The organism is Pseudomonas sp. TH34, assembly GCF_016650865.1.
Classification (GTDB): Bacteria; Pseudomonadota; Gammaproteobacteria; order Pseudomonadales; family Pseudomonadaceae; genus Aquipseudomonas; species Aquipseudomonas yamanorum.
Genome location: NZ_JAEKFB010000010.1, coordinates 169,677 through 285,019, shown reverse-complemented (window position 1 = coordinate 285,019; position 115,343 = coordinate 169,677). Strand labels below are relative to the sequence as shown.

The 115,343-nt window shown below is 60.5% G+C and carries 97 protein-coding genes and 2 pseudogenes (1 of these 99 only partly in view); 54 read left to right on the top strand and 45 right to left on the bottom strand.

What is annotated here, in order from left to right; genetic code table 11:
* The first annotated feature begins 169 nt into the window (after window positions 1-169).
* Genes JFU58_RS06150 through JFU58_RS06140 form a run of 3 tightly spaced genes read left to right on the top strand, consistent with a single transcriptional unit; the run spans window position 170 to window position 3,756 of the window.
* Entirely contained in the window at window positions 170-706 is a 537-nt protein-coding gene (locus JFU58_RS06150) for a sugar dehydrogenase complex small subunit (protein ID WP_201140078.1), read from the top strand.
* Between the two features lie 14 nt (window positions 707-720).
* A complete protein-coding gene (locus JFU58_RS06145) occupies window positions 721-2,310 on the top strand; it encodes a GMC family oxidoreductase (protein WP_201140077.1) in 1,590 nt (529 codons plus the stop codon).
* A 3-nt stretch (window positions 2,311-2,313) separates the two neighbouring features.
* Window positions 2,314-3,756, top strand: coding sequence for a c-type cytochrome (locus JFU58_RS06140; RefSeq protein WP_201140075.1), 1,443 nt, complete (start codon window positions 2,314-2,316; stop codon window positions 3,754-3,756).
* A gap of 173 nt (window positions 3,757-3,929) precedes the next feature.
* Here the strand turns inward: JFU58_RS06140 and JFU58_RS06135 are convergent, their stop codons facing one another.
* The 4 genes from JFU58_RS06135 to JFU58_RS06120 all read right to left on the bottom strand — a co-directional run bounded on the left by JFU58_RS06135 (window position 3,930) and on the right by JFU58_RS06120 (window position 6,996).
* A complete protein-coding gene (locus tag JFU58_RS06135; protein ID WP_063027330.1) occupies window positions 3,930-4,628 on the bottom strand; it encodes a hypothetical protein in 699 nt (232 codons plus the stop codon).
* A 73-nt stretch (window positions 4,629-4,701) separates the two neighbouring features.
* Complete coding sequence (locus JFU58_RS06130; RefSeq protein WP_201140074.1) at window positions 4,702-5,199, bottom strand: hypothetical protein; 498 nt, start codon at window positions 5,197-5,199, stop codon at window positions 4,702-4,704.
* A 69-nt stretch (window positions 5,200-5,268) separates the two neighbouring features.
* On the bottom strand, window positions 5,269-5,754 hold the full coding sequence (locus JFU58_RS06125) for a GNAT family N-acetyltransferase (RefSeq protein WP_177071144.1): 486 nt from the start codon (window positions 5,752-5,754) through the stop codon (window positions 5,269-5,271).
* A 39-nt stretch (window positions 5,755-5,793) separates the two neighbouring features.
* Window positions 5,794-6,996: a pyridoxal phosphate-dependent aminotransferase gene (locus tag JFU58_RS06120; RefSeq protein WP_201140072.1), complete on the bottom strand. Its 1,203-nt coding sequence runs from the start codon at window positions 6,994-6,996 to the stop codon at window positions 5,794-5,796.
* A gap of 224 nt (window positions 6,997-7,220) precedes the next feature.
* On the opposite strand from JFU58_RS06120, the gene JFU58_RS06115 reads away from it, so the two are divergent.
* Window positions 7,221-9,245 (top strand): c-type cytochrome, encoded by a 2,025-nt coding sequence (locus JFU58_RS06115; RefSeq protein ID WP_201140071.1) that lies wholly within the window; start codon window positions 7,221-7,223, stop codon window positions 9,243-9,245.
* A gap of 142 nt (window positions 9,246-9,387) precedes the next feature.
* Here JFU58_RS06115 and JFU58_RS06110 read toward each other — a convergent pair whose 3' ends face one another.
* Window positions 9,388-11,406, bottom strand: coding sequence for a TonB-dependent receptor (locus JFU58_RS06110; RefSeq protein WP_093205449.1), 2,019 nt, complete (start codon window positions 11,404-11,406; stop codon window positions 9,388-9,390).
* A gap of 385 nt (window positions 11,407-11,791) precedes the next feature.
* Here JFU58_RS06110 and JFU58_RS06105 point away from each other — a divergent pair, with 385 nt between their 5' ends.
* Both JFU58_RS06105 and JFU58_RS06100 read left to right on the top strand, forming a co-directional pair.
* Window positions 11,792-12,028: a VF530 family protein gene (locus JFU58_RS06105; RefSeq protein WP_003216406.1), complete on the top strand. Its 237-nt coding sequence runs from the start codon at window positions 11,792-11,794 to the stop codon at window positions 12,026-12,028.
* Between the two features lies 1 nt (window position 12,029).
* Window positions 12,030-12,656: a Pr6Pr family membrane protein gene (locus JFU58_RS06100; RefSeq protein ID WP_177027044.1), complete on the top strand. Its 627-nt coding sequence runs from the start codon at window positions 12,030-12,032 to the stop codon at window positions 12,654-12,656.
* On the opposite strand, the gene JFU58_RS06095 is transcribed toward JFU58_RS06100, so the two are convergent.
* Complete coding sequence (locus JFU58_RS06095; RefSeq protein WP_201140070.1) at window positions 12,657-13,424, bottom strand: siderophore-interacting protein; 768 nt, start codon at window positions 13,422-13,424, stop codon at window positions 12,657-12,659.
* Window positions 13,421-13,969, bottom strand: coding sequence for a PadR family transcriptional regulator (locus tag JFU58_RS06090; protein WP_063027345.1), 549 nt, complete (start codon window positions 13,967-13,969; stop codon window positions 13,421-13,423). The genes JFU58_RS06095 and JFU58_RS06090 overlap by 4 nt, the downstream gene beginning before the upstream one ends.
* A 540-nt stretch (window positions 13,970-14,509) precedes the next feature.
* Here JFU58_RS06090 and JFU58_RS06085 point away from each other — a divergent pair.
* From JFU58_RS06085 to JFU58_RS06045, 9 genes are read left to right on the top strand one after another with little or no spacing between them, the layout of a single operon-like run.
* Window positions 14,510-15,031: a fimbrial protein gene (locus tag JFU58_RS06085; protein ID WP_063027347.1), complete on the top strand. Its 522-nt coding sequence runs from the start codon at window positions 14,510-14,512 to the stop codon at window positions 15,029-15,031.
* A 51-nt stretch (window positions 15,032-15,082) separates the two neighbouring features.
* On the top strand, window positions 15,083-15,643 hold the full coding sequence (locus JFU58_RS06080; RefSeq protein ID WP_063027350.1) for a fimbrial protein: 561 nt from the start codon (window positions 15,083-15,085) through the stop codon (window positions 15,641-15,643).
* Between the two features lie 16 nt (window positions 15,644-15,659).
* Window positions 15,660-18,272 carry an outer membrane usher protein gene (locus JFU58_RS06075; protein ID WP_148666945.1) on the top strand — a complete coding sequence of 871 codons (2,613 nt, stop codon included), beginning with the start codon at window positions 15,660-15,662 and terminating at the stop codon, window positions 18,270-18,272.
* Window positions 18,269-19,021 (top strand): fimbria/pilus periplasmic chaperone, encoded by a 753-nt coding sequence (locus JFU58_RS06070; RefSeq protein ID WP_063027354.1) that lies wholly within the window; start codon window positions 18,269-18,271, stop codon window positions 19,019-19,021. Before JFU58_RS06075 ends, JFU58_RS06070 begins: the two co-directional genes overlap by 4 nt.
* 21 nt (window positions 19,022-19,042) lie before the next feature.
* Window positions 19,043-19,624: a fimbrial protein gene (locus tag JFU58_RS06065; RefSeq protein ID WP_093205451.1), complete on the top strand. Its 582-nt coding sequence runs from the start codon at window positions 19,043-19,045 to the stop codon at window positions 19,622-19,624.
* 10 nt (window positions 19,625-19,634) lie between these two features.
* Window positions 19,635-20,132 (top strand): fimbrial protein, encoded by a 498-nt coding sequence (locus tag JFU58_RS06060; RefSeq protein ID WP_063027358.1) that lies wholly within the window; start codon window positions 19,635-19,637, stop codon window positions 20,130-20,132.
* 26 nt (window positions 20,133-20,158) lie between these two features.
* A complete protein-coding gene (locus JFU58_RS06055) occupies window positions 20,159-20,638 on the top strand; it encodes a fimbrial protein (RefSeq protein ID WP_201140069.1) in 480 nt (159 codons plus the stop codon).
* Between the two features lie 11 nt (window positions 20,639-20,649).
* Window positions 20,650-21,183: a fimbrial protein gene (locus tag JFU58_RS06050; protein ID WP_093205455.1), complete on the top strand. Its 534-nt coding sequence runs from the start codon at window positions 20,650-20,652 to the stop codon at window positions 21,181-21,183.
* 36 nt (window positions 21,184-21,219) lie between these two features.
* Entirely contained in the window at window positions 21,220-22,191 is a 972-nt protein-coding gene (locus JFU58_RS06045) for a fimbrial protein (protein ID WP_201140068.1), read from the top strand.
* Between the two features lie 13 nt (window positions 22,192-22,204).
* Here the strand turns inward: JFU58_RS06045 and JFU58_RS06040 are convergent, their stop codons facing one another.
* Both JFU58_RS06040 and JFU58_RS06035 read right to left on the bottom strand, forming a co-directional pair.
* Window positions 22,205-27,310, bottom strand: coding sequence for an NEL-type E3 ubiquitin ligase domain-containing protein (locus tag JFU58_RS06040; RefSeq protein ID WP_201140067.1), 5,106 nt, complete (start codon window positions 27,308-27,310; stop codon window positions 22,205-22,207).
* A gap of 135 nt (window positions 27,311-27,445) precedes the next feature.
* Window positions 27,446-30,538: a transglycosylase domain-containing protein gene (locus JFU58_RS06035; protein WP_201140066.1), complete on the bottom strand. Its 3,093-nt coding sequence runs from the start codon at window positions 30,536-30,538 to the stop codon at window positions 27,446-27,448.
* A gap of 626 nt (window positions 30,539-31,164) precedes the next feature.
* Between JFU58_RS06035 and JFU58_RS06030 the strand changes: the two genes are divergently transcribed.
* Window positions 31,165-32,577: an amino acid permease gene (locus JFU58_RS06030; RefSeq protein ID WP_063027368.1), complete on the top strand. Its 1,413-nt coding sequence runs from the start codon at window positions 31,165-31,167 to the stop codon at window positions 32,575-32,577.
* 45 nt (window positions 32,578-32,622) lie between these two features.
* On the opposite strand, the gene JFU58_RS06025 is transcribed toward JFU58_RS06030, so the two are convergent.
* From JFU58_RS06025 to JFU58_RS06005, 5 genes are all read right to left on the bottom strand, one after another.
* Window positions 32,623-33,747, bottom strand: a complete 1,125-nt coding sequence (locus JFU58_RS06025; RefSeq protein ID WP_201140064.1) for an OpgC family protein — start codon at window positions 33,745-33,747, stop codon at window positions 32,623-32,625.
* A gap of 144 nt (window positions 33,748-33,891) precedes the next feature.
* Complete coding sequence (locus JFU58_RS06020; protein ID WP_093205466.1) at window positions 33,892-34,188, bottom strand: cupin domain-containing protein; 297 nt, start codon at window positions 34,186-34,188, stop codon at window positions 33,892-33,894.
* Between the two features lie 62 nt (window positions 34,189-34,250).
* Window positions 34,251-34,535, bottom strand: a complete 285-nt coding sequence (locus JFU58_RS06015) for a putative quinol monooxygenase (protein ID WP_063027374.1) — start codon at window positions 34,533-34,535, stop codon at window positions 34,251-34,253.
* 21 nt (window positions 34,536-34,556) lie between these two features.
* A complete protein-coding gene (locus tag JFU58_RS06010) occupies window positions 34,557-36,176 on the bottom strand; it encodes an FMN-binding glutamate synthase family protein (protein WP_063027376.1) in 1,620 nt (539 codons plus the stop codon).
* Window positions 36,177-36,215: 39 nt separating this feature from the next.
* A complete protein-coding gene (locus JFU58_RS06005) occupies window positions 36,216-36,980 on the bottom strand; it encodes a helix-turn-helix transcriptional regulator (RefSeq protein ID WP_063027378.1) in 765 nt (254 codons plus the stop codon).
* 93 nt (window positions 36,981-37,073) lie between these two features.
* Between JFU58_RS06005 and JFU58_RS06000 the strand changes: the two genes are divergently transcribed.
* The 3 genes from JFU58_RS06000 (at window position 37,074) to JFU58_RS05990 (ending at window position 39,842) form a co-directional block, all read left to right on the top strand.
* The gene (locus JFU58_RS06000; RefSeq protein ID WP_063027380.1) at window positions 37,074-37,895 is read left to right on the top strand and encodes a carbon-nitrogen hydrolase family protein; all 822 of its coding nucleotides are present in this window, start codon (window positions 37,074-37,076) and stop codon (window positions 37,893-37,895) included.
* Between the two features lie 248 nt (window positions 37,896-38,143).
* Window positions 38,144-39,469 (top strand): APC family permease, encoded by a 1,326-nt coding sequence (locus JFU58_RS05995; protein ID WP_201140063.1) that lies wholly within the window; start codon window positions 38,144-38,146, stop codon window positions 39,467-39,469.
* A 100-nt stretch (window positions 39,470-39,569) separates the two neighbouring features.
* On the top strand, window positions 39,570-39,842 hold the full coding sequence (locus JFU58_RS05990) for a type B 50S ribosomal protein L31 (RefSeq protein WP_017480090.1): 273 nt from the start codon (window positions 39,570-39,572) through the stop codon (window positions 39,840-39,842).
* Between the two features lie 25 nt (window positions 39,843-39,867).
* Here the strand turns inward: JFU58_RS05990 and JFU58_RS05985 are convergent, their stop codons facing one another.
* The 4 genes from JFU58_RS05985 to JFU58_RS05970 form a co-directional block, all read right to left on the bottom strand.
* The gene (locus tag JFU58_RS05985; RefSeq protein WP_201140062.1) at window positions 39,868-41,274 is read right to left on the bottom strand and encodes an ATP-binding protein; all 1,407 of its coding nucleotides are present in this window, start codon (window positions 41,272-41,274) and stop codon (window positions 39,868-39,870) included.
* 2 nt (window positions 41,275-41,276) lie between these two features.
* Window positions 41,277-43,079, bottom strand: coding sequence for a DAHL domain-containing protein (locus JFU58_RS05980; RefSeq protein WP_201140061.1), 1,803 nt, complete (start codon window positions 43,077-43,079; stop codon window positions 41,277-41,279).
* Entirely contained in the window at window positions 43,076-44,023 is a 948-nt protein-coding gene (locus tag JFU58_RS05975; RefSeq protein WP_342215214.1) for a cytochrome-c peroxidase, read from the bottom strand. Before JFU58_RS05975 ends, JFU58_RS05980 begins: the two co-directional genes overlap by 4 nt.
* 66 nt (window positions 44,024-44,089) lie before the next feature.
* A complete protein-coding gene (locus JFU58_RS05970) occupies window positions 44,090-45,964 on the bottom strand; it encodes an EAL domain-containing protein (RefSeq protein ID WP_201140059.1) in 1,875 nt (624 codons plus the stop codon).
* Window positions 45,965-46,221: 257 nt separating this feature from the next.
* On the opposite strand from JFU58_RS05970, the gene JFU58_RS05965 reads away from it, so the two are divergent.
* Complete coding sequence (locus JFU58_RS05965) at window positions 46,222-47,568, top strand: HD domain-containing phosphohydrolase (RefSeq protein ID WP_201140058.1); 1,347 nt, start codon at window positions 46,222-46,224, stop codon at window positions 47,566-47,568.
* Window positions 47,569-47,616: 48 nt separating this feature from the next.
* On the top strand, window positions 47,617-48,027 hold the full coding sequence (locus JFU58_RS05960; RefSeq protein ID WP_063027392.1) for an NUDIX hydrolase: 411 nt from the start codon (window positions 47,617-47,619) through the stop codon (window positions 48,025-48,027).
* A gap of 48 nt (window positions 48,028-48,075) precedes the next feature.
* On the opposite strand, the gene metR is transcribed toward JFU58_RS05960, so the two are convergent.
* Complete coding sequence (gene metR / locus JFU58_RS05955) at window positions 48,076-48,993, bottom strand: transcriptional regulator MetR (protein ID WP_017480097.1); 918 nt, start codon at window positions 48,991-48,993, stop codon at window positions 48,076-48,078.
* Between the two features lie 97 nt (window positions 48,994-49,090).
* Complete coding sequence (locus JFU58_RS05950; RefSeq protein WP_201140057.1) at window positions 49,091-54,667, bottom strand: dermonecrotic toxin domain-containing protein; 5,577 nt, start codon at window positions 54,665-54,667, stop codon at window positions 49,091-49,093.
* 203 nt (window positions 54,668-54,870) lie between these two features.
* On the opposite strand from JFU58_RS05950, the gene JFU58_RS05945 reads away from it, so the two are divergent.
* On the top strand, window positions 54,871-55,890 hold the full coding sequence (locus tag JFU58_RS05945) for an alpha/beta fold hydrolase (protein ID WP_017480099.1): 1,020 nt from the start codon (window positions 54,871-54,873) through the stop codon (window positions 55,888-55,890).
* A 62-nt stretch (window positions 55,891-55,952) separates the two neighbouring features.
* Window positions 55,953-56,609 (top strand): DsbA family oxidoreductase, encoded by a 657-nt coding sequence (locus tag JFU58_RS05940; protein WP_063027398.1) that lies wholly within the window; start codon window positions 55,953-55,955, stop codon window positions 56,607-56,609.
* 831 nt (window positions 56,610-57,440) lie between these two features.
* Here the strand turns inward: JFU58_RS05940 and JFU58_RS05935 are convergent.
* On the bottom strand, window positions 57,441-58,211 hold the full coding sequence (locus JFU58_RS05935; protein ID WP_063027400.1) for a MipA/OmpV family protein: 771 nt from the start codon (window positions 58,209-58,211) through the stop codon (window positions 57,441-57,443).
* Window positions 58,212-58,440: 229 nt separating this feature from the next.
* Between JFU58_RS05935 and JFU58_RS05930 the strand changes: the two genes are divergently transcribed.
* Genes JFU58_RS05930 through JFU58_RS05905 form a run of 6 tightly spaced genes read left to right on the top strand, consistent with a single transcriptional unit; the run spans window position 58,441 to window position 65,701 of the window.
* A complete protein-coding gene (locus tag JFU58_RS05930; RefSeq protein WP_026078301.1) occupies window positions 58,441-59,145 on the top strand; it encodes an MtnX-like HAD-IB family phosphatase in 705 nt (234 codons plus the stop codon).
* Window positions 59,138-60,532 (top strand): aspartate aminotransferase family protein, encoded by a 1,395-nt coding sequence (locus tag JFU58_RS05925; RefSeq protein WP_003216473.1) that lies wholly within the window; start codon window positions 59,138-59,140, stop codon window positions 60,530-60,532. The genes JFU58_RS05930 and JFU58_RS05925 overlap by 8 nt, the downstream gene beginning before the upstream one ends.
* On the top strand, window positions 60,529-61,395 hold the full coding sequence (locus JFU58_RS05920) for an alpha/beta hydrolase (RefSeq protein ID WP_063027402.1): 867 nt from the start codon (window positions 60,529-60,531) through the stop codon (window positions 61,393-61,395). Before JFU58_RS05925 ends, JFU58_RS05920 begins: the two co-directional genes overlap by 4 nt.
* A 16-nt stretch (window positions 61,396-61,411) precedes the next feature.
* Window positions 61,412-62,536 (top strand): GNAT family N-acetyltransferase, encoded by a 1,125-nt coding sequence (locus JFU58_RS05915; protein ID WP_017480104.1) that lies wholly within the window; start codon window positions 61,412-61,414, stop codon window positions 62,534-62,536.
* Window positions 62,536-64,314 (top strand): sensor histidine kinase, encoded by a 1,779-nt coding sequence (locus tag JFU58_RS05910; protein WP_063027404.1) that lies wholly within the window; start codon window positions 62,536-62,538, stop codon window positions 64,312-64,314. The genes JFU58_RS05915 and JFU58_RS05910 overlap by 1 nt, the downstream gene beginning before the upstream one ends.
* Window positions 64,304-65,701 (top strand): sigma-54-dependent transcriptional regulator, encoded by a 1,398-nt coding sequence (locus JFU58_RS05905; RefSeq protein ID WP_093205484.1) that lies wholly within the window; start codon window positions 64,304-64,306, stop codon window positions 65,699-65,701. Before JFU58_RS05910 ends, JFU58_RS05905 begins: the two co-directional genes overlap by 11 nt.
* Window positions 65,702-66,575: 874 nt before the next feature.
* On the opposite strand, the gene JFU58_RS05900 is transcribed toward JFU58_RS05905, so the two are convergent.
* The 8 genes from JFU58_RS05900 to JFU58_RS05865 all read right to left on the bottom strand — a co-directional run bounded on the left by JFU58_RS05900 (window position 66,576) and on the right by JFU58_RS05865 (window position 76,161).
* The gene (locus JFU58_RS05900; protein WP_167410176.1) at window positions 66,576-66,905 is read right to left on the bottom strand and encodes a GlpM family protein; all 330 of its coding nucleotides are present in this window, start codon (window positions 66,903-66,905) and stop codon (window positions 66,576-66,578) included.
* Window positions 66,906-66,923: 18 nt separating this feature from the next.
* Window positions 66,924-68,264, bottom strand: coding sequence for a sigma-54-dependent transcriptional regulator (locus JFU58_RS05895; RefSeq protein ID WP_063027410.1), 1,341 nt, complete (start codon window positions 68,262-68,264; stop codon window positions 66,924-66,926).
* The gene (locus tag JFU58_RS05890; protein WP_063027412.1) at window positions 68,261-70,162 is read right to left on the bottom strand and encodes a sensor histidine kinase; all 1,902 of its coding nucleotides are present in this window, start codon (window positions 70,160-70,162) and stop codon (window positions 68,261-68,263) included. The genes JFU58_RS05895 and JFU58_RS05890 overlap by 4 nt, the downstream gene beginning before the upstream one ends.
* Before the next feature lie 67 nt (window positions 70,163-70,229).
* A complete protein-coding gene (locus JFU58_RS05885) occupies window positions 70,230-70,964 on the bottom strand; it encodes an amino acid ABC transporter ATP-binding protein (protein WP_003208734.1) in 735 nt (244 codons plus the stop codon).
* Window positions 70,961-71,632 carry an ABC transporter permease subunit gene (locus JFU58_RS05880; protein ID WP_043048812.1) on the bottom strand — a complete coding sequence of 224 codons (672 nt, stop codon included), beginning with the start codon at window positions 71,630-71,632 and terminating at the stop codon, window positions 70,961-70,963. Before JFU58_RS05880 ends, JFU58_RS05885 begins: the two co-directional genes overlap by 4 nt.
* Entirely contained in the window at window positions 71,632-72,378 is a 747-nt protein-coding gene (locus JFU58_RS05875; RefSeq protein WP_017480112.1) for an amino acid ABC transporter permease, read from the bottom strand. Before JFU58_RS05875 ends, JFU58_RS05880 begins: the two co-directional genes overlap by 1 nt.
* Before the next feature lie 194 nt (window positions 72,379-72,572).
* On the bottom strand, window positions 72,573-73,499 hold the full coding sequence (locus JFU58_RS05870) for a glutamate/aspartate ABC transporter substrate-binding protein (RefSeq protein ID WP_063027416.1): 927 nt from the start codon (window positions 73,497-73,499) through the stop codon (window positions 72,573-72,575).
* Between the two features lie 337 nt (window positions 73,500-73,836).
* Entirely contained in the window at window positions 73,837-76,161 is a 2,325-nt protein-coding gene (locus tag JFU58_RS05865; protein WP_201140055.1) for a TonB-dependent receptor, read from the bottom strand.
* 125 nt (window positions 76,162-76,286) lie between these two features.
* On the opposite strand from JFU58_RS05865, the gene JFU58_RS05860 reads away from it, so the two are divergent.
* Window positions 76,287-77,009 carry a tetratricopeptide repeat protein gene (locus JFU58_RS05860; protein WP_063027420.1) on the top strand — a complete coding sequence of 241 codons (723 nt, stop codon included), beginning with the start codon at window positions 76,287-76,289 and terminating at the stop codon, window positions 77,007-77,009.
* Between the two features lie 48 nt (window positions 77,010-77,057).
* Here the strand turns inward: JFU58_RS05860 and glpD are convergent, their stop codons facing one another.
* The 4 genes from glpD to JFU58_RS05840 form a co-directional block, all read right to left on the bottom strand.
* Entirely contained in the window at window positions 77,058-78,596 is a 1,539-nt protein-coding gene (glpD, locus tag JFU58_RS05855; protein WP_063027422.1) for a glycerol-3-phosphate dehydrogenase, read from the bottom strand.
* A 173-nt stretch (window positions 78,597-78,769) separates the two neighbouring features.
* A complete protein-coding gene (locus JFU58_RS05850) occupies window positions 78,770-79,525 on the bottom strand; it encodes a DeoR/GlpR family transcriptional regulator (RefSeq protein ID WP_003208723.1) in 756 nt (251 codons plus the stop codon).
* Between the two features lie 94 nt (window positions 79,526-79,619).
* Entirely contained in the window at window positions 79,620-81,125 is a 1,506-nt protein-coding gene (gene glpK / locus JFU58_RS05845) for a glycerol kinase GlpK (protein WP_063027424.1), read from the bottom strand.
* Window positions 81,126-81,205: 80 nt separating this feature from the next.
* Window positions 81,206-82,060, bottom strand: a complete 855-nt coding sequence (locus tag JFU58_RS05840) for an MIP/aquaporin family protein (RefSeq protein ID WP_063027426.1) — start codon at window positions 82,058-82,060, stop codon at window positions 81,206-81,208.
* 360 nt (window positions 82,061-82,420) lie between these two features.
* On the opposite strand from JFU58_RS05840, the gene ybaK reads away from it, so the two are divergent.
* A complete protein-coding gene (gene ybaK, locus JFU58_RS05835; RefSeq protein WP_063027428.1) occupies window positions 82,421-82,891 on the top strand; it encodes a Cys-tRNA(Pro) deacylase in 471 nt (156 codons plus the stop codon).
* Window positions 82,892-82,901: 10 nt separating this feature from the next.
* On the opposite strand, the gene JFU58_RS05830 is transcribed toward ybaK, so the two are convergent.
* Both JFU58_RS05830 and argF read right to left on the bottom strand, forming a co-directional pair.
* Window positions 82,902-84,011: an ABC transporter ATP-binding protein gene (locus JFU58_RS05830; protein WP_063027430.1), complete on the bottom strand. Its 1,110-nt coding sequence runs from the start codon at window positions 84,009-84,011 to the stop codon at window positions 82,902-82,904.
* Entirely contained in the window at window positions 84,008-84,928 is a 921-nt protein-coding gene (argF, locus tag JFU58_RS05825; protein WP_063027432.1) for an ornithine carbamoyltransferase, read from the bottom strand. Before argF ends, JFU58_RS05830 begins: the two co-directional genes overlap by 4 nt.
* A gap of 444 nt (window positions 84,929-85,372) precedes the next feature.
* Here argF and JFU58_RS05820 point away from each other — a divergent pair, with 444 nt between their 5' ends.
* Together JFU58_RS05820 and grxD are read left to right on the top strand one after the other, a co-directional pair.
* Complete coding sequence (locus tag JFU58_RS05820) at window positions 85,373-87,469, top strand: molybdopterin oxidoreductase family protein (RefSeq protein ID WP_201140053.1); 2,097 nt, start codon at window positions 85,373-85,375, stop codon at window positions 87,467-87,469.
* Between the two features lie 99 nt (window positions 87,470-87,568).
* Complete coding sequence (gene grxD / locus JFU58_RS05815) at window positions 87,569-87,907, top strand: Grx4 family monothiol glutaredoxin (RefSeq protein ID WP_003208710.1); 339 nt, start codon at window positions 87,569-87,571, stop codon at window positions 87,905-87,907.
* 78 nt (window positions 87,908-87,985) lie between these two features.
* Here the strand turns inward: grxD and bfr are convergent, their stop codons facing one another.
* Both bfr and JFU58_RS05805 read right to left on the bottom strand, forming a co-directional pair.
* Window positions 87,986-88,456: a bacterioferritin gene (bfr, locus tag JFU58_RS05810; protein ID WP_017480123.1), complete on the bottom strand. Its 471-nt coding sequence runs from the start codon at window positions 88,454-88,456 to the stop codon at window positions 87,986-87,988.
* A 200-nt stretch (window positions 88,457-88,656) separates the two neighbouring features.
* Entirely contained in the window at window positions 88,657-88,875 is a 219-nt protein-coding gene (locus tag JFU58_RS05805) for a bacterioferritin-associated ferredoxin (RefSeq protein ID WP_003208706.1), read from the bottom strand.
* A gap of 244 nt (window positions 88,876-89,119) precedes the next feature.
* Between JFU58_RS05805 and JFU58_RS05800 the strand changes: the two are divergent.
* Window positions 89,120-89,721 (top strand): annotated as a pseudogene (locus JFU58_RS05800) (peroxiredoxin C).
* A 63-nt stretch (window positions 89,722-89,784) separates the two neighbouring features.
* Here JFU58_RS05800 and rnt read toward each other — a convergent pair.
* Both rnt and pyrC read right to left on the bottom strand, forming a co-directional pair.
* On the bottom strand, window positions 89,785-90,462 hold the full coding sequence (gene rnt / locus JFU58_RS05795; protein WP_003208704.1) for a ribonuclease T: 678 nt from the start codon (window positions 90,460-90,462) through the stop codon (window positions 89,785-89,787).
* Window positions 90,459-91,505, bottom strand: a complete 1,047-nt coding sequence (pyrC, locus tag JFU58_RS05790; protein WP_093205506.1) for a dihydroorotase — start codon at window positions 91,503-91,505, stop codon at window positions 90,459-90,461. The genes rnt and pyrC overlap by 4 nt, the downstream gene beginning before the upstream one ends.
* 156 nt (window positions 91,506-91,661) lie before the next feature.
* Here pyrC and JFU58_RS05785 point away from each other — a divergent pair, with 156 nt between their 5' ends.
* From JFU58_RS05785 to JFU58_RS05775, 3 genes are all read left to right on the top strand, one after another.
* Window positions 91,662-92,570 carry an OmpA family protein gene (locus tag JFU58_RS05785; RefSeq protein WP_201140051.1) on the top strand — a complete coding sequence of 303 codons (909 nt, stop codon included), beginning with the start codon at window positions 91,662-91,664 and terminating at the stop codon, window positions 92,568-92,570.
* A gap of 129 nt (window positions 92,571-92,699) precedes the next feature.
* Window positions 92,700-93,917, top strand: coding sequence for an argininosuccinate synthase (locus tag JFU58_RS05780; RefSeq protein ID WP_003208700.1), 1,218 nt, complete (start codon window positions 92,700-92,702; stop codon window positions 93,915-93,917).
* A 655-nt stretch (window positions 93,918-94,572) separates the two neighbouring features.
* Complete coding sequence (locus tag JFU58_RS05775) at window positions 94,573-95,205, top strand: response regulator transcription factor (RefSeq protein ID WP_003208698.1); 633 nt, start codon at window positions 94,573-94,575, stop codon at window positions 95,203-95,205.
* A gap of 71 nt (window positions 95,206-95,276) precedes the next feature.
* Here JFU58_RS05775 and JFU58_RS05770 read toward each other — a convergent pair whose 3' ends face one another.
* From JFU58_RS05770 to metG, 4 genes and pseudogenes are all read right to left on the bottom strand, one after another.
* Window positions 95,277-95,462: a PA3496 family putative envelope integrity protein gene (locus JFU58_RS05770; RefSeq protein WP_017480127.1), complete on the bottom strand. Its 186-nt coding sequence runs from the start codon at window positions 95,460-95,462 to the stop codon at window positions 95,277-95,279.
* A gap of 107 nt (window positions 95,463-95,569) precedes the next feature.
* A complete protein-coding gene (nth, locus tag JFU58_RS05765; protein WP_201140049.1) occupies window positions 95,570-96,208 on the bottom strand; it encodes an endonuclease III in 639 nt (212 codons plus the stop codon).
* Window positions 96,209-96,358: 150 nt separating this feature from the next.
* Window positions 96,359-97,177 (bottom strand): annotated as a pseudogene (gene rsxB, locus JFU58_RS05760) (electron transport complex subunit RsxB); the annotation flags it as partial.
* Between the two features lie 124 nt (window positions 97,178-97,301).
* Window positions 97,302-99,353, bottom strand: a complete 2,052-nt coding sequence (gene metG / locus JFU58_RS05755; RefSeq protein WP_017480131.1) for a methionine--tRNA ligase — start codon at window positions 99,351-99,353, stop codon at window positions 97,302-97,304.
* Window positions 99,354-99,525: 172 nt separating this feature from the next.
* Here metG and apbC point away from each other — a divergent pair, with 172 nt between their 5' ends.
* A complete protein-coding gene (gene apbC, locus JFU58_RS05750; RefSeq protein WP_201140045.1) occupies window positions 99,526-100,620 on the top strand; it encodes an iron-sulfur cluster carrier protein ApbC in 1,095 nt (364 codons plus the stop codon).
* Window positions 100,621-101,116: 496 nt separating this feature from the next.
* Here the strand turns inward: apbC and fdxA are convergent, their stop codons facing one another.
* Window positions 101,117-101,440 (bottom strand): ferredoxin FdxA, encoded by a 324-nt coding sequence (gene fdxA / locus JFU58_RS05745; protein WP_003208688.1) that lies wholly within the window; start codon window positions 101,438-101,440, stop codon window positions 101,117-101,119.
* A gap of 142 nt (window positions 101,441-101,582) precedes the next feature.
* Window positions 101,583-104,174, bottom strand: a complete 2,592-nt coding sequence (gene mutS / locus JFU58_RS05740; protein ID WP_063027450.1) for a DNA mismatch repair protein MutS — start codon at window positions 104,172-104,174, stop codon at window positions 101,583-101,585.
* A gap of 197 nt (window positions 104,175-104,371) precedes the next feature.
* Between mutS and JFU58_RS05735 the strand changes: the two genes are divergently transcribed.
* From JFU58_RS05735 to JFU58_RS05660, 16 genes are all read left to right on the top strand, one after another.
* Window positions 104,372-105,106 carry a LexA family transcriptional regulator gene (locus JFU58_RS05735; RefSeq protein ID WP_081253083.1) on the top strand — a complete coding sequence of 245 codons (735 nt, stop codon included), beginning with the start codon at window positions 104,372-104,374 and terminating at the stop codon, window positions 105,104-105,106.
* A 595-nt stretch (window positions 105,107-105,701) separates the two neighbouring features.
* Window positions 105,702-106,040, top strand: a complete 339-nt coding sequence (locus tag JFU58_RS05730; RefSeq protein ID WP_017480135.1) for a phage holin family protein — start codon at window positions 105,702-105,704, stop codon at window positions 106,038-106,040.
* Between the two features lie 22 nt (window positions 106,041-106,062).
* Complete coding sequence (locus tag JFU58_RS05725; protein WP_201140043.1) at window positions 106,063-106,578, top strand: hypothetical protein; 516 nt, start codon at window positions 106,063-106,065, stop codon at window positions 106,576-106,578.
* 3 nt (window positions 106,579-106,581) lie between these two features.
* On the top strand, window positions 106,582-107,190 hold the full coding sequence (locus tag JFU58_RS05720; protein WP_093205524.1) for a phage baseplate assembly protein V: 609 nt from the start codon (window positions 106,582-106,584) through the stop codon (window positions 107,188-107,190).
* Window positions 107,191-107,202: 12 nt separating this feature from the next.
* Window positions 107,203-107,535 carry a phage baseplate protein gene (locus JFU58_RS05715; protein WP_010170122.1) on the top strand — a complete coding sequence of 111 codons (333 nt, stop codon included), beginning with the start codon at window positions 107,203-107,205 and terminating at the stop codon, window positions 107,533-107,535.
* Window positions 107,532-108,527, top strand: coding sequence for a baseplate J/gp47 family protein (locus JFU58_RS05710; RefSeq protein WP_177022714.1), 996 nt, complete (start codon window positions 107,532-107,534; stop codon window positions 108,525-108,527). Before JFU58_RS05715 ends, JFU58_RS05710 begins: the two co-directional genes overlap by 4 nt.
* On the top strand, window positions 108,524-109,252 hold the full coding sequence (locus tag JFU58_RS05705) for a phage tail protein I (protein ID WP_063027460.1): 729 nt from the start codon (window positions 108,524-108,526) through the stop codon (window positions 109,250-109,252). The genes JFU58_RS05710 and JFU58_RS05705 overlap by 4 nt, the downstream gene beginning before the upstream one ends.
* Window positions 109,249-109,779, top strand: coding sequence for a hypothetical protein (locus JFU58_RS05700; RefSeq protein WP_201140041.1), 531 nt, complete (start codon window positions 109,249-109,251; stop codon window positions 109,777-109,779). Before JFU58_RS05705 ends, JFU58_RS05700 begins: the two co-directional genes overlap by 4 nt.
* Before the next feature lie 46 nt (window positions 109,780-109,825).
* The gene (locus JFU58_RS05695; protein WP_201140039.1) at window positions 109,826-110,611 is read left to right on the top strand and encodes a phage tail protein; all 786 of its coding nucleotides are present in this window, start codon (window positions 109,826-109,828) and stop codon (window positions 110,609-110,611) included.
* Window positions 110,612-110,914 carry a hypothetical protein gene (locus JFU58_RS05690; RefSeq protein ID WP_177036161.1) on the top strand — a complete coding sequence of 101 codons (303 nt, stop codon included), beginning with the start codon at window positions 110,612-110,614 and terminating at the stop codon, window positions 110,912-110,914. It abuts the gene before it with no gap.
* 88 nt (window positions 110,915-111,002) lie between these two features.
* A complete protein-coding gene (locus JFU58_RS05685) occupies window positions 111,003-111,176 on the top strand; it encodes a hypothetical protein (RefSeq protein ID WP_017480144.1) in 174 nt (57 codons plus the stop codon).
* A gap of 2 nt (window positions 111,177-111,178) precedes the next feature.
* A complete protein-coding gene (locus tag JFU58_RS05680) occupies window positions 111,179-112,345 on the top strand; it encodes a phage tail protein (protein ID WP_201140038.1) in 1,167 nt (388 codons plus the stop codon).
* Entirely contained in the window at window positions 112,345-112,851 is a 507-nt protein-coding gene (locus tag JFU58_RS05675; protein ID WP_063027468.1) for a phage major tail tube protein, read from the top strand. The genes JFU58_RS05680 and JFU58_RS05675 overlap by 1 nt, the downstream gene beginning before the upstream one ends.
* 51 nt (window positions 112,852-112,902) lie before the next feature.
* Window positions 112,903-113,484 carry a phage tail assembly protein gene (locus tag JFU58_RS05670; RefSeq protein ID WP_177027024.1) on the top strand — a complete coding sequence of 194 codons (582 nt, stop codon included), beginning with the start codon at window positions 112,903-112,905 and terminating at the stop codon, window positions 113,482-113,484.
* 128 nt (window positions 113,485-113,612) lie between these two features.
* Window positions 113,613-115,040, top strand: a complete 1,428-nt coding sequence (locus tag JFU58_RS05665; protein ID WP_201140037.1) for a tail tape measure protein — start codon at window positions 113,613-113,615, stop codon at window positions 115,038-115,040.
* Window positions 115,040-115,343: the 5' portion of a phage tail protein gene (locus JFU58_RS05660; protein ID WP_093205545.1), read on the top strand. It continues 80 nt past the right edge of the window; only the first 304 of its 384 coding nucleotides appear in the window; the start codon lies at window positions 115,040-115,042; its stop codon lies off the right edge, out of view. The genes JFU58_RS05665 and JFU58_RS05660 overlap by 1 nt, the downstream gene beginning before the upstream one ends.

Below are 115,343 nucleotides of genomic sequence, written 5' to 3'. Positions count from 1 at the left end.
CTCATATCCATAATTAACAAGCTGCATGACAGCTTGGCGTTCTCCTGGCAGTTATAAAAAGGGCTCTTAAAGTCCGTTCAACCTCCGTGAACGAAGTACTCAGCCTTTTGCAGTGAAGTCGAACTTGGCCCGTGCGCCGATAGTGGTTCGACTCATGAGGAGATATCCCGTGATAACCCGAAGAAAACTCCTGTACTCAGGCGCAGCCTTCACCGGTGCCGGCCTGTTTGCCCCGCTGTGGGCCGGTGTTGCGCTGGCCCAGGAAGTCAGCAGCGCCGCCAGCGACGACATCGAATCCTTCCGCCAACTGTCGATGTTCCTCCTCGAACGCCCGAGCCTGGATGCCACCTTGTCCTTGCGCATCCTGGCCCAGTGCACCCAGAACGACCCCGAGTTCCCGCAGAAGATGAAAGCCTTGTGGAGCAAGGTTGGCCAGCATCACTTGCGTAGCGTCGGCCAGTTGTCCGGCAGCCCGTTCTACGCCGACCCGGTGATCAAGGACACGACGCAGAAAATCGTCTCCGCCTGGTACCTGGGCTACACCGGCACGCCGGTGTCCCTGCGCGCTACCGACGGCACACGGCTGGTGACCTTCACCGGCGCGCTGGCCTACCAGCCGACCGCGGACGCCACGGTGATCCCGACGTACTCCCGGGGAAAAACCAATTACTGGGTGAATCCTCCGGCCACGCTGGCCAACGACTAAGACAAGGCACTTTTATGAATCAGGATTTTGACGCCGATGTCATCGTGGTTGGCTCCGGCGCATTAGGCAGTAACGCAGCCTTTGAATTGGCCAAACTCGGCAAGTCAGTGATTATTCTGGAAGCGGGTGAACATATTCCCCGCTGGAAGATAGTCGAGAACTTCCGTAATTCGTCGAACAAGGGCAATTACAACTCACCCTATCCCAATGAGCCGTGGGCCCATCATTCTTATGATGAGCAGTACATCGAGAACACCGGTTCTTTCGAGTTCCGCCCCGGTATGTTGAAACTGGTGGGCGGCACCACCTGGCACTGGGCGGCGGCGTGCTGGCGTTATTTGCCCAACGATATGAAGCTCAAGACACTCTACGGAGTAGGTCGCGACTGGCCCCTGGAATACAGCGAGCTGGAACCCTATTACGTGCGCGCAGAAATTGCCCTGGGCGTGTGCGGCAGTGACACCCAGGACCAGAGCGGGCAGGGCGGCGGCGCTTTCCCGCCGCGCTCAAGCCCTTATCCAATGGCGCCGGAAGGCGATACCTACCTGTTCCAGCGCCTGCGCGAACGCATGGCCCCGGCCGGTTATCACTTTATCCATGAGCCCAATGGCCGTGCCACCGAACCCTACGACGGGCGCCCGGCGTGCAGCGGCAACAACAACTGCATGCCGGTCTGCCCCATAGGCGCGATGTACAGCGGCGATGTGCACGCCCGCCATGCGGAACAGGCCGGCGCCAAGCTGATCACCGACGCCACTGCCTACAAGCTGGAAAAAGGCGCGGACGACAAGATCGTCGCCATCCATTACCGCAGCTCCACCGGCGCTGATGTGCGGCTCACTGCCAAGTACTTCATCGTTGCCGCCCACGGCCTGGAAACCCCCAAGCTGCTGCTGATTTCCGAGGTGGCCAACTCCTCCGACCAGGTCGGTCGCAACCTGATGGACCACACTGGCCAAGGCCTGCAATTTATCGCCGACGAGCCGTTGTGGCCGGGACGCGGGGCAGTGCAGCAGGGCGGGATATTCAATCGCCGCGACGGCGAATTCCGCAAGGAACGGGCCTCAGTCAAGCACTCGATCTCCAACAACGTGCCGAACATTGCCGTGGCCAAGCGGCTGATCGCCCAGGGCGTGTACGGCAAGGAGCTGGACGAACGCATCCGCCACGACGCGGCGCGCTGGGTCGATGTCTCCACCGTCTACGAAACCCTGCCGCTTTCGACCAACACCGTGCGCCCGAGCCGCACCCGCAAGGACGCCCTGGGCATCCCGATGCTGGTGGTCAACTACGAGGTGGGCGATTACGTGAAGGCGGCCAAGTCCGGTGTTACCGAAGACTATGCGCACTTTGTGCAGCTGATGGGTGGCACGGTCGTGGAAGACAACACCGGCTACCAGAACCGCGACCACCTGATGGGCACCGTGATCATGGGCGCCAACCCCAAGGACTCGGTGGTCAACCACGAGTGCCGCACCCACGACCACGCCAACCTGTTCCTCGCCACCACCGGGGTGATCCCGGCTTCCGGCACCATCAACCCGACTCTGGCCGGCGTGGCGCTGAGTATCCGTATGGCCGACATCATTGCGCGGGAGGTCTAGGTCATGGGATTGCTTAAATTTCCGCTGCTGGCCTTGCTGCTCACCGCCTTGCCGGTGTTTGCCGCTGAAGACACCGATGCGCTGATCGAGAGGGGTGCCTATGTCGCCCGTGCCGGCGATTGCGAAGCCTGTCACCGCACCGCCGAAAACGGTGGCGCGCCGCTGGCCGGCGGGTATGTGATCGACTCGCCCATGGGCAAGATCATTTCCAGCAACATCACTCCGTCCAAGGCCTACGGCATCGGCGACTACACCGAGCAGCAACTGGCTGACGCCTTGCGCAAAGGCATCAACGCCAAGGGCCAGCACCTGTACCCGGCGATGCCTTACACCTCGTACCAAGGCATGAGTGATGACGACATCCACGCCTTGTACGTGTACCTGCAACAGGGCGTCAAAGCCGTGGACCAGCCGGTGCCGGAAACGCACCTGGCGTTTCCGTTCAACATCCGCCAACTGATGTTCGGCTGGAACCTGGTGTTTCTCGACAGCCAGGGTTTTGTGCCCAAGCCCGGCGCCACCGAACAGGTCAGCCGTGGCCAGTACCTGGTGGACAACCTCGCCCACTGCGGCGCCTGCCACACTCCGCGTAATGCCCTGATGGCCGAGGACAACAACCAGTACCTGGCTGGCGCCAAACTGGGTGGCTGGGTTGCGCCCAACATCACCTCCGACAAGGTCAGTGGCCTCGGCGACTGGAGCGAGGACGACCTGGTCAACTTCCTGAAAAACGGTCACCTCGCCGACAAGGCCCAAGCAGCGGGCGGTATGGCCGAAGCAGTGGAAAACAGCTTCCGCTTCCTCAGCGACAGCGACCTGCACGCCATGGCCGCCTACCTGCACAGCGTGCCGCCGATCCGCGATCCCGGGCAGACCGAGCGGGTGGTGCGCGACGTCAAGCCTGTGGACATGAGCACCCTGGAAACCGGCCAAGGCGATCAAGCGTCATTGGCTGACGCGACCGGCCTGGATGGCGCACGCCTCTACAACTCGGCCTGCTCCAGCTGCCACGGCCGCGATGGCCAGGGCTCGGCGGACAAGTTCTACCCGTCCCTGAGCCTCAACACCGCGCTCAACGGCAACCAGGCCAACAACCTGGTGATGGCGATCATCGCCGGCATCGACCGTAAAGGTGCCGACGGCGCAGTGAACATGCCGGCCTTGGGTGGCGACCTGAACGACGCGCAAATCGCCGCCATCGCCAACTACAGCCTGCAGACCTTCGGCAACCCGGCGCTGAGCGTCAGTTCCCAAGAGGTGACCAGCCTGCGTCGCGGTGGGGATACGCCGTTATTGATCACGGCGATGCCGTATCTGCTGTGGGGCGGTGGACTGTTGGCGCTGGTGCTGGTCATCGTGCTGGTGCTGTGGCGGCGTCACCACCAACACCTGCGGGCAGTGGAGGCCAAGCGGATTGCGTTGAACCGCCGTTTTCATTCCAACTAGCCAGAAACGCAAAAGCCCCGCCTTCGGTATGAAGTGCGGGGCTTTTTAATGCCTCAACGCTGGCGTAGCAGCTGTCGAGCTTAAGCGAGGCTGCGTCAGGCGCGACGCGATGCCTGTGTCTGGCGCGATTGCTATGTTGCTGCCATCGCAGCCTCGCTGACGCTCGACAGCTCCTAGGCGATGCTGTAGCCATCAAATGCGGTTTGCTGCTGCAATGCGGTGATGATGCTTTTACGCGTCAGTGGCTGCTCGGCGCCCGAGTTATCCACAAAGGTTTCAACCTCAAGTTCCGCCTCATCACCTTCACCGACAAAGGTAAAGCCGAGGAATTCAAACGCCTCACGGTCCACGTTCGGCTTGGAACGCGGCGAACGCAGCGGCAGGTTGACGCTGATGCCGTCCTTGCTGATGGCGAACACTTCCATTTCCTTCTTCGGGCGGGAAGCCTTGCCTTTGCCGGCGCTCGGGTTGCTGATGGCCTGGTGGGTCTGGTTCAGCACCTTGAGGGCCAGGCCGTAGACCAGTTCCTGAAACTCCGGATCGTCCTTGAAGCTGGACAGGATGCGGCTGATGGAGAACTTGGTATTCAGGTCTTCCAGGGCGGCGTTGTCGGCGGCTTCGGCGTCCTTGAGCTGCTTGAGCTCGCCCATCAGGTCGTAGGCCTTGTCGTCGTCGAAGGCGTCGTGGGCCTGGCGGATGGCCACGCGCAGCTCGCGGATCTGGTCGCTTTCCTTGGAGGTGTGGAACGCGTCCAGCACCATTTCACTGATGGTCTTGGCCGCCGGCACGTGCTGTGAAAGATTGATGGCGTTTTCGTATTCAGCTTTGGACTGCAAGGCGACTACGGATTCTTCGGTACGGGAATCAGACATTGAAATTTCACTACTTCAGTAAACGGGGAGACGGGAAAAGCGTCGCGCATTTTCAGCGGGGAGGGGGATCAGGTCAAGGCAGCACAATGCCCTCATCGCGGTTGAATGACGCCAACGCCCGCTGCAGCTTGATCGCCCGTCCGCAAAACAGCCCAACGGTAAAACCCGAAGCCCCGCCCGCCAGGGCCAGCATTGGCGCGGTGCTCGACAGCAACGGATGCACGGCGTGCTGGTAACCGAGGTAATACTTCACGGCGAAGAACAGTTGGGAGATCAGCAGGATTTTCCAGGTGCCGGGCAGCACCAGCGTGTGGCCATCGAGGCTTGCACCCTTGGCGGTGAACATCGCCATCGCCAACAGGCTGCCCACCGCCGCACCGCCCAGCCAGCAGCCAATCGACAGCGTTGAATGTTCAATGGACATCAGCGACCAGATCACCAGCACCACCGGCAGGATAACCAGCGACCGGTGGTTTTCGCGGCTGCCGCGGGTGGCTTTGATCCCGTACCAGCAGATCCACAGATAAACGGCGTACACCCAAAGGGGCGTGCCCTGAAGAATGTCGAGCATGGTCAGCGTCCGTGCCTGATGAAGTTGGGCGTCGATATTCGCCGGGCTGCGCGTGGTCTGTCCATCGATTTAACCGAGGCGCTTGCCCATTTCGAAGGCGCGTTTTTCGTAGCCCAATTCCTCGTACAGCCGCTGCGCCGGTTCGTTGAAGGCCCAGACGGTCAGGCGCAGATCACCGGCGCCCTGGCGGATGGCCCAACGCTCCGCGAGCGCCATCAGCTCACGGCCAATGCCCTGGCCGCGATGTGCCTCCAGCACGCAGATCGAGCCGATCCTGGCAACACGCAGCGGCTGCAACAACGGGCTGGCGGTCTCGATGATTTGCGCGGTGATAAATCCAATACCAACGCCGTGCTGCTCGGCAAGAAACACCGCCTGAACCCGACTGGTGAGGCAGGGCCGCCAATGGGACTGGTCGCGCTCCACCTGGTCGGTGGCATCACGATAGATATCGGGCCGTTCCTGGTGGTGCAGGCGGTTCAGCGGCTGGCCCAGTACGCATAGGGTGTGCAGGTCATCCAGGTGCGCCTGGCGATAGGTCAATCCTTGAGACATGGCAGTCCTTCGAACGGGGCAAAAGGCGTTTTATGCCCGTTATCGGCGATCACGTAAAGGCGCGGCGTTGGCCCCAAGCCCTTCGACGAAGCCGGCAATGCGTCGGCAAGCCTCCCTGAGGGTGTCATCGGCAACGGTAAACGAAACCCGCACAAACCCTTCGGCGCTGGGGCCAAAGGCTTGGGCATCAAGCACCGATACGCCGGTCTGGCGATACAGTTGCCAGGCGAATTCCCGGCCCGTGAGCCCGGTGCGGCGTACGTCCACCAGCATGAACATGCCCGCCTGGGGGACTCGGCAGTCCAGCTCGCTGATCGCACTCAGCTCATTCACCACCAGGTCACGCCGGCGCCGATACACCGCACGGGCATCGCTGACCACGGCCTCATCCAGTTCCAGTGCCTTGAGCGCCGCCGCCTGGATAAACCCTGGCAGGCCATAAATCATGCACAGCAGCAAGTTCTCCAGATGGCTGATCAACGTGGGCGGGCCGGCCACCCAACCTACCCGCCAGCCAGTCATGGCGTGGCTTTTCGACAGGCTGTTGAGCACCACCGTACGCTCGGCCATGCCGGGTAACGCGCTGATGCTCAGGTGTTGATCGTCATAGATGAGCTGCCCATACACTTCATCGCAAATTACCCACAGGTCGTGGGCGCGTGCCACTTCGGCGACAGCTTCCAGCTCTTCGCGGCAGTAGACGTTGCCGGTGGGGTTGCACGGTGTAGCGAGGGCGATGCCCCGGGTCTTGTCGGTAATCGCGGCCTTCAGCGCGGTACGGGTCAGGCGAAAGCCGTTGGCGGCCGGTTGTTCGACGGTTTTAATGCGTGCCCCCGAGGCTTGGACACAGGCCTCGTAGGTCAGGTACATCGGCTCCGGCACCAGCACTTCATCGCCGTGGCTGAACAGGCACAAGCAGGCCGCGAACAGGCCATTCTGCGCGCCGGCGACCAGGGCTATATTGTCGGCGTGCACCGCAATCCCTTGCAGCAGGCTCTGCCGTGCGGCGATGGCCTCCCGCAGTTTCGGGCGGCCGAGCACATGGGTGTAGTGGGTGTCGCCAGCGCGCAGGGCGTCCACGGCGGTTTCACAGATCGCGCTGTGTGTGGCGAAATCCGGATCGCCGACACTGAGCACAATCACGTCTTCGCCACGCAGTTGAGCTTCGGCGGCGGCGTAGTGAATATCCCAGGCACTGACGGATTCGCCGCCAATGCGCCCCACAAAGGGTGAATAACGCATCCTTGCTCTCCTCGCCGACATCGATGCCCGCGTCAATTAGTCGATTTCAGTTCCACTGTAGAACATGGCGCCTGATCCACATCAAGGGCCGCGCGCAAAAAATCCGCTACAACGAAGCTGGGGCTGACCATGCCCCGGTTATCTGCCTGATGACCCAATAAAAAACGATTGCAGACCTGCGCCGAGGGGACCGCCCCAGGCCGGGTTATTAAAGGAATAGTGCGATGATTTTTCCCCTGTCACGTCTGGGCCTTGTGGGGGTGGTGCTGTGCCTGTCCCTTCCCCTGCACGCCAACGAAGCCGACCCCACGCTGATCGAACAGGGCAAGTACGTTGCCCAACTGGGTGACTGCATCGCCTGCCACACCGCCAAGCAAGGCGCGCAAATGGCCGGCGGGCTTGAACTGAGCACGCCAATGGGCACGATCTACTCGAGCAATATCACCCCGGACCGCGACACCGGCATCGGTCAGTACACCTTTGAGCAGTTCGACCGGGTCATGCGAGAAGGTGTGACGCCCGCGGGGCAGAACCTCTACCCGGCGATGCCGTACCCGTCCTACGCGAAGATGAGCGAGGGCGACATGCGCGCTTTGTTCGCCTATCTGATGCAGGGCGTGAAAGCGGTGAACAAGCCGAACCTGGACGCTGAGATGGGCTTCCCGTTCAACCAGCGCTGGGGCCTGGCGTTGTGGAATTTTGCGTTCCTCGACAAGCAGCCGTTCGTGCCTGACCCGGCGAAGGATGAAGTGCTTAACCGTGGCGCCTACCTGGTCCAGGGCCTGGGCCACTGCGGCTCTTGCCACACCCCGCGGGGTATCGCCTTCCAGGAGAAAGCCATGAGTGATGCCGGCCGCAGCGGCCGGCATTACCTGGCCGGGGAGACCGTCGAACATTGGCGCGCCTTGAGCCTGCGCAACCTGTGGACGGTGGACGACACCGTGCAATTGCTCAAGACCGGGCAGAACCGCTTTGCCACGGTCTCGGGGAACATGGCTGATGTGATTCATCACAGTACCCAGCATTTCACTGACGCTGACTTGACGGCCATCGCGACTTATTTGAAATCCTTGCCACCGGGCAAGGATGATCTGCCGATGCCCGCCGTGGCACACGAACCTGCTGCACCGCCCAAGGACCTGTTCACCAGCCGTGGCGGCCTGGGTTACATGCAGTTTTGCAGTGATTGCCACCGCAGCGACGGCGGCGGGGTGAAAGGGCTGTTTCCGCAGTTGGCCGGCAACCCGGGCGTTGCCTCGAACAACCCGACTTCATTGCTGCATATCACGCTGACGGGGTGGGAAACGGCTGAGACCGCAACCCATCCACGGGTCTACACCATGTCCGGGTTTGCCCGGTTGGCGGATCAGGAAATCGCTGAAATCCTCAGTTTCGTACGCAGCAGTTGGGGCAACGAAGGCACGCCCATCAGCGCTGCCCAAGTGAAGAAAATGCGTGGTCAGCTCAACCCGGTCACCACCGATTCGTCAGCGTTCGAAACCCCGCGCCTGGCTGAGTTGCTGACGGCACCGAATGCCGATCAAGTGGTGCGCGGCATGCGCCTGCACCTGCAAACCAAGGAACTGCTGCCGAACAATGTGGGTAATGCCTTGAACTGCACCAGTTGCCATCTCAACGCCGGTACCGTGGCGGACGGTTCGCCGTTTGTGGGTGTCTCGGCGTTCTTCCCGAGCTATGCGCCGCGGGCAGGCAAGGTGGTGAGCCTGGAAGAGCGGATTAACGGCTGCTTCCGGCGTTCGATGAATGGCAAGCCACTGCCGCCGGAATCGGCGGATATGCAGGCGATGGTGGCGTACTTCGACTGGATGAAAAACAACACCCAGCCTGAAGATAAAGTCGCCGGACGCGGGGTGGGCAAGGTCGACACTGCGATCAAACCGGACATGGAGAATGGCAAGCAGGTCTATGCCAGGCAGTGCGCGGTGTGCCATGGCGACAATGGCCAAGGGTTGACGCGGGCGGATGGCGAGTTGGTGTACCCGCCGTTGTGGGGCGAGCAATCGTTCAATATCGGGGCAGGGATGGCCCGGCTGCACACGGCGGCGGCGTTCGTGAAACGCAACATGCCGATTGGCTTCCACGAGAAATTCCCGTTGGGGCAGGGTGGCTTGTCGGATCAGGAGGCGGTGGATGTGGCGGCTTACTTCTCCCAACAACCTCGTCCGGATTTCCCGGACAAAGTGAAGGATTGGCCGAAGGGGGGTAAACCCGTGGATGCGCGGTACTAACCCCACAACCTGTTCGAAGTGGGCACAGTCAATGTGGGAGCGGGCTTGCTCGCGAAGACGGTGGGTCAGTCACCCATGTATTGACTGACACTCCGCTTTCGCGAGCAAGCCCGCTCCCACAGTTTTAACCGAGTGCAGCCAGTTAGAAGGTGGTGCGCAAGCCAACCTGCACACTCCGCCCCGGCGCCGGGGCGATGTCCCGCAGGATCGAACTGGCGTAGCGCACGGTCTGGTTCGTCAGGTTCTCGCCGTTGACGAACGCCAGCCACTGGCTGCCGCCGACATTGAAGCGGTAGCCGGCGCTGGCGCCCAGGGTGGTGTAGCCATCGGTGCCGCTTTCGTTATCCGGCACCCGGCCCTGGCCCGCCGCGTGTTCAACGTCAATCCGCGCCTGCCAGCGATCCAGTTCCCACAGCAAGCCGCTGTTCAAACGCAACGGCGCAATCCGTGGCAAGGCTTCACCCGTGTCCAGGTTGGTCGCGCGGGTGTAGTCGCCGGACAGTTCCAACGCGAACTTGCCGTAGGCACCTTCCCCCAGCTTGATGTGATCCTGGGCTTCAAACCCTGCGAAACGCGCACGCACGCCGGAGTATTTGTACTCAGGAATGCCGCCGGCATCTTCCTCGCCTTCGTCATTCAGGGTGCGACCGCTGCCCAGCAGGCCGATGTAGTTGGAGAAGTGGCTGTAGAACACGCCGAAGCTGCCCTTGTGGGTGCCGTTGTCAAAGCGCAGCGCCAGGTCGCTGGACACCGCTTTTTCTTTCGACAGGTTGGCGTCGCCCAGTTCATAGGTGCCGGTGGCGACGTGAGCGCCGTTGGCATACAGCTCGTAGAACGTCGGGGCGCGTTCGGTGTAGCCGAGGGTGGCGGCCAGGGACCAGATTGGCGTGAGGGTGTACACCGCGCCAGACGACAGGCTGCCGGCGGTGAAGTCGGCGGACTTGTTGGCATTGGCAAAGCGCGCGTTGCCTTTGCCGTCGGGGTCGACGTTGGTGTGTTCCAGGCGCCCGCCGAGGCTCAGCTTGAGGCGCTCGGTGGCCTGCATTTCTTCGAGGATAAACAGCGCGCCGGCGTTGGTGTCGGTCTGCGGTACGAACGCTTCTTCACCCAGCGCCGAGAACTCGTTGCGGCTGACCTGCGCGCCCACCACACCGTTGAATGGCCCGATCGGCAGGTGTCGCGCTTCAACTCGCGCTTCGTAGCCCTTGTTCTTGAAGGTGGTGCCGGTCTCGCCGCCTTCGATTTCCATGTGCTTGTAGTCGGTGTAGCCGGCGTCGAGTTTCACCGAGGTGAACGGGCCTTGCAGGTTGCGGATCTCGGACGCAAAGGCGTAGTGATCCTGCTTCATGCGGATGCGCACGTCCTGCTCGGCCGGGGAGCCGTAGTTGCTGTCGTAGTTGCTGTAGGACAGCCCGGCGTAACCATCGTCCCAAGTGTAGGAACCGCCGACCGAGCCGCCATCCTGGCGCCCGCTGCTGTTGCCCAGGCGGCCGTTCTTGCCTTCACCGTCTTCGCTTTCCGGCGCGTGGCGGCTGCGGGCGAAGCCGGGGATTTTCAGGTCGTTGAATTCCCGGGCACTGGCGTCCAGGTGCAAGGCGAAGGTGCCGTTGCCGGCTTCCAGTTTGCCGGCGCTGCTGCGGGTGGTGTCGGCGCCGCCGTAGCGCAACTCACCGGCACCATGGATGCCTTCGATGGCTTCGGTGGGGATGCGGTTGTCGAAGGTATTCACCACGCCGCCGATGGCACTGCCGCCGTAGAGCAGGGCGGCCGGGCCGCGTACGATTTCGATGCGGTCGACGTTGACCGGGTCCAGCGGCACGGCGTGGTCATAGGACAGCGACGAGGCATCCAGCGCGCCCACACCATTGCGCAGGACGCGAATGCGGTCGCCATCCTGGCCACGGATGATCGGCCGGCTGGCCCCCGGGCCGAAGTACGACGACGACACGCCGGGCTGCTTGTTCAGGGTTTCACCCAGGCTGCCTTTTTGTTGCAGGGTCAGGTCATCGCCTTCGAGCACGGTGGTGGGCGAGGCGAGGGTTTCGCTGCCCAACGGGTTGCCGGTGATGACTTGGGGTTGCAGCTCCAGGGCGTTGGCCTGGGAGGTGATCAATAGGGCGGTGGCCAGCGGGGTGAGGCGCCAGAGAGAAGAGAGGGACATCGGTCGTTCCTTGGCAAACGGCAAAAAAAGAGAAGGCTGAAAACGGTAAGGGATTCGATACCCTTTGATAGTTATCGTTACAATATAACATCACTTTTTTCTCTGCCAAGGGGAACTTTCCCAAACCCCGCTCGATCACTCCCACGCTGATCGTTCCTACGCTCTGCGTGGAAATGCATCCCGTGACGCTCTGCGTCACCATTGCGCAGGGCTGAAATTTGCGTCGACCGCGGGACGCAGAGCGTCCAATTCGGCATTCCCACGCAGAGCGTGGGAACGATCGAACGATCGAACAGTGGCCTATAGTGAAGGCAGCGCTTCCACCCGCACGGCCCGTCCGCTAAGGTGCGCGGCTTCGTTTTCTTCTTTTCGCAAAAGGCCCGGCATGACCGCGACAAACAAAGACCCACTGCACGGCGTCACCCTGGAACAGGTCCTCACCGCGCTGGTGGCGCATTACCAATGGGAAGGCCTGGCCGAGCGCATCAATATCCGCTGTTTTTCCAGTGACCCAAGCATCAAGTCGAGCCTGTCGTTCCTGCGCAAGACACCGTGGGCGCGGGAGAAGGTCGAAGGTTTGTACGTGAAGTTGATGCGCACCAAGCGACCGGTCGAGGACTGAGGTGAAACGTCACCTTATCGGCCTCGCAGCCCTCGGCGGTTGGGCCGGCCTGGCGCTGCAGCAGTACATTATTTTCTACTTCCGCTGGATCGATGGCGCCAGCCTGTTGCCGGGCCTGGTGAATTTCTTCAGCTTCTTCACCGTGCTCACCAACACCCTGGTAGCGGTAGTGTTGACCCACGCCTGGGTGCAACGGCCAACCGCGGCGAGCCGGTTTTTCCTCGGGCCTGTGGTCAGCAGCGGGATTGCCGTGAGTATTGTGGTGGTCAGCCTCGCGTACAGCCTCTTGCTGCGGCACATGTGGCAGCCCGCGGGGGTGCAGTTTGTGGCGGACGAACTGCTGCACGACGTGATGCCGTTGGTGTTTGTCGCCTATTGGTGGTGGTGCGTGCCCAAGGGCAGCCTGCGCCTCCAGCACATCGGACTGTGGGTGATTTACCCGCTGGTTTACTTCGCGTACGCGTTGTTGCGTGGGTATGTGTGGGGGCTGTATCAGTACCCGTTCATTGACGTGGACAGGCTGGGTTATCCACAGGTGTTCATCAATGCCGGGGGAATTCTGGCGGGGTTTGTGCTGATTGCTTTGGTGGTGGTGGGGCTGGATAAAATCATCAAGCCCCGCACCTGATCACTCTTCTTCGCTGCCTTCCGCGCGCCAGTAACCAACCGCCTTGAGGAACGCCTCATTGACGTTGTGCGTGTCCAGCAGCACCCGCCGCAGCTGGCGCGACAGTTTGCTTTCGGTGGCGACGAAGCTGTACAGCGAACCGTCCGGCAGCGTCAGGTTCTGCACCGTCCCGAGCAGGTCATCCTGGCCGCGCACCACCCAGATCACTTCCACCTCGGCGGCGCTGTGCAGCGGCTGCTGTTCCGCCGCATTGGCGATCTCGATCACCGCCAATACCTTGCGCCCCGCCGACAATTCGTCCAGGCGCCGGGCGATGGCCGGGATCGCGGTTTCATCGCCGATCAACAGGTAGCTGTCGAAGATATCCGGCACTATCATTGAGCCACGGGGCCCGCCGATGTGCAGGTGCTGGCCGACCTTGGCCTGCTCGGCCCAGGTGGAGGCAGGGCCATCGCCGTGCAGCACGAAGTCGATGTCCAGCTCGCCGATGTCCAGGTCGTACCGGCGTGGGGTGTAGTCGCGCATGGCCGGTTGTGGGCCATCGCCGCGCAGGTTGAAGTCGGGGCTGTCCAGCGCCGCTTGTTCGGCGGCGTTCTGCGGGAACAGCAGCTTGATGTGATCGTCACTGCCCAGGCTGATAAAGCCCGCCAGTTCCGGCCCGCCCAGGGTGATGCGGCGCATGCGCGGGGTGATGTCGACCACTCGCAGGACTTCGAGGCGGCGGCGTTTGATTTCGTGGGTCACGCGGTGGATGGCTTGGATATTCATTGGGCTTTTCCGTCGGCAATGGCTTGGGCGGTGCTGTTGAGCAGCGCCGCGACACGAACGATTTCTTCCGGGCTCCAGCGCCCGTGGTGCGAATGCAAGGCGTGACGCAGGTTATGCACCGCCTCGTGGATTTCCGGCGGACGGTCCTGGCCGCGCAGCGAACGTTTGCTCACATCCATGCGCATGCGAATACCTTCGAGGGCAACCGCCTGTTCGCTTAAGAAGAGACGACCGGCGTCGGTGATTGTGTAGCGTTTTTTTCCGTCATCGGCGTCGCCGGTAATCAATTCGCTTTCTTCGAGAAAGGTCAGCGTGGGGTAGATCACGCCGGGGCTGGGGCTGTAGGCGCCGTCGAACAGGGTCTCGATCCGGCGAATCAGGTCGTAGCCATGGCACGGCTGTTCGGCGATCAGTGCCGGCAGCAGCAGTTTCAGGTCGCCGGGGGCGAAAACCCGTGGGCCACGGCCGCCGCGCTCGCGGCCTGGGCGTTTGTCGAAGCCGTCGCGGCTGTCACCGGGGTCGCGGTGTGAATGATGGTCTCTCATTTCGGATGCTCTCGTTTGGTTTAGATACAACGTAAGATATATCTTAATGCCGCTGCAACCCCGACAGACGAACGGTCATCTCGCGCCGTGTGAGACGGGACTCGAAAACAGGCGGATCAGCGCACTGACCCTCACGACATATTCGCCAACTTGTTAGTTGGCGTGCCCCAGTAATTACTGTTGTTTTTTATAATATGTAATCCTATTCTTACGGACGTGTTCTGCACTAAATCATTCTTGTTAAGTTAATGTAGTCCGTTTCTTACGGCTGATTCTAAAGTTTTGGCAAAGTGCCATAATTTTCCTATGTGTCTTGGTATGACAAGGCTACGTGAATAAGCGAATCGACCGGCTTTCATATTCAAAATCGAAATGGATAATTGCCCGGCCTCGAACGAACTCCTGAATTGCAATACAAGTAATTGGAAAGCCTCCGATTTCCACTGTTTCAGGAAACTGTTCTGGCGCTTGGTTAATAAGTCCTGTGCGAAACTAAGCCAGGATTTCGTTTTGATTTTTAATACATATGAGCATCTGCAAATGAAGACTAAAGTAAAAGCTGCGCTGTTGACTGTCGGCCTGTTGGCGGGTTCGATCTCTGTTGCTAATGCGGCGGACGGGACGATTACATTTACCGGTTCGGTCCATTCGGGTGCTTGCTCTATCAAGCCTGAGTCTGTGGATCAGTCAGTTGCACTTGGCGCTATTGCAAAGCATCAGTTGCAATCCGGCGGCAAGTCCACCGCCCGCCCCGTGACTATCGAACTTGAAGGTTGCGACCTGTCTGGCCTCACCGATAACACCGTGACCACTACTTTCACCGGTGCGCCGTCCAGCGTTGTGCCTGGCGGCATCGGCACGGTCGGTAGCGCGGGCGGCATCGGCATCATGATGACCCACGGTGGCAAAGCGATTGAGCTGGGCGTGCCTACCACTCCGCAGGCCATTGTTGCCGGTAATAACACCCTGCAGTTCGGCGCCTACGTACAAGGCCAGGCGACAGGCGACATCGTTCCTGGTGATTTCAGCGCGGTCACCAACTTCACCTTGGCTTATCAGTAAGTGTTTCCCCCGCCACCACTGGTGGCGGGGGAAAACTGGCGGGAGATCAAGGTGAAAACATTCATAAGTCTCGCTATTGCCTCTTCATTGACGCTGTTCATCAGTCCTTGTGATGCCGCGCAGACGCGTGTGCAAGGCGATGGGCTCGTCACGCTGGGAGGCGAGATCATCGACTCGGCCTGCGGGCTGGAAGCGGTCACTGCCGATCAGACCATCGACATGCCTCCCGAACCCATCGGCCGCCTGTTGCGAGAGGGCGCGGGGCAAATGCAGCCGTTCCAGCTACGGCTGGTCAATTGCACGGTGACCCGTCCCGACCCGTTGCGCCCCGGCGAAACGCTGCCGGACTGGGAGCATCTTCGCGTGACGTTCGACGGGCCCAGCGATATGGGCGGGCGCTCCTTTGCAGCCTTTGGTGCCTCGCAGGGGGTTGCTTTCCATATTGAGGACGCAGCTGGCCAGGTGAGTGTGCCGGGAGTGCCGATGGCGTTGCTGCCGGTGGTTGATGGCGACATGACGCTTCATTACAGGCTCCGCCTGGTGGGCAACGGAGTGCCGCTGTTGGCAGGGGCTCACCGCGCGGCAGTGCGGTTCAAGTTGGAATACTTCTGAAGATTGAGTTGCGTGTATGTTGAATACGTCGAAAGTCATGAATACGCTGCGCCCCAGCCTCTTTGGCGGGTTGATATCACTGGCTGGAACTGCAATGGGCGCCGGGGATATTGAGTTTAATACCGACGTTCTTGATCTGATTGATCGCTCCAATATTGACCTGTCTCAGTTTGCACGCAGTGGGTTTATCTTGCCTGGCACCTACTCGATGGTGGTCCAGCTCAATACCCAGCCTATATCTGAACAATCGGTGGCGTTCTTTCACCCCGATGATGATCCCAAAGGCAGTGCGCCCTGTTTATCGCGTGAGCTTGTCGAGCAACTGGGCCTCAAGGCGTCCGGCGCTGACCAGCTCAAGTGGTGGAAAGGCGGGCAGTGCCTGGATGTCACGGGCTTGCCCGGCATGCAAGTCAGTGCCGACCTGGGCACCTCCACCCTGGACATCAACCTTCCCCAGGCCTACCTGGAATACAGCGCCATCAACTGGGACCCGCCGTCACGTTGGGATGAGGGGGTGCCGGGGTTGCTGGTCGACTACAACATGACGGCGCAGTCCAGCTACCGGAAAAGTAACGGTACGCGCAATGACCTCAGCGGTAACGGCACACTCGGCGCCAATGCCGGGGCCTGGCGCCTGAGGGCGGATTGGCAAGGGCGTGTCGAGAAAGACCGCGAGGCCCAGGCCAGTCGGCAAAAACTGGAATGGAGCCGCTATTACGCGTATCGCGCCGTTCCTGCGCTGAAGGCACGCCTGGTGGTGGGCGAGGACTACCTGTATTCGGACCTGTTCGACAGCTTCCGCTTTACCGGTGCCGGGCTCAAGTCAGACGAAAGCCAGCTGCCGCCCAACCTGCGGGGCTACGCACCGGAAGTGGTCGGGGTGGCCAGGACCAATGCAAAGGTTGTCATCAGCCAGCAGGGGCGTGTGCTCTATGAAACGCTGGTGGCGGCAGGCCCTTTTCGTATCCAGGACCTTAATGACGCCGTGTCCGGCACCCTGGATGTGCGGGTCGAAGAGCAGGACGGTTCGGTGCAGAAGTTCCAGCTCGATACGGCAGGCGTTCCCTACCTGACGCGTCCCGGGCAGGTTCGTTACAAGCTGTCTGCCGGGCGACCGTCCAACCTGCAGTACGAATCCCGCGGTGATTTTTTTGGCACCGGCGAGTTCTCCTGGGGGATCAGCAATGGTTGGTCGCTGCTGGGCGGTGCGATAACGGATAACAACTACCGTGCGCTGTCGGTGGGCGCGGGCCGGGATTTGCTGGCGTTCGGCGCCGTTTCCCTGGACGTCACCCAGTCTCGCGCCAGCCTGTGGAACCAGACACTCTCGGGTAAATCCTACCGCCTTCAATATTCCAAGAACTTTGAAGAGTACGACAGCCAGGTCACCTTTGCCGGTTACCGGTTTTCCGAGAAGAACTACTTGAGCATGAGCCAATACCTGGATGCTCGGCACTACGGGTTGAACGGTGAGCTGGGCGGACGCGGCGTGTTCGATGAAAACGGTAACTTCATTGAACACTGGAAACCCATTGGCGGTAACAAGGCGCTTTATACGGTGACGGTGAACAAGCAGTTTCGCGATCTGAACACCACGGTGTATGCCAGCTATAACAAACAAACGTATTGGAATCGGCCGGACACCCAGCGCTGGAACCTGTCGGCGTCTCGTTACTTCAACGTGGGTTCTGTCAGGAACATGAGCCTGTCGCTGAATTTATATCGCACCCATGAATACCAATATAAGGATAACGGAGCAGCGCTGACGGTCAGCCTGCCGTTGGGGCCCACCGGCACCTTGTCGATGGATGCCAACAGGGCCGGCGGCAAAAACAGCTTTACCACGCGCTACGCCGATCGTCTGGATGAACGTAACAGCTACCAGCTCAGTGCCAGCGATACCTCGGCCAGCGGCTACCTGAGCCATATTGGTGACCAGGCCGACATCGACCTCAGCGCCACGACGCAACAAGGCAATAACCGCACCCTCAGCGCATCCGTGCGTGGCGGCGGCACGCTCACGCCTTACGGTGGGGCGCTGCATCGAACCACCAGTACCGGCGGAACCCGCCTGCTGGTCGATACCGCCGGTGTGCCCGATGTGCCCGTGCGGGGTTACGGCACGCCGACCCGCAGCAACGCGTTCGGCAAGGCGGTCATCTCCGACATCACCAGCTACCAGCGTACGGCGGCCAGTGTTGACCTGGAGAAATTGCCCAGCGATGTCGAGGCCACTCAATCCGTGACGCAATTGACCCTCACCGAAGGGGCCATTGGCTACCGATCCCTGGAAGTGATTTCCGGCCAGAAGGCCATGGCGATTCTTCGCCTGCCGGATGGCAGCGCACCGCCCTTCGGCGCCACGGTGAAAAACCGCAAGCAGCAGGACACCGGGGTGGTGAATGACGGCGGGGATGTCTACCTGAGCGGCATTCAGGCCGGCGAGCAGATGATCGTCAGTTGGGGCGGCACCGAGCGCTGCGTCCTGACGCTGCCTGTCGAGTTGCCAGCGGATGCGTTCACCGATGCCCTGCAATTGCGCTGCCAGACGGTAGCCGTCGATCAAGCCTCACCCGAGCCAGCCACCCTGACCGGCCAGCGAAACACTATGGAGAATCCATCCTCATGAAACACAACATACGTTTTACCTACGCACTGCTGCTGGTGGTCTTGAGCCAGAGCGCCAACGCCGCTGTCGGCCTGGACCGTACCCGCGTGATTTTCGATGGTGGCAAAGATGCAACCAGCGTCAACATCACCAACAACAACCCCCAGTTACCGTACCTGGCCCAGGGCTGGATCGAGGATGAAGAGGGCAAGAAAATCACCTCACCCTTGATCGTGCTGCCACCGGTCCAACGCCTGGAGCCCGGCAAGCAAAGCCAGGTGAAAGTCCAGGCGCTGCCGGCCGCCAAGTCGCTGCCCCAGGATCGGGAGACGGTCTACTACTTCAACCTGCGGGAAATTCCGCCGCGCAGCGACAAGCCCAACACCCTGCAAATCGCGCTGCAAACCCGGATCAAATTGTTTTACCGGCCGCAGGCAATTACCCCCACCCAGCAGGACCTGGCCAACCCGTGGCAGGAAAAACTGACCCTTACCCGGCAAGGCGATCACTACCGGGTGAATAACCCCACGCCTTACTACGTGACCCTGGTGGATGCGCGCAGCAGCAAGGACGGCAAGACCATACCGGGCTTCGAGCCGGTGATGGTCGCGCCCAAAGGCACGCAAGCCTTGGGGCCGACTGCCAAAGAGCTCGGTACCACCCCCTATTTGTCCTACGTGAATGATTACGGTGGCCGTCCGCTGCTGGCGTTCACCTGCAGTGGCGAGACGTGCAAGGTGAACACGCAACTGTCTGTGGCCAATCAGTAGTGCCTGCTGCCGGAGAACGTCATGAAGTTGCACACAGTGAAGGTCTTGGTCGGTCTGTTGCTGGCCCTGATGGGGCCGGCGCACGCCGCGGATGACGAGGATGTGGAGGGCATGGTCGGGATGCTCAACATTCTCGGGTCCATGCACGAAACCCCCTGCAGCCTGGAGATGGCATCCCTGCACCAGACGATTGACCTGGGCCCGGTATCGGCCAGCCAGTTGCAACGGCCGGGTGACCAGGCGACCTCCGTGGCCTTTCAACTGCTGTTCGAGGATTGTCGGCGCACTGCCGGCCGCATCGCCAGTGAGCGCACGGGAAACCTGACATGGAGCGCCTATCAACCGGTGCTGTCGGTCGCGTTCATTGCGCCGGCCGATGCCGATGATCCACGGCTGGTCAAGGTGCAAGGCATCACCGGGATGGGCCTGCGCCTGACCGATTCCCAGGGGCGCGATGTACAGCTGGGTTCAAGGGGCGAGCCGTTGTTCTTGCCCTTGGGCCGCAACACGCAGACCTGGAACGTCCAGCCCACGCGCACGCCGGCACCCCTGACCAGCGGTGCATTCCGGGCCGTGGTGGATTTCAGGCTCAATTATGAGTAAGGGCAGAACAATGACCAGGTTAACCGGCCCGCGGGCCATTTTTATCGGTGCGGGACTGCTGTGGGCGGTCAGCCAGGGCGTGCAGGCCGATACCAACCTGACGATCCGCGCGGTGATCATCGCGCCGCCGCCATGCGTGATTAACAGCGGTGGCACGCTGAATGTGCCGTTCGGCAATGACCTGCTGACGTCGCGGATTGATGGCGTGAATTATCGACGGGACGTGCCGTATACCGTCACCTGCAGTCCCCCCGTTTACAGCAACGCGATGACCCTGGAACTCAAGGGCGCGGCGGCCGGGTTTGATAACAAAGTGCTCTCGACCCCCAAGACCGACCTGGGTATCAAGCTATTCGCCAATGGGGTGGACTGGCCGCTGAACACGCCGCTCAGGTTTACCCATCCGACCTTTCCAGCCGTGCAGGCAGTGCCGGTGAAGCGCGCGGGCAGCACGTTGACCGGAGGGGCCTTTGCGACCGCCGCCACCCTGGTGATCGAGTACCAATGACGAGCCCTAATAAAGAGGAACGATCAATGACAAGTTGGCCGCAGCGAGCGTTGCTCGCCTTGTGTTCCATCGGCTTTTGCAGTGGTGCGTCGGCCAACCTGACGTTCAACGGAACGCTGAACGAGCCGCCGCCCTGCACGATTGATTCGGGCAGCACGATTGAAGTCGATTTCGGGGATGTCGGCACCAAGCGTATCGATGGCGTGAAATACCGCAAGGCCGTCGGCTACACCATCCGCTGCGGCGCCTCCACGCTGCCGTGGTTGTTGAAGCTGAGCGTCAAGGGCACAGAGACGACTTTTGATAACGCCGCCCTGCAGACCACTGCGCCTGACCTGGGGATTCGGCTGTATCAGAACAACGCGCCGTTTCGCCTCAACACGCCGCGGGACATCAGCCTGGCGGCACCGCCGACATTGGAAGTGGTGCCGGTCAAACGGCCGGGTTCGGTCCTGAAGGCCCAAGGGTTCACGGCGGTGGCCACGCTGTTGGCTGAATACCAGTAGGAGTCGAGTGTATGCGACACGCAATGATTCATAAGGGGCTGGCCCTGCTGCTGACCTTCGGCCTGGCGGCCACGGCGCAGGCGGTGGACAACCTGAGGTTCAAGGGCAACCTGGTGGAACAGGCCTGCTCCATCCGCCCGGGCGATGAAGCCATCACCCTGGAAATGTGGGACCTGACCAGTAAGCACCTCTACATCAACACACGCTCAGTGGGCAAACGTTTCACCCTGCACCTGGATGACTGCAATACCACCATCAGCGACTCGGTGACCATCCTGTTCAACGGTGCGGAAAACCGTGCGCTGCCCGGGTTGTTCGCCCTGGATGGTGGCAGTGGTGCCTCTGGTATCGGGCTGGGTTTGGAGACGCTGAGCGACAAACCGGTGCCGGTGAACAAGGTCGGCGACGAGCAGAAATTGAGCCCCGGCAACAACGTCATTCTGCTCAAGGCCTATGTGCAGGGTGAGCCGGATGCCCTGCGGGACAAGACCATCGGGCACGGCAGCTACCGTGTGACTTCGACGTTTACGCTGGATTATCCGTAACGGTAAACCGTTATGCATGGGATGAAAGAGAACAACATGAAACGACTATTTGGAGCCGTTGTGCTGCTTGCCCTGGCTGGCATTACGACGACCGTGAAAGCAGCTGATTGCCGAGTCAATGGCGGCAATTGGCAACGGGTGAACATTGGCGGGACGTTGAACCTGCAGGTCCCGGTGAATGTGCGACTGGAGGTGAATGAGCCGCGTATCCTCCTGTCCGGGGTGAGGATCGAATGTCGCTTCGAACCCGACAGTTATACCCCGGATGGACGGCAGGATTACTGGGCCACCGGGACGAGGATCGGCCCGGCCTGGTCGCCTGGTCCGAAGTTCGTCAACCAGACGACCGGTTTGCGCATAAATGGCACGTACCGCGACACGCCTATCCCGGCGGGTATCCGGATTGCGACCATGCCTAACAATACGACTCCGATCCCGATCGATGTCATTCCTTATATCTTGATCCGCAACAACCCGACCAACCCTATCGACATTCGAATAGGTGACACCCTCGGCGTGTTACGTCTCGACCAGACCAACAATTACGATAGCGGCTCCACGAGCCTGCAGCTCACGTACATCGCCAACAACGACTTCATCATTTCCCCATCGTCGTGCACGATCAACAATAACCAGCCGATCAATATCGACTTCGGCAATGTCCATCAGAGGGCGATAGGCACGGACCCCCTGTCCACCACCGTTCGTAAAGATCACACGCTCACCTACCGGTGCCCGGACCCGGGGATTACCACGCCGATCACCATTACCTACAAAGGCACGCCGTCCTCGTTCAACGCCAATGCGCTGGTGATGAGCAATCCGAACGTGGGCACGGCCCTTGTCCGTGGAGGGGCGGCGGTTAGAGTCAATGGCTCGTTCCTGACCCGTATCACCAACAGTTCCGGGAGCGACGTTGTAACGTTCGCCCTGGTCAAGCGAACCGGGTCCTTGCCTGTCGAGGGGCCGTTAAACGGCAGCGGCGTACTGGTAATGGGTGTGCCATGACACACCCATAGGGTCAGACCTGGCGCGTGACGCGGTTACGTTGTTTGCTGTGGCGCTCCAGGGCCTGGTGGGTCAACTCGCGCATCCATTGTTTTTCGCGGTAGCCCAGTTCGTTGAGCAGCAGGTTATAGCTATCGTCCGTCATGGGTTGCCCGGTCAGCACTTGCGGATGTGGCACACCCAGGGCGTCGGCGAGGCCCTTCAGCGTGAGCCTCAATGCTTCCTTCTGCTCGTCGGGCAAACCATTGGCCTGGGCCAGCCTGGCCTGGGCTTCCTGCAGTTCATCCAGGCGCGCGCATTGCTCGTCGAAATGCCGGGCATTGGCCTCAAGGGTGTTCGGGTGGTGGTCGTGCAGGCACTGTTCCCAATAGGGCTCCAGCAGCATCTGGTTGACCAGGCCGTCACCTTCGCCCAGTTCCAGCACGGTGCTGTAGGCCTGTTCGATTTGCGCCGCTTTCACGTCACCGGTGTCGCGGTACAGCATATGTTCTGACAGCCAGGGCAGGTCGAGGCGCTTGGCCAGGGCGGTCTGGTAGCTCAGGTAGACCTCCACGTCGTCCACCTTGCCCATCACGCCTTCCCGTCGTTGCGAACGCAGCCATTGGCCGAGGCCGCCTTCGGCTTCCGGTTTGAGCCGATTGGCAATGTCCTCGCTGGCGACGCGGTTCAATTGCTTGAGCCGTGCATTGCCCTTGGCCAGCGTCACCAGTTTGGCCTCGCGCTCGCTGGCCGAGGCGGAGTAACGCTGGGCTTCGCTGACCAACACCTCGATGCCCAGGTCATTGAAAATCTGTGCACTGCCGTCGGCGCACAGGCCGGGAAAACTGGCCATCCTGAACAGCTTTTCACGTAGCGCCGTGTCGTTGTGGGCCGCCTCCAGCAAACGCCAGACGCGCTCGCGCAACGTTTCAAGATTGTCCCAATAGGCATCCATGTCCTGGGGGCGCTGGAAGAAGTCGGATGCTTCAAGGGCCTTGATCACCTCGAACAAACCCTGGGAGCCGTGCTCGCGTTCCACCGCTTGCCACAGTGCCTGGCGCCTGCCCAGTAACGGCTGCTTGACCCGCTCCAGCCACGGGCCGCTCTCTCCACGGGGTTCATAGTGGCGGTTGGGGTCCAGGCCGGCGGCTTCGCGGTACTGCTCGTACAGCAGGCGCTGGTCGTTGAGCAGGGCGTTGCGGTCCAGGCGGGTGTGGGCGACGGTCCGGGCCTCGGCGCTGTTGGCCATGAGCGCTGGCACATGATCAATCCGGGTTTGGCTCAGGTCCAGCAGGAAACCCTCCTCCCGTGGATGGGCAAACAGTCCGGTGGGCCATTGGGTGATGGGGGTGCGGCTCAGGAACAGGCGGCGCAGGTGCGGCATTTTCGAGATGTTCGGGGGCTGCGTCAGCGGGTTTCGGTACAGGTTCAGGTTGCGCAGGTGCTTGAGGTTTTTAAGGCGCGCAACGTCGCCGTTGAGCAGCGTGATCTGGTTTTCTCCCAGGTGGAGGTCACGCAGGTAGCGCATGTTGGCGATGGGCTCGGGCAGCCGCGTCAGTTCATTCGCACTGACGTCCAGCTCCCGCAGGGACGGGAACGCCTGCAGAAAGGGCCACTGGCTGTCGTTGAACATGCAGTTGGCGAGCTTCAGTTGGGTGACGTGCTCGAAACCATTGCCCAGCAGCGGCAGGCTGCCGGGCAGGTCCAGGGCGCTGAGGTCCAGGCTCGCGCCGCTCTGCACCTGGCCCCAATCGTCGCGGTGCTCGGCGAGGCGGTCTTCCCAGCAGCGATAGAGTTTGTGCGCAATGATATTTTTACGCAGTTTTTCCTCCCGGGCCATGCGGCTGTTTTTGGGATGAGGGCCGGGCAGGCGCTTCCATTGCTCCAGCTCCCGGTGCAGGTTGTGCCGCTGCAGGACCAGGCGATTGAGGACCTGATTGTTCAGCCCTGGGCCGATCTCATTGAGGAACCGCTGCAGGCGCGCCTCCTCCAGGGTCGGGAACAGACTGGCCAGCACCTCCCGGGCGCGGGCCTGGCTCAGATGCTCCTGGGCGCGGCGCAACCCGCCGAGGGCCGCGCCGCCGAGCAGAGTGGTGGTCTGCACGTCTGCCGTACTGCGCAGCGGTGGCTCGGCCAGCACTCGGCGCCGTTCGGCCAGGGGTTCGAGAATTGCCATCAGCCAATGCTTGAGCCCGGCGCCCTGGCCGGGCCGGTAGCCCAACTCGCTTTGCTGGGATTCGGACAATGCACGCAACAGGCATTCATAAAGGGTATCCGGGCCGTGCAGGCGTTGGCCCTGTTCATCGAACAGTTCGTAGCCCACGTGGTTCTGGCGCACCAGCACCCGGCGCCGGCTGGCATCGGCTGCCCCGGCTTCACAGCGCAACGCACCGTTGACCTGGCGATCACGGATTTGCAGGTGCAGGTCGCCAAAGCCATCGCTGTGGCGCTTGAGGGTGTTGAGCACCAGGCGCTCGGTGCCTTCGGTGATCGGCCAGAGCGAGAAGAACCCGGCATAGGCCTGGGCACTGTGCTGGGCGAAGCTCAGTTCGCTGGCCTGGTTGAGCAAACGCAGTGGTACGTGTTGGTCCAGGGTTTGCCGTTCGGCCGGGGTGGCGCTGGCCAGCAGGGTTTCGGCCAGGGGCCGGTCCAGCGGGCTGACCTGCTCGCGCAACCGACGCACATGGGGATCGGCGCTGAGCTGGCGGGCGTTGTGGATGTAGTCGGCGATGTCACCTGTCTGGCGCGCCACCGAGTCCGCCAGTTGATCGCGCAAGGTTTGCACGCGCAGGTCTTGCGGTACGTCGCCGCCCAGCAGTTGTTTGATCGACGGCTCATCGAGAAACCCCAGCACCCGCGCCGGCAACTCGCCGGACATCACCTCGGCCAGGCTCAGTTGCAGCGTGTCGGCCGGCGATGCATCCGGGTTGGCGTACTTGTGGGAGTCGCCGGTCTTGTCCGAGCGCACGAACACTTCCAATGCCTTGGTTTGGGGCCAGCCCGGCAGCTCGGTGATGGTCTGCTCGAACCAGGCGGACGTTGCATCCAGCGGCAGCGGTGCGCCGGTACGCAGGGTGTGCACGGTCTGCGTGGCCGCGTGCCGGGCTTCGTAGCGATTGAGGGTGGCTTCCAGCAGCGGCGGGGTCGGCCGGTTTTGCACGTAAAGGTTGCGCAATACACCGTCGTCGGCACCGCTGATGCGTTGCATCTGCTGCAGCTGCTGGTCGCTGAATGATGCGGCTCGTGGCCCCAGGCGGCGCATCAGTGTGGTGCTGTCCCAGGTGCGCGGTTGCTCGGCTTCATGCACGAAGGCGCCACTGCCGTTGAACCGCACCTGGGGTTGATAGGCGTTGGCGCGCTGCGGATGGGCGATACGCGTGTCGCCGGTTTCAGCGTCTGCCTGCACTTCGAAGTGAGCGCCTTGCAGCGCGAGGATCTGCTTGCCCTGATGGGTGTGCAGGCCGTCGACACTGGACGGCTGGTCGAGGTTTTTCACAGCATAGGGCGCAATATCCGGGTGCCACAGGCGCGCGCTGCCGTCGGGCCGCACCACCGGGCGCAAGCCTTCGACGAAGGGGCTGAGCTTGAGCCGTGCGACATGGCCCAACTGGCTGGCGGCGCCGAAAAGGGCAAACTGGATCACGCTGTCGGCCACCGCGACCACTTGCTCTGCCGCCTCGGCTCCACGCCCCTGGGCCCAATCGACAATCCCCTCGAACACCTCGTCGGTGATCTGGTACAGGCTGTAGGCGAGCATCGCTTCGCCCAGCAGCGGCACGAAAGGCGTCAGCACCAGCAGCGCTGCGTTGAACATATCCCCGAGGATTTTTTCCAGGTTGTCCCACCAGGCCCAGCGCGCGTGGCGGTCAGCGGTGGCGGTGGGCACGGCGATGTCCAGGGCATCGTTGACGATCTTGTTCAACTTGAGGCGGTACTGGTAATTCCACAGGTCATTTTCGGCGGCGAGCGTTGAGCGATTGACGTGATCGTCACCGATGGCCTGCACGCTGAATTGCAGATTCGGCTGGGTGATCGGCGTGTCGCGCCAGCTGGGGCGCGGGTCGGTGTGTGGGGTTTGATGCCAACGCACACGGCTCAAGCGCGTATTGAGCCCGGCAAAGAATTCACCGCGCCGGGCATGGTCGATGAACTGGCTGAAGAAGGTCTGGTAGCGCTGCTTGTCCCGCAGTTTTTCCGTGAGATGACTGAGGAAGGCCGCGGGCGAAGGGTATTGCTTCAAGGGGTGTTCGGGGTCTGCGGGGATATACACCAGCACCTTGCCTACCGGCCGGGTGGGCTGCGGCACAAACAGCAGCAGGATGCCGGTCAATGCCGTGCTCATCAGGCTCAGGGTATGGCATTCAAGGGGCAGGCCCTCCAGCAGTGCGACGCGGCCGGCGATCAGGCCGAGCACGGCGCCATGGGCATCGGCGTCGATGTCCCGGTTGATCAGGGCCAGGTGCGCGGCCGTACCCAGGGCCGTCTTCTGGGTGGCAATCATCTGCAGGCGCACAGCCCGGGTCACCGCCGCGTCATAGAACCCCAGGGCTTGGCGCAGGCTTTTCTGATAGCGGGCGCCCAAGTCCAGGGCGCGGCAGATTTGCTTGAACTGTTCAGCGGTCAATACCGCGCCGGTGGTGGTGTGGCGCAACGTCAGTACATCGCGCTGCCCGCGTGGGTCTTCGGCGGACATGAAGGCGTAATCGACGAAGGTGTCCGAGGCGGCAAAGTTGGCCAGCGCGGCGTCCAGCAGCGACAGGGTTTTGCTTTGCTCCCCGCGCTTGAAGTCATGCACCCACCAGGCAACCGTGGTGCTGGCATACAGCCGCAGGTGGGTGGTTTTGACGTCGATATCGCCATAGGCTTTCAAGGCATTTTTCAGCAACGGTTCGGCGAAGGCGTACACGTTGGTTAGTGCCTGGAATCGTTGGTCCATCGCCGTCTGTTGCTGCCAGTGTTCGGCAATGGCGGGCTTGAGCGCCTGGTGCTGTCTGGCGCTGGCATGGGGATAGTGGCGGATGCCTTGGTGAGCGACGTCGTTGAGTGCGCGCAGGCGATGTGGCGAGGTGGTTTTCAGCCAGTGCGGCAGGGCGTTTTCGATAAACGCGTGGTGCAGGGACTGGTCGGGTATGTCGGCCATGGGGGCAACCTGTAGAGCTCAAAAAGAAGGCTTGAGTCTATGCACCGGCACGGCTGCGGATAAGTTTGAATAGTGGGTGGAAACTGCGGCGGATCCCTCAGTAATTCGCAAGTGAAAAGCGCAGGGATAGGCCCTTCAGCGCGCGCTGCATAAGCTGTTGTCGCCCGGTTGCAAATAGGGTGTAAGAATCGGCGCCATGCCCTTGAGTACTTGTACCGGCAACGCCGAAGTGAACTTGAAACCCTGGGCCGAAGCACCGGGGACGAAGGCGGTCAGCGTGCCGAAATGATGCTCGCCGATGTAGAACACGAAGGTCGCCGTGCGGTTGATCGCCTTGGAGCTGAGAATCCGCCCACCGGCGCCGATGGCTTCGATCCGGTTGTCCCCGGTACCGGTCTTGCCGCCCATGGCCAGCGGCGTACCGTCCGCCAGTTTGAAACTGCCGGACACGCGCCGTGCGGTGCCCGCGTCCACCACCTGGGACAGCGCGCCCTTGAGCGCCGCGGCCACCTCGGAAGGCAGCACGCGCTTGCCGCGATTGGGGTCATTGACCAGCCGGGTTTCGTACGGGGTGTCGGCGGCAAAGCGCAGGCTGTCGATACGCAGAGTGGGCTGGCGCACCCCGTCGTTGAGGATGATCCCCACCAGCTCTGCCAGCGCTGCCGGGCGGTCGCCGGAGCTGCCGATGGCCGTGGCGAGCGACGGCACCAGGTGGTCGAAGGGGTAGCCGACTTTTTGCCAGCGCTGGTGAATATCGAGGAACGCCTCGATCTCCAGCATGGTGCGGATGCGGCTGTCGCGGGCACTCTTGTGGCGGCTCTTGAACAGCCAGCTGTAAACCTCCTGGCGTTCATGTTCACTGGCGGCGGTGGCCTGGGTAAAGGTGGCGTCGGGGTGTTGCAACAGGTAGCCCATCAACCACAGGTCCAGGGGGTGAACCTTGGCGATATAGCCTTGGTCGGGCAGGTCATAGGCGCCGGGGCCATAGTTCTGGTAGAGCTTGTCGAGGCGCTCGTCGGTGAGTTTCTCAGGGCTTTTCACGCTGCTCAAATGGGAGCGGACAAAGCTGTTGAAGCTCGCCTGGCTGGCATTGGGCAGCAGGTAGCGGTGCACGGCGGCCAGGCGAATGGCGGTGGGATGCATGCCATCGAGAAAGGTATCGAGGCGCGCCTGGGTATCTTTGTTGCGGTACTTTTTCCAGAACTTGAGCAGGAACGTAGTGCCCTCGCGATCAGCAAACTGGGCCAGGTATTCCTGGCGGCGCGGGTCGTTGTCGTCCTTGAGCAACTCGGCGCTGTTGTTCGGGCCCTGGTAGGTGGTGTAGCGCACCAGGTCACGCATCAGGCGAATGAACGGAAGGTTGATGGACTCGCGCAGGGCTTCGATCAATGTGGGGGTGCGGCCGTTGTCCTGGCTGCGGAAGTTGTGGAAGTGGTGCATGCCGCCGCCGGTGAAAAAGCCTTCGCTGGTGTTGGCCGAGTATTGGCGATTGAGGGCGGCGTCGAGCATGGCCGGCAGGTTGCGATCGCTGTTCTGGATCAGGTAATCGAGGGCCCAGCGGGTGATGCGGTCCTGGTCGTCCACCGGAATCTTGCGCAACTGGGCAGCGGGCATCGCGCCGTATTTGTCGTGCAACTCGCTGACGATTTGCAGGTAGGTGGTCATCACCCGCAGCTTGGCGGTGGAGCCCAGTTCCAGCTTGCTGCCTTCGTTGATGTCGAACGGTTGGTCGGTGCTGTCGGTCTGCACCCGCACCCGCGCGCCGTCGGGGGTCATCTCGTAGAGGTTGAAACTGTAGCGCACCTGGGCGGTGCTGGCGGGCGTCAGCAACGTCGGGCCGAGCAGGCCGATCTGCGCGGCGAAGGTAGGGTCGGCGAGGTGCTTGAGGTAGGCGCTGGCCTGGGCTTGCAGGTCCGACTGCAAGGTGCTGGTGGCAGACAGGTCGAGGCGGTCGAGGTCATACAGCGGCTGGTTGAGCAGGGCGGCCAGGCGAGTGCGGGCGACGGTAATACCCTTGTTGGTTTCGATCGGCTGGATCGTCGGTTGCTGTTGCCAGTCACGGTAGGTGACTTTGCTGGCGAGGGCGGCGTTGGCCAGGGCCGGGTCGATCACGTTGTTCTGTGCGAGCAGGCGGATGTGGCTGTCGGTGAGGTCCGCCAGCTCCTTGTGACCCTTGGACAAATAGTGAGACGGGCGGCGCTGGGCGATCATCAGTGACAGCACCTCGCGCAACGCCAAGCCTTTTTGCGACAGTTGTTTGGGGTCGCGGCTGTTGAGCAGGGCGTTGGTCTGGTTGAAGTCAGCGCCGTACCACACGCGCAAACCTTCGGCCATGCCGTGCACTTCGCCGTGGCCGGGCACCGCCGACAGGGGCACGCTGTTGAGGTAGTCGCGCACGATGCCCTGGCGGGCGGGGAGGGTTTGCGGGCCGTCCTGGTACGCGCGCACGCTGGCGGAAATCATCTGGCGAATTTTTTCGCCGCCGGACAGGGTCAGGCCGTCGGGCGAGTGGCGGTATTTTTCCAGTTGCGTCGCCAGGGTACTGCCGCCTGCTGTCTGGCCGGGCAGGTGCAAGAGCTTGGCCACCTGGGACCAGGCGGCCTTGGCGAAACGCGGCCAATCCACGGCCGGGTTGAGTTGAGGGTTTTTCGGGTCGAGCAGGTCGCGGTCTTCGATAAACAGCAGGCTGCTGACCACCACCGGCGGGATCGCCGCAAAGCTTGGGTACAACTGCTGTGGATACGTGAACTGATACAGGGGGGCGGCCCGGCAATCGGTGATAGTCAGGCCGGCCTGCATCTTTTCCGGGTAGGGCACGAACAGGCCGCGCTGGGCGTAGGCCATCAGGTCGGGGGAGAAGCGCGCTTGAGCCTGGATCAGGTAGTCACGCTTGATCAAGCGCGGCAGGAACTCGCCAAGGGCGCTGTAGCCCAAGCGCTTATCAAAGGGCCCGGCACCTGGGTAAACCCGCGCATCGCTTGGGCCCGAATGCATTTGGTAGGTGAGGGTTGAGGCGATGTCGGTGAAGGTTTTGGCCTGCAACCTTGAAGTGCGCATTTCCCGCAGAGCGGCAAAAGCCAGGGCGATCAACGCAATCAACAGTACCAGCCAGAACAGCCGCCACCACAACCGTCGGCGGGGGGGAGGGCTTTGTGGCAATGGCTGTTCATCCGGGCTATCGGTGGAGACCGCAGCCTTGGTCGAAGCGTTTTGCCATAAAGCGCCCATAGTCGATTGATCCATTTACGCAGATTGATCGGACTTGGTTGAAGCTTAGACGGTGGTGGGCGAGTGGGAGGAATTTGTGAGGGGGATGTTGTTTGTGGTGAAGGGGCTTTCTGTGGTGAGGGAGCTTGCTGTGGTGAGGGAGCTTGCTCCCGCTGGAGTGCGAAACACTCCCAAAGAACCGGCCCCGGTCTAACTGAAAAAACGCATGCTCAGATTTTGGGTCTGCTGCGCAGCCCAGCGGGAGCAAGCTCCCTCGCCACAATGGCGCTTGGTCGTCAGGAAGTGCCGTTCTAGAGCCTCCCCCACCGGTAAATCCGCCAAAGGTCGGGGCATGACGCTGCACCATTACCGTGCAATACTCGCGGCCGTTTGTTGGCGAAGGTTCCTACGCTGGCCAGGTAATGCTCCTCCGCAAAAGGCGTGTTTACCGAGAGTTCCCGCTGAATCTTGCCGTTTATAGAGTGAAAACCCCTGGGTTTAGCTTTTTATACTGCACCCCCGCTGATCTGGCTTGGACAGACCGTTTTACCCAAAAGGTGAACCGGAAACGGTACGCCATGGCACACCCGCCATGACGCTCCGGACTCGGTGGCTCATATCCAATAACAAGACGAGGTTGTATCCCTATGCCCGCTGGCAATCACCTGCCCCAAGGCGAGACCGCTCAGGGCGGTCCGCTGAAACGCGAACTTGGCGAACGGCATATTCGCCTGATGGCCCTCGGCGCCTGTATTGGTGTCGGCCTGTTCCTCGGTTCGGCCAAGGCCATTGAAATGGCCGGCCCGGCAATCATGCTGTCTTACATCATCGGCGGTCTGGCGATCCTGGTGATCATGCGCGCCCTCGGTGAGATGGCCGTGCACAACCCGGTGGCCGGCTCCTTCAGCCGCTACGCCCAGGATTACCTCGGCCCGCTGGCGGGCTTTCTCACGGGCTGGAACTACTGGTTCCTGTGGCTGGTGACCTGTGTCGCGGAAATCACCGCCGTCGCCGTCTACATGGGCGTGTGGTTCCCCGATGTGCCACGCTGGATCTGGGCCCTCGGCGCGCTGGTCAGCATGGGCACCATCAACCTGATCGCAGTCAAGGCGTTCGGTGAGTTCGAGTTCTGGTTCGCGCTGATCAAGATCGTCACCATCATTGCCATGGTGATCGGCGGCGTTGGCATCATCGCATTCGGCTTCGGCAACGATGGCGTGGCCCTGGGGATTTCCAACCTGTGGACCCACGGAGGCTTTATGCCCAACGGCGTACAGGGCGTGTTGATGTCCCTGCAAATGGTGATGTTCGCCTACCTGGGCGTGGAGATGATCGGCCTCACCGCCGGTGAAGCGAAGAACCCGCAGAAGACCATACCGAGTGCCATCGGCTCGGTGTTCTGGCGCATCCTGCTGTTCTACGTCGGTGCGTTGTTCGTGATCCTGTCGATCTACCCGTGGAACGAAATCGGCACCCAGGGCAGCCCGTTCGTGATGACCTTTGAGCGCCTCGGTATCAAGACTGCCGCCGGCATCATCAACTTCGTGGTGATCACTGCGGCGCTGTCGTCGTGCAACGGCGGTATCTTCAGCACCGGGCGCATGCTCTACAGCCTGGCGCAGAATGGCCAGGCCCCGGCCACGTTCGGTACTACGTCAAGCAACGGCGTGCCGCGCAAGGCGCTGCTGCTGTCGATCTTCGTCTTGTTGCTGGGCGTGTTGCTCAACTACATGGTCCCGGAAAAAGTCTTCGTGTGGGTCACCTCCATCGCCACCTTTGGTGCGATCTGGACCTGGCTGATGATCCTCCTGGCCCAGCTCAAGTTCCGCAAGAGCCTGACCCAGGCCGAACGTGACGGCCTCAAATACCGTATGTGGCTGTACCCGGTCAGCTCCTATCTGGCGCTTGCGTTCCTGGTGTTGGTGGTGGGGTTGATGGCGTACTTCCCGGATACCCGCGTGGCGCTGTATGTTGGCCCGGCGTTCCTGGTGGTGCTGACGGTGTTGTTCTACGTGTTCAAGTTGCAGCCCACCCAAGCTGCGGCGCGCGCCGCAAGCTGATTGTTCCGCGCTCAACAAAAAGCCCCTTTCGGGGCTTTTTGTTTTTCAGGCGGTGGCGATGCGTGCCGGTTGGGTGAGCCGCTTGTTCAAATCCAGCCAGGCCCCCAGCAACGCCATCAGCCCTGCGCCTACCAGTGCGGTGAAGATTTGCATGGCGAAGGCATCGCCGGTGATCGCATTGATCATGTCCGCCAGGGGCGCCAGCAACACCCCCAGGCAGAACACTTCCAGGGAGTAACGCCCCATGCGGCAGGTTTGTTGTGCCAGCCAGTTTTGCGTCCAGGCGCGGCCGGGCAACAGTTTGGCGGTGACATAGGCCAGGGCCAGGAAGTGCAGCAGACGCACCGGCGACAGGTCGGTCTTGCTGATGGGGTACAGCAGGTCGCTGAGTGCCGATGGCATCAGCGCATCGTGGATTTCAGGCCAGCGCCACGAGAGCGTGAGAACCCCCGCGACCAGCGCGTACACCGCCGCAGCCACGAACAGCGGCTGACGCAAGAGCCCACGGGTTTCTGCGGGGCGTGGCTGCTGCGCATGAATCGCCGTCGCACCGCCCAGCACAAACAGCAACTGCCAGGTCACCGGATTGAAGTACCACACGCCGTCGGCAATCGCCGACAGGTTCCAGCCCAGGTGTGGTGCCAGCAGGTACACCGCCAGCGAAACAGCCACCACCGCCCAGGTCTTGCGCAACAGCAACGGCAGCACCAGCGGCAAGCAACCCAGCAGCACGATGTACAGCGGCAGCGGGTCCATCAGGTTGGGCTTGAAGCGCAATAGCAACTCATCCACCAACGCTTGCTGGGGATGGGTGACGAAGTGCGTCAGGCCCATCTCCTCAACGAGGTCACGGGTTTCCACATGGCTGTTGGCGAAGAACACGATGCCCATCAGCATCGCCAGCAAGAAGATATGCACCACGTACAGCACCCAGGTGCGTCGCCAAATCTTTACGCAGGTGATCAAGTAACCGTCGCGCTGCAGGATCTTGCCGTAGGCCAGCACCGCCGCATAACCGGCCAAAAACACGAAGACTTCCGCCGCGTCGCTGAAACCGACGTTGCGCAGGGTGATCTGGCCCAGAGGGTTGTGGGGCACGTGATCCCAGAAAATGAAAATCAACGCCAGGCCCCGAAAAAAATCGATGCGCGGGTCGCGTCCGTTCAGCATGGCAGCGGGCTCTTGAACAAAGGGTTTAGTAGTGACAAGCGGACGACGGCTTTTGTCGAGCCGTACGTCGGGCGGGGCGCAGGTTGGCGGTATTTGTAAGCAATTGCAAAGCTGAGTTTTTTGCTGAATGTCTCATCGCTTCGTTTAAACGTCGATGATCACCAGCGTGCCGTGGCTACCGGCAAGTACCGCATGGGCGATGCCGGCTTCCACCAGGTACATCTGACCGGCGACGACGTCGATGGCCTGCTCGCCGATGGACAGGCGCAAAAGGCCGTCGATCACCAACAGCCCTTCGTTGTAGTCGTGGGTTTCTTCTTCATAGGCCTGTGCGTCCATGCGCAGCACCTTGATCCGCGCCGGGCCGACGTGGCCCAGGCGGGTGGATTTCCAGGTGTCCGGAAGTTGTGCGGCGATGGCGGTGAAGTCCAGTAACGGCATGGTGAAGCTCCTTGTTTCAACGATGCCGTTCGGTGGTCCGGTTCAGGCGCAAAAGGGATGGCTTAGAACGCGTCCATCAGCAAAACCCGGCAGGGTTTGGCTTCGTATTGGTTGATCTGCGGCACCAGGCGGGTGAAGTGCTCCGTCTGGCAGTGCGCATCCAGCGCGGCCTGGTCGGGCCATTGCTCGACAAAGATAAAGTGCCCGGGGTCTTTCTGGTCGACGAACAGATCGTAGGCGATGCACAGCGGTTCCTGGCGGGTTTTCTCTACCAGTTCGGCGTACCACGGGCGCACGGTGTCGAGGTGTTCGGGTTTGATGAAGTCTTCGGCAATCACTTTCAGCATCGTATCGCTCCGTTAAAAAGATCAGGCTGCGGCGATTTCATTCGGCTCAAAACTATCGGCCCGCGCCATCTGCCACATGCGCGAGTAAAACTCGCCGTTCACTTCGCCGGTGAGCAATTCACCTGGCTTGAGGAACACATGCAACTGTGAGAACAACTTGATCTCGGTGGCCGACATACGTCGCACCAAATGCTTGGCCGATAGCTGCGATGGGTGATCGAGACCGGCGGCGGCGAGCATTTCGGCCAGGGCCTTCAGGGTGTTGCGGTGGAAGTTGAACACGCGTTGGGCCTTGTCCGGCACCACCAGTGCCCGTTGGCGCAGTGGGTCTTGAGTGGCCACGCCGGTGGGGCATTTGTTGGTGTGGCAGCTTTGCGACTGGATGCAACCAATGGCGAACATGAAACCCCGCGCCGAGTTGGCCCAGTCGGCGCCGATGGCCAGGACGCTGGCGATGTCGAACGCGCTGACGATCTTGCCGCTGGCGCCGAGCTTGATTTTGTCCCGCAGGTTCAAGCCCACCAGGGTGTTGTGCACGAACAACAAGCCTTCACGCAGCGGCACGCCAATGTGGTCGGTGAACTCCACCGGCGCGGCGCCGGTGCCGCCTTCCTTGCCGTCCACCACGATGAAGTCCGGGAGGATGCCGGTTTCCAGCATGGCCTTGGCGATGCCCATGAATTCCCACGGGTGGCCCAGGCAGAACTTGAAGCCCACCGGTTTACCGCCCGACAGTTCACGCAACTGGGCGATGAAATGCATCATTTCGATGGGGGTGGAAAACGCACTGTGGCGCGACGGCGAGATGCAGTCTTCACCCATCATGATGCCGCGGGTCTCGGCGATTTCCTTGGTCACCTTGTGCTTGGGCAGGATCCCGCCGTGGCCCGGTTTGGCGCCTTGGCTCATCTTGATTTCGATCATCCGCACTTGCGGGTTCTGCGCCTGCACGGCGAAACGTTCCGGGTCGAAAAGGCCGGCGCTGGTGCGGCAACCGAAGTAGCCGCTGCCCAGTTCCCAGGTCAGGTCGCCGCCGTTTTCCCGGTGATAGGGGCTGATACTGCCTTCACCGGTGTCGTGGGCGAAGTTGCCGAGCTTGGCACCCTGGTTGAGGGCGCGAATCGCGTTGGCGCTCAACGAGCCGAAACTCATGGCCGAGATGTTGAACACCGAGGCCGAGTACGGCTGCTTGCACTGCGGGCCACCGACCATCACGCGAAACGCGCTGGGGTCGCTCAACGGCGCGGGGCGCATGGAGTGGCCGATAAATTCAAAGCCGGACTGATACACGTCGATCAGCGTACCGAAGGGTTTGTCGGCGCTTTCGTTCTTGGCGCGGGAATAGACCAGCGAGCGCTGGGCCCGGGAAAAGGGCAGGGCGTCGCTGTCGGATTCCAGCAGGTATTGGCGGATTTCCGGACGGATGCCTTCCACCAGGTAACGGATATTGCCCAGGATCGGGTAGTTGCGGCGCACCGCGTGGGGGCTTTGCAGCAGGTCGAAAATGCCGATCAGGCTGAGGATGCCGGTGACCGTCGCGATCGGCCACACCCATTCGTGTTCGATAAACGGCATGCTGGCGAGGGTGAAAATGACGCAGGCGGCAAAGAACGCGTAACGGCTTAGTAACGACAGGCTCATACGGTTTTCCTTAGGTTCCACTCATCAGTAATACGATTTTCAGGCGTTTTGCGCCTGCAGAAAAATCGAGAACAGCTCCGACTGGGATTTGATCCCCAGCTTGCTGTACATGTGTTTCTTATGGACTTTCACGGTTTCAACAGAGATTTCCAGCTTACGAGCGATTTCCTTGCTGGAGCAACCACTGAGCATCAAACGGCCCACATCCAGCTCCCGCGCGGTGAGTTGCGCGCCCCAGCCATCGTTGTGGATCGGCGGCTCCGGGGCGCTCACCTGGTTGAGTTCATGGGGCAGGCGTTGGCGCAGCAAACCCAGCACCCAGGGCTGAATCAGCGACAGCAGGGCAATCTGCTGCGGGTCAAAGCGCTGTTTGGAGCCCAGGGACAGGCATAAGGTTCGCCCGTCCGGTTGCTGGCAGTTGAACTGGATTTCATCGGCCACCACGTTCAGCCGGAAGTAGCGCTGGTAGTACTCGGTCAGCTCGAAATGCTCCGGGGCCACTTCGGCCAGGCGAAACAGCCCGGTACGCGAGTGTTCGCGGCTGGCGATGTAGAAGGGGTCGAGCAGGTACAAGCCGTTGAGGTAATCCTGGAACAGATGGTCCGGCTCACCGTCCTGGCCTGGGCATTCGGCGAACACCAGGGGCTTGTGCTCGCTGCCGAACAGCAACACCACCCAACTGTCGAACGGCACATATTGGTCCAGCAACCGGACCAGCTGCGTCCAGAAATTCGGCTGGTCCAGGGCGTCTATCATCTGCCCCACCGAACGGTGCCAGGCGATGTCTTCCAGCGACAATGTCATGCATCTACCCCCATAGGGTTAACCCGGCTGCGTGATTTCCCGAGTGTTCGCGGCTGCGCATACTGCGCCACAGATAAAGAACAAGGAATAACCATGAAGGTCGAATTTGCCCAGCTGGCAGGCCGCGATAACGGCACAGCTTACAACCTTGAGCGCGCTTTGGCGGCGATTGCTGCGTGTGCGGCGGATACCCAATTGGTCGTATTCCCGGAAACCCACCTGATGGGCTTCCCGACCGCCGGCACTGTGGCCGAGGTGGCCGAGCCGGTGGAGGGCCCGACCGTCCAGGCGATTATCCAGGCGGCGCGCACGCGCAATATTGCCGTTGTCATCGGCATGGCCGAGAACGACGCAGGCCAGTTCTACAACACCACCTTGATGATCACCCCGGACGGCATCGCCCTGCGCTATCGCAAGACCCACCTGTGGGCCTCGGACCGCGGCGTGTTCACTCCCGGCGACCGCTACGCCACCTGCGAGTGGAACGGCGTGCGCGTGGGCCTGCTGATTTGCTACGACATCGAATTCCCGGAAACCGCCCGCGCCCTGGCGCAGTTGGGGGCTGAAGTGTTGATCGTCACCAACGGCAACATGGACCCGTACGGCCCCACCCACCGCACCGCGATCATGGCCCGCGCCCAGGAAAACCAGGCGTTTGCACTGATGGTCAACCGGGTGGAAGAGGGCGACGACGGCCTGATGTTTGCCGGTGGCAGTGCGCTGGTGGACCCGTTTGGCAGCTTGCTGTTCGAAGCCGGGCGCGAGGAAGGGCAATTCAGGGTTGAACTGGACCTGGGGCAACTGGCGGCGGCACGACAGGATTATCGCTACCTGGATGACCAGCGCTTGAAATTGCCGGGGGAGGTGATTGAGCGCAAGGACGGAACGCGGGAGTTGCTGATCCCCAAACCCTGACCCCGATTCCCTACCACAGGAGATCCAATGTGGGAGCTGTCGAGCCCCAGCGAGGCTGCGATAGCGGTGGGTCAAACGCTATCAATAGTGACTGTGCTGACGTCATCGCAGCCTCGCTGAAGCTCGACAGCTCCCACAGGGAACTCGCTTCATTACAACCAGAAATACTGTTCCCACCCATAAAAATAGCTTTCGCTGCACCGACTTCAGTTCTGCCATAACTCTAATAATTGCGCGGAGAATCGCTCATGGCTCGTTTGCAACGCACCCTGTCGCTAGGGTCGGTGGTGCTGTTTGGCATCGCCTATATGACACCGATCATTGTCTTGGGTACCTTCGGCATCCTGGCGCAATCCACCGCCGGGATGGTCCCGGCCGCTTACCTGGCCGCGCTGGTGGCGATGTTCTTCACCGCCATGAGCTACGGCCGCATGGCCTCGGCGTTCCCGGTGGCCGGTTCCGCCTACAGCTATGTGCGCAAGGCCATCAGCCCCAAGCTCGGGTTTATCGCCGGTTGGGCGGTGTTGCTCGACTACCTGTTCCTGCCCATGGCCATCTGGCTGATCGGCGCGGCCTACCTGCATTCGGCCTTTCCGGCAGTGCCCCAATGGGTTTGGGTACTGGCGTTTATCGGTGTCACCAGCGTGATCAACATCATCGGCCTGAAACTCGCCAACGGCATCAACGCCTTGCTGATGCTGGTGCAGTTCCTGGTGCTGATCGCCTTCGTCGCGCTGTGCATCCACTACATCGGCGGTGATGCGAGCAAGCCGCTGTGGACCATCACCCCGTTCTTCAATGGCCAGATGCAAATGCCGTTGATCATGAGCGGCGCAGCGATCGCCTGCTATTCGTTCCTGGGCTTTGACGCGGTCAGCACCCTGACCGAAGAAACCCGCGACCCTCGCCGCACCATTCCCCGGGCGATCATGCTGATCACCCTGATCGGCGGGCTGATCTTTGTTGGGGTGTCGTACTTCGTGCAGATCGCTCACCCATCGTTCGAATTTACCGACGTGGACTCCGCAGCCTACGAGATTGCCCGCAACATTGGCGGCGACCTGTTCGTGTCGATCTTCCTGATCGGCCTGATCGTCGGCCAGTTCGCTTCAGGTTTGTCGGCCCAGGCCAGTGGTTCGCGGTTGCTGTTTGCGATGGGTCGCGACGGTGTTCTGCCCAAGTCGTTCTTCGGCACCTTGCATGCGCGCTTCGGCACGCCGGTCAACAGCATCCTGCTGTGCGCGGTGGTTGCGTTACTGGCGTTGAGACTGGACGTGACCACCTCGACCTCGTTCATCAACTTCGGCGCGTTCCTGGCTTTCAGCCTGGTGAACCTGTCGGTGATCTTTCACTACTGGATCGGCGCGAAGCAGCGCGGGTTGCGGGAGCTGGTGTTGTTCCTGGTGTTCCCGACCATCGGCCTGGTGGCGGATTTGTGGTTGATGGTCAGCCTCGATCACCTGGCGATCTACCTGGGCCTGAGCTGGTTGGCGATTGGCCTGGTGTACCTGGGTTTCCTGACGCGGGGCTTCTCGCAACAGCCGCCGGAAATGGACTTTCAGGAAGCCGCATAGAAGCTCGGGGTCTATTCTTATTGCAATCGGTTCTCGTTTGGGCGCATCATTTGCGTTACTGTATAACACTTGATGTTCACCCAGACGCCCCGGAGGCCTTATGAAACCTGGTATCCACCCCGACTACCGCACCGTGTTGTTCCATGACACCGCCGCCGACGTTTTCTTCCTGATCGGCTCCACCGTGGAAACCGACCGTACGCAGAAACACAGCGACGGCAACACCTACCCTTACGTGCTCCTCGACGTGTCCAGCGCCTCGCACCCGGTATACACCGGCCAGCAGCGCAAGACCCAATCCGAAGGCCGCATCGCCGGCTTCAACAAACGGTTTGCGTCGTTTGGTTCGAGCCCGAAGAACGCCGAAGCCTGAGCCTGTCCCCTGTAGAGGATTGCCTTTACAGGGGATCTGTCGTCTGGCGAATCGGCAACACCACCCGAAACGTCGTGCCTTTGCCCACTTCGCTGTTCACTGAAATGGTCCCGTGATGCTTCTTCACAATGCCATACGACAGGGACAGCCCCAGGCCTGTACCTTCGCCCACCGGCTTGGTGGTGAAGAACGGGTCGAAGATTTTCTGCACGGTCTCCGGCGCGATCCCGCAGCCGGTGTCCGCCACTTCCAGCCAGACCTGGTCGCCCTCCACGCCATTGCTGAGGGTGATGGTGCCGCGTTCCGGGCCCATGGCCTGGGCGGCGTTGATCACCAGGTTCATCACCACCTGATTGAGCTGCGAGGCCAGGCATTCAATGTCCGGCAGCTTCTGGAAATGCTTGACCACATCGGCCTTGTACTTGAGTTCGCTGGCGACGATGTTCAGGGTTGAGTCGATACCGTGTTGCAGGTTTGCCCACTGCCATTTCTCGTCGTTGTCGACCCGCGAGAAATCCTTCAGGTCCTTGACGATCCGGGCCACGCGGCCAATGCCGTCCTTGGATTCGTGGATCAGAATCGGAATGTCTTCCTTGAGAAACTCCAGGTCCATGGCCTTGCGCAGGCGTTGCAATTGCGCCAGGCATTCACCGGGCGCGAGGGCTTCTTCGGCCTGCTGATAGGCGTCGAGCATCTGTTGCAACTGTTTGAAGTAGCCGTCCAGGGTGCTCAGGTTGGAGGAGATGAACCCCACCGGGTTGTTGATTTCATGGGCCACGCCCGCCGCGAGCTGGCCCAGGGACGCGAGTTTTTCCGACTGCACCAACTGGCTTTCCAGTTGCTTGCGCTCATCGATTTCCAGCTGCAGCGCCTGGCTGGTCAAGGTCAATGCATGGGTACGTTGCTCCACCAGATGCTCCAGGTGACTGGTTTGCAGGGACGCACGTCGGGCCATGTCCCATTTGGCGGCCAGGGTGTTAGCCATCTGTTGGACTTCGATGTTGTCGAAAGGCTTTTTCAGGATCAGCAGGCGGTCATGGCCCTGCAGCCGAAACAGCAGTTCTTCCCAGGAGTAATCGGAGTAGGCGGTGCACACCACCACTTGCAGTTGCGGGTCGACTTTCCATAATTCTTCGATGGTTTGCGCGCCGTCCCAGCCCTGAGGCATGCGCATGTCGACAAAGGCCAGGGCGTAGGGACGCTCTTGTTGCATGGCTTGGCACAGCAACTGCAATCCTTCCTGGCCGCCGTAGGCCGAATCCAGCTCAAAGGCCAGGGCCTGGGGTTTGGCGCTGTCGCCGAAGAGCGCAGTTTCCATCTCATCCAGTTCGTGGTTCGCGTCGACGGGCGGCATCAAAATCTTGCGAAAGTCCTCGTGAATCGACGGGGTGTCATCGATCAATAAGATTCGCCGGTTTGGTGGTTTATTCATGCTCAAGTCCGTGCGGGATCAAGGGGGATGAGCAAGGTGAACAACGCGCCTTTGCCCGGGCCATCGCTGTGGGCAGTCAGGCGGCCCTTCATTTCCAGGGCCGCCAGGGCGCAGCTGTGCAGGCCAAAGCCGTGGCCTTCCTTGCGGGTGGTAAAACCGTGGGTGAAGATTCGCGTCATGTTTTCTGCGGGTATGCCTTCGCCCTCGTCCCTGACGCTGATCTGCAAGGTGCCGTCGTCCAGCGGCAGCACCGTCAGGGTCATTTGCCGGGTGCGGTCGGTGAGGTTGGACATGGCGTACTTGGCGTTGCTGATCAGATTGACCAGGATCAGCAGCAACCGATGCTTGTCGGCCATGATCTCGGGGACGTCGTGGTAGTTCTTGACCACGGTCACATGGTGGCGGCTCAGGGCCCCGGAATTCATGCGCAACGCATCCTCCATCAAGGCGCTGATATGCACCGGCTCCAGCAGTGTGGATGCGCCGGCGTAGGACTGCTGGGTGGAAACAATGTCCTTGATGTGGTCGACGCTTTTGCTCAGTTGCGCCAGTTCCTCGGTGAGGCCCTGCTGTTCAGTGGCGATGGCGTCGACCAACTGGTTCAGGTAATCGGGCAACAACTTGCCTTTTTCATTCTCGGTGAGAAAGGTCCCCAGGTCGCGGCGGTGCTCGTTGATCAACTGCATGGCCTTGCCCAGCCCCAGCGCCTTGCTGGTGCGCAGCTTGCGCGTCACCAGCTCGGCGGAGATATTCACGCTGTTGAGTACGTTGCCGACGTTGTGCAGCACGTTGGTGGCAATTTCCGCCATGCCGGCCTGGCGGGCGCTGTCCAGGAGTTCACCCTGGGCATCCTTGAGTTCCCGGGTACGCTCCTCGACGCGTTGCTCAAGGTTTTCGTTGACCACATGCAAAGCCCGGTTGACCCGGTTGATCTCGGCGAAACTGCGCAACAGGCGAATCGCCAGGTACAGCAGCAGTGCCACCAACAAGGTCGAAAACACCAGCAGGTAGCGATGGTATTTCTGGTCGAGCAGGTCGGCGGCCGCCTGGTCCTGGTTGAGCTGGTTGGTCAGGTCGTCCAGATGATCGGCCAGCGGCACGGCGGCGATGCGTTCGAGCAGGTCGTTGACCACGGGCTGTTCCCGCAGGATCAGCGAAATATGCTTGCTGAGAATCTCCACCGGCACCTGGAACGACTCGGGCAGGCTCAGTTTGTTGATCGCCAGTTTGTTCAGGCCCACCAGAATGTCGGCGGCCTTGTCGTCGCTGGTCACCTGGGCGAATTCGAGGCTGCTCAGGAGTACGTCGTAGGTGTCGGTGGCGATGCTTTGCTGAAGCAGCTTGTCCCCGTCGGTGAGTGCCAGGAACTGCGCCTGAATATCGTCTTCGGCCGTGGGCAGGAAGGCCAGAGAGTTGCGCAGTACCGCATTGTGGGACTTGAATTGCTCCACCAGCCGGGCCTTTTCCTGGATTGCCTGGCGATAGGCATCCTGGCTGGATTGCCAGTGGGCCGGGTCTTCGTGAGTGTTCTGCGACTCGCGGCGCTCAAGCTGGGCCCACAGGTCGTTTATCTCTTTGAGGGGGGCGACCAAGGGGTCGTAGTTGTGGGTCAGGGCAATCCTGGCCTTGAGCACTTCGCTGTCCCATTGTGAGTTCAGTTGCTTGATTTCGCGGATCAGGTCGCGGGATTCGGTGTAGGTGGTCTGTTCGCTCGATGACTTGAGGTACAGGAATACCAGGGTCGAGGCCAGTATCAGGGTCATGGCGCTGAGCATGAGCTGGGTGGCGCGGCGGGAGAGCTTCATAGGGGCTTGCCTGCCCATTCGCCGGTCAGGGTTTTCAGAAACAGCACGATCAGGGTCTTGTCTTCAGCGGAGGGAATGCGCCCCAGCTGGTACTTGAACATCACGTCGACGGCTTCTTCGAGGGTCTTGGCCGAGGCGTCGTGAAAGTACGGGGCGGTGACCGCCACATTCCTCAGGCTGGGCACCTTGAACACGTTGCGGTCTTCCTCGTCCTTGGTCAGCAGGTAGCGTCCCAGGTCGGCTTCGGTGGGGTTGCCACGGGCTTTGAAGTAATCGTCCATCACGCCGAATTTCTGGTACATGTTGCCGCCGATATTGGCGCCCTGATGGCAAGCGATGCAGCCGTACTCCTTGAAACGCTGGTAGCCGTATTTTTCTTCAATGGTGAGGATATCGGTGTTGCCCAGCAGGTATTGGTCGAAGCGCGAATTGGGAGTGAGCAGGGTACGTTCATAGGTCGCCAGGGCATTTTGCACCGTGGCGGGCGTAATGCCGTCGGGGTAGACCTGTTGGAAGGTGGTCTGATAGTGGGGCAGCGCCGACAAGGTCTGGATCACGGTTTTCCAGTCGTTGCCCATTTCCAAGGGGCTGGTGACCACTTGTTCGACCTGCGCCTCAAGAGTGTCGACCCGTGCGTTCCAGAATTGTTTGAAGTTCAGGCTCGCGTTGAACACGGTCGGGGTGTTGAGCGCCACGGGCTTGCCGTCGAACCCCAGGGAAAACGGCTGATTGTCGACGCCGCCGGTTTGCAGGTCATGGCAGCTGGCGCAGGACTTGGTGTTGTTGACCGACAGTTGTGTTTCGTTGAACAACTGGCGCCCCAGCTCCACCGTTGCCGGATCCAGTTGCGGTATCGGTGGCAGCGGCTTGAGCGGTTCGTCCAGGGGCGCGGCCATCACAGGCAGGCAGGTCGCCAGCCAAAACAGGATGGCGAGCCCGGGCACCCATGAAGACCGGTGAACATTGCGTGGCGTGGCGTCGCTCAAGCGATGATTCCTTGGGGAAGAAGGTTATTGGCTGGGCATCAGGGTGCGCTGTCCGGCTTGCATGAACTTGGCGAATTCATCGGCGGCCACGGCTTTGCTGAACAGGAAACCCTGGCCTTCTTCACACTGGTGAGCCCTGAGGAAGTCCAGTTGCTCAACCGTCTCCACGCCTTCGGCAATGATGTTCAGGTCCAGGCTTTTACCCAGGCTGATAATCGCGCTGATCAGTTGTGCGTCCTGAGTGTTTTTACTCAAGCCACGAACGAACGATTGATCGATTTTCAGCACATCAATGGGAAAGCGCCGCAGGTAGCTGAGGCTGGAATAACCGGTACCGAAATCATCCACCGCCAGGCGCACCCCCATGGTCTTGATCGCGCGTAAGGTAACCAGGGTCTCCTCGACGTTTTGCATCAGCACACTTTCGGTAATCTCCAGCTCCAGCAACCCCGGCTTTAGGTGGGTGCGCTCGAGGATGGCCGCCAGGTTGGCGACAAAATCCCGCTGGCGAAAATCGATGGCCGAGATGTTCACTGAAATACAGATCGGGGCCATGCCGGCTGCCTGCCAGGCTTGCGCTTGCTCGCAGGCCTGGCCCAGCACCCATTGGCTCAGGAGCACGATCAGGCCGCTGTCCTCGGCCACTGGGATAAAGGCAGACGGGTAGACCCAGCCGTGATCGGGCTGGTACCAGCGAATCAAGGCCTCCGCACCGACAATTCGCCCGCTGTTCAAGTCCAGTTTCGGTTGGTAGTGCACGACAAACTCGTTGCGTTGCAGGGCCAGCCTAATCGCGGTCTCCAGGCTTTGTTGTTCCTGGGCGTGGCGGTTCATGTCATCGATGAAAAAGCTGAAGTCATTCGGGCCGTGATCCTTGGCGGCGTGCATGGCGGTTTCGGCCTTCTTGATCAATTCCACAGCGCTGAAACTGTCATTGGGGTAAATGCTGATGCCCAGGCTGGCGGTGACGCTCAGGTCGTGGCCGGCCACGTAGCGGATGTGGCTGACCACCTTGAGGACTTTCTCGGCGATGTGCTGGGTTTGCTGGGGATGATGAACGTCGTTGAGGATCAGCACGAACTCGTCGGAGCCGTAGCGAAACACCGAGTCCGACTCGCGCACTGTCGCCACCAGGCTTTGGCTGACTTGCTTGAGCACTTCATCGCCCACTGGGTGGCCCAGGGCGTTATTGATGCGCTTGAAGCGGTCCAGTCCGATAAACATTACCGCCAGCTGGGTGTCATGGCGCCGGCAAGCGGCGATGGCCTGGGTCAGCCGGTCCCCCAGCAGTGTGCTGTTGGGCAGGTCAGTGAGGGCGTCGTATTGCAACAGGTGCGAAACCTTGAGCAGTTCCTGCACCCGCTCCTCCACCGTACGTTCCAGGCCCATCAGCTTGAGGGCGGCATCCTGTGTGAGCTGCCATTTCCAGGTCAGGGCACTGGCCATCTGGCGGATTTCGAGGTTGTCGAAGGGTTTTTTCAGGATCAGCAGTTGGTCGTCGTATTTGAGGCGCGCTTCGATAGCTTCAAAGGAATAGTCGGAGTAGGCCGTGCACAAGGCGATTTGCAGGTGGGGGTCGATCGCCCACAGTTGCTCGATGGTCTCCAGTCCGTCCCAGCCCGGCGGCATGCGCATGTCGATAAAGACCAGGGCGTAGGGGGTGTTGGCTGCCACGGCCTTGGTCACCAGGGCCAGCGCTTCCTCGCCTTGATAGGCCGAGTCCAGCAGGAACGTCTGGCGCACGGCAGGGGCGGTGCCGAACAGAGTCTCTTCTATGCTGTCCAGGGATTGGCCGCCGTTGGTGTCGGCTTCGAGGATCTTGCGGAAGTCTTCGTGGATCGACGCGGTGTCGTCGACGATCAGGATCCGCCGATTGGCCCTCGCGGAGCGCGGGTTCACGAGCGGTTCCGGGAGGCGCTCAACTGCATATTCTGGCGCATGTGGCTTCCTTACCTTGAGTGCATCGGTAAACAGGGGCGGTCATGGGCTTCTTGCCACAAGCATAGTCGGCTCCCTTGAATAAGTCGGCCGGTTGGCGTCAAATCAACGCCAGTTACCCCCGCATTCATCTAGCGCCCAATGCATCTGCAAGTACAGCGATTGATGACGACGGGCCGCAATGGTGCAATTTTGTGTCATTGAGAGGAGGTGTCGCCATGGACGAGCAACTTGCAACGACTGCCCCCTACACCCCCACGATTTTGCTGGTCGACGACGAAGAGTCGATTCTCAACAGCCTTCGCCGTTTGCTGCGCGGCCAACCCTATGACGTGCTGCTGGCCGGCAGTGGCGCCCAGGCCCTGGAAATCATGGCCGCGCGGTCCATCGACCTGGTCATGACCGACGCCCGCATGCCGGCCATGGACGGCGCGATGCTGCTGGCCGAGACCCATCGGCTGTACCCGGCTACCACGCGCATCCTGCTGACCGGCTACGCCGACATGAGCATGATGATCAAGGCGATCAACGAAGGGCAGATCCACCGCTACATCAGCAAACCCTGGAATGACGAGGAAATGCTCCTGATCTTGCGCCAGTCCCTGGAGCACCAGCATTCCGAGCGCGAGCGGCTGCGCCTTGAGCAGTTGATCCGCGAGCAGAACGACCAGTTGAAAGCGCTTAATGCCACCCTGGAAAAACGCGTGGTGGCGCGCACTTCCGAGCTGCAGCAGACCGCCGACATGCTCGACCTGGCCTACGATGAACTCAAGCGCAGCTACGTGACCGGTACCGAGGTGTTTTCGCTGCTGGCCAACCTGCGGCTGCCCAAGGAAAAACAGACCAACCGCCAACTGATCGAACTGATCCGCGTGTACTGCAAGTTCCAGCCCATGGACGAAGCCAGCGCGCGCGACCTGACCATGGCTGCCGCGCTCTACAACATCGGCAAGTTAAGCTGGAGCGATAGCATGATGGTCTCTCCCAGCGACCTGCTGCACAGCACCGACCGTGAGCGCTACCGGGCGTATCCGACCCAGAGCGAATCGTTGCTGATGACCCTGGAACCGATGAAAGACGCGGCGCGCTTGATCCGCCATCACCAGGAACGCTGGGATGGCACTGGCTTTCCCGACCACCTCAAGGGCGACGCAATTCCACTGGGCTCGCGCCTGTTGAAACTGGCGGTGGATTTCATCGAACTGCAACGCGGCTTGATCCTTGAGCGGCAGATGAACAGCGACGAAGCGCTGCTTTACATCCGTAAATATGCCGGGCGCCTTTACGACCCGGAGATGGTGGAAGACTTCATCCAGGCCTGCGCGGCGTTTCTCAGTGACGTGACCCTGGGCGATCCGTCGGTCAAGGTCCTGACCACCCGCGAACTCGCCGAAGGCATGGTGCTGGCGCGCAACCTCAACGCCGACAACGGCATGCTGCTGCTCAACGCCGGCAAGGTGTTGAACCTGCCGCTGGTAGACAAGCTGATTGCGTTCGAAGCCATGGAAGGGGCGAAGTACAGCGTGTTTATCAAGGAGCCGGATGAGGCGCTGCTTTCGGGTTGATGCCGGTTCATGGGATCCTTGCGCCTTTGTATTCAAGGCGACCTTCCCATGACCTCCACCATTCGCATCGCCGCCGCCCTGCTGATCGGCAGCGACGGCCAGACCCTGCTGGTACGCAAGCGCGGCACCCAGGCCTTCATGCAGCCAGGCGGCAAAATCGATGCCGGCGAGCAACCTGCCGAGGCTCTGGCCCGTGAGCTGCACGAAGAACTGGGCCTGCGGATTGACCCGGCGGCAGCGGTGTACCTCGGCCAGTTCTCGGCGCCGGCGGCGAATGAGCCGGGGTTTGTGGTGCAGGCCGAGTTGTTCCAGGTGCACATCGACGTGGCGGTGACACCGGCTGCCGAGATTGAAGAGGTGCGCTGGATCGACCCGGCCGGCGACGGCGGTTTGCAGCTTGCGCCGCTGACTCGTGACTTGATTCTACCGTTCTACCGTTCCTCTCTAACGGGTGCCTGAAACTGTGGCGAGGGAGCAAGCTCCCTCGCCACAGGTATCCGCTATTTATCAGCGTACGGCGCTGACGCCGTCCAGGGTCGAAAACGAAGTGTCCTTGGCCGTCAGCAGAAAATCACGCATGTACGGCGCGTCCAGCATGTCGGCGCGAATCCCGGCGTACAGCGTGGCAAACAAACCTTTCTCTCCCAGCCGCTTGGCCTTCACATAGCCCCGGGAGCTGTATTCATGCAGCGCCCAGTGGGGCATGCCGCACACGCCGCGACCGCTGGCCACCAACTGCATCATCATCACCGTCAGTTCCGACGTACGCACCTGGGCCGGCTCCACGTCGGCCGGTTCCAGGAAGCGGGTGAAGATGTCCAGGCGATCACGTTCCACCGGGTAGGTGATCAAGGTTTCGCTGATCAGGTCTTCGGGCACGATGTAAGGCTTGTTCGCCAGCGGGTGCTGGTTGGCCACCGCGAGCATGGCTTCGTAGGTAAACAGCGGCACATAGGTGATGCCCGGCAGTTCCAGCGGATCTGAGGTCACCACCAGGTCCAGGTCGCCACGGGCCAGGGCCGGCAACGGCGCGAAGGCGAAGCCGGAGGCCAGGTCCAGTTCCACTTCGGGCCAGGCGTCGCGGAACTGGTCGATGGTGGGCATCAGCCACTGGAAACAGCTGTGGCATTCGATGGCCATGTGCAAACGCCCGGCCGTGCCGCCGGCCAAGCGTGCGATGTCGCGTTCGGCGCCGCGCAGCAAGGGCAGGGTGGCATCCGCCAGTTGCAGCAGGCGCAGGCCAGCGCTGGTGAAGCGCAGTGGCTTGGTCTTGCGCACGAACAGCTGCATGCCCAGGCGTTCTTCAAGCTCCTTGAACTGGTGGGAGAGCGCTGATTGCGTCAGGTGCAGGCGCTCAGCGGCCTCCACCAAGCTGTCGGCTTCGCGCAAGGCGTGCAGGGTCTTGAGATGGCGGATTTCGAGCACGGGGTCTCCATGAATATAACTTGTGACAAATTCGGATCGGTTGAGTTTGTCTCATGTTGTTATGCCTGTCGACCGTCGTGCTCAAGTCGCGCCGCCTTCACACCCCGGCAAAGTGCCGGGTGGCCAGCGCTCGCCCGATATTGCCGCGCCAGATAGGGTCGACCGTGGCCCCGGCTTGCGCTTGGGCGACTTGCCATTGCAAACCCAGGTTGCGCTGCTCGGGAATCTTCAAGTGGGCCTTGGTGAACTCGTCGAACTGCGCCCCGACCTTGTCGTAATGAAAGTGCGCATACCACAGGGTGGCGGGCGGCGTTTGTGTCAGGTCCTGAACCACGTATTCCTGAAGAAAATCCGCCCGCCCTTTCTTGCCTTCATTGAGGTTGCGGGCCGGCTCGCCCTTGCGGATCTCCACCACCCGCTGTTCGCGAAGATAGTCCAGATAGCCTTCGGTGGGGGTTTTGCTGGCGAGGGTCTGGCGGATTCGCAGGTTGCGGCCTTTGATGGTCAGCTCCGCGGCCTTGGCCCGCAGCTGGCTCACGAGGTCTTCGGTGGGGTCCAGGCGTTCCAGGCGATTGGCCCGCAGGTTCAACTCGGCCGCTTCGCTGACCAGCAGGTGTTCGAGGTCCACCGGCAGCATTTTTTGCTCGGTGTAGGCGATGGCGCGGCTTTCGTACTGCGCGACGTTGTCGAGGCGAGTCCTGGCTTCGCTTAGCACGAACGGCTTGACGTTGGACTCCGGAGGCGCAGGTTCCGAGGCAGCACTGTCCTTGAGTCGGGATTTGCCGCCGGGGCCCTTCACCCAGGTCTCGGCGCGCCCTCTGGCGCTCTCAACCCGGTAAGTGGTGGCTTGGGTTTGCGGGTCGATGCTCTCGGTGCCCACCAGGGAAATATTGTCCTCGGTGTCGAATACCCGCCGCACAGGTTGCCCGGCCGGTGGGCGGCTTGCCGGCGACTCCTTGATGGCGCGGCGAGCCAGTTCGATCATCTGGTCGATGTCGCCGAAAAACGCGCTGAGTTGGGCCTGGTCGAAATGCTGCGGGTAACCGAGGTTCCAGGTGCGGATGGTCAGCCGGAATTGTTCATAGGCCTGTATGCAGTCTTCCAGCACCTTGCGCCGCTGTGTGATGTTGGCGCTGGCGTTGGGCAGTTCAAAATGCGAAGCCCATGCCCGGTTGACTTTGGCGTAGCTGTCCCGGGCCTGGGCCCGCAAGTAGAACCAAGACAGCTCGGCAACTTCGGGGTAAGTCTCAAGGGTATCGAAGCGGTGTAACAATTTCAGGTGCGTGCGGTAGCTGTCATTGAGCGTACGTCGGAATTGCTCCAGCATCGGGCTTAGCCGGGTACGGTGGGCGGCATCGGTTACCTGATCGAACCAGCGGTTGAACTGGGAAAAGTCGGCATCGATCCGGTCCAGGTCACGCAGAATCTCGCTGCTGATCCTTTTACGCTGCCGCAGGATCTCCAGCATGGCGGGAATGATTGCCAGGGTGTCGAAAACCTCGGGGGAGATGGCGGTCATGTTATGGGTTCCAAGCTCCAGGACCCGTGCCTCGATCTGCTTGAAGTGATAGCGCGCCCGGTTCAGGGTGGTCAGGGTCAGGCGCGCCGCATTGCGGCTGATGTCCTCTCTGATCGCGCGCTGGCGGTTGCCGCTGGTAAAGGGCACGAACTCCGTCAGTTCCTGATACTGGCGGCTGTAGAGCTCGATGTCCTGCTCGAAGGATCTGCGGATCGCCGGGCCTGCGCTGTCGGTGCGGGCCATCAGTTCTTCGGTTCGGTTAATGGAGAGCGCGATCAGGTCTTCGCGGCTGTTGATACTGTTGGCCAGCGCCTGTTGGCGGCGCAGGGCGCGGTCGGTCCACCAGCGCGGCAAGTAATCACGGATCGACTGGGGCCAGATCGGATCAAGCACTTCGGCCATATGCCCGAGCACGCTGCCGCCACCCGCCAGGCCACCCTTGAATGCGCTGCCGTAGACGCCGTAGTGAGTGTCCCATTCGCCGTTTTCATCCAGGGCAATCGGCTGCTTGTAGGTTTTGCTGCGGGTCGGGCTCAGGCGCCAGTCCAGGGGATCGCCGGCCAGCTCAACCTGGTAGATGCGCCCGCGCCGCACGATGAAGTCGCCTTCGGTATGCCGGTACACGTTGCGATAAAAACCGTGGGTTTGAGGTTGCAGCCCGGCCAGCGAGATCACCCCTTCGTATTCATAACCGGCGAAACGCTGTGCCGCCCGACGAGCCTGGGTGACCGAGGGCAGGTGCAGGCTGGCGGCGCTGCTGGCCAGATGGCGCAATTGGCGCTGGCGCGTGGCGGCGCGGGCGTTGACCGGCAAGGCGAGGCTGCCCGGCAGAATGTCCATGGCGCAGTCGATCAGCGACAACAGCACCGCCTCGACCTCGGCCAGGCCATGGCCGACATTCCCGCGCAGGAACGCGGCAGTGGCCAGGTTGGCACTGGACCAGGCGTCATACAACGCGACGACCGAGCCCACGAAGGGCACCAGCCCCAGGGCGATTTTCAGGTAGTTGAAAATCAGCCCGGCGCGCAGCGCGTTCTGCTCCAGCAACAAGGCCGCGTTGGAGCGCGATGTCGCGCGATGCGCTTCTATGACGCGGCCCATATGGGCGTTCAGCAAATGGGCGGCCAGCGACGTGGTGGCCGGCCACGGGGTTCCGACGGCAAAGATCGGATCAAAATTCCGTTGCTGGGCCTGGGCGATCCGGGCGAGGTGGGCGGCGGTGTTGCCCTTGATGGCCAGGCCGGCCAGGTAGGCGCTCATGCCGCTGACCAGGCTGAGGTCGTAGAGCGCCTTGCGGGCCAGTTCCAGGCTCGGGTAACGCCGCAGGTCCTGGTTGTCCGGGCTGTTTGGCAGGTACAGCAGGGTTGTGCCGGAGATTTGTTCCTGGATGAAGGTGGCCCCCGACAGGGTGGTCGGACCGAAGTCGGTATCTTCACCGCCCGCACTCAGCGTGGCGGGCAGCAGCACGATTTTCTTGCCCTGCGCCTGCCAGGCACCCGCGTTGTCGGCGTCGATGGCGATGTTCAGCAGCCGCAGATCGTTGTCGTCGAATCGCCCCAGCGCCCGGGCGCGTTTACCTTGCAGCATGAGCATCAGGCGCAGCGGCTCGGTCAGGCATTCGCGACGGTGCTGGGTGGTGAAAGGCGCCGCCGCGGGATCACCGAGGAAGGTGCGGGTGATCAAGCTTTCGTAGGCCCCGGCGAGGTCGAGTTCCTTGACCAGGGTCTTCAGGTACTCCAGGGACAGGCCGGTGGTCAGCCGGGTGGTTTCAAGGGCATTGGGGCCGGTGACATCGAGCTTCATGTAGGTCAGGCGCTGGGCCAGCGTCGGGTCGATGTTTTGCTGGGCCAGTTGCAACAACGACAGGGTGCTGCGGCGGGTACTGGGCACCGTCACATACTTGAACGGTGTACCCGGGCCCGCGTATTCGGACAGGTATTCGCGCTCCTGGCTGACCGCGTCGGGCAGGTCCAGTTGCACCGACCAGGCGTGTTCAAGCTGGAAGTCTTCGCGCAGGCGCTGGTCCAGGCGGCGCTGGCCGAAGTCGTCGAAGGGTTCCAGCTCGCGCTCGAGCAATTGCTGCGAGCGATGCAGGGCGCTGATCTGCGCGTGTATCAGGTGCTTGAGCGCCAGGCGTTCATCTGCCGGCAACTGGCTCAACTCCCCAGGCAATGACGCGGCCAGGGTGGTGCTGCGTTGTTGTTCGAGCAGTTGTCCGTACGCCAGTTCGCGCGCCGGGCACACCGGGGTTTGCAGGGTAAACAGGGTTTGCTCTTTAAGTTTGTCCAGGCCTCCGGCCCGCTCCTGGGCGAACGGAGGCACCGGGAAGAGGGAGATCAGCGCATACGCCTGTTGTTCGCTGGCGTACAGCTGCTGTTGCAACGAGTATTCAATCGGGTCGCCGGTCAGCAGCGACAGTTGCAGGGTGACGCCTTGCGCTTCGCTCGACAGCTTGAACAGCGAGTGTTCCAGGGCTTGGCGGGATTCGAAACGCTGCAGGCCCCCTGCATTGCCGGGCCAGTACAGCAACAGGCTGTGGGGCGCCGCAGAGCTCAGGGCGCTGGTCTGGGTGATGAGCAACAGGCCTGTCAGCTCCTCGGGACCTTCCCTTGGGTCACGGCTGGAGAGTATCAGGCGGGTCACCGCGACAGCCGGGCGGCGTTCCGGGGCCGCGGGGTGTTCCGTGACGGCCAGGAGCAGGCGGTGTTCCTCATCGCTGATCTGCTGGAGCGCATGCTGGATGGCGCCTTCGGCGCGCAGGGCGGCGAGCCGCGCCTGATAGAGCGCGTCATAGTCCGGGTTGGGTTTTTGCCGCAGCTCAAGTTGATCGAAGGCGGCTTTTTTGGCCAGCAGGCCGCTGGCGGCATCATTGCCGGCCTGCTCTGCGTCTTTCAGCGCTTGCATCAAACCCTTCAACTGCGCCAGCCGGGCGGTTTGCTCAGGGCCATCGCCCAGGAAGCGTTCCAGTGCGCAGCGTTGTAGTCTGATCGCGGCCCAGCGTTGGCCCAAGGCAATGTCGGCGCTGAGGTGGCCGAAGGGCAGGGCAGGAGGCAGGTCGTCAGCGTCCGGGCCGGGCGTATCTGCCAGTTGATGCGGTGCGATAAGCATCGGGATTTCCCGGCGCTGGCTGTCCAGGCGGTCGGCATCATCCAGGGCGTGGCTGGCGTAACGGGCCAGGTCACTGCCATTGCGATGACGGTTGCGCAGGCTTTCCAGCTGAGCCGCGTGCAGGTGCGACAGCAGGTCCAGAATGCCGTGCTCCAGGGGTTCGGTGCGCGAGCTGTATTCGAAGGTGACAGCGTCAGCCGCAACGTCCGGCGGGATCAGTTGCTGATGCGCTGCGACCAGCCACTGCTCCATGTCGCTGCGTTGGCTGAAGACCATCACGCCGGGTTGCCGGCAGGGCAGGTACAGGGTTTGTGTCGACAGCGGCTCCTGGCCCACGGAGATGACCCAGGCACCAGCCAATTTGACCTTGCTCTGGTTGGGCAGCAGCAACGCCAGCTGGCAGGTCTCGACGGGGCGTACGCCATTGGTGGGGGTGACCGGGTTGAGCACTGTCTGCAACGAGATCAGTTGTTGGGCACTCAGCCTTCCCTGGGCATAGGCCGATTGCCCGCAGGCTTCGAAATGCTGGCAGTACAGTTGTGCCGCCCGCTCGCGACGGGACAACGGCGTACCCGGCGCCCGGGTACTCCAATAGTTCTCCCAGCGGGCGCTGAGCAATTTCCCCAGGCCCAGTGCCTGGAGCCGTTTGAGCAATTGCACGGGCGTGAGGGCTGACAGGCGGTGGGACGCCAGGCCGACTACGGTGCTGCGGGCATCCAGAGTGGGCGAGATGTCTGGAAACTGGCAGATAAATCCCCAGGCATCCACCAGGCTGACGAAGTGCTCGTCGTGATCTTCGGTCTTGAGAAAACCCAGGCCGACCGGTGCGGCGCCCAGTTGCCAATGCTCTGTGAGCAGTTGTTCGATGGAGTCGCGTACGCCGGGCGCCTGGGCGACCAGTTGATGCAGCTCCTGTTGGCTTTCGCGCCAGCGCGCGGAGGCTTGCAAGGACAGGCTTTGGTCCTGGAGACGGGCCTGGCCTGGAAGCGACGGTGAGGCGAAGTCGCTCAGGGTGGCAGACGGGGGAAGTAGGGTGAGGTCACTCATGATGGTGTGTTCATGCTCTGGTGAGACCGGGCTTGCCGGTGAATGCACCATTAAAGAGGCGGGGCCAGGGCGTGAGGTGATAGATAGATACGCGGATGACCGTTGGGCGCCCTTCATCAAACTGTCACTGAACTGTGGCAGCGCGCTTGTACAAACTTCATCAGACTCGCGCTCTACTGGGGTTCTGCGTTTCGGTGTTTTTCATGCGCGTGTTTTTTTTCATGGCCGCTCTGTTATTCGGCCTGCCGTCCTTTGCGGCTTCTCGATGTGATGTGAATGTTCCGACTGAACGGGTCGATCTGGAACAGGTGAGCCTGGCCTACCAGAGCATTGGTCGCGCCTCCGACCCAGCCTTGCTGCTGGTAATGGGCCTGGGCGGGCAGTTGATTCACTGGCCGGACGAAGTGGTGGTGGCCCTGTGTGAGCAGGGCTTTCGGGTGATTCGCTATGACAACCGTGATGTGGGCCTGTCGACCTGGCGCCAGGCACCGGCCAGCGCCAACCTGACGTTCGAAGTGCTGCGCTACAAACTTGGCCTTCCAGTGGCGGCGCCCTACACCCTGACCGACATGGCGGACGACGCACTCGGCCTGATGGACGGCTTGCATATCCAGCAATTCCACGTATTGGGCGCAAGCATGGGCGGCATGATCGCCCAGCACCTGGCGGCCATGGCGCCGCAACGGGTGGAAAGCCTGACCCTGATCATGACCAGCTCCGGCGCCGAAGGCCTGCCGGCACCGAGTGCGGCGCTGGTACAACTGTTGTCGCGCCGCAGCGCGCCCAATCGTGAAGTGGCCCTGGAACAACAGGCCGACCTGCTGGCGGCGCTGGGCAGTCCTTATGTGAAGGATGATCGCAAGGTGCTGTTGCAGCAGGCGGCGCAGTCTTACGACCGGGCGTTCAATCCTGACGGTGTGAAGCGCCAGATCATGGCGATCCTTGCCGAACCGAGCCGGGTGCCGTTGCTCAACCAGCTGCGGGTGCCGACCCTGGTGGTGCATGGCACTGCCGACCCGCTGCTGCCGGTGATGCATGGGGTGCACTTGGCGGCGCATATCCAGGGCAGCCAGTTGCGGCTGATCCCTGGGCTGGCCCATCGTTTCCAGGAGGCGTTCAAGGCGCCGTTGCTGGCGGCGGTCTTGCCCTATTTGCAAGAGCATCGGCAGGATGCGGCGCATTGGGCGCAGATCGACACGGTGGTACCTGCGAAGGTTTTGTAAGGGCTTGACGGGGTGTATCGTGGGACCTTTCCGGCGTTTAATGCCAGCGAGGTTGCCTAGTCATGAGTACTCCCCTGAAAATCGATTTCGTCAGCGACGTGTCGTGTCCCTGGTGCATCATTGGCCTGCGTGGCTTGACCGAGGCCCTGGACCAACTGGGTCCGGAGGTGCAGGCCGAGATTCATTTCCAGCCTTTTGAGCTGAACCCGAACATGGCTGCTGAAGGGCAGAACATTACCGAGCACATCACCGAAAAGTACGGTTCCACGGCTGAGCAGTCCCAGGCTAACCGGGCGCGGATTCGTGATATGGGTGCGGAGTTGGGTTTTGCGTTTCGTACCGACGGGCAGAGTCGTATCTACAACACGTTTGATGCGCATCGTCTGTTGCATTGGGCGGGGCTTGAGGGGTTGCAGTACAACCTTAAGGAAGCGCTGTTCAAGGCGTACTTTACGGATCAGCAGGATCCGTCGGATCACGGGACGTTGGCGGGGATTGCCGAGGGTGTCGGGTTGGACCGGGTACGGGCTGAAGCGATTCTGGCTTCGGATGAATATGCCGCCGAGGTGCGGGAGCAGGAGCAGTTGTGGGTTTCTCGTGGGGTGACTTCTGTGCCTACGATCGTGTTCAACGATCAGTATGCGGTGAGTGGCGGGCAGCCGGCTGAGGCTTTTGTTGGGGCGATTCGGCAGATTATCAGTGAGGCTGGCAGGGGGTGATGGGGGCATATCCGTTGCTGCGGTAACGGCCTCCTATGGTTCCGCTCTTACAGCGGGTCACTTTTGAAAAGCGCAAAAGTAACCAAAACGCTCTGCCCCGCCTGTCGGCACCTCGCTTAGGCTCGGTGTTCCCTCACTCCGGCATTGCTCCGCGGGCCGCCGCGACGGGCCATCCATGGCCCGGCGCGGCTAAACCGGCGTCCTGCCGGTTTACCCGCTCCGCACTGCCTGCGTTCGGCCTCGGGCTTATTGGGGCAGTCAGATCAAAATCAAAAGCAAGAGCACAGCGGCCTCCCGGCCGGCTTGAGTGTTAAAAGCAAAGACAAAATCCAGAGCGAAAGCCAAATCTGAAGCTGATGCAGCTCTGCTTTTCTGTGGGAGCTGGCTTGCCTGCGATGCAGACACCTCGGTTCTTCAGATACACCGAGGTGATGCCATCGCAGGCAAGCCAGCTCCCACATTTGACCGTGCCCGCTTTAGATTTTGATTTTGCTCTTCAACACTCAAGCCGGCCGGTAGGCCGCTGTGTTCTTGCTGTTGATCTTGCTTTTGATCTTGATCTTAGGCGCCCCGTTAAACCACGCTGGCCGAACGCAGGCTTTGGAGCGTGGGTAACCCGGCAGGACGCCGGGTTAGCCGCGCTGGGCCATGGATGGCCCATCGCGGCGGCCCACGGTCCAAAGCCGGAGTGAGGGCACACCGAGCCTAGGCGAGGTGCCGAGTGGTGGGGCAAGAGCGTTTTGCTTACTTTTGCGCTGTTCAAAAGTGAGCCGCTGTAAGAGCGGAACCATAGGAGGCCGTTACCGCAGCAACGGATATGCCCCCCCCAGCTCAATCAAACTTGTAGCTGATAGCCCCCTGCACCTGCCCCTGATTCACATCCCCGGTCTCCTTGACGATACTGCTATTGGCCGCCGACCCCACCAAGTGAATCCAGCTGGCACTGGTCAACAGCGACCACTTCGCATCCAGGGGAAACTCAAAACTCTGCGTCAACGTCAGGTTCTGAAACCCGGCACTGGCGTTGTACGGCCGAAACCCCGAAGCCGCAGCCTCATTGGCATCCACCCCAAAAAACGTCTGCGCCTGCCGAGCATCGGCGAAATGCGCCATCAAACCGGTGCTGCCGATAATCCCGCGGCCCATCGGATACCCCAACTCCCCGCCGAGCTTACCCACCACCCCACTTTGATCATGCCCACCGCCCACGGCCTGACCCACCTGTGCATACACCCGCCAGAACTCAGCCGGAGCGTACTGAATGAACCCCCCAACCTCCGCCATATCCGGAACGTCCCGCAAGCCCCGCAACGAACCGTTCGCCGTCCGCCCCGGCAAGTAGTTGATATAAGGCCCGGCAGTAAAGCCATGGGTATTGAGGGCACTCCAGGTCAGCCCATCGTCGCTACCCAGGCTGACACTCCCCCAATCCAGGTCGAAATAAGGAATCGGCTGCGTTTCGTAGCGGCTGCCCGTCGGATCATGGGGTTGATAGCTGACGCCCACGCCCGCTTCACCGGTAATCCCGTCCGCCAGCGCCGCGCTCGAAACACTCCACAGTCCAAATAAACCGGCAAATACAGCAAAAGTAACCCTGAACATGAAGCCATATCCTTTTGTGAACATGCGCGCATGAACGCGCAAACGCCCTGCCTTAGGCAAGCACTCATCTAGGTTGTAGCAAGCTACAAAAATTGTAGCCGGTTTCGACACAACTACACGTCGATACCCGCCAAACCCTTTGAAAACGGGGGATGGTGGCACTTGGCACGCTCTATGCTCTATCCCCTGCAAGCGCAACAGCGCGTTCCTACTTCATAGGTAAATGCAGATGATCCAATGGCATATCGTGTGTGACTTCGACGGGACCATCACTCCCACCGACGTCATCGACAACGTCCTCCAACGCTTCGCCGGCCCAGAGTGGGAAACCATCGAGCAGGAATGGCTGGATGGGCACATCGGTTCGCGCGAATGCCTGAGCCGTCAACTGGCGCTGATCAAGGCAACCCCGGCCGAGTTGCTGGCGTATTTCGACAGTGTGGAGATCGACCCGGACTTCCCGGACTTCGTCGACCATGTCATGGGCCTGGGCGCTTCCATTGAAGTGGTCAGCGATGGCATCGAACAAGGCATCGCGCGGATTCTGTCGCGCAACTATGTGACCTTGCTGCCAATCCTCGCCAACCGCCTCCGCCAGGTCGACCAGAACAGCTGGCGCATCGACTTCCCGTATTCCAGCGACGCCTGCCGTGCTGCTTCCGGCAACTGCAAGTGCAAGTCCACGCCGCGCAACAAGCGCGTGCTGGTGATCGGCGACGGCAAGTCCGACATGTGCGTGGCCTCCACCGCCGACTTCGTCTTCGCCAAGGCCAGCCTGGCCGATTACTGCGAAACCAACAACATTCCTTACGCGCGGTTCGACACCTTCGCCGAACTGCCGGCATTGCTGGCCAAGCTGCCTCAGGGCATCGCCGCCAACGCCAACGCTTTCAGCACCTCTTCCGACAATCAGGAACTCTTCCACCATGTCTGATATCCGCATCGCTACCGCAGAAGACCAGGTTCTTCTGGATAAAGAAGCCAAGTACTGCTCCTACGGCGATACCGTTCACTACATCGACCCTCCGCGTATTTTCAGCCGTTGCGAAGGCTCCTACGTGTGGGACACCGAAGACCAGGCTTACCTCGACCTGCAAATGTGGTACTCGGCCGTTAACTTCGGTTACGCCAACCCGCGCCTGAACAACGCGCTGAAACAGCAGATCGACACCCTGCCGCAAATCGCCAGCCAGTACCTGCACAAAGGCAAGATCGAGCTGTCGGAAATGATCGCAGTCGACGCCAAGAAAAAATTCGGCCTCGACGGTCGCGTGCACTTCAACGTGGGCGGTTCGCAGTCCATCGAAGACTCCCTGAAGGTTGTGCGTAACGCCACCAACGGCAAGAGCCTGATGTTCGCCTTCGAAGGCGGCTACCACGGCCGTACCCTCGGCGCTTCGTCGATCACCTCGAGCTACCGCTACCGTCGTCGCTACGGCCACTTCGGCGAGCGCGCCAACTTCATCCCGTTCCCGTACCACTTCCGTGGCCCGAAAGGCATGACCAAGGAAGAATACGGCAGCCACTGCGTGCAGCAGTTCGCCCGTCTGTTCGAAACTGAATACAACGGCGTGTGGGACCCGAAAGTCGGCCAGAGCGAATACGCGGCCTTCTACGTCGAGCCGATCCAAGGCACGGGCGGCTACGTAATCCCGCCGATGAACTTCTACAGCGAGCTCAAGCAGGTCCTCGACCAGCACGGCATCCTGATGGTCGTCGACGAAATCCAGATGGGCTTCTGGCGTACCGGCAAGCTGTGGTCGATCGAACACTTCGACGTCAAACCTGACGTGATCGTCTTCGGCAAGGCACTGACCAACGGCCTGAACCCGCTGGGCGGCATCTGGGCCAAGGAAGAGTTGATCAACCCTAAGATTTTCCCGCCAGGCTCCACTCACTCCACCTTCGCGTCGAACCCGTTGGGCACCGCGGTAGGCCTGGAAATGTTCAAGATGACCAGCGAAGTCGACTACGGCGCGATGGTCATGGCCAAGGGCAAATACTTCCTGGCCGGCCTGCAAGAGCTGCAGAAGCGCTTCCCGATCATCGGCGACGTCGATGGCCTGGGCCTGGCCTTGCGCTGCGAAATCTGCGGCCCGGACGGTTTCACTCCGGACAAGGCGACCCTGGACTACATGGTCGAGGAAGGCATGAAGGGCGACATGGTGGTTGACGGTCAGAAACTCGGCCTGATCCTCGACGTGGGCGGCTACTACAAAAACGTGATCACCCTGGCTCCATCGCTGGAAATCAGCTACCCGGAAATCGACCTGGGCCTGAAGCTGCTCGAGCAACTGCTTGTGCGAGCGACCAAACGGTGATCAGCCACGAGATCGACCTCGGTGAAGGTGATGCCGGCTTCGTTCTCGGTAGCGGTCCGGTCGGGATCCTGTTGATCCACGGCCTGACGGGCACCCCGACGGAACTCCGTCGGGTGGCCCAGGGTTTGGCCAAGGCCGGTAACTGCACGGTGTACGTGCCGACCCTGGCCGGGCACTGCGGGGACAACAGCGACCTGCAAGCCACTGGCTGGCAGGACTGGTACGAGGGCGTACGCAAGACGTTCGTTGGCGTGAAACAGCGTCACGAGCAGGTGTTTGTCGGCGGTCTGTCGATGGGCGCGGTGATGTCGATGTACGTGGCGTCGCAGTTCCCGGGCCAGGTCGCGGGCTTGTTGATGTACTCCACCACGTTGAAGTACGACGGCTGGAGCATCAACAAGATGGCATTCATCACGCCCTTGCTGATCCGCATTCCCTTCGGTGTGCGCCTGTTCCGTTTCACTGAGAAGCCGCCCTATGGCATCAAGAACGAGCGCCTTCGGGCGATCGTCGAGCGGCAGATGAAGGAAGGGGAGAGCAGCGAGGCGGGGCTGTTGACCATGGAGGGCGTCACGGTGCGTGAGTTGCACTGGATGAACGCCGTGGTGAAGAAACTCATGCCGTCGATCAAGACCCCGGCCCTGGTGCTGCACTCCATCGAGGATGACATCACCAGCCGCTGGAACGCCGATTACGTGGAACGCCACCTCGGCGGCCCCGTGACCAAGATCCTGCTGGACAACTGCTACCACATGATCACCGTCGACCTGCAATACCGCCGGGTGATCGAGTTGAGTGCCGAGTTTGTCGAGCAACACGCACATGCCACAGAGGCTCCTGAAGATTATCGACAGTTGGCTTGAACCCTAAGGATCAGACGTGATTACCGCCCAAGCCTTTTCGACCATTCGGGCCATCGAACGCAGTGCCTGGAACGACTGTTTTCCCGATGCCCTGGAGGATTGGGACTATTACGTGGCCGTGGAAAATGCCGCTATCGATGATTTTCAGTGGCGCTATCTTGCGGTGTTTGACGATGCAACGCTGGTAGCGGTCGCGCCGGCGTTCATCACGCGTTATCGCCTCGACACGACAGTGTCGGGCGTAGGTAAGCGCTTTACCGAGCGCCTGGAGCGACTGTGGCCGGGTGTTTTGAAGTTGGGCCTGTATGCCATCGGTTCGCCGGTGGCAGAACAGTGCAATGCGGGTATCGCCAGCCACGTTCCCGAATCAGGGCGCGAGGCGTTGCTTGCGCAATTGCTCGCTGCCGCGCGCCAGGATGCCGATACATTGGGTGTTGGGCTGGTGGCGGTCAAGGACGCACCGACCAAGGATGAAGCCTGGTCAAACAGCTGCCTTGGCGCGGGCTTCCAGAGCATGCCCAGCCTGCCAACGGCTTTGTTGCCAATCCCTTTTGGTTCAGTGGACGCCTACCTGGGTTCCCTGGACAAAGCCACCCGCAAGGACTTGCGCCGCAAACTGCGTGCGCCAAGCCCTCGCGTTGAGTGGCGACGTAATATCGACGATGTATTGCCGCGCATCATGGCGTTGTATGAGGCCACCCTGGAACGCTCCGACCTGCAGTTCGAGCGACTGCCGGCAGGCTATTTCACCGGTATCCTTGAACAGCTGCAAGAACGTGCGGTCTGTGTGCTTTATTGGGTGGACGAGCAACTGGTGGCGTTCAACCTGATCCTGCTCAACCAGGATCGCCTGATTGACAAGTTTTTCGGCGAAGACAGTGATTACAGCCGCGAATACAACCTGGCCGTGCGCAGTTGGCTAACCAATGTCGAGTACTGCATTCGCAACAATATTGCGTTATATGAATGCGGTCAGGCCGGCTATGCCAGCAAGCTGCTGCTGGGCTGCGAGTTTCAGGGCAACAGCATGTTTTTCCGCCACCGTAACTGGCTGGTCAACCGTGCGCTGTTTGTAGCAAAAGTGTTTCTCCGACCGGATCGATCCGACCCTGCCATGGCTGCTGCGATAAGCGAAACCTGATGATCAACAAGACCCGCCCAAAAGCCCGCCCCTTTGCCATTTCGCGTTGGAGCGTCCAGCGCAAGCTGGTGTTGGCGTTCTGGCTGGTCACCGTGATTCCGACGATGATCGCGGCGGAGCTTGCCGCGACGACGTTGTCGCAGATTTTCGACAGCAACGTGCGTATCTGGCTGCAGGAATCGACCAAGATCGTCAAGGACGAGATCGGCGACATCCTCCACGACAACGCCCGGGTCGCCCAGCTGTTCCTGCGCTACACCAAACCGCCTTCTTCGCGCCAGGCCGCCAAGCACGACAAGCTGACCGCCGACATTGCCGCCGCCACCGACATCGACGTGGTCGCGTTGATCCGCAGCAGTGACCACAAGATCGTGTTCACCACCGCCGCCGACGACATCGTCAAGCAAATCAACCTGGCGAGTAATGCGGTGTTGCAGACAGTCCAGGTGGCGGGCGTGACCACGGGCGTGGTGGTGTCCACTTTTGAAACCAGCGAGGACGGTGTCGACTATCAACTGCTGGTGGCCACGTACCTGGACAGCAGTTTCCTGACCAGTGTGGCCGATGTGCACTCCCTGGACCTGCGTTTGTACCTGGCCAACCCCAGCGGTTTCTCGGAGATTTTCTCCACTCAGCGCTTCGTCGATCACCCCAACCGGATTCCTTCGAGTATCGAAGCCGCGCTGCGCAGTACCAAGCAGCCCAGCGAACAGTTCACCAGTAACTACAGCGGTTTGTACTGGCCGATCTTCAATGATGCCGGCGAGCTGCAAGGGGTGATCTTCAGTGGCTTGCTGCGGCACACCAGCCTGGTGGGCCTGGTGAACCAGAGCAATCTGTTCGTGTTGATCTTCCTGCTCAGCTCGGCGCTGTCGCTCGGTGCCGGCATGTTGGTGTCCCAGCGCCTGACCCGGCCGTTGCGGGATCTGTCCGAAGGCGTCAGTGCGGTGATCTCGGGCAACTATCAGCACCGTGTGGCGGTCAGCGGCGGCGACGAGCTGGCGCAACTGAGCAGCACCTTCAACCACATGACCGAGCGCCTCGGTGAGTTGCATCACCTGGAAGCGCAGCTGCGCCGCCGTGACCGCCTGCATGCCCTGGGCGAAGTGGCCATGGGCCTGGCCCACGAAATTCGCAACCCGCTGGGCATTATCAAGACCGCCACCCAGTTGCTGCACCGCCGCGCCGATTTGCCGGAAACCGACAAGCGCCACCTCGAATACGTGATCAGTGAGGTCAGCCGAATCAACGACCTGATCACCGAATTCCTCGACTTCGCCAAACCCAGCGCGCCGTTGCGCACTGTGCAAGCGGCACGGCCGGTGGTGGAGGAGATCCTCGGCTTCTGCGGGCCAGAGTTGTCGACCCATAACATCGACGCCCATATCGATGACCAGGCCCCCGGCGCGACGATCTACGCCGATGCCAAGCAGCTCAAGCAGGCGTGCCTCAACCTGATTCTCAACGCCATCGATGCCATGCCCGAAGGCGGCCGCCTGACCCTGGGCATCCGCAGTGTGAATGGCAACACGGTGATCAGCATCGCCGATACCGGCGAGGGCATTCCGTCGGACATGATCGAGCGGATCTTCACGCCATTCGTCACCACCAAGGCCTCGGGTACCGGCTTGGGTCTGGCCAAAGTCTTCTCGATCATGGAAAGTCATGACGGCAGCATCGAATGTGTCAGCGAGAAAGATGCCGGCGCCACCTTCAGCCTGTACATTCCGGCTCAGGGTGCAGACGACGGCGATGATGAGGATGGTGATGACGCATAACGTATTGGTAGTCGATGACGAACCCAAGCTCTGTGACTTGCTCTCGTCGGCCTTGAGCCAGAGCGGGATCCAGGTGTTTACCGCCGGCAACGGCCTGCACGCGCTCAAGGTGCTGGAGCAGGAAGACATCGACCTGGTGATCAGCGACTGGCGCATGCCCGGCATGGACGGGCCGGCGCTGCTGGCGGAAATCAAGGTGCGTTACCCCCACCTGCCGGTGATCGTGATGACCGCCTACAGCACCGTGAAAAACGCGGTGCAGTCGATGCGCAACGGCGCCTACGACTACATCGCCAAGCCGTTCGACATCGACGAGCTGGACATCACCGTGGCCAAGGCCCTGCAGTTTCGCGACATCATGCGCGACAACGCACGCATGCGTGCCGAACTGGATGAGCAGGCGCAGTTCGACAGCCTGGTGGGCGACAGCCCGGCGTTTCGCCGCGTGCTGCACGCCGTGGACTCGGTGCGCGACAGCAACGCGACGGTGCTGCTGACGGGCGAAAGCGGCACCGGCAAAGAGATGGTCGCCCGTGCCATCCACAAACACGGCAACCGTGCCGACAAGCCGTTTGTGGCGGTCAACTGCGCGGCGATTCCAGAAGGCTTGCTGGAAAGCGAGATGTTCGGCCACCGCAAGGGCGCCTTCACCGGCGCCGTGGCGGACCGGGTCGGGCGCTTCCAGCAGGCGGACAAGGGCACACTGTTTCTGGATGAAGTGGGTGACATGCCGTTGGCGCTGCAGGCGAAAATCCTGCGGGCCTTGCAGGAGCGGGTGATCGAGCCGGTGGGCGACCCGCGGGAGCGCAAGGTGGACGTGCGGGTGATCGCCGCCACCAACAAGAATTTGCTGGATGCGGTGGCGAACAAAGAGTTTCGTGAAGACCTTTACTACCGTCTCAATGTATTCCCGATTCCGCTGCCGGCCCTGCGTGAGCGAGTGGAAGACATTGCGCCGCTGGCTCGGCACTTTGCCCAGACCTTGAGTGCTACGGCGGGTAAACGCATCACCGGTTTTAGCCCTGAGGCATTGCAGGCCATGGCGGCGTATTCCTGGCCGGGCAATATTCGCGAGCTGCAGAACTGTGTGGAGCGGGCGACCATCGTTGCGGCGACGCCGGTGATCGAGGACATTGATTTGCCGGCGTATCTGTTTGCTTCGAAGCCTGCTGAGGATGGGGTGGGCGCGATACTCAGTAACGGGCCGGGGGTGCCGCACGACCTGGATGCGGCGCTGGCCGAGGTGGAGAAGGCATACATCATGGCCGCGTTGCAGGAGAGCAATGGGGTGCAGGCTGCGGCGGCGCAGAAGATCGGGATTTCTGAGCGCAGTTTTTGGTATCGGTTGAAGAAGCTGGGGATTCAGGTGGACAAGATTGTTCGCTAGGGGGCGCTGAGCGTTTTTGGGGGGGAGTACATATCCGTTATTTAGGTAACGGCGACTTATGGTTCCGCTCTTACAGCGGCTCACTTTGGAAAAGCCCCAAAGTAAGCAAAGGGCTCTGCCCCGCCTGTCGGCACCTCGCCTAGGCTCGGTGTCCCCTCACTCCGGCATTGCTCCGCGGGCCGCCGCGACGGGCCATCCATGGCCCGGCGCGGCTAAACCGGCGTCCTGCCGGTTTACCCGCTCCGCAATACCTGCGTTCGGCCTCGGGCTTATTGGGGCAGTCAGATCAAGATCAAAAGCAAGAGCACAGCGGCCTCCCGGCCGGCTTGAGTGTTAAAAGCCAGATCAAAAGCCAGAGCGAAAGCCAAATCTGAAGCTGATGCAGCTTTGCTTTTCTGTGGGAGCTGGCTTGCCTGCGATGCAGACAACTCGGTCTTTCAGGCACACCGAGGTGATGCCATCGCAGGCAAGCCAGCTCCCACATTTGAACCGTGCCCGCTTTAGCTTTTGATTTTGCTGTTGCTCTAAAACACTCAAGCCGGCCGGGAGGCCGCTGTGCTCTTGATCTGCTTTTGATCTTAGGCGCCCCGTTAAACCACGCTGGCCGAACGCAGGCTTTGGAGCGTGGGTAACCCGGCAGGACGCCGGGTTAGCCGTCCTGGGCCAGGGATGGCCCATGACGGCGGCCCACGGTCCAAAGCCGGAGTGAGGGGACACCGAGCCTAGGCGAGGTGCCGAGTGGTGGGGCAAGAGCGTTTTGCTTACTTTTGCGCTCTTCAAAAGTGAGCCGCTGTAAGAGCGGAACCAATAGCGGCCGTTACCTAAATAACGGATATACACACCCACCCAGCTCCACATTTTTGATAGGCGTATGTCAGGCGTGTACCCGGACCCACACGCTGACCAACACCGTAGCCGCCATCAGCCACGCCACCGCCGCCACCGCCAGCGAAGCCTCCAGACGCATCCGGTCAACCATCACATACAACGTCGCCAGGTACACAAAGTACGGAATAATCGACCACATCCCGAACACGATGGTGGTCTTCAAATCCTCCACCGACCGACCCTTGCCAACAATGTAATGCGCAATCAACGCGAACGTCGGAAACAGCGGCACCAACCCGGCGATGTAGTAGTTCTTGGTCTTGGCCAGCGCAGCCAGAATCAACACCACCCCCGCGCCCAACGCTGCCTTCAGCAATAAATCCACAATGCGCTCCTAGTGGCTCAGCCCGTATTTCTTGACCTTGTCGAACAACGTGGTCTTGGCCATCCCCAGTTCCTGGCTGGCCTGGGTCAGGTTGCCGCCGCTGCGCTGCAACGCGTCATTGAGCAGGTTGCGCTCGAACGCCTCCACCGCTTCGGTAAAGGCCAAACCGTGGTTGCCGCTGCTGGCGCCGCTCTTTTTAAACGCCGGCAAACCCAGGGCAAACCGCTCGGCCACGTTGCGCAGTTCCCGCACGTTGCCCGGCCAGTCGTGGCTCATGAGGTTGGACAGGGTCTGATTATCGAGGTCCGGCGCGGTGCGGTCGAAACGCAGGGACGACTGCTGCAGGAAGTGTTCGAACAATTGCAGGATGTCTTCCCGGCGCTCGCGCAGGGGCGGCAGTTCCAGGGTTACCACGTTGAGGCGGTAGTACAGGTCGCTGCGGAATTGGTTGGCGCGGCTCAGGTCGTCGAGGTCGGACTTGGTGGCGGCGATCACCCGGCAATCCACGGCCACGCTCTGGTTCGAACCCAGGCGTTCCAGGGTGCGCTCCTGCAACACCCGCAGCAGTTTGATCTGCAGGTTCATCGGCATGCTTTCCACTTCGTCGAGGAACAGCGTGCCTTCGTGGGCATGTTCGATCTTGCCGATGCGGCGCTTGCCGGCGCCGGTAAATGCGTTGGCTTCGTGGCCGAAGATTTCGCTTTCGAATAGGTTCTCCGGCAGGCCACCGCAGTTCAAGGCAACGAACTGGTGGGAATGACGCCGGCTGAAATCATGCAGGCAACGGGCGACCAGTTCCTTGCCGGTGCCGGTCTCGCCTTCGATCAGCACGTTAGCCGAGGTGTCGGCGACGTTGGCGATCAACTCCCGCAGGTTTTGCATGGCCGGGGAGCGGCCGATGATTCGGCCTTCCAGGGAGTCGCGCTCGGCCAGTTGCCGACGCAGCGACCAGACTTCCCGAGCCAGCCCGCGTTGCTCCAGGGCGCGACGGGCAACGTCCACCAGACGCTCGGGCGAGAAGGGTTTTTCCATGAAGTCATAGGCGCCGTTGCGCATCGCGCCCACGGCCATGGAGATGTCGCCGTGGCCAGTGATCAGCACCACCGGCAAGCTTTTATCCAAGGCTTTGAGGCGAGTCAGCAGCTCCAGGCCGTCAATGCCCGGCAGGCGAATATCGCTGATGACGATGCCGGCGAAGTTTTCGCCAACACGGGTCAGGGCTTCTTCGGCACTGGCCACGCCCACGCTGGGAATGTCTTCCAGGGCCAGGGCTTGCTGGCAGCCGAGCAGTACATGGGGGTCGTCTTCGACGATCAGGACGGTCAGGTCGGTATTTTTTTCTGTGTTCATTTCGACTCGACTTGTTGAGGGCTCGCCAGCGGCAAACTCAGGACAAAGGCAGTACCACCGCTGGCCGGATGCTCGACGGCAAGGTTGCCGCCGGTGGCGGCCGCGAGGCTGGCCGACAGCGTCAGCCCCAGGCCCAGGCCCTGTTCGCCGGGTTTGGTGGTAAAGAACGGTTCGAACAAATGCTTGCGGGCTTCGGGATCAATACCGTGGCCGTTATCGCGCACTTGCAGGCGGTATTTGCCGTCGACGATGTCGCCTTCCAGCCACAGCTCGGGAGCCGGTTGCGCCTGCATGGCGTCCAGGGCGTTGCCGATCAGGTTGACCAGGATCTGCTCCAGGCGCGTCTGGTCGATCTGCAATTGCGCACTGGTGAAGTGGCGGTGCACCGTCAGCGGCAAGGTTTCCAGGCGACTGCCGAGGATCTGGAACGTAGCGTCCACCGCCTTGCCCAGGTTGGCTTCGCCCTGGTCATCACCGCGCCGGGCAAAGGAGCGCAGGCTGGCGGTGATGCGGCCCATGCGGTCGATCAGTTCGTTGATGGTCTTGAGGTTGGCACTGGCGGTGTCCAGCGCCCCACGCTCCAGGAAGCGTACGGTGTTGCCCGACAGGGTGCGCAGGGCGGCCAGTGGCTGGTTCAATTCATGGGCGATGCTGGTGGACATCTGGCCGATGGCCGCGAGTTTGCCGGCCTGCACCAGTTCGTCCTGGGCGCGGCGCAGGGTTTCCTCGGCCTGGCGCCGCTCGCGAATCTGGCTCTTGAGCCGCTCGTTGCTGGCCCGCAGGTCGGTGGTGCGTTCGGCAATCCGTCGTTCCAGCTGGTTATTGGCTTCCTGCAGGGCTTCCCGGGCGGCGAGGCGGGTGGCGATCACCTTGCGCCGCTCGTTCCAGGCAATCAGCAGGAATGCCACCAGCGCAAAGGCCACTGCCACCAGGATTCCCTGGTTGATGGCGGCCCGGCGCAGGTCGTTCAGCGGGGTGAGCAGGGTGAAATTCCAGGGGGTGTCGTTCAGCGGGCGGGTCTGTGCCAGGTAGCTGACCTCATGCTCGTCGGCCACCACTTCGCTGTTGGCCGGGAAGGTTAACTTCTCGGTGCCTTCATTGAGACGCTCGCGGGCCAGTGGTTCCAGCTCGTTGAGCGTCGCCCAGTAATATTGCAGGCTGTGGGCGAGGCGGTCCTTGGTGTCATCGCTCAGTGGTCGCACGGACTTGAGGCGACGGGCCGGATCGCTGGAGAGAATGATGATGCCGTTCTCGTCACTGACGAAGGCCTCCAGGCGCGCCCGCTGCCAGCGCTCTTCGAGCGCTTCCAGGCGTACCTTGACCACGGCAACGCCGATGATCTTGCCGTGTTCTTCCAGGCCATGGGCCAGGTAATAGCCGGGTTCGCCGTTGGTGCTGCCGATACCGTAGAACCGGCCGGGTTGGCCGCGCACGGCATTCTGGAAATAGGCACGGAAGGACAGGTCTTCACCCTGGTAACTGTCGGCGTCGCGCCAGTTACTGGTCGCCAGCACGCGGCCGGTGGTATCCATCACGTAAATCGCCCGGCTGCGACTGCGCCGGTTCAGGCCTTCGAGGTAGTCGTTGACGGTTTTGCGGGTTTCTTGATTCGGATCCGCCAACAGCTTGGAGACGCTGGATTCCAGCTCCAGGAGACTGGGCAGGTAGGTGTATTTGCTGAGTTCGCTCTCGACGGTGCGGGCGTGCAATTCCAGCTGGCGTTCGCCGGTGTCGCTGAGGGTGCGGATCCCATAGAACTCACTGATCCAGAAGCCGACGTAACCCAGTCCGATCATCAGGGCGATAATCAGCGGCGGCAGGAACAACTGGCGAATCAGACGAGGCTTCACGGCAAGTGATGGCGGCGCGGCGCGAAAGAGGTTGGGGTCGCATTTCATCACAGATGCCTTGGGTCAACCAGTTGTGGTGAGTGGGGTTGCCCGACCCACCACAACAGGGCAGTGCTTAGTGCTGCAGGATTTTCTCAAGGAAGTGCTGCGCACGCTCGGAGCGGGCGCTGATGTCGCCGAAGAATTCCTCTTTCGGGCAGTCTTCGATGATCTTGCCGGCGTCCATGAAGATCACCCGGTCGGCTACCTTGCGGGCGAAACCCATTTCGTGGGTCACGCACATCATGGTCATGCCTTCCTGGGCCAGCTGCACCATCACGTCGAGTACTTCGTTGACCATTTCCGGGTCGAGGGCCGAGGTCGGTTCGTCGAACAGCATGACGATCGGGTCCATCGCCAGCGCACGGGCAATCGCCACACGCTGTTGCTGGCCGCCGGAAAGCTGGCCCGGGTGCTTGTGGGCGTGAGCCGACAGGCCGACGCGCTCCAGCAGTTGCAGGCCCTTCTTGGTGGCTTCTTCCTTGCTGCGGCCCAGCACCTTGATCTGCGCGATGGTCAGGTTTTCGGTGATGGTCAGGTGCGGAAACAGCTCGAAGTGCTGGAACACCATGCCGACGCGCGAGCGCAGTTTCGGCAGGTTGGTCTTCGGGTCGGCGATGGAGGTGCCATCAACCACCACATCGCCTTTCTGGAACGGCTCCAGGGCGTTGACGCACTTGATCAGGGTGGATTTGCCCGAGCCGGACGGCCCGCACACCACAATCACTTCGCCTTTTTTAACCTCGGTGCTGCAATCGGTCAGCACCTGGAAGTCGCCATACCACTTGTTGATATTCTTGATAGAGATCATACGGCAAACCTTTTTTGCAGACGCTTGACCAGCAGCGAGGCGGAAAAGCTGATGATGAAGTAGACGACACCGGCGAAGATCAGGAACTCATTGGAGCGGCCGATGATGTCGCCGTTGGAGCGGGCGGAGTTGAGGAAATCCACCAGGCCCACGGTGTAGACCAGCGAGGTGTCCTGGAACAGGATGATCGACTGTTGCAGCAGCAACGGGGTCATCTTGCGGAACGCCTGGGGCAGGATGATCAGGCGCATGGTCTGGCCGTAGGTCATGCCCATGGCCTGCGCGGCGGCCATCTGGCCCTTGGGGATCGACTGCACGCCGGCCCGCACGATTTCGCAGAAGTACGCCGCCTCGAACATCATGAAGGCCACGACGCAGGAGGTGAACGCACCGATCGGGGTGTCTTCGCCGGTGATCCAGCGCAGCACGAACGGTACCGCCAGATAGAACCAGGTGATCACCAACAGCAGCGGGATCGAGCGGAAGTAGTTCACGTAGGCGCCGGCCAGGCGCGACAGCAGTTTGCTGGACGACAGGCGCATCAGCGCGAGGATCGTGCCCAGGATGATGCCGCCGACGACGCCCATGACCATCAACTGCAAGGTCATGACCATGCCGTTCCACAGGCCCGGGATGGCGGGGATGATGCCACTGAAATCGAATTCCATTATTTACCCCCCACAGAGATCAGGCCGGGCACGGCGACTTTCTTCTCGACCACGCGCATCAGCAGCATCAGGCTCATGTTCAGGGTGAAGTAGATCAGCGTGGCCAGGGTGAAGGCCTCAAACAGGTTGGCCGAGAACTCGGCGGTCTGTTTGGTTTGCGCCAGCAACTCCATCAGGCCGATCAAGGACGCCACGGAGGAGTTCTTGAAGACGTTGAGGAATTCCGAGGTAAGCGGCGGAATGATGATCCGGTAGGCCTGGGGCAGCAGCACGTTCCAGTAGATCTGCGGCAGCTTGAAGCCCATGGCGCGCGCGGCGGATTCCTGGCCACGTGGTAACGCCTGGATGCCGGTGCGCACTTGCTCGCACACACGGGCGGCGGTGAACAGGCCCAGGCACACCACAACGCTCAGGTAGGCCGAGGTGGTCGGGTTGAGGTCTTGTTTGTACCAGTCTTGCAGGTTCTGCGGCAGCATGTCGGGTATCAGGAAATACCAGATGAACAGCTGAACCAGCAGCGGCACGTTACGAAACAGTTCCACGTAGCAGGTCGCGATGCCCGATACGATGCGGTTTGGCACGGTGCGCATGACGCCGAGTACGGAGCCCAGCAGCAAGGCGATAATCCATGCCACGACGGCGATGGCGATGGTCCAGCCCAATCCGGAGATGTACCAGTCGAGATAAGTCTCGCTGCCAACGCCGGTGGACTTGAAGAATACGCCCCAGTCCCAGTTGTAATTCATTAGGGTCTCCCCTCGAGATCGATCGATGTACAAGCACCCGCTTGGGGAAGATCCTTTCCCGCCCGACGGTGAACGCCAGGCACACGCGATCTGCTCGAAAACCGCCAGGTCGAGTGTTCCAAAATTAAAGCCAGCAGGTAGTAACAGACGCCTGAGGGAGGTTGGCTCCCTCAGGACATAAGCTTAGTCAGGTATCAGATTTTTACGTCAGGCGCTGGCTTGTCGCTTGGGTTGGCGATCAGATCCTTCACCTTGTCGCTCATCGGGAAGTTGAGGTTCAGGCCTTTTGGTGGAATCGGGCTCTCGAACCACTTGCTGTAGATCTTGTTGATCTCGCCGGATTTGTACAGGCCGACGATGGCGTCATCCACGGCCTTCTTGAAGGCTGGGTCGTCTTTGCGAACCATGCACGCGTAGGCTTCGAAGGACTGTGGAGTACCGGTGATGACCCAGTCGTCCGGCTTCTTGGCCTTGGCTTCTTCACCGGCCAGCAGGGCGTCGTCCATCATGAAGGCGACGGCGCGGCCGCTTTCCAGCATCTGGAAGGATTCACCGTGGTCCTTGGCGGAGATGACGTTCATGCCCATCTGCTTGTCGGCGTTCATCGCCTTGATGATGCGCTCGGACGTGGTGCCGGCGGTGGTCACGACGTTCTTGCCTTTGAGGTCAGCGAAATCGCTGTAGGACGGCTTGCCATCCTTGTCTTTCTTGACCAGCAGACGGGTGCCGATTTCGAAGATATTGACGGTGAAGTCGACCTGCTGGGCGCGTTCGGCGTTGTTGGTGGTGGAGCCGCACTCGATATCCGCGGTGCCATTCTGGATCAGCGGGATACGGGTTTGCGAGGTGACCAGGTTGTACTTGGTCTTCAGGTCGGGTTTGTTCAGGTCTTTTTTCAGGGCTTCAACGATAGCCAGCTGAATGTCGTGGGAGTAGCCCACGGGTTTGCCCGAACCATCCGCGATATAGGAAAACGGAATGGAGCTGTCGCGGTGAGCGAGAGTGATCGTGCCGGAGTCGTTGATTTTCTTCAGTGTGCCGGTGAGCTCGGCGGCGAAAACTGGAGTGCTGATCAGAGCAGCAGCGATAGCTGCGCCCAAGATATGGGGAACGATGCGCATCAATACTTCCTCGACATTTGTTTTTTTTATGAGACCGGTTGGTACGGCCACGTTTTTATATAAACAGTTCTGCGAATGCCCATGACGGCTCCTGAGGCGCCTCAGGCAATCGCCTACGAGTGTAGAGCATGAGTCGTGCCAGACCAGTAATAAAAGGTTAAGGGTATGATTTATATGGAGATTAACTTTGTGTGACGGGATTTTTACCCCGCTCTGGTCCGGCAAACCGAATCAGTCGGGGTGCGGTGTTCGGAAAACCGAATGGCAGGCCGAGCCTGTATCGCCCATGAAAAAGCCCCGGGGCGTGTGGCTCCCGGGGCTTTTTGGTGTGGCTCTGTCAGAACGTATAGTCCGCCGAGACAACCGCGGCGCGGCCATCGCCGGGCACCGCCCAACCGTTGTTACGGATGCGGGTCAGATACTCCTTGTCGAACAGGTTGTTGACGTTCAACTGCAGGTTCAGCTGTTTGTTGACCTTGTAGCCGAGCATCGCACGTTGCACCGCATAGCCGGGCGAAGTCGGTGCCCCGGCGGCACTGACCAGGTACTGCTTGGTTTGCGCCGTGATGCCGTAGCCCACCTGGAAGTCGTAAGGCAGGTCGTACACCGTCCAGAGGCTGGCCGCATGTTTGGGGGTGAAGGTCAGCGGCTCACCTTTCTGCACGTCGAGGCCGGTGGTCGCCAGGGTGTAATCGCTGGCGCTGCGCAGCACGCGGGTGTTCAGGTAGGTGTAGTTGGCGAAGACCTTCCAGCGGTCAGTAAGCTGGCCGCTCAGGCCCAGCGCCACACCATCGGCACGTGCCTTGCCGTCGAGGGTTTGCGTGCCACTGAGGTTGCTCGGGTCGTTATCGGCGACTTTGTAGTTGGTGCGGTCATTGCGGAAGATCGCGCCGGTCAGCGACAGGGCGTTGTCGAGCAGGTCCCATTTGGTGCCGATCTCATAGCTGACGGCGGTTTCCGGGTCGACGTCGCAGTTGTTGGTGGCGATGCCTGAGCTTTTGGCCGGGGTGTAGCAACCCCCGTTGACGCTGGCTTGGGACGGGGTCTTGCTGTTGCCGTAGGCAATATAGAAGCTGCCGTTTTCCACCGGTTTGTAGACCAGCGCCAGGCGGTAGGAGGTCAGGTCATCCGCCTGGCCGTAGCGAGTACCGGGTGTTTCCACGCCAGTGCTGGAATAGGCATTGGTCACCGAGCTGCCGGCGTTGTGCTCGTAACGCAGGCCGCCGTTGATTTCCCACTGCGGGTTGAGCTTGAGCGTGTCGAAGGCATAGGCGGCGCGGTTGTTCAGCGCGCCGTCAATGTGGGCGGCCCGGGTGAAGTTGACGGGGCCGGACCATTCGGAGTTCGGGTCGCTGTAGCTGACCGGTGGTGGGACGATGGTGCTGCCGTTGGCGTTGGTCAGCCATTTACCGGTATCCGCCTCGTATTCTTCGCGGCTGATAGCGATACCGGTCACCAGCGTGTGGTCGATGAAACCGGTGCTGAAGTGGCTGGTGACGTCGGTCTGGTTGGTGAACATCTTGTTCTGGGTGTTGCGCTCGTTACCCAGTGAGCCGCCGCTTGGCTGGAAGTAGCCCGGCTGCAGGCCCGCGGCGCAAGGGGCGCCGGTGATCTGGGTGCCGCTGGCCAGACAGCCGGTCAATGCACCTTCGGGGCCTGAGGCGCGCAGGTCCTGGCGTATCCGCTCGACGCGGGTGAAGTTGCGCACGGACACTGCATCGTTGAAGTCGTGTTCGAGCTTCAGGCTGAACGAATCCGAGGTGATTTGTTGGTCATTGATGTTGTGGTAGCCGTAGTAGTCGCTCCAACCCACCCCCGGCATGGGCTTGCCGTTGTAGATGGGGATTCCGTATTGCGGCGTGTTGTTGTCTTTCTGGTGCTCGAAACTGACGGTGACGCGAGTTGGCGTGCCCATGCCAAAGGCGATAGACGGCGCGATGCCCCAGCGTTCGTAATCTTCATAGTCGCGCCCCGGTACATCGTTACCGTGGGCCATCAGGTTCAGGCGGAACGCCGTGGTGTCGTTGAGCGTCTGGTTGGTGTCCAGAGTGGTGCGTTTGTAATTATCGGTGCCAATGCCTGCGCTGATGGTGGTCTTGTCGCGCAATTCTGGCTGCTTGCTCACGAGGTTGATGGTGCCACCGACCGCACCGGAACCGGAGTACACCGAGCTCGCCCCGCTGACGACTTCGACCTGTTCCAGGTTGAACGGGTCGGTGCGGCTGTATTGCGCGCTGTCACGTACGCCGTCCACGTAGATGTCGCCGCTGGCGGAAAAGCCGCGCAGGTTGATGCTGTCGCCATACCCGCTGCCACCTTCGCCGGCCCCGAACGTGATGCCCGGCACGGTGCTGAGCACGTCGCGCAGGGTCAGCAGGTTCTGGTCATGAATGACTTCCTTGGGCACCACCGTGATGGTCTGCGGCGTGTCGCGCAGGGCCTCGGTGTACTTGGGGGATGAAGGAGCCACAGGGTTGTAGACGCTCTGGCTTGGGGCCTGACCTTCGATGCTGGTCGCGCCGAGCTGAATGACGCCTGTGTTGTCATCTGGTGCGGTCTCCGCCGCATAACTGAATCCTCCTTGCGCAGCCACTGCCAAACCCACTGCCGACGCGAGCAAATGCCGCGATGAAAGGGGGGCAGAACTGATCCCGGTAGTCATTGAGTTATCTCTTGTTGGTGTTAGTGAGATGCGATCGTAATTGATAAGTGATCTCAAATGTAATACTTTGTAACCAAATAAATCATGAAACTTCTTGCGGTCCTTGATCGCTACTCGGGGCAGTAATGCAGATTGCGCAGCCAGGCAGCGAGCCGTCCGACATCGGTGAAAATCCGCGCGCCTATGTGCGGTGGGTGATGCATGCCGCGCAACTGGGTGATGCGGATGCACAGGCGACCCTGGCCCAGCTGCTGCTTGACGGCCGGGGCGTGCAGAAGGATGAGGCGCTGGCGCTGAGCTGGTTTCGCATTGCCGCACGGCAGCGCCACCCCATGGCGATCAACATGATCGGGCGCTGCCTGGAGAATGGCTGGGGGTGCGAAATTGACTGGGTCGATGCCGCGCAGCATTACCGCAAGGCTGCCGATCTGGGGCTGGATTGGGGCTTGTATAACTACGGCCAGTTGCTGACCCGCGGTCGGGGTGTAGAGCAGGACCTTGTCGCGGCGTATGAGCTGTTTCGCCAGGCGGGGGCCAAGGGGCATGCCAAGTCGATGAACCTGGTGGGGCGGTTCCACCATGAAGGCGTCGTGGTGCCCAAGGATATTCAACTGGCGCGGCAGTGGTATCAGCGTTCCGCCGAGGCCGGGGATTTTCGTGGGCAATACAACCACGCCGCGGAGCTGGCGGAAGATGGCGACGAGAAGCAGGCCTGCCTATGGCTGGAGCGGGCACTTGCGACGGCTACACCGGGCTTTCTGCAGGCGGCTTATCCGGTGCTGGTGAGCTCCGCCTTCTCCGGTATTCGTGAAATGGGCCTGCGTTATCAGCGCCATCTCCAGGCATGAAAAAGCCCCTGGACCTTTCGGTGCAGGGGCTTTTTTACAGCGGGTCGATCAAGCGGCTTCGATTTTGCCGCGATTGTGCTCAACCTTGGACAGGTAGCGTTGTACGTTTTCCTGTTCTTCCGGCGTGGTGAACAGGCCCAGCTTGCTGCGGCGCCACAGGATGTCCTGGGGCTGCGTGGCCCATTCTTCAGCGCACAGGTAGTCGACTTCGCGGGTGTACAGGCCGCCACCGAGGTGGTCGCCCATGTCTGCCAGCGACTGCACGCCTTCCAGCAGACGCCAGGTGCGGCTGCCGTAAGTGGTGGACCAACGGCGGGCAATCTCGCTTGGCACCCAGTCGTACTTGCTGCGAATCGCATCGGCCAGAGCTTCTGGCGTGCTCATGTTTTCGCCGCCGGGCAGGGTGGCCGCAGCCGTCCAGCTTGGGCGCATCTGCGTGAAGTACGGTGCCAGTTGCGCCATCGCCGATTCGGCCAGCTTGCGGTAGGTGGTCAGCTTGCCGCCAAACACCGACAGCAGTGGCGCCTCGCCCGAGGTGCCCGACAGCGCCAGGGTGTAGTCGCGGGTCACGGCCGACGGGTTGTCGGATTCGTCGTTGCACAGCGGGCGCACGCCGGAATAGGTGTGCACGATGTCATCGCGGCTCAGCTGCTTCTTGAAATGCGCATTGACCACATTGAGCATGTAGTCGGTCTCACCTTCAGTAATCGCCACTTTCGCCGGGTCGCCGGTGTATTCGCGGTCGGTGGTGCCGATGATGGTCAGGTGATTCAGGTACGGAATGGTGAAGACGATGCGCTGGTCTTCGTTCTGCAGGATGTGCGCGTGGGCGCCTTCATACAGCTTCGGCACGATCAGGTGGCTGCCCTGGATCAGGCGGATGCCGTAAGGCGAATCCAGCTTCAAGTCATCCTTGATGAACTTGGCGACCCATGGGCCGGCTGCGTTCACCAGTGCCCGGGCGCGGATCGAGAACAGGCTGCCGTCGGCGCGTTCCATGTTCATTTCCCACAGGCCTTTGCTGCGGTGCGCGCTGACGCAACGGGTCTGGGTGTGGATATGCGCACCCTTTTCCCGCGCGGCCATGGCGTTGAGTACTACGAGGCGGGCGTCGTCGACCCAGCAATCGGAATATTCGAAGCCTTTGGTGATTTCGCTTTTCAGCGGGCTGTCGGGACCGAACTTGAGGCTCTTGGAACCTTCGAGTTTTTCCCGCTTGCCCAGGTGGTCATACAGGAAGAGGCCGGCGCGAATCATCCACGCTGGGCGCAGGTGCGGGCGGTGTGGCAATACAAAGCGCATCTGCTTGACGATGTGCGGGGCCTTGGCCAACAGCACCTCACGTTCAGCCAGGGCTTCGCGCACCAGGCGGAATTCGTAATGCTCCAAATAACGCAGGCCACCGTGGATCAGCTTGCTGCTGGCGGAGGAGGTGTGGCTGGCCAGGTCGTCCTTTTCGCAAAGGAATACCGACAAACCGCGACCGGCTGCGTCTGCTGCAATGCCGACGCCATTGATCCCGCCACCGATAACGGCGACGTCATAGACTTCGGCAAGCGGTGTGGCAGGCAAGGTAGAAGGGTTCATCGGCTGGCCTCGCAATCTTTTTCGTATTGGAATTCGAACATAAATGTTCATTTGCGAAAATGGTAGCTTATAAACGCAGGCACAGCCAGCCTGCTTCGATTGAAAATACTGATCGAAGGGCGAAGAAAGGAAAATTTGTGAACATCAGGGGGCAGGACACCCCCTGTATAGACTTACACCACTTCCAGCCGAATCTTGTGCTGATTCAGCAACTGCACCAGTGCCGGGACCGGCTGCTGATCGGTGACTAAACAATCAATCAAACTGATGGGTCCCAGGCGAATCATGGCGTTGCGCCCGAATTTGCTGGAGTCCGCCGCCAGGATCACCTTGCGCGCATTGGCAATGATCGCCTGGGAAACCCGTACTTCCTGGTAATCGAAGTCCAACAGGCTGCCGTCTTCATCGATACCGCTGATGCCCACCAAGGCAAAATCGACCTTGAACTGGTTGATAAAGTCGACGCTGGCCTGGCCTACCACGCCGCCGTCACGGCGCACGTTGCCGCCGGTCAGGAGTACGTCGAAGTCGTCTTTGGCACTCAGCATCATGGCGACGTTGAGGTTATTGGTGATGATTTTCAGGTGGCTGTGGTTAAGCAGCGCCCGGGCAATCGATTCGGTGGTGGTACCGATGTTGATGAACAGCGAGGCGTGATCGGGGATTTGCGCGGCGATGGCTTCGCCGATGCGCTGTTTCTCGTCGCGCATCTGGTCGGCCCGCATGGCGTATGCGGTGTTTTCAACGCTGGAGTCATAGGCTGCGCCGCCGTGGTAGCGGCGCAACAGATTGGCTTCCGCCAGTTGATTGATATCGCGGCGGATGGTTTGCGGGGTGACAACAAAGAGCTGCGCCATTTCCTCGATACTCACATAGCCGCGTTCGCGAACCAGTTCGAGGATTTGTTGCTGGCGGGGAGGCAGATTCATGGTGCGTCCTTTGGGCTGCCGTAAAAAGTGGCCCATGATGACGCAGGAATCTGCTCCCTGCCAGTTACAACCCTATGTGGGTCCAGCGCTTGGCTTATTCAGCGCCTTCGTGGGGTTCCCAGTCGCGGGTGCGGCTGACCGCTTTCTGCCAGCCGGCGTAGAGTTTTTCCTTCGCCGCTTCTTCCAGTTGCGGTTCGAATTGGCGCTCGATCACGGCCTTGCCACGCAATTCGTCCAGGCTGCCCCAGAAGCCGCACGCCAGGCCAGCCAGGTAGGCGGCGCCCAATGCGGTGGTTTCGCGCATTTGCGGGCGCTCAACCTGGGTGCCGAGGATGTCGGCCTGGAACTGCATCAGGAAGTTGTTGGCGACTGCGCCACCGTCTACCCGCAGGGATTTGAGGCGTTCGCCGGAATCCTGCTGCATCGCGTCGAGTACGTCGCGGGTTTGATAGGCAATCGACTCCAGAGCGGCACGGATGATGTGATCCACACGTACGCCACGGGTCAGGCCGAACAGCGCGCCACGGGCATACGGGTCCCAGTAGGGCGCGCCCAGGCCGGTGAAGGCCGGTACCAGGTACACGCCGTTGCTGTCCTTGACCTTGCCGGCGAAGTATTCGGTATCGGTGGCATCGGCGATGATTTTCAGCTCGTCACGCAGCCACTGCACGGTGGAACCGCCGTTGAATACGGCGCCCTCCAGGGCGTAGGCCACTTCGCCACGGGGGCCGCAAGCGATGGTGGTGAGCATGCCGTGCTTGGATTTCACGGCCTTGTCGCCAGTGTTCATCAGCAGGAAGCAGCCGGTGCCGTAGGTGTTTTTCGCCTGGCCCGGTTCTACGCACATTTGGCCGAACAGCGCCGCCTGCTGGTCACCGGCGATACCGCCGATGGCGATGCCGCTTTTGGTGCGGCCGTAGATTTCCGAGGAGGACTTCACTTCCGGCAGCATTTCGCGCGGCACGTCGAGAATCTCCAGCATCTTCGAATCCCACTCGAGGGTGTGGATGTTGAAGAGCATGGTGCGCGAGGCGTTGGTGTAGTCGGTGACGTGGGTTTTGCCGCCGGTAAATTTCCAGATCAGCCAGCTGTCGATGGTGCCGAACAGCAGCTCGCCGTTACGCGCACGTTCGCGGCTGCCTTCGACGTTGTCGAGGATCCACTTGAGCTTGGTGCCGGAGAAGTACGGGTCGGTGACCAGGCCAGTGGTGTCATTGATGTATTGCTCATGGCCGTCGCGCTTGAGCTGCTGGCAGATCTCGGTGCTGCGGCGGCATTGCCAGACGATCGCGTTGTAGATCGGGCGGCCGGTGATTTTGTCCCAGACCACGGTAGTTTCACGCTGGTTGGTGATACCGATGGCCGCGACCTGGTCATGGTGCAGGCCGGCTTGTGCCAGGGCCTCGACCATCACCGCACTCTGGGTGGCGAAAATTTCCATCGGGTCATGTTCGACCCAGCCGGCTTGCGGGTAATGCTGGGTGAATTCACGCTGGGCGGTGCAGACCACGTTGGCGTCACGATCAAAGATGATCGCCCGGGAACTGGTGGTGCCCTGATCGAGGGCAATGATGTAGTTCTTATTCTGAATGTCGGTCATGTCGATTGCCTTGGACGGAGAATAGGGGAGTCAGTAAACAGCCTGGGCCGCAAAGGGGCAGTACTGCCCAGGCTATCGCATCAGGAAGTACGGGTTTTGCCGCTGGCGGCCGCTTCGGTTGCATCAGTTGTAGCAGGTGCGCCGCTGGGCAGGTGACGGGCAATCAGCCCGCGATACGCGGCAGCACCGAGGCAGGCACCGACAATCGGTGCAAAGATCGGAATCAGGAAATAAGGAATGTCGCGCCCACCGGTGAAGGCCATTTCACCCCAACCGGCGAAAAAGGTCATCAGCTTGGGCCCGAAGTCACGGGCCGGGTTCATCGCAAAGCCGGTCAGCGGGCCCATGGCACTGCCGATCACGGCGATCAGCAAACCAATCAGCAGCGGTGCCAACGGGCCACGGGGCAGGCCGTTGTTGTCGTCGGTCAGGGCCATGATCACGCCCATCAGGATCGCGGTAATGACCATTTCCACCAGGAACGCCTGGGCCGTGCCCAGCAGCGGATGCGGATAGGTGGAGAACACTGAGGCCAATTCCAGGCTGGCCTGGGTGCCGCGAATCATGTGGTGGGTTTGTTCGTAATCGAAAAACAGGTTGCTGTAGAGCGTGTAAACCAACGCTGCCGAGCAGAAGGCGCCGGCGACCTGAGCGATGATGTAGAACGGCAGTTTGCGCTTTTCGAAATCGGCAAAAATGCACAGGGCGATACTGACGGCGGGATTGAGGTGCGCCCCGGAAATACCGGCGCTCAGGTAGATCGCCATGCTGACGCCGATCCCCCAGATGATACTGATTTCCCACAAGCCAAAGCTGGCGCCCGCGACCTTGAGCGCAGCAACACATCCGGTACCGAAGAAGATCAGCAACGCAGTGCCCAGGAATTCGGCCATGCATTGACTTGAGAGTGAAGGCTGTTGAAGAGCAGTTGTCATGGAAAACCTCTGTTTTTGTTGTTGTCTGGCGTTTTGCCGCAACGGGCAAGCTGCGATTTTCACCGTGGCGAGGATCCCCATCCTCTTCGCGGCTTACTGCTGTGAATCCGTAGGTGTATTCCTACAGTATTCGTAAACGAAAAAATATAGACAAGAATGACGGCTGTCAAAGGTCGAAAGTGAACGATCGGTCATTTTGTAATTATTGGTGTGGTGAATGATCGCGCCGTGGGCGCGGGGAGTTGCAGCAAAGGAGCGCGCGGGCTCGTGGCAGAGGGCTTCGGACTAGAGCCTTTTACCTTCTGTTGGCCTAGAATTGGCCGTCTGTTTTTTCACCGTTTAGCCAAGCCTGGAGCCCTCATGACGCCCGCATTGGACCTGTTGAAAAAAGTTCGTGCCGAACATCGAATCCACAGTTACGAACATGACCCCAAGGCAGCCTCTTATGGTCTGGAGGCCGCGGAAAAGTTGGGGCTTGATCCCGCGCAGGTGTTCAAGACCTTGCTGGCCAGCAGTGAAAAATCTGAACTGCTGGTGGCCGTTGTGCCGGTCGTCGGAAGTTTGGATTTAAAAGCGTTGGCGCAGGCGGCGGGGGTGAAAAAGGTCGAGATGGCGGACCCGGCTGCGGCGCAACGGGCCACCGGTTACTTGCTGGGTGGCATCAGCCCGCTAGGGCAGAAGAAACGCCTGCGCACCTTTGTCGATGTGACGGCGCAGTCGTTTCCGACAATTTTTATCAGTGCGGGAAGAAGGGGGCTTGAGGTGGAGTTGGCAGCAGCGGTGCTGGCCGAGCACACCCAGGCCAAGTTCGCGGAAATTGGCCGGGTGTGATGCGCTGAGGTCAGGTGGCGGTGCTGTAGCGGCGAACGCCTGACTCTACGTGGGGAATGTGCGCCGCTGTGCTGCCTGAGGCCTGGAACAACACCAGGTGTTCGGCTGCCACGCGAATGCCCACATCGGCACCGACCAAGTGATCGGCGTGGCTGGGGAAGATCGATTCCAGCTGCGCACCGGTAGGCAGCTGCAAGCGATACAGGGTCGATGCCCCGAGGAACGTCTTGCCGACAATCCGCGCTTTCAAGGCGCTGTCCGGAGCATAAACAATGTCGTCCGGGCGCAACAACACATCCACCGCGCCGCCGGTGGGCCAGGTGTAGGCACGATTGCCGCGCAACTCGCCCAGTTCGGTGGTGACCGATTCCGGCGTGTTCAACTGCCCGCGAATGAAGTAACCCTGGCCAATAAAGCTGGCGACAAAGGGTGTCAGCGGTTCGTGGTACAGGTTGTAGGGCGTATCCCACTGCTCCAGGCGACCTTCCTTGAACACGCCGACATGGTCACTCACCGCGAAGGCTTCTTCCTGGTCGTGGGTCACGAGAATTGCACTAGTGCCCCGGGCCTTGAGGATGTCGCGCACCTCATGGCTGAGCTTGCGCCGCAGTTCGCCATCGAGGTTTGAGAAGGGTTCGTCCAACAGCAGCAGCTGGGGTTCCGGCGCCAAGGCGCGGGCCAGGGCGACGCGCTGTTGCTGGCCGCCGGAAAGCTCATGGGGGAAGCGCTTGCCGAGGTTCTTCAGGTTCACCAGCTCCAGCAATTCGGCGACCACCCGCTCTTTTTGCGGGTGCTTGCGAATGCCGAAGGCGATGTTGTCGGCCACGCTGAGGTGTGGAAACAGCGCGTAGTCCTGGAACACCATGCCGATCCGACGTTTCTCCGGGGCCAGTGTGAAACCGGCGCTGGAGATGACTTCGCCCGCCAGGCTGATCTCACCTTCGTGTACCGGCTCAAAGCCGGCAATCGCTCGCAGGGTGGTGGTCTTGCCGCAACCCGAGGAGCCCAGCAAGCAACCGATGTCCCCGGCGTTGAGGTGCAGGTTAAGGTTCTGCACCACCCGTTGGTCCTGATAACCGCATGCCAGATTGCGTAGGTTCAGCAGTAAAGGCTGGCTCATGCAGGGCGGTACGCCGGCGCAACCAAAAACTCCAGCAGCGCTTTTTGTGCGTGCAGGCGGTTTTCTGCCTGGGCCCAGGCCACCGAACGTTGGTCGTCCAGCAGGTCGAGGCTGATTTCCTCGCCACGGTGGGCTGGTAGGCAGTGCATGAACAGCACGTCCGGTGCGGCCAGGTCGAGCAGGGCGCGGTTGACCTGGAACGGTGCGAACAGCTTGAGGCGCTTGGCGGTTTCCTCTTCCTGGCCCATGGAGGTCCACACGTCAGTGCTTACCAGGTGCGCGCCGATAACAGCCTCACGCGGGTCGCGAACGATGGTCACGCGGTCGCCGGCCTGGGCCAGGAATTTTGCGTCCGGCTCATAGCCTTCAGGGCAGGCAACGCGCAATTGGAAGTCGAACTGGATCGCTGCTTCTATATAGCTGTTGCACATATTGTTGCCGTCGCCGATCCAGGCCACGGTCTTGCCCTGGATCGAACCGCGCTGTTCGAGGAAGGTTTGCATGTCGGCCAGCAACTGGCACGGGTGCAGGTCATCGGACAGGCCGTTGATCACGGGCACACGGGAGTTGGCGGCAAATTCGGTCAGGGTGCTGTGGGCGAAGGTACGGATCATCACTGCATCCAGCATGCTCGACATCACGATCGCGCAGTCGCTGATCGGTTCGCCACGGCCCAGTTGGGTATCACGAGGTGACAGGAAGATAGCCTGGCCGCCGAGCTGAATCATGCCGGCTTCGAAAGACACACGGGTGCGGGTAGACGACTTCTCGAAAATCATCCCGAGCACGCGGTTTTTCAAAGGCTCGAACAGTACGCCGCGGTTACGCAGGTCTTTAAGCTCAATGCCTCGACGGAGCACGCTGACCAGCTCTTCGGGCGTGCAATCCATCAGGGAGAGAAAGTGCCTTGCGCTCATCATTAACTACCTTTTTGCAACAGACCGCAGATACTCAAAGCCTTGTTTATTTTGAAAACGGGCGAGACCTGCGGCGAAAGCCGCACGGGGCGACGAAATAGGGGAAGGCGCGATCTTATAATTAAATGTCGCGTCTTACCAATAGGGCTACAGTTTTTAGGGGAGTTCAAGGACGCGGGGAGGGCGCTTTTGAAGCCTGTTTCCTGACAGCAGCGGGTCATTTGTACACTGGCGCTGCGCCACATTGCAATGCGAGAAGGCGTGCGCAGGCCGGGGCGCGTCGGTTTCAGAGGGCTGTCGGAGGGCGCTGAAACATTTCATGATGTTTCCTCATGGCCTGGCCTGATGCCGTTGGATTCACACGACGAACGTTGCTGGCGCTGCTGCCGGCGGCGGGCCATAGTTTTCGTCCGAAGCGCTCAGCCCACAATAAAGAGACTGGCCATGACCAAGACTCTCCACCACCGTGCCTGCCATCTGTGCGAAGCCATCTGCGGCCTGACACTGGAAACTACCCAGGGTGAAGACGGGAGCCTGGCGATCACTTCGATCAAGGGCGACCCGCTGGACACGTTCAGCCGTGGCCATATCTGCCCCAAGGCCGTGGCCCTGCAGGACATCCAGAACGACCCGGACCGTCTGCACCAGCCCATGTTGCGGGTGGGCAGCGAATGGCAGCCTATCCCGTGGGACGACGCCTTTGCGCTTGTAGCCGAGCGCCTTGCGGGCATCCAGGCACGCCACGGGCAGAATGCGGTGGCGGTGTATCAGGGCAATCCGAGCGTGCACAATTATGGCCTGATGACCCACAGCAATTACTTCCTGGGCCAGCTCAAGACCCGCAACCGCTTTTCCGCAACGTCGGTGGATCAGTTGCCCCACCACCTGACCAGTCACCTGATGTACGGCCACGGCCTGTTGCTGCCGATCCCGGACATCGACCATACCGACTTCATGCTGATCCTCGGCGGCAACCCGCTGGCGTCCAACGGCAGCATCATGACCGTGCCGGATGTTGAAAAGCGCCTGAAGGCCATCCAGGCCAGGGGCGGCAAAGTCGTGGTGGTTGATCCGCGGCGCAGCGAGACGGCGGCGATTGCCGACCAACATCTGTTTGTGCGCCCGGGCGGCGATGCGGCGTTATTGTTCGGTTTGCTTAATACGCTGTTTGCCGAGAACCTGATCCGTGACAGTCATCTGCCGGTCGATGGCCTGGATGAAGTGCGCCAGGCCGTGGCCGGATTCACCGCCGAAGCGATGAGTCGTCAATGCGCGGTGCCCGCCGAGCAGATCCGCCAGTTGGCGCGGGACTTCGCGGCGGCCGACACAGCGGTGTGTTATGGCCGCATGGGCGTGTCGACCCAGGCGTTTGGCACGCTGTGTCATTGGCTGGTGCAGTTGATCAACCTGGTGACGGGCAATCTGGATCGGAAGGGCGGCGCCTTGTGCACCACGCCGGCAGTCGACCTGGTGGCTTCCACCTCCGGCGGGCACTTCAATCGCTGGCAAAGCCGGGTTTCCGGGCGACCGGAGTACGGTGGCGAGCTGCCGGTGTCGGCACTGGCCGAAGAAATGCTCACCGAGGGCGAAGGACAAATCCGTGCGCTGGTGACGGTGGCAGGGAATCCGGTGCTCTCCACGCCTAACGGCCGGCAGTTGGAGCAGGCGTTGGATGGCCTGGAGTTCATGGTCAGTATCGACCTGTATATCAACGAAACCACGCGCTATGCCGACCTGATCCTGCCGTCTACCTCGGCACTGGAAAACGATCACTACGACACCACCTTCAATATGTTCGCGGTGCGCAACGTCACCCGCTTCAATCGCGCCATCCTGCCAAAGCCTGACGGCGCATTGCATGACTGGGAAATCTTCGTCGGCCTGGCCCAGGCGTTTGCCGCGAAGACGGGTAATACGCTCAAACCGACCATGCCACCGGCGCAGATGATCGATTTTGGGCTGCGCGCCGGACCTTATGGCGATACCTTGTCTATTGCCGCGCTGGCTGATTATCCCCACGGTCTAGACCTTGGGCCGCTGAAGCCCAACCTGGCAGGGCGCATGAAAACCGCCAACGGCCATTTGCAGGCTGCGCCGCCGGTGATCCTCGCAGACTTGGCGCGCTTTGCCGCACAACCAGTGCCTGGGCTGAATGAATTGTTGCTGATCGGCCGTCGCCATGTGCGCAGCAACAACTCGTGGATGCATAACTACCATCGGTTGGTGAAGGGCAAGCCCCGTCACCAGTTGCTGATGCATCCCGATGACCTGGCCCATCGCAAGTTGAGTGACGGGCAACGGGTGCGGGTCAGTTCTCGGATCGGCATGATCGAAGTCGAGGTATTGGCCTGTCTCGACATGATGCCCGGCGTGGTCAGCCTGCCCCACGGCTGGGGCCATGGCCGTCCGGGCGTGCAGATGACCATCGCCAGTGGGCAGCCGGGAGCGAGTGCGAATGACCTGACGGATGAGCGGCAATTGGATGAGCTGTCGGGCAATGCGGCGTTGAACGGCGTGCCGGTGCAGGTCGAGGCGGCGTAAGGATTGTCTGTCGGGGAGTCCGAGCGTCACGCTAGGCTTTGCGTTACAATGCGCCACCGTGCCGACCCATGAGTCGGAAAGTTCCAGCCGAGGTGTTCCATGGATATCATCGAAACGATCAAAGAGCAGATTGCCAACAACACTATTCTGCTTTACATGAAGGGCGCACCTAACGCGCCTCAGTGTGGCTTCTCCGCAAAGGCTTCCCAGGCAATCATGCAATGTGGCGAGAAGTTCGCCTACGTGGATATCCTGCAGAACCCGGAAATCCGCGCCAACCTGCCGAAGTACGCCAACTGGCCAACTTTCCCACAGCTGTGGGTTGCCGGTGAGCTGGTCGGCGGTAGCGACATCATTACCGAAATGGCGGCTGATGGTTCGTTGCAGGCACTGATCAAAGACGCAGCGGCCAAAGCTGCGGCGAAAACCGAAGCCTGATTTTTTCCAGGCTGCGGCAATAAAAAGCCCCGCTTCTCGAAAGAGAGCGGGGCTTTTTAGTGGCCGGGAATTAAAGGGTTATTCACCCATCTGCGATTGCAGGTAATTCTCGATAGTCACTTTGTCGATCAGGCCGATCTGGGTTTCCAGCCAGTCGATGTGTTCTTCCTGGTCTTCAAGGATATCTTCCAGCAACTCGCGGCTACCGAAATCACTCTTGATTTCGCAATGAGCAATGGCGGCCTTGAGGTCGGTGTGGCTCTTGCGTTCGAAGTTCAGGTCGCAGTTGATCATTTCCTGGGTGTGCTCGCCGATGTTCAGCTTGCCCAGGTCCTGCACGTTCGGCAGGCCTTCCAGGAACAGGATGCGCTTGATCAGCGCATCGGCGTCCTTCATGGCCTTGATGGATTCTTTGTATTCACGCTTGCCCAGCTTTTCCAGGCCCCAATCGTCATACATGCGTGCATGCAGGAAGTACTGATTGATCGCGACCAGTTCATTGGCAAGGATTTTGTTGAGTTGCTGGATGACTGTAATGTCGCCTTTCATGATTGGGGTCCTGCCCTGTATTAGCTGTATATAAGGCGGAGTTTGAGCTGCGCATTTACTACTGTCAAACCTAAGTTATTGAATAATAAATGAAAATTAATCGGAATAAGAATGTTTGTGTTCCGCGTCTTGGCGCTAACTGTTTGAATTCCGGGCATAAAAAAACCGGACACTAAGTCCGGTTCTTTAAAACACACCCTTCAGGCGTGTGTAAATTCTGCTGAGTAGGGGATCGCCGCCTGTGCAGTTTGCAGCTGCGTCAGGGTTTCCCGTACCACCTGCTTGGCGAGGCAGGCGCATTTGCCGCATTGGCTGGCAACGCCGGTGGTTTCACGTACTTCCTTGTAGCTGCAGCAACCTTCATAGATTGCTTCGCGGATTTGTCCGTCGGTGACGCCAGTGCAGAGGCAGACATACATAAGGGAGAACCATCGCGGTTTAAGGCTTAAGTGCGACGGATCTTAATGTTAACGAGAATGATTGTCAAAGTAGTTTCTTGCTCGTTTGAAACAGATTGATCGCCCTCTGACGAACGGTTTTTTCCTGAGCCGTGTATGATGGCCGGTCTTCACGAAGCGTGATCCCGTCACAGGGCTGTCGTTTACCCACGGCACACTGGAAGGGATCCTTTTACTTCAAGTCACCACCATCAGGAGATACCCAATGAGCGTACTCGTCGGCAAACAAGCCCCGGATTTCGACGTCCCAGCCGTCCTCGGCAATGGCGAAATCGTAGACAGCTTCAAACTGTCTGAAGCCATCAAAGGCAAATACGGCCTGGTGTTCTTCTACCCGCTGGACTTCACCTTCGTCTGCCCATCGGAGCTGATCGCTCTGGATCACCGCATGGACGATTTCAAGGCGCGTAACGTTGAAGTGGTAGCCGTTTCCATCGACTCCCATTTCACCCACAACGCCTGGCGCAACACTGCCATCAATGATGGCGGCATCGGCAAAGTCAAATACACCATGGCTGCCGACATGAAGCACGACATTGCCAAGGCCTACGACGTTGAGTCCGAAGGCGGCGTGGCTTTCCGTGGCGCGTTCCTGATCGACGACAAGGGCGTTGTGCGCTCGCAGATCATCAACGACCTGCCGCTGGGCCGTAACATGGAAGAGCTGATCCGTCTGGTCGACGCTCTGCAATTCCACGAAGAGCACGGCGAAGTTTGCCCTGCCAACTGGAAAAAGGCGACAAAGGCATGAACGCTTCGCCAGAAGGCGTTGCGGCGTACCTGACCGAGAACGCTGGCAAGCTGTAAGCCAGATTCGCGCATAAAAAAACCGGCCTGAGAAGGCCGGTTTTTTATGCGCGGGATTCGGCTTCAGTCGCCGAAGTCTTCCCAGCCGCCCATCTGTTTCCAGCGGTTGACGATGCCGCAGAACAGCTCGGCGGTCTTCTCGGTGTCGTAGCGGGCCGAGTGGGCCTCACGACCGTCGAAGTCGATACCGGCCGCCTGGCAGGCTTTTGCCAGCACGGTCTGGCCATAGGCCAAGCCAGCAAGGGTCGCGGTGTCGAAGCTGGAGAACGGGTGAAACGGGTTGCGCTTCATGTCCAGGCGCGCCACAGCGGCGTTGAGGAAGCCCAGGTCGAAGCTGCTGTTGTGACCCACCAGGATTGCGCGTTTGCAGCCATTGGCCTTCAAGGCCTTGCGCACACCACGGAAGATGTCAGTCAGCGCTGCTTCTTCACTGACTGCCATGCGCAACGGGTGATCGAGCTTGATCCCGGTGAACTCCAGGGCGGCCGCTTCGATGTTGGCGCCTTCGAACGGCTCGACGCGGAAGAAGTGGGTGTGTTCCGGGAACACGAAACCCTGTTCGTCCATGCCGATAGTCGTAGCGGCGATTTCCAGCAATGCGTCAGTGGCGCAATTGAAACCGCCGGTTTCTACGTCGATGACAACCGGCAGGTAGCCACGGAAACGCTCGGCCATCGGGTGACGGGAACCGCCACCACCGCCGCCGTGTTCCTGGTCGTCGTCGTAATGGTCTTCACTCACGGGTGTTCCTCCAGCAGGCGCCAGCGCAGTGTTTCACCGGCGCGCAGCGGGATAACGGTCAGCTCGCCAAACGGCAGGCTGGTGGGGGCGGTCCAGTCTTCACGGACCAGGGTAATGCGGTCGGTATTCGCCGGCAGGCCATAGAAACGCGGGCCGTTGAGGCTGGCGAACCCTTCAAGCTTGTCCAGGGCGTTACGTTGTTCGAACGCTTCGGCATACAACTCGATCGCCGCATACGCGGTGTAGCAACCGGCACAACCACACGCGGCTTCCTTGGCGTGTTGGGCGTGCGGTGCAGAGTCTGTGCCGAGGAAAAACTTCTCGTTGCCACTGGTGGCGGCATCGAGCAGCGCCACCTGGTGAGTGTTGCGCTTGAGAATCGGCAGGCAATAGAAGTGCGGCCGAATCCCGCCCACCAGCATGTGGTTGCGGTTGTACAACAGGTGATGCGCGGTGATGGTCGCGCCGACGTTGGCTGAGGCCTCGGTGACGAACTGCACGGCATCGGCGGTGGTGATGTGTTCGAACACGACCTTCAGGGTCGGGAACAGCTCGACCACACGACGCATGTGCTCGTCGATGAAGATCTTTTCACGATCGAATACATCGACATCGCCACGGGTGACTTCACCGTGGATCAGCAACGGCATGCCCACTTCCGCCATGGCTTCGATGGCCGGCAGGATCTTGTCGATACTGGTGACGCCGGAATCGGAGTTGGTGGTCGCCCCGGCCGGGTACAGCTTGGCGGCGTACACGAAACCACTGGCTTTAGCCTGGCGAATTTCTTCGGGCTGGGTGCGGTCGGTCAGGTACAGCACCATCAACGGCTCGAAGCGGCTACCGGCCGGTCGTGCAGCAAGGATGCGCTGGCGATAGGCATCGGCTTCCGCGGCGTTACGCACCGGAGGTACCAGGTTAGGCATGATGATGGCGCGGCCAAACGTGCGCGCTACATCGGCCACGGTTTGGGGCAACGCAGCACCATCGCGAAGATGAATATGCCAGTCGTCGGGACGCAGCAGGGTCAGGCGGTCGGACATTGGGGATTCCAGGCGGGTCAATCTGGTGGGAATGCTACCGGAAAAGACTCTTGCAGGCACTCGCTATCAAGTTTTGCAGGATACGACCGATATCCCTGGGTATGCCTTAACGATGTATGACGCCTTGATGTGTTGTAGAAACCAGTGGAGCCTCCCGTGCGCCAGCATTATCTAGCCCTGCTCAGTGTGTTCGCCAGCCTGCCCGCGATGGCCCTCACGTTCCAGACACGTCTGGAGAATATTGAGTGGAAAGTGGAGGGCGATAAGTTCGAGTGCCGCTTGAGCCAACCGATCACCAATTTCGGCTCGGGCGAGTTCGTGCGCCGTGCGGGCGAGCAGGCGACGTTTCGCCTGAAAGCCTTTAACGGTTCGTTGGGTGCCGGTTCCGCAACCCTGCTGGCGGCCGCTGCGCCGTGGCAGCCGGGGCGTGGTGATATCAATCTCGGCGCGGTGCGCGTCGGCAATGGTGATGTGCTGTTTAACAGCTCCCAGGCTCAGGCCGGGCGCTTGTTCACCGGCTTGCTCGAAGGTCGTAGCCCGACGGTGCGGCACTATGGGCGTGATGGCGGGTATTCCGAGATTCGCCTGTTGCCGGTGAAATTCAACAAGGCCTACAACGACTATCAGCTGTGCACCACCAAACTGCTGCCGATGAATTTCGAGCAGGTCAAACAGACCGAGGTGGGCTTCCCGGGGGGCGGAATCGAACTGGACGCGGCGGCCAAGAAAAAGCTCTCGGTGATTCTCGAGTTCATGAAAGCCGACCCGACGGTTAACCACATCGAGTTGAACGGCCACTCTGACAACAGCGGCAATCGCCTGACCAATCGTGATGTCTCCCGGCGCCGTGCCTTGGCGGTGATGGACTACTTCAAGGCCAATGGCATCGATGAATCGCAGATCACCCTGCGGTTTCATGGTGAAAGCTACCCGTTGGCGCCGAACACCAGCCCGGCCAACCGGGCGAAAAACCGTCGGGTGAATATTCAACTTGAACGGGTGGCAGCCCCCGAGAAACCGGCGCCCCAAGCCAAAGCGCCAGGTAACGCTGCCGCCACCTCATAAGGTGCGGCGTTTCGTCGCTCGCTCGACATAATCTGTCGCTTTATCTTCATTTGCTGTCGCGCCTCTGTAATTTCACGGTTTTGGTCGGTAGAATCGACGCCTTTCCGTACAACCCCGTGGAGTGATGGCATGGCCGACGTAAACAAGGTCGTTCTCGCGTATTCCGGCGGCCTGGACACTTCGGTGATCCTCAAGTGGCTGCAGGATACTTATAACTGTGAAGTGGTGACCTTCACCGCTGACCTAGGTCAGGGCGAAGAGGTCGAACCTGCACGTGCCAAGGCGCAAGCCATGGGCGTGAAAGAGATCTACATTGACGACCTGCGCGAAGAGTTCGTCCGCGATTTCGTTTTCCCGATGTTTCGCGCCAACACCGTCTACGAAGGTGAGTACCTGCTGGGTACTTCCATCGCACGTCCGCTGATCGCCAAGCGCTTGATCGAAATCGCCAACGAAACCGGCGCTGACGCCATTTCCCATGGCGCCACCGGCAAGGGCAACGACCAAGTGCGTTTCGAGCTGGGCGCCTATGCCTTGAAGCCAGGCGTAAAAGTCATTGCTCCGTGGCGTGAATGGGACCTGCTGTCCCGTGAAAAGCTGATGGACTACGCTGAAAAGCACGCTATCCCGATCGAGCGTCACGGCAAGAAGAAGTCCCCGTACTCGATGGATGCCAACTTGCTGCACATCTCCTATGAAGGCGGCGTGCTGGAAGACACCTGGACCGAGCACGAAGAAGACATGTGGAAGTGGACCGTCTCCCCGGAGAACGCTCCTGACAAGGCCCAGTACCTGGAACTGACCTACCGCAACGGCGACATCGTCGCGCTGGACGGCGTCGAAATGACCCCGGCCACCGTCTTGGCGACCCTGAACCGTATCGGTGGCGAACACGGTATCGGCCGCCTCGACATCGTCGAGAACCGTTACGTGGGCATGAAGTCCCGTGGTTGCTACGAGACCCCGGGCGGCACCATCATGCTGCGCGCTCACCGCGCCATCGAGTCCATCACCCTGGACCGTGAAGTGGCTCACCTCAAAGACGAGCTGATGCCCAAGTACGCCAGCCTGATCTACACCGGCTACTGGTGGAGCCCGGAGCGTCTGATGCTGCAACAGATGATCGACGCTTCCCAGGTCCACGTGAACGGCGTTGTGCGCCTGAAACTGTACAAGGGCAACGTGATCGTGACCGGTCGCAAGTCCGACGAGTCGCTGTTCGATGCCAATATCGCCACCTTCGAAGAAGATGGCGGCGCCTACAACCAGGCAGACGCGGCAGGCTTCATCAAGCTCAACGCATTGCGCATGCGCATTGCGGCCAACAAAGGTCGCAAGTTGTTCTGAGTGTTTTAAGTTGCAATGAAAAATGGCCCCGTTAGGGGTCATTTTTTTTGGCTGAGAATACACCTGGAATCCTTAGGGGCGATGCGGTGTTTATTGTTCAGTTCAACAACAGCCCTGTGTCTAAGGCGGTGGTATGGAGTGTTTATGTTTTTACGGGGGCAATGTTTATTAATTTCGCTCGATAAGTGGTGCATTGTTGAAAGTGGGTTTTTTTCTTGTGTTCAGGAACTATGTACTACAGAAAATTCACTCAGAAATGTACCGCGAACATGTCAGATGCTGACATGCCTGTAGGATTTATGGAGCGTTATTAATTATGTCGAATGGAACTTTTAAAAAGTGCCTTTCAGCCCGTGTTCACAGGTCTTCTGATAAGGCACAAGGGGCATTTCCTGAAACTTGTGTGCGGCACGTTTACCCCGCCCCCCGTAATCCTGGGATTTTTCACTCAAAATATGTTTGTACTCGGAAAGTTCTGAAAGCCTCAACAAAACTGGACACCTCCACACTGGCGTTTTTTTGTAGGCTAAATCCTATGTCTTTGTGGGTTGGGTCTCTGCTTGCTGTTGCTTGGGGGGAGCGCTATGCCAAGCGGGAAACGACTAGGCTATTGTGCTTGCTCTTAATAATTCGAACAGCGAAATTGGACTTGCCCATGAATAAAGTGCTGATCGTGGATGATCATCCCGTCATTCGTCTTGCTGTGCGTATGCTAATGGAACGTCATAGTTATGAGGTCGTTGCCGAGACCGATAACGGTGTCGATGCCTTGCAACTTGCACGGGAGCATATGCCGGACATAGTCATACTGGATATTGGAATTCCCAAACTCGATGGCCTGGAAGTTATATGCCGGCTGTCATCTACCAAGCAGGCCCATCCCTTCAAAGTGCTGGTGCTGACGTCCCAGGCGCCCGGTCATTTCTCCATGCGGTGCATGCAGGCGGGCGCCGCTGGCTACGTGTGCAAGCAGCAGGACCTCACCGAGCTATTGAGCGCGGTCAAGGCGGTGCTGTGTGGGTACAGCTACTTCCCCAACCAGGCGCTGAACTCGGTGCGCTCCACAATGGGGAACGCCAGCGAAGCGGACATGGTCGAGCGCTTGTCCGGCCGGGAGATGATGGTGCTGCAGCAACTGGCCCGCGGTAAAACCAACAAGGAGATCGCCGATGGCATGTTCCTGAGCAACAAAACCGTGAGCACCTACAAGACGCGCTTGCTGCTCAAGCTCAACGCACGCTCCCTGGTGGACTTGATCGAGCTGGCCCAGCGTAACGGGTTGGTATAGGCCGGCCGCACACTTACATGCAGTCAGAAAAAAGCCTCCGTAAGGGAGGCTTCTGTTTTTCGTTGGGTCGATTAGAGATCGAAGTCGTAATCGGCCAACTGTTTTTGCAGGCGCCGCTCTTCCAGAAGGTTGTCGATGGTGCGGCGTTTGCTCAAATTGGTCTTGGCCACCTCTACCGGTGTTTCTGCTGCCTCATCGTCGGATTCAGCGCCAACAACGTCGTCTTCTACATCCAGTTGTTCTTTGCCAGTGCTCATAAGGTTAACTCCAGGCTAAGACTGCCGTTGGCGCTCCTTATAACGATAATCTTGAGCCTGGTAAAAAAGATTTTTTCAATCGACTCATCAATAAAAGCAATGATGGCTCAATCGTCGGAAGTCTTTTCCTTGTATTCACACAGGTCTTCTATGCGGCAACTGCCACAGCGCGGCTTGCGAGCCTGGCAGACATAGCGGCCGTGAAGGATCAGCCAGTGATGTGAATCCAGCAGATAGGGCTTGGGCACAAACTTCATCAGTTGTTTTTCCACCTCCACCACATTCTTTCCGCGGGCAATCCCGGTGCGGTTGCTGACCCGAAAGATGTGCGTGTCCACCGCCATGGTCAGTTGGCGAAATGCCGTATTGAGCACCACATTGGCAGTTTTACGGCCTACGCCCGGGAGGGCTTCCAAGGCTTCCCGAGTCTGCGGCACTTCGCTGCCGTGCAACTCCACCAGCAGCCGACAGGTCTCGATGACATTCTTCGCCTTGCTGTTGTACAGGCCGATGGTCTTGATGTATTCGGACAACCCTTCAACGCCAAGCGTGTAGATTGCCTCGGGAGTATTGGCCACGGGGTACAATTTGGCAGTGGCCTTGTTGACGCCAACGTCTGTGGACTGGGCCGAAAGAATCACGGCGATCAGCAGCTCGAACGGCGAGGAATAGGCCAGCTCGGTTTTCGGTTCCGGGTTGTCTTCGTGAAGCCGACGGAAAATTTCCAGGCGTTTTGCGGCGTTCATGGGGCGAGCGGTTCCTTGCAGACAGTCAGTGTGGTTACGAAAAACGGGCCCAATAACCCGAGCAGGATAAACGCGGCGGGCACCAGCAGTACACGCTTCATCACGTGCGGCCGGTGCTCAAGGGGTTCAAGTGCGGGCATCGGACCCCACCAGCGCCGCAAGCGCCTGCTCTGCTGTTTCGAAATGCTGTTGCAGGACAATCAACTGCGACTGCTGTTCAAAGGTCGGCGGGTGGCCGAAAGCTTTCAGGGATTTGTGCAATTGGGCACGGCTCATGGCCAGATGGATCTTGGCCTTCTTCAAGGCAGCGTCCATCGCGGCGGCTTTTTGTGCACGAACCCGCTCAATGGCGGCCTGGACCGGGTTCTCCGAGGCTGCAGCCACCGGGGCGGCGCGCTTGGTGCGTGCCAGGCGTTCGGCGAGTTTCTGTTCCTCTTCGCGTTGCAGCCGCGTGTTGCGCTGTTCAAACCGCCGCCGGGCCCGATCGCGTTTGAGGTTGCGTGCCTGGCGCTCATGATCACTGGATGCCAGTCCGCCGACAATCGGCACCACCGTGGTCAACGGACGCATTTCGATGCAATCAACCGGGCAGGGTGCCACACACAGGTCGCAGCCTGTGCACTCGTCGATAATCACCGTGTGCATCAATTTGGCAGCACCAACAATAGCGTCCACTGGGCAGGCCTGGATGCATTTGGTACAGCCGATGCACTCCGCTTCACGGATAAACGCGATCTGCGCGGGTGCCTCGCCTCGGGACGTGTCCAGTTCCAGCACCGGGAGCTTCAGCAGTTGCGCCAGGCCGGCAATGGTTTCCTGGCCGCCCGGTGGGCACTTGTTGATCGCCTCGCCTTGGGCAATGCCTTCTGCGTAGGGCTTGCAGCCAGGATGCCCACATTTGCCACATTGGGTTTGTGGCAGCAGGGCGTCGATACGTTGAATCAGGCTCATGGTTTGATCATTGCGTTGGAACCCGGAAAAGCCACGACCGGCAACGGGCCGACTGCAAACAGAATCCGATTATCCGGCAAGCGAGGAGGGGGTACTAGCTGAAACCGCCCCATAGCCGAGACCATGGGGCAGTTCGCCGTTGTTACTTGATGCGCTGACCCGGCTTGGCGCCGCTGTCCGGGCTCAACAGGTAGATCTCTTCACCGCCAGGGCCGGCCGCCATCACCATGCCCTCGGAGATACCGAACTTCATTTTCCGTGGCTTGAGGTTGGCGATCATCATGGTCAGGCGACCATCGAGTTTGGACGGATCCGGATAGGCACTCTTGATCCCGGAGAACACGTTGCGTTGCTCGTCACCGATGTCCAGGGTCAGGCGCAGCAGCTTGTCAGCGCCTTCCACGGCTTCGGCCTTGATGATCAGGGCCACCCGCAGATCCACCGCAGCGAAGGCGTCGAAGTCGATTTCTGGCGACAGCGGATCTTTCGCCAGCTCGCCATTGCCCGCAGGTGCTGCATCGCCGGTGTCAGTCTTGCTAGCCTCGAGGTCTTCTTTCGAAGCATCGGTCATGGCCTGGACTTTTACCGGATCGATACGGGTCATCAGCGGCTTGAACTCATTCAACTGGTGGTTGCTGAGCAAGGTCGCGTGGTCGTTCCAGGTCAGCGGCGGCACGTTGAGGAACGCCTCGGCGTCGGCTGCCAGCAGTGGCAGTACCGGCTTTAGGAAGATCACCAGCTGGCGGAACAGGTTGACGCCTGTGGCGCAGATTGCCTGGACTTCAGCTTGCTTGCCTTCCTGCTTGTTCAGCGACCACGGCGCCTTGTCGGCGATCCAGGCGTTGGCACGGTCGGCCAGGCCCATGATCTCGCGCATGGCGCGGGCAAAGTCGCGGGCTTCATAGGCGTCGGCGATGCTCGGGGCAGCGGCCAGGAACGCGTCGGTCAGCTCCGGCGCGGCGTTTTCCGCCACCAGCACACCGGCGTTGCCCTTGTGGATAAACCCGGCGCAACGGCTGGCGATGTTGACGACTTTGCCCACCAGGTCCGAGTTGACCTTCTGTACGAAGTCTTCCAGGTTCAGGTCCAGGTCGTCGACGCCACGGCCCAGTTTGGAGGCGTAGTAGTAGCGCAGGTATTCCGGCGATAGGTGGTCCAGGTAGGTGCGCGCCTTGATAAAGGTGCCACGGGACTTGGACATCTTCTGGCCATTGACCGTCAGGTAGCCGTGTACCGCGATGCCGGTCGGCTTGCGGTAGCCCGAACCTTCGAGCATCGCCGGCCAGAACAGCGCGTGGAAGTTGACGATGTCCTTGCCGATGAAGTGATACAGCTCGGCAGTGGAGTCCTTGGCCCAGAACGCGTCGAAGTCCAGCTCCGGCGTGCGGTCGCACAGGTTTTTGAAGCTGGCCATGTAGCCAATCGGCGCGTCCAGCCACACATAGAAGTACTTGCCTGGCTCGCCCGGGATTTCAAAACCGAAGTACGGCGCATCGCGGGAGATGTCCCACTGCTGCAGGCCGGCGTCCAGCCATTCGGCGATCTTGTTTGCCACGGCGTCCTGCAGGGTGCCGCTGCGGGTCCAGGTTTGCAGCATCTGCTGGAAATCCGGGAGCTTGAAGAAGAAGTGCTGGGAATCCTTGAGCACCGGGGTGGCGCCAGAGATCGCCGACTTCGGATCCTTCAGGTCGGTAGGCGCGTAGGTGGCGCCGCATTTCTCGCAGTTGTCGCCGTACTGGTCCTCAGTGCCGCATTTCGGGCAGGTGCCCTTGATGAAGCGGTCGGCCAGGAACATTTTCTTTTCCGGGTCGAAATACTGGGTGATCGAACGCGTGGCAATGTGCCCGGCGTCTTTAAGGCGCAGGTAGATCTGGCTCGACAGCTCGCGGTTTTCTTCGGAGTGGGTCGAGTGGAAGTTATCGAAATCCACCAGGAACTCGGCAAAGTCGGCGCTGTGTTCAGCCTGGACGTTGGCGATCAGTTGTTCCGGGGTGATGCCTTCCTTCTCGGCGCGCAACATGATGGCCGAACCGTGGGCGTCGTCCGCGCAGACATAAATGCATTGATTGCCGCGATGCTTCTGAAAGCGCACCCACATATCGGTCTGGATGTACTCAAGCATATGGCCAAGGTGGATAGAACCATTGGCATAGGGCAGGGCGCTGGTGACGAGGATCTTGCGTGGCTCGGACATGGGGCTCGGCTACTTGATGAAACGGAGGTCGGCCACTATAAAGCGCCGGGAAATTTATTTCACCCCGTGCGGCTGTTTCAGGATTTTCCCGACAGCCGAAAGCGTGCCGCTAAGACGCTGGAACGGTTAGGATAGCCGCCTGTTTTAGTCAGTCTTTTTTCGGGAGTAGCCCATGAGCGCCGTCAATCGCGCAGCGGTGGAAGCCGTTCTTCGCCAATACACCGACCCCTACCTGAACCAGGACCCGGTCAGCGCCGGGTGCGTACGCGCCATCGACGTGCAAGGTGACAAGGTTTCGGTCCAGCTTGAGCTGGGCTATGCCGCCGGGCTGTTCAAGAGCGGCTGGGCGCAGATGCTGCAAATGGCCATCGAAGGCCTGGACGGCGTCAGCTCGGCCAAGGTCGACATCCAGTGCGTGATCGCCGCGCACAAGGCCCAGGCGCAGATCCCGGGCCTGGCCAACGTCAAGAACGTGGTGGCCGTGGCCTCCGGCAAGGGCGGCGTGGGCAAATCCACCACCGCTGCCAACCTGGCCCTGGCCCTGGCCCGCGAAGGCGCGCGCGTCGGGATTCTCGACGCCGACATCTATGGTCCGAGCCAAGGCGTGATGTTCGGTATCGCTGAAGGCACCCGGCCGAAGATCAAGGACCAGAAATGGTTCGTGCCGATCGAGTCCCATGGCGTGGAAGTGATGTCCATGGCCTTCCTGACCGACGACAACACGCCGATGGTCTGGCGCGGCCCGATGGTTTCCGGCGCGTTGCTGCAACTGGTCACCCAGACCGACTGGGGCAACCTGGACTACCTGGTGATCGATATGCCACCAGGCACCGGTGATATCCAGCTGACCCTGGCGCAGAAAGTGCCGGTGGCCGGCGCGGTGATCGTCACTACGCCACAGGACTTGGCGCTGCTGGATGCTCGCAAAGGCGTGGAGATGTTCCGCAAGGTCAATATCCCGGTGCTGGGCGTCGTGGAGAACATGGCGGTGCACATCTGCTCCAACTGCGGCCACGCTGAGCATCTGTTCGGTGAAGGCGGCGGCGAGAAGCTGGCGACCCAGTACGGCGTTGAACTGCTGGCATCGTTGCCGCTGTCGATGGGGATTCGAGAACAGGCTGACGGTGGCAAGCCGACCGTGGCTGCTGAGCCGGATGGTCAGATTGCCATGGTCTACCAGGAGCTGGCCCGTCACGTAGGGGCGCGGATCGTACTTCAGGAGGCCGGGGCCCAGGCGATGCCGACGATCACTGTCAGCGACGACTGATCCACCTGACGGGAAAGAAGCCTCGACTGTGTCGGGGCTTTTTCTTGCCCGGCGAACACCCAAGTGCCGCTTGTTACCCTTTTACGTAATTGCTGGTGTAAGCATTCACTTACTTTTTCGTAAGCGTTTGGGTTTTTTCGTCGGTGCAGACGTCTTGAATTGAGTTCTTATATTTTTATCTACTTGAAATACAACAACTATTTTTTATTGAACGAGCGCGCAAACTTGTAGTTCTGCGGTTTGGATCCCGTTGAACTTCCCCGGGAACTCTCTAAGATCAGCCCTGTGTCCACGGATTGACACGGTCATCACGGAACGATGACTCAAGGAACCTCGCAGGATGCGATTCATCAGGATGATGAAAAGGAACACAGGGACTAGGGAAAAAATGTGGGCGGGTCATACCGCCCCTTTTTTTTGCCTGTAGAAAAGTGAAACCCGTCCCGCAGAAATGCAAAAAGGCCCGCAAGGGGCCTTTTGGAGGGCATCGACGTTATCAGCGCTCGAGGTCTGCAATCTTGCCTTTCTTGCCATCCCACTCCGCCGCATCCGGCATCGGGTCTTTGCGCTCAGTGATATTCGGCCAGATTTCCGCCAGCTCAACGTTCAACTGAATAAATTCCTGCATTTCTGCCGGGACTTCGTCCTCGGAGAAAATTGCGACGGCCGGGCATTCTGGCTCACACAGGGCGCAGTCAATGCACTCGTCCGGGTGGATGACCAGGAAGTTCGGGCCTTCGTAGAAGCAGTCCACCGGACACACTTCTACGCAGTCGGTGTACTTGCACTTGATGCAGTTGTCGGTGACGACGAAGGTCATTTCTAATTTTCTCCTCAGGCGGCGGCAGCGAAACCCCTTGTGGCAGGGCTCGCGAGGTTCGGGAGCGATAGTCTGCAGGCCAGGCTAAAAGCCCGCAGCATCCCAAACCGCGCGAGAGTCTACCAGCTTGCACGCGTCTGCGTTATATCCGAGTCTTCAGTGCATATAACATTTCGAGCGCTTTTCGCGGGGTCAAGTCGTCCACGTCAAGCTTAGCCAACTCATCCAGTACCGGATGAGGCAGGCTGGCGAACATGTCGCTCTGGTGTGGCGCACTGGGTTTGTTGCTGGCTTTGGCCGGGCTGGCCACGGGAATCTCGTGGGGCAGGGCGGTTTCTTCCAGGCGGCTCAAGTGTTCGCGGGCGCGAGTGATCACCTCACTTGGCACGCCCGCCAGCTGCGCCACGGCCAGGCCGTAACTCTGGCTCGCCGGCCCGGGCAACACGTGGTGCAGGAACACGATGCGCTCGTTGTGCTCGGTGGCATTGAGGTGCACGTTGGCCACCAGCGGCTCGTTTTCCGGCAACACCGTCAGCTCGAAATAGTGCGTTGCAAACAGCGTATACGCCCGCAGATGCGCCAATCGCTCGGCCGCCGCCCAGGCCAGGGACAGGCCGTCAAAGGTGCTGGTGCCGCGGCCCACTTCGTCCATCAGTACCAAGCTGCGTTCGGTGGCGTTGTGCAGGATGTTGGCGGTTTCGCTCATTTCCACCATAAAGGTCGAACGGCCACCGGCCAGGTCATCGCTGGAGCCGATCCGGGTGAAGATGCGGTCCACCAGGGACAGCTCGCAACTGGCCGCCGGCACGAAGCTGCCGATATGGGCCAGCAGCACGATTAATGCGGTCTGACGCATGTAGGTGGATTTACCGCCCATGTTCGGACCGGTGATCACCAGCATGCGGGTGTCGTCGTCCAGCGACAGATCGTTGGCGACGAACGGCGTGGTCAGAACCTGCTCCACCACCGGGTGGCGACCTTGCACGATGCGCATGCACGGCTCGCTGACAAAACGCGGGCAGTTCAGGTCAAGGTTCAGGGCGCGCTCGGCCAGGTTGCTCAGCACGTCCAGCTCCGCCAGCGCAGCCGCGGTGTCCTGGAGTGGTGCCAGCTTGCCGATCAAGTCTTCGAGCAAGGCTTCGTAGAGCATCTTCTCCCGAGCCAGGGCGCGGCTTTTGGCCGACAGTGCCTTGTCTTCGAACTCTTTAAGTTCCGGGGTAATAAAGCGCTCGGCACCCTTGAGGGTCTGGCGACGCTGGTAATCGATCGGCGCCTGCTCGGCCTGCTTGCTCGGCAACTCGATAAAGTAGCCATGTACGCGGTTGTAGCCGACTTTCAGGTTGGCCAGGCCGGTGCGGGCTTTTTCGCGGGCTTCCAGGTCGATCAGGAACTGCCCGGCGTTCTCGCTCAGGGATTGCAGTTCGTCCAGCTCGGTGTCGTAACCGGTCTTCAAGACGCCGCCGTCACGGATGATCGCGGGCGGGTTGTCGATGATGGCTTTTTCCAGCAGCGCCGCCAGTTCCGGGTAGGTGCTGGTGGTGACGGCAAGCTGCTGCAGGTGCGGAGCTTCCAGTTCGGTCATCGCTGCTTGCAGTTGCGGCAGGGCGCCGAGGGCATCCCGCAGGCGTGCCAGGTCGCGGGGCCGTGCGTTGCGCAGGCCGATCCGCGCCAGGATCCGCTCGATATCCCCGATTTCCTTGAGCTGCGGTTGCAGCTTTTCAAAGCGGTATTGATCCAGCAGGCACGTAATAGAGGTTTGACGGGCTTGCAGCACGGTCAAATCCCGCAGCGGACGGTTCAACCAGCGCGTCAGCAAGCGGCTGCCCATGGCGGTCTGGCAACGGTCGACCACCGATTGCAAGGTGTTGTCGCGCCCGCCGGCCAAGTTGGTGTCCAGTTCCAGGTTGCGACGGCTGGCGCCATCGAGCACCACGGTGTCGTCCAGACGTTCATGACGCAGGCTGCGCAAATGCGGCAGGGCGGTGCGCTGGGTTTCCTTGGCATAGCTGAGCAGGCAACCGGCGGCGCCGATAGCGAGGGTCAGGGTTTCGCAGCCAAAACCCTTGAGGTCTTGCACGGAGAATTGCTGGCACAGGCTTTTCAGCGCCGAATCACGCTCGAAATCCCACGGCGCGCGACGCTTGGTCCCGCGGCGACGTTCCGCCGGCAGATCCTTTGGCCAGTCATCCGGAATCATCAGCTCCACCGGGTTGACGCGCTCCAGCTCCGCCAGCAGGTTTTCCCAGCCCTTGATTTCCAACACCGTGAAATTGCCACTGGTGATGTCCAGCACGGCCAGGCCGAACAGCCGCTCATCCCCCAGCACCGCCGCGATCAGGTTGTCGCGACGCTCATCCAGCAGCGCCTCATCACTCACCGTCCCCGGTGTAATGATGCGCACCACCTGGCGTTCCACCGGGCCCTTGCTGGTGGCCGGGTCGCCGATCTGCTCACAGATCACCACCGACTCGCCCAGCTTCACCAGCTTGACCAGGTAACCTTCCAACGAATGATAAGGAATCCCGCACATCGGAATCGCCTGCCCGGCCGACTGCCCGCGCGCGGTCAGGGTGATGTCCAGCAACTTGGCGGCCTTCTTTGCGTCTTCATAGAAGATCTCGTAGAAGTCGCCCATGCGGTAGAACATCAACTGATCAGGGTGCTGGTTTTTCAGGCGCCAGTACTGCTGCATCATCGGGGTGTGGGAGGACAGATCGGAAGTGTTTTTACTCATTGGATAGTTAGCAAATTCGTTGAAAGTGATGGGGCAAAGGGGGCGCTTGGCCCAGCATTTTTTGCAATGGGCGCAAGGTTAACACGCGAGGTCGGGCTTCGCAGTTCACAAACGGTCAGGTAAATCTCGGCAATCAATGCATTAAATATGCAAATTAGCATTTGCCAAGCATCAAAACTGCCTGCACTATCCGCGTTATGCAAAAACGCAACGTTTCTATCGTCTTAAGAGAGCTGCTGGACCGCGACCGGATCTCCCCTACGGAGCTTCACCGGCGTACCGGCGTGCCTCAATCCACGTTGTCCCGGATCCTCAGCGGCAAGATCGTTGATCCGTCGGACAAGCACATCTCACGCATCGCCGATTACTTTCAGGTCAGCACCGATCAGCTGCGCGGGCGCGCAGGGCTGGTGTCGGCGCGGGCGGACGAGCGTGACCCGATGCATTCGGAACTCAAGGACATAAGCCTGTGGGACGACGACACGCCCGTTAATGATGACGAGGTGTCGATCCCCTTTCTGCGCGAGGTTGAATTGGCTGCTGGATCAGGAAGATTCGTCATCGAGGAAAGCGAGAAGGCCAGCCTGCGATTCGGCAAGCGCAGCCTGCGGCATAACGGGGTGCAGTTCGACCAGGCCAAGTGCGTCACGGTGCGTGGCAACAGTATGTTGCCGGTGCTGCGTGACGGCGCGACCGTCGGCGTCAACGCCGGCAAGTGCGGGATTGGTGACATCGTCGACGGCGACCTGTATGCCATCAACCACAACGGCCAACTGCGGGTGAAACAGCTCTACCGCCTGCCTTCGGGGATTCGCCTGCGCAGCTTCAACCGCGATGAACACCCGGATGAAGATTACAGCTTCCAGGACATCCAGGATGAGCAGATCAGCATCCTCGGTCACGTCTTCTGGTGGGGCATGTACGCCCGCTAACCCTTCTTCGTAAGACAAAGCCCGCCAATGAGCGGGCTTTTTTTCGTCCGTGCAAAACCACCAAACCCTTTGCCCATAAGGCTGCAAATGCATCCATGCATATGTGCTGCAAAAATAAATGCATTTGTGCATTGACTGTATATGCATACATGCATATTCTTCGTCTCAAGCCAGCCAAGAAGGCCTGGTGGAGGCGGCAAGGATGCTGCCAAGGAAGACAAGGACGTTACGCAACACCGGCAAGGACGCCATCGAAGCGATGGCACGGATGCCAGGCAACACCGGCAAGGATGCCGACGCTCTTTAGTTTCAAACCGCTTCAAGAACAGGCAGCGATGAACCGGCCTTAACGGTTCAGAGGGTTGGCAACTGGCCCGGGTGTGCAGCGTAAAGCACCAGAAGCAGTTATCCGGCAGACAGGGATCGTGGTCGGAAAAACATTGAGGAAAGAACCGTACCGCGCCAGTAGCGCCGAAAGTTCGAGGACAGCATTACTGAAAAGCCCGGGCAACCGGGCTTTTTGGAATGCCTACCTATAAATGGAATTACCCAAAACCCGGCACTGCGCCGGTAATGCTCAGCCAGGAGGCGTGACATGACAAACGAGCAGCAAGCGTTAGCGGAAATGCCTATCTGGTTAGTGATCGCACTGGCACTGATCGGCGGTGTCTCCGGAGAAATGTGGCGCGCCGACAAGGAGGGCGCCCGCGGTTGGTCGCTGGTGCGGCGCCTGGCCCTGCGTTCCGGGGCCTGCATGGTGTGCGGGGTGTCAGCCCTGATGCTGTGCTACGCCGCCGGCATGTCGATCTGGACGGCCGGCGCCATTGGTTGCCTGACCGCCATGGCCGGCGCCGACGTGGCCATCGGCCTTTATGAACGCTGGGCAGCCAAGCGCATCGGCGTCAACGAAGGCCCCGGCCGGGACCCGCAGTAACCGTTGCAAGGACGCGACTTAAATGACACTCATCGAAAAACCTTCCCAACTGCCCCAGGCCATCAACGAGGCGTTGCGCGTTGCCTTTCCTAATCTGAAGGTCGGCAATCATCAGGACTTCCAGGGCACAACGGATAACACCGGCGTGTTGATCACGGTCGAAGGTAATGGCCCCGGCATTCGCTCCCGCGAAGGGCGGAAGGCCCACGCCCTGGGGATTTCACTCAAGACCATGGTTGCTCCGGGTGCCTTGCCCTTTGATGCCTGCGACCTGGCCAGCCAACTGATGGACCTGGTGTTGGATAACCGCTGGAACCTGCCGCAGGAGCAGTGCGACCTGCCGACCAATATCGTCGCAGCGCCCTCAATACGCACCACCGCAGAAACGGACTACGACACCTGGACCGTCAGTTTCACCCAAACCCTCTATATCGGACCGCCGCTGCTCAACGATCCCACAGGCCAACCGCTGTTCGCCTGCACTTGGGAAGTCTCGAACATCGACGACCCCGACCAATACAAGCCGCTGGCGGAGTAGCCCATGTTCGACGCGCTGTTACGCATGCAACTGGGACCGATCGTCGAACGACTGGCAGAAATGGAGAGCCAGCTCGAAGACCTGTATCGACGCGCCGAAAGTTTTTGCCGCATCGGCGTGTGCCAGGAGGTCGACGCGGCCAGCAATACCTGCAAGGTCAGCCACGGTGAACTGCTCACGCCGGCGATCCGCTTTTTCAACCCCAGCGCCGGTGCGCAGACGGAAACCCGCATCCCGTCAGTGGGCGAGCAATGCTTGCTGCTCAACTACGGCGGCGGGGAGGGCGGGGCACAATCGGTGGCGTTGTTCGGCTTGAACAGCGACCGTTTTCCGCCGGTCTCAAGCGTTCCGACACTGACCCGGCGCCGCCATCAAGACGGCACACAAAGCGACTACGACGACGCCAGCCACACCTTCAACTGGGTCAACGGCCCGACTACGTTCACCGGTTCCCGTGAGCAGGTAGACGTCAAGGTCGGCGCCGCCAGCCTGACGATGAGCGCCGAGGCCATCACGCTGCAAGTTGGCGGTACAAGCCTGTTGCTGGACGCCGGCGGTGCGCACTTCAGCGGCCCGGTGGTGGACCACCAAGGTCGAGTCATCAGCCCCTGATAAGGACATCCCATGATCGGAATCGATAGAAACACCGGGGCGGCGGTCGATGACTGGCTGCAATTCGTCCAGCGCGCCACCCGAGCGCTGACCACTCCCTTGGGCACTCGCCAGAAGCGTCCGCTGTACGGCTCGATGATCCCGCAACTGCTCGGGCAAAACCTCGGCGATGACCTGCTGATTCTCGCCCAGAGCCATGCCGCCCAGGCGTTCTACAACCCGCAGAACGGCATCGCCGACTTCGAACCGCAAGTCATCGTCGCCAACCGCCAGGGCGCCGGCCTGTTGCTGCGCTTCGCCGGCACCTGGAAAAACCGCAAACAAACCTTCGAGGTGGTGACATGAGCATGCTGATACCTGGCCAGAACCAGTTGGCTGAGCCAGCGATCATTGCCGTCGATGAATTCGAGCCGCTGTTGGCGGAGTTCAAGGCGTTTGTCGTTGATTACGTCGCGACTCGTGCGCCGGAAAATGCGGCCAAGCTGAAGGTCAGCCTGGAGAACGAAAGCGAACTGCTGACGCTGGCATTGGAGGCTTTCTGCGTTCGCCTGCAGACCCACGAGCGTAAATACAACGCCCGCATCAAGCAGATGCTGGCGTGGTGGGCCACCGGCAGCAACCTCGACGCACGCCTTGCCGACATGGGCCTGGAGCGTCAGGTGCTCGACCCTGGTGACCCGGCGGCTTTCCCGCCCGTGCCGCCGACGTTGGAGAGCGACGACGACGCCCGGTTGCGTTATTACCTCGCGCCTCACGCTCCGGCGGCGGGTTCGCGGATGCAGTATCGGCGGGAGGTTTTCACCCTCGGTGAACGTCCATCAGTGAAAGTGCAAAGTGCTACGCCGGGGGTGGTGACGGTCACTTATACCTTCGACCCCGACGGTTACGCGGCGCGGGTCAAGGATGGCAACGGCCGTCGCACTGCGCCCGGTGAAGTGATGGTCACGGTCCTGTCCCGAGACGGGGATGGCACACCTTCTGCTGATCTGCTCGACGGTGTACGCCGGCACTTTGCCCGGCCTGATGTGCGCCCGGAAACGGATCTCGTCACGGTGCAGGCGGCTCAGATTCTGCGCTACAAAATCCGCGTGGTGGCGAAGATCAACGCCGGCCCGGACTCCGGGCTCACTCAAGTCGCCGCCCAGAAACTGCTGCAAGACTATGCAGAATCTTGTCATCGCCTGGAAGGGCGGGTGGACCCGAGCTGGATCGACTACGCCATCCACTCGGCGGGCGCTGCGCAACTGCAAATTCTTGAGCCGCTGGAGCCGATCGTCACCACGGCATTCCAGGCCCCGTATTGCACGGGCGTCGAGGTGGAGGTGCGCACGCTATGAACGAGACAAAAGGCAGCTTGCTGCCCGCCAACAGTTCGCCGTTGGAGAAGGCACTGGACTTGGGTTTCGGGCAGTTGCTTGACCGGGTGACGCCACCCTTTCCCGCCTTGATGAACCCGCTGCAAACGCCGGTTGAGTTCCTTCCCTACCTGGCCGCTGATCGCGGCGTCAGTGAATGGGACGCCGCTGCCAGCGAGTCGGAGAAGCGCCTCACTGTGGCCTTGTCCTGGCAGATCCAACGTCAGGCCGGTACGCCCAAGGCGCTGAGCTATGCCGTCGAATCGCTGGGATTCACCCCCAATATCAGTGCCTGGTATCAACAGCGGCCAACCGGTCTGCCTTACACCTTTGACGTGCAGGCAATCATCGGTCGCAGTTGGTCCAGTGGCGATCACAACCGTTTGATCCGCCGCATCAACGCGGCCAAGAGCGAGCGGGACCTGGCCACTATCACCATCGTGCACGAGACCTCCCAGGGTTTACGTGTCGCTGCAGCCGCTGATCCAGGGTTGAGCATCGGCGATGAGAGCCAGCCCGGGGCGTTACCCGAGGTGAAGCTGCACGGGGTACTTGCTTGTAGCAGCGTGGCGCACACACCGCTCAGCGATGGCGAGTTGCAGCTGTGCGGCGTACTGCCTGAATTCGGGCTGGCGGCCCGGCTTAACAGTGCCGGGGTAGCCCGGCACTACACCATTAACGACTACGACCTCAGGGCGCAGCCATGACAGATGAAATTACACGCCTGGTGCGCTTCACCTCCAAGGGATTGGATGAAGTGCTGCAGGCAAAGAACCAGGGCTTGAAAGGCGAAATCACCCACATTGGCGCCGGTACTGGCCGCTACAACCCCGACGGCACCGAAGTTGCCCTGCGTGACGAGCGCCAACGGGTCGCCATTGTGGACTACGAGGACTTGGGCGACCGACAACTCAGGATGGCCGCGCTGTTTGATGGCGAGGCTGAGTATGAGATTGGCGAGTTTGGGTTTTACCTCGCCAGTGGGACCTTGTTGGCGGTGTATTCCGTGGCGGGGAAGTTGCTGACGTATAAAGCGGCTGCGGCTCGGGTGCTGCAGAAGTTCACGTTGGATATTTCGCCGTTGCCGGCGGACAGCGTGACGATTGTGGTGGGGAGTGAAAATCTGAATGTGTTGATGGCTGAAGAGATCGCAATCATGGCGGCGGCTTCGGTTGGCAATATGTCTCGTCACGTTGATCTGATGTTGCGGGTTATGCATCTCGAAGCGAAGTAGTTGCACTGACAAAAGTGCTGGAAGTTTAATTGACAGGGAGTTGATGATGGGAATTGAAACTACTATCACGAAAGTGGTGGATGCGTGTAATAAGCTGACGGATACGGTGACTAACCAGATTGGCAAAATTGATGCACGGGTAGAGGCCGCGTCGAGTCAGTTCACCGCTTGGCGTAACAGCGTGCAAGCCAAAGATATTAATGGTCGCGCGCTTTATAAACAGGAAATTGATCTAACAGGGCTACCGACCGATACGTTTTACCCCGTCTGGTGGACGATGCCAGGCAACGAAAGTGGTGAAACAGAAATTACTCTCTCCCGGATCTACAGTCGCGACCAAGAGTTAGAACCTTTTGGTAAGGGCGTTTATCACATTGCGGGGCTGAATTTGCAGATGGAAGGTTGCGGTTACATCTGGAACGGCGACGGTAACTTATTGAGCATTAAGCGTATTTCTCAAACTTACCGGGAGTCGGTTCGAGGTGTAAGTTTCGGGATGATCTGTGTTGCACGACATATCACGGGCGTCAGGCCGCTGTATCAAGGTGTAGCAGACGGTCAAGTCATTCAGGCAGCAATGCATTCCGGTGTTTATTTGCGCGGAGGGTTGGGGTACACGGTGACTAAATCGTTTGCCGGTGCTGTTGGTTTCAGCCGTTCCGATAGCGAGGTAGCTATTGGCGAAAGTACTCAAGGTGATTGGGAAATTCGTTGGTGCGTTCGACCGTATCGTTTGGCGGATGCCGACGCGGTCCTGGGAGCAACGTTGCCCGAGAAGCGGTTGGCGTACTCCTACGACAACGACAAAATCTACGCATCGAAGGGGGTTTGAATGACGCTTTCTATTAAAACTGCCGTGACACCTGCAGGTGAGCAGTTGATCAATATTCCAGCGGATATTGAGATTCTCAAAAATCTTGGTTTTTCCGTCGAACAAGCAGAACAGCTCTGCATTGAGGCCGCGAAAACTACTCAACTGGAGAGTTCCATCGCGGCGCGTCGCACCCTGTATGTGACTGAAGCCGACCCGCTTTTCCTTGAGTGGCAATACGACGAAACTCCTGAGAAAGAAAAGGCGTGGCGCGACAAAGTTGCGGAGATCAAAGCACTTTATCCATTGCCTGATCGCACCTGAACCACACACCGCGAAAGCGGTTTTTTTTCGCCCGCCCAAAGCCCCTCTCGCAGGGGCTTTGGCGTTTTTCACCCGGAGAATTCCACTCATGTTTAACCGCCAAACCTACACCGTCCTCATCCCATTCCCCACCGGCAACGGCCACTGGTCTACCGCCGGCCAGGAATTGGAACTGCTGGACGTCGAAGCATCCGCCCTGCGCACCGCTGGCCGTCTGGAACTCACCAGCGTCCTCAACTCCACTCCCAAGAAGGCTGAATAACCATGGCTGAGGTTTTGAACTTCGAGCACAACGGCATCACCGTGAATGCCACCGAATCCCCCGAGGCCATGGGTGGCCTGGGCGATAACGTCATCGGCCTGGTGGGCACTGCCCCCAACGCCCACGCGTCGATCCCGAAAAACGCCCCGTTCCGCATCAACAGCTTCACCACCCAGGCGCTGCTGGACCCTACCGGCGCTGAAACCGGCACGCTGTTCCACGCCGTGTATCAGATCCTCAAAGTGGTCAAGGTGCCGGTCTACGTAGTGATCGTCGACGAGGGCACCACCCCGGCCGACACCCTCAATAACGTAATCGGCGGTGAAGAGCCTGTCACCGGCCGTAAACTGGGCCTCGCCGCCCTGGCCAGCGTCCCCGAAGACCTGACCATCATCGGTGCTCCGGGCTTCACCGGCACCAAGGCCGTGGCCGGCGAATTTGCCTCCTTCGGCAAGCGCATCAAGGCCCGTGTGGTGCTGGATGGCAAGGACGCAACCGTCGCCGGTCAGGTGATCTACAGCGGCGAACTGGGCGGTGCCGACCTCGGTTTCGACCGTTGCCTGCTGGTGCACAACATGCCGTCGGTGTACTCCAAGGCCGCGAAGAAAAATGTGTTTCTGGCCCCGTCGTCCCTGGCCATCGCTGCACTGGCCAAGGTTAAGCAGTGGGAAAGCCCGGGCAATCAGGTGACCTTCGCCGAAGACGTTTCCCGCGTGGTTGAGTACAACATCCTCGACACCTCCACCGAAGGCGACCTGCTCAACCGTTACGGCGTGAGCTACTACGCCCGCACCATCCTCGGCGGTTTCTCGCTGCTGGGTAACCGCTCCATTACCGGCAAGTTCATCAGCTACGTGGGCCTGGAAGACGCCATCAGCCGCAAGCTGGTCAAGGCCGGCCAGAAAGCCATGGCCAAGAACCTCACCAAGTCGTTCATGGACCAGGAGGTCAAGCGCATCAACGACTGGCTGCAAACCCTGGTCGCCGACGAAACCATCCCCGGCGGCAGCGTGTACCTGCACCCGGAATTGAACAGTGTCGAGAAGTACAAGAACGGCACCTGGTTCATCGTCATCGACTACGGCCGCTACGCGCCGAACGAACACATGATTTATCAACTCAACGCCCGCGATGAAATCATCGAGCAGTTCCTGGAGGACGTTCTCTAATGTTTACCAACCGAATCAGACAGGCCATGGCGGCCACCCTCCAAGGCCTGCCGTTGTCGGCGACGGTCACCTCGTTCGCACCGCCGAAGATCGACTTCGACATGGAACCGATGACCGGCGGACGTTTCATCGCCGAAGAAATGGCCAAGAGCGCCAAAGTGCTCAACGCCACATTGGAGCTGCAAGGCGCGGGTCCGGAAATCATGCTTGCCCTGGGCGTGCGCCTGGGCGACGACATTTTGCTGAACGTGCGCGAAGCCGGTCAGGACCAGGACGGCAAGACTTACTTCACCTACCACACCATCGGCGGCAAGCTGAAAACGCTGACCGAGACAACGCTGAAGATGGGCGAGAAACCCGCCATCACCCTGGAGTTCTCCTGCCGCACCTACAACCGCCTGGAAAACGGCATCCCGGTAATCGACATCGACGTGCGTACCCAGAAGTTCGTGCTCAACGGCGTCGACATTCTCGGCGATGCCCGCCGCGCGGTACTGATGCCGTAAGCCCCCGGGAGCGGGTTTGCCCGCTCCCATACTTCACCAAGGAATTGACTCATGGCCTGGATGCCTCCGCTGCACATCCTGCTGTCGCCGATCACCGCCGACACTGGCGCGACGATCGAGCAGATTCAACTCAAGCCGTTGTTCTACGCCGCGCAAAAAGACGCGCTGGCCCGGGCCGGTGATGACGAGGACGACCAGTTTTTCGAACTGGCAAAACTCGCCACCGGCCTTTCTGAAAAAGAACTCGACCAACTCAAGCGTCCGGACTACGTGACCATCGCGCAATACGTGCATGACATGTCGACCCGCCCAGCCTCGTTCTTCCTGGACGAGTCCCGTGAGCCTGGCGACTCCAGCATCACCGAACAGGTGAAGCTGCTGCTGCCGCTGAACGCAGCGGGCCGAACCCTGACCGATGTGACCCTGGAAATGCCTGCCCTGCGCGCCACCAAAGTGATGAAAAAACTCACCACGGCCAAGGAACGCGCCGAGTTCATCACTGCCCATTGTTCCGGCCTGATGATCCCCGACCTGGCGGACCTGACCGTGCCCGACTGGACCGAACTGCAGGAGCGCATCGACGATTTTTTAAATCAACCGGCGGCCTTCTTTCGGAGCGCGACATCGAAGTAATCCTCGACGTCGTGCCGCTGGTTTACTCGGTGAACGAAGCGGAAATCCTGGACTGGGAAGTCGGAAAAGCATTGCGCCGCTACGACATCGCGATCACTCGCCTTGGCGTCAAACAGGAGTAGAGCGGGATGCAGATTAACTATGCGCTGGCATTTGCCGGGCAAACGTATGACCGAGGGCTTTCGAGGGACTTGTCACCGGCGGCCGAGGATTTGACCGGGCCTGCCTCCCTGGATGCGGTGCCTGCCGCACTGACGGATCTTAGCCTGGCGCTGGCCAGTGCCAGCCTCGAAATCAACGGCCTGACCCTGGAGCAGGTGCGGCTGCGCGAGACCCTCGAATCGCTCAACAGCACGTTGTTCATTAACGGCCACTCGCTGGAGACCAAGACGGTCGATGTCGCCGCTGGTGCGCCGAAGAACGAGCAAAAGGACCCAGCAACAGCCTCCGATTCCTGGGTGGACAAGGGCCTCAAGGCCGGGGCCGATATCGGGAAAGATTTGGGTTCGAGCCTGTTGGATACGGTCAAGACCCGAGTGATCGGCAATCTGGTCGATGTGACGTTCGGCAAGATTCCCGGAGTAGGGAAATTGTTCAAGGACGGGGGGCTTGATAAAGACAAGGACAAGGGTGGCGACAAGCAATGTTGCCCTGGCACCACCGGCCCGCTTGAAACGGCGGCCGCACAGTTACCCGAAAGCGTTGGAGAGACGATCCGCAAGAAAGACAAAGCTCGCACCCCCGGGAATTTGAAGAAGCGGCGCGTCAAGCTTCCCAAGCCTGGCCAAATGGTTCCGCGTGAATCGAAGGCAACCGTCGATGGCAAAGCCGCGGATCTCAAACCTCTTCATCTTCCCGCCTCGGCAAATGCCGCGCCCCAGCTCAATGCGATGGGCCAGCCGCTTGTTCCGTTCTCTGCCAAACAGGCCGCCCAGGCGTCGACCAACCTCCCTGGTAATTCGTTTGCCTCCTACGCAGCGCCGTCGGCAAACCGCCGTGTGGCGCGCGGTGCAGGCAAAGGCCTGGCCGCGAGTTTATCGGGAGTGTTTGCCAGACTGGAATCGGTAGGCACCCGCCGCCTCGGCCCGTTGAAGTACGTCGACACCGCCATGGATGTGGTGCAGGGCGTGCGCAATGGCGACGCAAAAGCAGTCGCCTCCGGCCTCAGCACTGCCGGCGGCGCCTGGGCGGGAGCCTCCGCCGGCGCCGCTATCGGCACCCTGATTTTTCCCGGTGTCGGCACTGCTGTCGGCGGCGCCATCGGTGGTTTGCTGGGCAGCGAGGCGGGCACCTGGCTCGGTGACAAGTTGTTCGGCCCAAGTGATCGTCTGCCATCACCCAACACGGTAAGCAAGGAACTCAGTAGCGCCAGCACCGACAACCTGCAGATCACCATCGCGCCAAGCATTCAGATCAGCGGTGTAAGTCTTGCCGATGCCCAACCCATCATCGATGGCGTGATTCAGGCGCTGCAATACCAAACCTTACCGATACTGACCGACGCCTTGAGCGTGCGGCGTAACGCATCGCTGACTGATTTAAGGGGATATGCCTGATGCGACAGCAAATGGTACTGGGGGATTTTATTTTCGGGTTGTCGCGCGGGTTTGCCTATTCCGGTCTCAACCGCCTCACGGACGGTGGCTGGGCGAATCTGGAGATTATTGCCAGCAAGCCGCAGTCGCGGCAGAAAGGGCAAAACCTGGAAAAGCTCACGTTCACAGGTAAAGCCGCGTACGCCGTGGGCATGCAACGCCTGGACGAGCTGCGCGCCCTGCAGAACGGTCGGGCGCCGCTGCCATTGGTGGACGGTATCGGTCGTAACTGGGGACTGTGGCGCATCACCTCGGTCACGGAAG

Bases quoted from the DNA above. Each gene is read 5' to 3' on its own strand.
- JFU58_RS05930 (WP_026078301.1), top strand. From the start codon at position 58,441: ATGATCCAATGGCATATCGTGTGTGACTTCGACGGGACCATCACTCCC.
- mutS (WP_063027450.1), bottom strand. From the start codon at position 104,174: ATGAGTAAAAACACTTCCGATCTGTCCTCCCACACCCCGATGATGCAG.
- JFU58_RS05935 (WP_063027400.1), bottom strand. From the start codon at position 58,211: ATGTTCAGGGTTACTTTTGCTGTATTTGCCGGTTTATTTGGACTGTGG.
- JFU58_RS06115 (WP_201140071.1), top strand. From the start codon at position 7,221: ATGATTTTTCCCCTGTCACGTCTGGGCCTTGTGGGGGTGGTGCTGTGC.
- JFU58_RS06060 (WP_063027358.1), top strand. From the start codon at position 19,635: ATGACCAGGTTAACCGGCCCGCGGGCCATTTTTATCGGTGCGGGACTG.
- JFU58_RS05705 (WP_063027460.1), top strand. From the start codon at position 108,524: ATGAACGAGACAAAAGGCAGCTTGCTGCCCGCCAACAGTTCGCCGTTG.
- JFU58_RS06120 (WP_201140072.1), bottom strand. From the start codon at position 6,996: ATGCGTTATTCACCCTTTGTGGGGCGCATTGGCGGCGAATCCGTCAGT.
- JFU58_RS06140 (WP_201140075.1), top strand. From the start codon at position 2,314: ATGGGATTGCTTAAATTTCCGCTGCTGGCCTTGCTGCTCACCGCCTTG.
- JFU58_RS05895 (WP_063027410.1), bottom strand. From the start codon at position 68,264: ATGAACACAGAAAAAAATACCGACCTGACCGTCCTGATCGTCGAAGAC.
- JFU58_RS05995 (WP_201140063.1), top strand. From the start codon at position 38,144: ATGGCTCGTTTGCAACGCACCCTGTCGCTAGGGTCGGTGGTGCTGTTT.
- JFU58_RS05710 (WP_177022714.1), top strand. From the start codon at position 107,532: ATGAGCATGCTGATACCTGGCCAGAACCAGTTGGCTGAGCCAGCGATC.
- JFU58_RS06035 (WP_201140066.1), bottom strand. From the start codon at position 30,538: ATGGGCGCTTTATGGCAAAACGCTTCGACCAAGGCTGCGGTCTCCACC.
- JFU58_RS05725 (WP_201140043.1), top strand. From the start codon at position 106,063: ATGACACTCATCGAAAAACCTTCCCAACTGCCCCAGGCCATCAACGAG.
- JFU58_RS06075 (WP_148666945.1), top strand. From the start codon at position 15,660: ATGTTGAATACGTCGAAAGTCATGAATACGCTGCGCCCCAGCCTCTTT.
- JFU58_RS06065 (WP_093205451.1), top strand. From the start codon at position 19,043: ATGAAGTTGCACACAGTGAAGGTCTTGGTCGGTCTGTTGCTGGCCCTG.
- JFU58_RS06030 (WP_063027368.1), top strand. From the start codon at position 31,165: ATGCCCGCTGGCAATCACCTGCCCCAAGGCGAGACCGCTCAGGGCGGT.
- JFU58_RS05780 (WP_003208700.1), top strand. From the start codon at position 92,700: ATGGCCGACGTAAACAAGGTCGTTCTCGCGTATTCCGGCGGCCTGGAC.
- JFU58_RS05880 (WP_043048812.1), bottom strand. From the start codon at position 71,632: ATGGAATTCGATTTCAGTGGCATCATCCCCGCCATCCCGGGCCTGTGG.
- fdxA (WP_003208688.1), bottom strand. From the start codon at position 101,440: ATGACCTTCGTCGTCACCGACAACTGCATCAAGTGCAAGTACACCGAC.
- JFU58_RS06000 (WP_063027380.1), top strand. From the start codon at position 37,074: ATGAAGGTCGAATTTGCCCAGCTGGCAGGCCGCGATAACGGCACAGCT.
- argF (WP_063027432.1), bottom strand. From the start codon at position 84,928: ATGAGCGCAAGGCACTTTCTCTCCCTGATGGATTGCACGCCCGAAGAG.
- glpD (WP_063027422.1), bottom strand. From the start codon at position 78,596: ATGAACCCTTCTACCTTGCCTGCCACACCGCTTGCCGAAGTCTATGAC.
- JFU58_RS05720 (WP_093205524.1), top strand. From the start codon at position 106,582: ATGTTCGACGCGCTGTTACGCATGCAACTGGGACCGATCGTCGAACGA.
- JFU58_RS06130 (WP_201140074.1), bottom strand. From the start codon at position 5,199: ATGCTCGACATTCTTCAGGGCACGCCCCTTTGGGTGTACGCCGTTTAT.
- glpK (WP_063027424.1), bottom strand. From the start codon at position 81,125: ATGACCGACATTCAGAATAAGAACTACATCATTGCCCTCGATCAGGGC.
- JFU58_RS06055 (WP_201140069.1), top strand. From the start codon at position 20,159: ATGACAAGTTGGCCGCAGCGAGCGTTGCTCGCCTTGTGTTCCATCGGC.
- JFU58_RS05730 (WP_017480135.1), top strand. From the start codon at position 105,702: ATGACAAACGAGCAGCAAGCGTTAGCGGAAATGCCTATCTGGTTAGTG.
- JFU58_RS05715 (WP_010170122.1), top strand. From the start codon at position 107,203: ATGATCGGAATCGATAGAAACACCGGGGCGGCGGTCGATGACTGGCTG.
- JFU58_RS05990 (WP_017480090.1), top strand. From the start codon at position 39,570: ATGAAACCTGGTATCCACCCCGACTACCGCACCGTGTTGTTCCATGAC.
- JFU58_RS05905 (WP_093205484.1), top strand. From the start codon at position 64,304: ATGACGCATAACGTATTGGTAGTCGATGACGAACCCAAGCTCTGTGAC.
- JFU58_RS05700 (WP_201140041.1), top strand. From the start codon at position 109,249: ATGACAGATGAAATTACACGCCTGGTGCGCTTCACCTCCAAGGGATTG.
- JFU58_RS05910 (WP_063027404.1), top strand. From the start codon at position 62,536: ATGATCAACAAGACCCGCCCAAAAGCCCGCCCCTTTGCCATTTCGCGT.
- JFU58_RS05770 (WP_017480127.1), bottom strand. From the start codon at position 95,462: ATGAGCACTGGCAAAGAACAACTGGATGTAGAAGACGACGTTGTTGGC.
- grxD (WP_003208710.1), top strand. From the start codon at position 87,569: ATGGATATCATCGAAACGATCAAAGAGCAGATTGCCAACAACACTATT.
- JFU58_RS06025 (WP_201140064.1), bottom strand. From the start codon at position 33,747: ATGCTGAACGGACGCGACCCGCGCATCGATTTTTTTCGGGGCCTGGCG.
- ybaK (WP_063027428.1), top strand. From the start codon at position 82,421: ATGACGCCCGCATTGGACCTGTTGAAAAAAGTTCGTGCCGAACATCGA.
- JFU58_RS05875 (WP_017480112.1), bottom strand. From the start codon at position 72,378: ATGAATTACAACTGGGACTGGGGCGTATTCTTCAAGTCCACCGGCGTT.
- metG (WP_017480131.1), bottom strand. From the start codon at position 99,353: ATGTCCGAGCCACGCAAGATCCTCGTCACCAGCGCCCTGCCCTATGCC.
- JFU58_RS05980 (WP_201140061.1), bottom strand. From the start codon at position 43,079: ATGAAGCTCTCCCGCCGCGCCACCCAGCTCATGCTCAGCGCCATGACC.
- JFU58_RS06105 (WP_003216406.1), top strand. From the start codon at position 11,792: ATGACCGCGACAAACAAAGACCCACTGCACGGCGTCACCCTGGAACAG.
- JFU58_RS05670 (WP_177027024.1), top strand. From the start codon at position 112,903: ATGGCCTGGATGCCTCCGCTGCACATCCTGCTGTCGCCGATCACCGCC.
- JFU58_RS06045 (WP_201140068.1), top strand. From the start codon at position 21,220: ATGAAACGACTATTTGGAGCCGTTGTGCTGCTTGCCCTGGCTGGCATT.
- JFU58_RS06015 (WP_063027374.1), bottom strand. From the start codon at position 34,535: ATGCTGAAAGTGATTGCCGAAGACTTCATCAAACCCGAACACCTCGAC.
- JFU58_RS05675 (WP_063027468.1), top strand. From the start codon at position 112,345: ATGTTTACCAACCGAATCAGACAGGCCATGGCGGCCACCCTCCAAGGC.
- JFU58_RS06125 (WP_177071144.1), bottom strand. From the start codon at position 5,754: ATGTCTCAAGGATTGACCTATCGCCAGGCGCACCTGGATGACCTGCAC.
- JFU58_RS06090 (WP_063027345.1), bottom strand. From the start codon at position 13,969: ATGAGAGACCATCATTCACACCGCGACCCCGGTGACAGCCGCGACGGC.
- pyrC (WP_093205506.1), bottom strand. From the start codon at position 91,505: ATGTCCGACCGCCTGACCCTGCTGCGTCCCGACGACTGGCATATTCAT.
- JFU58_RS05680 (WP_201140038.1), top strand. From the start codon at position 111,179: ATGGCTGAGGTTTTGAACTTCGAGCACAACGGCATCACCGTGAATGCC.
- JFU58_RS05860 (WP_063027420.1), top strand. From the start codon at position 76,287: ATGCAGATTGCGCAGCCAGGCAGCGAGCCGTCCGACATCGGTGAAAAT.
- JFU58_RS06095 (WP_201140070.1), bottom strand. From the start codon at position 13,424: ATGAATATCCAAGCCATCCACCGCGTGACCCACGAAATCAAACGCCGC.
- JFU58_RS06040 (WP_201140067.1), bottom strand. From the start codon at position 27,310: ATGGCCGACATACCCGACCAGTCCCTGCACCACGCGTTTATCGAAAAC.
- JFU58_RS05985 (WP_201140062.1), bottom strand. From the start codon at position 41,274: ATGAATAAACCACCAAACCGGCGAATCTTATTGATCGATGACACCCCG.
- JFU58_RS05960 (WP_063027392.1), top strand. From the start codon at position 47,617: ATGACCTCCACCATTCGCATCGCCGCCGCCCTGCTGATCGGCAGCGAC.
- JFU58_RS06085 (WP_063027347.1), top strand. From the start codon at position 14,510: ATGAAGACTAAAGTAAAAGCTGCGCTGTTGACTGTCGGCCTGTTGGCG.
- JFU58_RS05925 (WP_003216473.1), top strand. From the start codon at position 59,138: ATGTCTGATATCCGCATCGCTACCGCAGAAGACCAGGTTCTTCTGGAT.
- nth (WP_201140049.1), bottom strand. From the start codon at position 96,208: ATGAACGCCGCAAAACGCCTGGAAATTTTCCGTCGGCTTCACGAAGAC.
- JFU58_RS05885 (WP_003208734.1), bottom strand. From the start codon at position 70,964: ATGATCTCTATCAAGAATATCAACAAGTGGTATGGCGACTTCCAGGTG.
- JFU58_RS06070 (WP_063027354.1), top strand. From the start codon at position 18,269: ATGAAACACAACATACGTTTTACCTACGCACTGCTGCTGGTGGTCTTG.
- JFU58_RS05945 (WP_017480099.1), top strand. From the start codon at position 54,871: ATGCGCGTGTTTTTTTTCATGGCCGCTCTGTTATTCGGCCTGCCGTCC.
- JFU58_RS05890 (WP_063027412.1), bottom strand. From the start codon at position 70,162: ATGAAATGCGACCCCAACCTCTTTCGCGCCGCGCCGCCATCACTTGCC.
- JFU58_RS05950 (WP_201140057.1), bottom strand. From the start codon at position 54,667: ATGAGTGACCTCACCCTACTTCCCCCGTCTGCCACCCTGAGCGACTTC.
- JFU58_RS06010 (WP_063027376.1), bottom strand. From the start codon at position 36,176: ATGAGCCTGTCGTTACTAAGCCGTTACGCGTTCTTTGCCGCCTGCGTC.
- JFU58_RS05695 (WP_201140039.1), top strand. From the start codon at position 109,826: ATGGGAATTGAAACTACTATCACGAAAGTGGTGGATGCGTGTAATAAG.
- JFU58_RS05665 (WP_201140037.1), top strand. From the start codon at position 113,613: ATGCAGATTAACTATGCGCTGGCATTTGCCGGGCAAACGTATGACCGA.
- JFU58_RS06135 (WP_063027330.1), bottom strand. From the start codon at position 4,628: ATGTCTGATTCCCGTACCGAAGAATCCGTAGTCGCCTTGCAGTCCAAA.
- apbC (WP_201140045.1), top strand. From the start codon at position 99,526: ATGAGCGCCGTCAATCGCGCAGCGGTGGAAGCCGTTCTTCGCCAATAC.
- JFU58_RS05870 (WP_063027416.1), bottom strand. From the start codon at position 73,499: ATGCGCATCGTTCCCCATATCTTGGGCGCAGCTATCGCTGCTGCTCTG.
- JFU58_RS05820 (WP_201140053.1), top strand. From the start codon at position 85,373: ATGACCAAGACTCTCCACCACCGTGCCTGCCATCTGTGCGAAGCCATC.
- bfr (WP_017480123.1), bottom strand. From the start codon at position 88,456: ATGAAAGGCGACATTACAGTCATCCAGCAACTCAACAAAATCCTTGCC.
- JFU58_RS05775 (WP_003208698.1), top strand. From the start codon at position 94,573: ATGAATAAAGTGCTGATCGTGGATGATCATCCCGTCATTCGTCTTGCT.
- JFU58_RS05840 (WP_063027426.1), bottom strand. From the start codon at position 82,060: ATGACAACTGCTCTTCAACAGCCTTCACTCTCAAGTCAATGCATGGCC.
- JFU58_RS05965 (WP_201140058.1), top strand. From the start codon at position 46,222: ATGGACGAGCAACTTGCAACGACTGCCCCCTACACCCCCACGATTTTG.
- JFU58_RS05830 (WP_063027430.1), bottom strand. From the start codon at position 84,011: ATGAGCCAGCCTTTACTGCTGAACCTACGCAATCTGGCATGCGGTTAT.
- JFU58_RS05865 (WP_201140055.1), bottom strand. From the start codon at position 76,161: ATGACTACCGGGATCAGTTCTGCCCCCCTTTCATCGCGGCATTTGCTC.
- JFU58_RS05805 (WP_003208706.1), bottom strand. From the start codon at position 88,875: ATGTATGTCTGCCTCTGCACTGGCGTCACCGACGGACAAATCCGCGAA.
- JFU58_RS05685 (WP_017480144.1), top strand. From the start codon at position 111,003: ATGTTTAACCGCCAAACCTACACCGTCCTCATCCCATTCCCCACCGGC.
- JFU58_RS05850 (WP_003208723.1), bottom strand. From the start codon at position 79,525: ATGAATCTGCCTCCCCGCCAGCAACAAATCCTCGAACTGGTTCGCGAA.
- JFU58_RS06110 (WP_093205449.1), bottom strand. From the start codon at position 11,406: ATGTCCCTCTCTTCTCTCTGGCGCCTCACCCCGCTGGCCACCGCCCTA.
- JFU58_RS06005 (WP_063027378.1), bottom strand. From the start codon at position 36,980: ATGACATTGTCGCTGGAAGACATCGCCTGGCACCGTTCGGTGGGGCAG.
- JFU58_RS05690 (WP_177036161.1), top strand. From the start codon at position 110,612: ATGACGCTTTCTATTAAAACTGCCGTGACACCTGCAGGTGAGCAGTTG.
- JFU58_RS05735 (WP_081253083.1), top strand. From the start codon at position 104,372: ATGCAAAAACGCAACGTTTCTATCGTCTTAAGAGAGCTGCTGGACCGC.
- JFU58_RS06050 (WP_093205455.1), top strand. From the start codon at position 20,650: ATGCGACACGCAATGATTCATAAGGGGCTGGCCCTGCTGCTGACCTTC.
- JFU58_RS06145 (WP_201140077.1), top strand. From the start codon at position 721: ATGAATCAGGATTTTGACGCCGATGTCATCGTGGTTGGCTCCGGCGCA.
- JFU58_RS06020 (WP_093205466.1), bottom strand. From the start codon at position 34,188: ATGCCGTTACTGGACTTCACCGCCATCGCCGCACAACTTCCGGACACC.
- JFU58_RS05940 (WP_063027398.1), top strand. From the start codon at position 55,953: ATGAGTACTCCCCTGAAAATCGATTTCGTCAGCGACGTGTCGTGTCCC.